The sequence below is a fragment of the Streptomyces sp. NPDC037126 genome (assembly GCF_055605965.1).
Genome location: NZ_JBVJTD010000001.1, coordinates 343,731 through 453,586 on the forward strand (window position 1 = coordinate 343,731; position 109,856 = coordinate 453,586).

Genomic DNA, 109,856 nt, shown 5'->3' on the forward strand with positions numbered 1-109,856 from the left:
CCGGCCGAAGACGGCGCGGCGCACGTCCCGGCCGAGCGCGGCGGCGGTGCGCGCGCCGAAGTACACGGCACCGATGTTGCACACGACCTGTACCAGCGAGATGCCGATCATCAGGGCGCCGAAGGACAGGATGTAACCCGTGTCACCCTTCACGACACCGTTGTCGATGATGTGGGCGTTCAGGGTGGGCAGGTACAGGGTGGCGCAGGTCTGCAGGAGCTGCAGCAGCACCAGCAGGAGTATGGGTTTCTTGTAGGGCCTGAGATAGGTCCGCAGAAGTCGTATGAGCACGCTACGTCTCTCGGGGTCGGCGACAGGGGCTGGTCGGTGTGCCCTTGGCCCCTATCGTCGGACACTCCACCCGCGTTACCTCAACCGATTAACCCAACAGCTGATACTCGTACGGCCTTACGGGTGCCAGGGGTCTCGATATGGTTTGGGTAGCTCTGTCGCCCTACGAGTGAAACGCCCCCGGGTGGGTCTGCTCCCGCACCGCCACGAACTGCTGCCGCACCGCCTGACCGACGGCCAGTTCGTCGCCCGGCTCCAGCACCTGCGCCGCCGCGCCCTGCCAGGCCGGCGGGGTGCGCGGGTCGAGCGTGCCCTGCGACACGCCCAGCGCCCAGGCCGCCTGCCGCGCCGCGCCGATCGCCGCGTAGTCCGCCGGCTGCGGTACGACGACCTGCGCGCCGAACAGCGCGGGCGCCGAGGCCTGCACGGCGGGCAGCTCGGCGGCCTGGCCTAGCAGGAAGATCCGCCGCACCTCCACGCCCCGCCCGCGCAGCACGTCCAGCGCGTCCGCGAGGCCGCACAGCATGCCCTCGAACGAGGCGCGTGCCAGGTGCTCGGCCTTCATCGACTCGCGCCGCAGCCCCGCGAGCGTGCCCGCGGTGTGCGGCAGGTTCGGCGTCCGCTCGCCCTCCAGGTAGGGCAGCAGGACCAGGCCGTGGGAGCCCGGCGTGGACTTCATCGCCAGCTCCGAGAGGCTCTCCAGGTCCGGCAGCCCGAGGAGTTCGGCGGTGCCGCGCAGGGTGCGCACGGCGTTGAGGGTGGTGACGACCGGCAGGTGCATGCCGGTGGCGTCGGCGAGCGAGGTGATCATCCCGGACTGGTCGGCGAGCGCCTCCGGGTGCACGGCCATCACGGAACCCGAGGCGCCGAGGGACACGACCGCGTCGCCCAGCCCGATCCCGAGCCCGAACGCGGCGGCCATGGTCTCCCCGGTGCCGGCGGAGATCAGCAGCCCCTCCGGGGTCGTGCCGGCCGCGTCCGACGGGCCGATCACCTCCGGCAGCATCGCCTGGTGCCCGAGTGCCAGCTCGACCAGTTCGGGCCGGTAGCCGCCGGTGGCCGCGGACCAGTAGCCGGTCCCGGACGCCCCGCCGCGGTCGGTGGTGCGGCGCACCGGCCGCCCGAGCAGCTGCCACACCAGCCAGTCGTGGGCCTGCAGCAGCACGGCGGTGCGCTGGGCGTTCTCGGGTTCGTTCTTGGCGAGCCAGCGCAGCTTGGTCACCGGCCGGGCGGCCTGCGGAACACAGCCGACCGCCTGCGCCCAGGCCTCCCGGCCGCCGAGCGCGTCGATGAGGTCCGCCGCCGCGACCTGGGCCCGCTTGTCCCCGCCGACCATCGCCGGGCGCACCGTGTTGCCCTGGGCGTCGAGCGGGATCAGCGCGTTCTGCTGGGAGGAGACACCGATGGCCTGCACGCCCTCCAGCAGACCGCCCCCCGCGGCCTCGCCCAGGGAAAGCAGCCAGGCCTGCGGGTCGACGTCGCTGGGCCGGGCGCCGTCCGGCGCCTCGAGCGGATGCGGCGCGTATCCCTGCCTGAGCACGGCACCGCTGTCCGTGTCACAGACGACGATGCGAGTGAAATCGGGCGAGCTGTCCAACCCGGCGACTATCCCCATACCGAGAATTTTGCAGCATGTCCGCGGCTGCTTCGGCCCTACGTGTTGCTCGTGCCCCAGTCGTCCTCGGGCGTGCCGTTGACGTTCCGCTCCCGCAGGGACCGCACCCGCTGCGCGACCGACTCGGGAACACGGTCGCCGACCTTGTCGCTGACGGTGTGGAACGCCTTGCCGGCGTAGACGCGGCCCTGCTGGGCGGCCGTCTCGGCGGTGTTGCGCACGGCGGGGTTCTGGGCGATCTGGCGAGCGGACTTCTTCAGCTGCTCGTAGCGCTCGCGTCCGGCCCGCGTCCCGAGTACGTAACCGAGGGCCAGTCCGGCGATGAACGTGAGCCGGTAGCGCATGGCTGCCACCCTTCCGTGCCTAGGTCTCTGGTGCTGCGCCGGTGCCGAGGGGAACCGATTGGCGGAGCACCCCCCTGCTTGCGCTAATGTATGTGTCGCAGCGAGCGCCCGCCCCCTGGCGAATACCCAGGTAGGTACGTTCGATGCAACGAGGCGATCCTCCGTAGCTCAATTGGCAGAGCAGCCGGCTGTTAACCGGCAGGTTACTGGTTCGAGTCCAGTCGGGGGAGCTTCGGTCCTCCGTAGCTCAATTGGCAGAGCAGCCGGCTGTTAACCGGCAGGTTACTGGTTCGAGTCCAGTCGGGGGAGCACGCTGAACGAGGACCCCGCAGGGGTCCTTTTTCATGTCCGGGGGAACCGCCGCGCCTGCGCCGATGTCCTCAGGATCATGAGCAGCGGCGTGGCCGACCATCCGAAGCAGGAGATCGTATGAGCGGCTATGCTGCGGCAGACGGCGCGCACACATGTACGCGACACGCCGCTATGGGGCGGTAGCTCAGCCGGTTAGAGCAGCGGACTCATAATCCGTCGGCCGTGGGTTCGAGTCCCACCCGCCCCACCAGCCCTCGCAGGTGCAGAAGCGTTTCTACCTGCGGGCCCGCGACAAGGAAGGCCGCCACGCCAGCGTGGCGGCCTTCGGTACTCCTCCCGGAGCAAGATCCGGGCATCGGCCGGGCGTACGAGGCCCCGTACGGTGCAGCGGGCGGCGCGCCCGTCCGGAGCGGACATGATCGGCGGGCCGCCATACTGGCCCCATGGAACGCATTGGGGGATACCTCGTCGAGCGCAGGCTCGGGGAGGGCGGGATGGGCACCGTCTTCCTGGGGCGGACGCGGGGCGGCCGGGCGGTCGCGCTGAAGGTCGCCAGGGCGGAGCTGGCGGGCGATCCGGTGTTCCGGGAGCGGTTCCGCAGCGAGGTCGAGGCGGCCCGGGCGGTCGGCGGATTCCACACGGCGCCGGTGGTGGACGCCGACGTCGACGGCGATCCGCCGTGGCTGGCGACCGCCTACATCCCCGGCCCCACCCTCGCGGAGCGGCTCGCCGCCGAGGGCGCCATGGACGAGCCGGGGCTGCGGGCGCTGGCCGCCGCGCTCGCCGAGGCCCTGGAGTCCATCCACTCCTGCGGACTGGTGCACCGCGACCTCAAGCCCGGCAACATCATCATGGCCGCCGACGGGCCGCGGGTCCTCGACTTCGGGATCGCCCGGGCGGTGGAGTCCACCCGGCTCACCGCCACCGGCACCGCCTTCGGCACCCCGGGCTTCCTCGCCCCCGAACAGGCCCTGGGCGACGACGTGACCGGAGCCACCGACGTGTTCGCCCTCGGTGCCGTCCTGGTCGCCGCGGCGGGCGGCAGCGCGTGGGGCGAGGGCACGCCCATGGGGCTGATGTACCGCTCCGTCCACGAACCGCCCGACCTGGCCGCCGTGCCCGCCGGACTCGCCGGACTGGTGTCGGCCTGCCTGGCGAAGGACCCCGCCGACCGGCCGACGCCCGGCGAGCTGCTGGACCGGCTCACCGGGGCGATACCCCAGCGGACACCGCCGCAGACACCGCGGCCGGCATCCCCCGCGGTGCCCCAACAGGCCCCGCCGCAGCCGTCGTACACCCCGACGGTCACCGCGCCCCCGCCGCCCGCGCTGCCCCCGGCGGCACCCCCGCGCCACACTCCGGCCCACCTGGCGCCGCCCCCGCAGCAGGTGCCCCAGGGGTTCGGGCCGCCGCTCCCGTACGGCAGCCCCGAGGCCGTGCTCGCCGACGGCGAGGCCCGGGTCGTGGTGAACGCCGCCGGGGTCGTGCTCGAAGTCGCGGGCGCCGCCGCCGACTTCGAGTGGGCCGAGATCGCCCGGGTCGAGCGCGTCCGGCGCGGCAGCCGCCTCACCGTGACGGTGCGGCTGTGGGACGGCGGCGTGTACCCGTGCGAGCTGAACGCCCGCCGGGCGGCCCGGCTCGACGCCTGGCTGGCGCGGCTCGACCCGGTCCTCCACCGGTATCAGGCCCGGTAGCGGGGCGGCTCCCGGAGTTCGCCGGGCCGCCGCGCCAACCGCCGAGAAAGCACGACGACTTGAGGCCGCCGGTGCTTGAACGTGCCGTTCGCTGGGCACGCACCACCTACCGGTGTGCACCGCCGGGCGGCATCGGCAGAAGGAGGCGTCATGGACCGTCGGATCCGGGTACGTGTCAACCGGCGGCCCGCCGCGCCGCGTGGGCAGGAGATCGACCGCAGGACGCCCTCGGGGCGCATCCTGCCGTACTGACCTCCACCGGCCCGGCGGTCAGCCGGCGTGCCGGGCCACCGCCTCGCGCAGCGCCGTCCGCAGCGGCTCGGGCGGGGGCGGGCCCTCCGGCTCCGCGCTGGCCGTGACCGCCGCGGCGACCTGGCGCAGCTTGGTGTTGGACCGCTGCGACGCCTCCCGCAGCACCTCCCACGCCCGGTCCGCGGTGCAGCCGTGGGCGGCCATCAGGACACCCCGGGCCTGGTCGATCACGGGGCGCGAGTCGAGCGCGTGCCGCAGCTGCTCTATCTCCAGGTGCAGCACCTCCAGCTGCTCGGCGCGCTCCCGGGCCACCGCGGAGGCGGTGCGGACGGGGGAGTCGGCGGGCAGCGCGCTGCGCAGCGGGTCGGTGGTGTCGAGACCCGCCAGCTCCAGGACCCGGCGCGGCTGGCCCCGCCATCCCGTGGTCGTGACATCTACGCCGTAGCGGCGGCCGTACTCGGACAGCAGGTCCAGGAACGTCAGACCGGTCGTGTCCATGAAGGACACCTCGGACAGGTCCAGCTCCACCGCGGTGACCTGGTCCGGAAGGGCCGCCAGGGTCCCCGCGAGGGTGTCCGTACAGCCGTGGACCAGCTCGCCGTGCGCCGTGAGGAGGGCGCGCTCGCCCTCCGTGCGGCCGTCGACGACCAGGGCGTCCAGCCTGAGCCCCCCGCGCGCTCCGCATCCCGCTGAGGTCATGTCTCCCCCCTGCCAGATCCATGGGGTGTCACGCGCATCGCCTGCCCTGGGCACAGGGGACCTACACCCCGTAGGGCCGAGAACGGCACGAACCGGCCACGCGTTCTCCCGTGCGACGGGGGGACTCGGTGGGAGGAGCCGGAAACCGCCGGGCGGGCGGACAGGATCGCTGCCGGGACCGGTGTCCAGGGAATCGAGGTGCGACGTCATGACCACGACGGCCGGGCCCGTCGAGCCCCCCGCCGAGCCCTTCGTGCATCCCGCGCTGTTCTACGGCGACACGCGGCAGTACCTGGCCGGCACCGTCCCCTTCGTCCGTGCCGCCCTGGCGGCGGGTGAGCCGGTCGCGGTCGCCGTGCCCGGCGAGAACCTGCGGCTGATCAGGGGTGAGCTGGGCGCCGACGGCGACGGCGTGCGCTTCGTGGACATGCGGGAGGCCGGGCGCAACCCCGGCCGGATCATCCCCGGCGTCCTGCGCCCCTTCGCCGACGCGCAGCCGCCCGGCCGCCGCGTGCGGATCATCGGCGAGTCGGTCTGGGCCGGCCGGGGCCCCGCCGAGTACGCGGCCTGCGCGCAGCACGAGGCGCTGATCAACACGGCGTTCCGGGGCCGCGGGATCACCGTGCTGTGCCCCTACGACACCGCCCGGCTGGACGACCGGGCGCTCGCCGACGCCCACGCCACCCACCCCGTCGTCATCCCGGAGGGCACCGGCGCCGCACGTCCCAGCCCGGCCTACGACCCCGAGGGCGTCGTCGCCCGCTACAACGAGCCGCCGGCGCCCGGCACCGGTCCGGACGCGCTCGTCCTCGCCTTCGACGAGGACTCCCTGACCGCCGTCCGGCACCGGGTCACCGAGCACGGCGCCGGGCTGGGCCTGGGGGGCGACGCACTGGACAACCTGGCGCTGGTCACCGCCGAGCTGACCACCAACAGCGTGGTCCACGGCGGCGGCACGGGCACGTGCGCGGTGTGGGAGCAGGACGGCCAGGTGCTGTGCGAGGTCCGCGACCGGGGCAGGCTCACCGACCCGCTGGCCGGCCGCCGGCCCGCCGCTCGCGGCCGGCGCGGCGGCCGCGGCCTGCTGCTGGTCAACCTGGTGGCCGACCTGGTGCGCACGCACACCGGGCCGGACGGTACCACCATCCGGTGCCACCTCGCCGGGTGAGTCCCGGCGGCCGGGCGCGGTTCAGGCGGCCAGCGGGTTCAGGACCAGCGGCTCGATCCGGCCCTCCAGCATCGCGCCCAAGCCCTGGGCCGCGCAGATGTCGGGCCGCTCGGCGATGTACACCGGCATCCCGGTCGCCTGCCGCACCATCTGGTCGAAGCCGGGCAGCAGCGCGGAGCCGCCGACCATGATGATGCCCCGGTCCGCGAGGTCGGCCACCAGATCCGGCGGGCACACGCGCAGCACCTTGCCGATGCCGTCCAGGACCGCCGTCAGCGGGGTCTGGATCGCGTCCCGCACGGCGGCGGTGTCGACCCGCACGCTGCGGGCGAGCCCGGTGGCGACGTCCCGGCCGTGGATCTCCGTCTGGGCCGGGCCGTGCGGGGTGAGGCCGTTGCCCGACAGGGCCAGCTGCAGCGGGCGTACGGACTGGCTGGGCAGCATCAGCTCGTGCTCGTGCCGCAGGTGCTGCACGATCGCGTTGTCCACGGCCTCCCCGCCCACCGGGATCCGCTCGGCGGTCACGATCGAGCCCAGCGACAGCACCGCGACCTGCGTGGCCGCCGCCCCGCACACCATGATCATGGTGGCCTCGGGACGCTCCACCGGCAGCCCGCACCCCACCGCCGCCGCGATCAGCGTGTCCACCAGCTCCACCCGGCGCGCACCCAGTCCGACCAGCGTCTCGATCGTCGCCCGCTGGGCCAGCGGATCGGCGTCGTGCGGGGTGCAGGCGGCGGCGCGCAGCCGGGGCTTGCGGCGCAGCGTACGGCGCATCTTGTCGCCCAGCAGATGCCGCAGCATGCGCTGCGCCATCTCGATGTCGACCACCGTGCCGCCGGAGATGGGCCGTACGACCCTGATGTAGTCCGGCGTCCGGCCCGTCATCTTCTCCGCGAACTCACCGACCGCGATGAGCGCGCCGGTGCGGGTGTTCACGGCCGCCACCGAGGGCTGGTCGACGACGAGACCGGTGCCCTTCACGTACACCCGGGTACGGGCCGCGCCCAGGTCGACGGCGAAATGGCAGCGGCGCAAGTGCTCCAGACTGACGGTCACGGCAGATCCTCCCGAGTGGCGCAGGCCTTGGGCGGCCGACCGGTTGGCTGGCCTTCTGTCTGCATCCTGCGCGGGGCGCGGCGGCGGTCGCCTTTTGAGGGGGGCCGGGCGGGGCGCCGCTGAACGGGGGTATTTCCGGGCCGTCCCGGAGTGTCGCCGGGTCAGAGCGCGCGGGCGGCCTCCAGCAGCGGTTCGAGCGAGGGGACGGTGAGGTCACAGCCTCCCTCGCGCAGCCGCCTGCGCGCCGCGTCGGTGGGCGCGTAGCCGACGAAGCGGAGTCCGAGCGCCTGCGCGGCGGTGAGTTCGGCGACCGAGGAGCTGATCAGCACGCCGGTCCCCGCCGGTGCGCCGAGCACGCCCAGGGAGCGCAGGGCGCGCAGCAGGCAGTCCGGATGGGGGGTGAGCAGCGCGAGGTCGTCCCGGCGGCCGTGGACGCCCGCGAGGGGCAGGTGATAGGGCTCCAGGTAGCGCTGGACGGCCCGGCTGGAGACGTCCGTCACCACGCTGACGCGGCGTCCGGAGCGGTGCAGGGCGCGGACGAGCGCCGGGGAGCGGTGCGTGGTGGGCGCGTCGGGCACGGCCTCCAGCTCCAGTTCGTCGAGGCGCGCCCGCAGCAGCGGGCCGAGCCGGTCGTGGGCGAAGGCGCGCAGCAGGTCCAGTGGATGCGCGAACGCCTCCCGGCCTGCGGCGCTCACGGCGCCCGGCGGCCGTCCGGCGAGCGCGTCGGCGGGATCGCGCTGCTCGACCACGACGGACAGCAGGTCCAGGGCGGCCGCGCGTGCCGTGTGCGACGAGAACAGACGGGCGAGGGGGCCGTCGAAGCCGATCAGCACGTGCTCGGCCCCGGCCAGCAGGTCCGCCGGCCCGGGGTGCCCCGGGTCAGGCCGCTCCGGCTCCGGCGCGGGCGCCCCCTCCGGCACCAGCCGCACGGTGTACGACACCGTGAGGCCCGGCACCGGCCAGCCGTCCACGCCCGCGTTCACCGCGCGCTGGGCCGCGCCCGCCCGGCGCAGCGGATGGCCGCGGGTGATGCGGGCCGCCGCGCCGCGCAGGTGCTCCAGCAGGAGCCCGGGAACGTCGGTGCGCTCCCCGCGGACGAAGGCGACCGGATCGTGGACGTGCCAGGACAGTTCCACGGCGGCGGCGAACGCGCCCTTGCCGGAACTCGGCAGGGACACGGTGCGGCGGGCCTGCTGCGGGGTGAGGTCGACCGAGTAGTACGTCGCGGTACGCGGCGGTCGCGTGCCGTACGGCTGGATCGGGTCGAGCAGCGTGAGGGGGCCCTCGGGGCGGGTGTGCACGACGGCCGTGCGGCCGGGGGTGGGGATGCCCAGCTCGCGCAGGTCGTGGGTGATGAAGGGGCCCTGGACCAGGTCGCGTTCGGGTTCCGGCGAGGCCGGCGCGAGCGGGCAGTACCAGGCGGCCGGGGGGCTGTCCGGGGCGTCGTCGCCGTAGAGCGGCCTGAAGCGCGGGGAGCCCGGCGCGGCGGAGCTGGCGGCGAAGGCCTCGTACAACGCGGGCGGGACGACGACCGTGGCCGCCGCGGCCGCCACGGGCGGCGGGACGGGCGGCTGCCCGAACGTCACCCGCAGCCGCGGCCGGCCGGCCGGGCGGGCCGGGGCGTGCGAGAGTTCGCGCAGGACGGCGACCAGCAGGGGCAGCAGGTAGGCGCCGGGCTCGGTGCGCACGAGGTACCCGTCCGGGCGGACGTCCACCCGGTACTGGCGGGGGCCGAGCGAGCTGCGCGCGAGGATCTCGTGCACCGTCGCCTCGAGCGTGATGCGGGCCTCGGGCCTCCCGGTCAGCTCGCCGGCCGCGAAGTGGATCTCGGGGCGGTCGGTGGCGGCCGTCGACAGCAGGCGCGCGCTGTCCGGGGTGATCGTGGCGAACGGCTCGCCCTCCACGCCGTCGCCCGCGCCCTGCGCGCAGGGGACCGACGCCCGGAACTCGCCCGGCGCCCGGCCCGCGCTGCGGTCGATGAACTCGCCCATGCGGGACAGGAGTTCGGTGGTGCGGTTGCGGGCGGTGCGGGGCAGGCCGAGCAGCAGCAGGTCGCGCACGCCGTCCCGGAAGGCGTAGGAGCCCGAAGGACCGTCCGGGACGGTGGTGAGCAGGCCGCTGAGGATGACCTCGGCCAGGTGCCGGGGGCGGGGATCCGGCTCGACGGCGGCCTGCACCAGGCGCATCACCGGCAGGTCCGGCCGCCCCAGCGCGAGATGGCCGGCCAGCCGGAACGCCTCGGGCGAGGCGGACGCCCGGAACCGCAGCACCAGCTCCTGCGCGGACAGCAGGCCGACGTCCGTGCGGTCCTCGGCGTCCGCGGGCAGGGGGCGGCCCAACTCGGCCACGGCGGCCGGGAACCCGGTGCCGCCCGGGGCGGCGAGCAGCGCGGCCCAGTGCGCCAGCCAGCGCGGCCCGGGCTCCAGCACGGGCAGGTGGACCGCGCGGCCGGTCACGGCGGGATCCTCCCGGCCGAGCCGCTCGTGCCCCTCGTGCTCGTCCTGTTCCCCGTGCCGCTCGTACGGGGTGAAGGCGAGCGTCGCCGTGGGGGCCGCGGGGTGCGGGGCCGACAGCCTGCCGGGGGTGACGGGCAGGGCGGTGTCCCGCCACAGGTGCTCGGGAAGGGGCTGTACGACGGCCAGGGGCATCCGGCGCGCCCAGCGGTGCAGGGTGGCGTACCAGCGGGTGCCCGCGGGGCCCTGCCGCCACTGCGGGCCCATGCAGTCGCTGATCAGCAGGGTGACGGTACGGCCGTCGGCGGGGTCGTGCGCGTCGGCGCCGCGCACACCGCCGTCGGCGCCGGCGCGGTACAGGGCGACCGTGCGGAAGGCGCCCGACTGGGCGAGTGCCGTGTGCAGTTCGCGGACCAGGGGGCGCCAGACCGGCATCGTGGGCCCGGTGTCGTACACCAGGTTCAGGCGCAGCCAGCGCTCGCGCGCGGGGCGCATCACCGGCAGCCACCACTCGGGGGACGCGCCGAGGCGGGCGATGCGGTCGGCGGTCGCCCGCTCGTCCAGCTCGTGGCCGACGGGCGCGTCGATGCGGCGCTTGAGCGGGCGCAGCGAGCGCTGGAGGGCGAGCGGATGGCGCAGCATCGGGGGCGCCGGGACCAGCAGCGTGGTGTGGGGCCCGGCCGCCGCCGGGGCGGGATCGCGGGAGGGCAGGTGCAGGGGGACGCGGGAGGGCGGCTCGGGAGCCGGGTCGGGCTCCGGTCCGCGCTCCCCGGCCCGGGGCGGCGCGGGCGGCGGCTGTTCCGGGTGCGGTGGGGGTGCGGGCGGTGGGGGTGCGGGCCGGGTCTCCCGGTCCGGGAGTTCGGGACCGGGCTCGTCGGAGCTCATCTGCCGGGCGAGCCACAGCAGTTCCGCCAGCTCCAGCGGGGTCGGACGGGCTCCCCGGGCCGCCCCGGCCAGGACGTCGGCCAGGCGGACCAGGGGGTCCCGCGCGGCCGGGCGTTCAGAAGGCATCGGACTGCGCGGCCTGCCCCAGGTACGGCATCAGCTGCTCGGCCAGCCGGTCGAGGGACTCGCTGTCCAGGTCGACGGAGCGGGCCAGGTAGATCGCGTTGAGGAGCTGGTCGGTGGCCAGGTCGCCGACGCCCGTCCGGGACAGGAAACGCTCGATCAGGGTCCGCGCGTACGCGTCGGGTTCGCCCAGGTGGGCGCGGACGATCTCGGCGAGGTGCCGGTCGTCCGGCTGGCGCAGGTGCAGCGTGACGCAGCGGCGCAGGAAAGCGGGCGGGAACTCGCGCTCGCCGTTGCTGGTGAGGACGACGAAGGGGAAGGCGCGGCAGCGGATCCGGCCGCGTGCCACCGGGACCCGCTCGTCGGTGCCGTCGGCCAGCACCTCGGCGACGCCGTCCGGTGCGCGCCGGGACGAGCGCACCAGCTCGGGGATCTCGTACTGGCCCTCCTCCAGCACGTTCAGCAGGTCGTTGGGCAGGTCCAGGTCGCTCTTGTCGATCTCGTCGATGAGCAGGGCGCGCGGGCGGGGGTAGGGCAGCAGGGCCGTACCGAGGGGGCCGAGGCGCAGGTGGTGCTCGATGCCCGACTCGTCGGCCGCCTCCCCCGCGCCGTCCGGGCGGGCGGCCTGCTGCCGGGCCGCGTACAGCCGGGACAGCGGATCGTACTGGTAGAGGCCGTCGTGCAGGGTGCTGCGGCTGGTGATGTTCCAGCGCAGGACCGGGCCGAGCCGCAGCTCGCGGGCGACGGCGTACACCAGTGAGGACTTGCCCGTGCCCGGCGGCCCGGTGACCAGCAGCGGACGGCGCAGGTACAGGGCCGCGTTGACCAGCTGGACCGTCTGCTCGGTGGCCTGGTAGGTCTCGGCGCGGTGCATGCGGTCCGGGGAGACGGCGCGGACGCCGGCGGCCGCGTCCGGCGCGTCGAGCAGCGGGCCGCCGTCGAAGGCCCGCCAGGGCGGCGGCGGGGGCAGCCGGGTGATGCCGTCGTGCGGCTCGTTCGTACCGGTGTAGACGGGCCACAGGGGCATGGGCTCTTCTTCTCCGTGGGGGGCGCGGTCGGTCGTGCGGTCGGTCAGTCGACGGGTGAGCGCAGGCTCGCGGCGGGCTCGGGGAAGCAGCGTGGATCGTCCCAGAGCAGCTGCAGGTCCCTCGCCCAGTGCAGGTCCGGCTCGTCGTCGGCGTCCGCGGTCAGCCGTAACGACAGGATGTGGCGCGGGAGTTCGGCGAGCGGCACGTCGGCCACCGAGGCGGTGAGCCGGTCGAGGAACGTGCTGCCGGGGCACGGCGGGTCCTCGTGCCCGGGGCCGGGGCAGCCGGTCCGGGACCACAGCAGGACCGGGACGGGGACGGTGAGGCCGACCTCGAAATACTGCCGTGCCGCCGCGGGCGGGGCGGCGTATCCCGCCAGCCCGGCCTCGCCGTCCCACAGCCGCTTGCGCAGGCTCGGCGGCCGCTCCCGGGTGCCGCACTCGACCCGGTGCACCTCGGCACCCCGTCCGGACTCCAGCCGCTGCCACTTCTTGCCCAGCTGGTGGCGCAGCCGGCCGCTGTGGTGGCGCGCCCGGTCGGTCACCACCAGGGGATAGGCGCACCCCAGGGGCGTGCTGTCGTCCGCGCTGCACTCCCAGTGCGCCACCGCCTCGTTGAGCCACTCGCGCGGCAGGACGAACGTCACCAGCTCGTCGGCGTCCGGGGCGAGATGGGCGACGGCCTCGTCAATGCGGCCCTGGACGTAGGCCCGCACACCGGTGCGCGGCAGCCGGCGCGCGCCCACCGGGCGGCGCCGTCCGTCGCGGTAGGCGGACACCTCCACGGTCACCTGGTCGGGTCCGGCGCCGCTGTGGTCGATCTCGACGACGACCGGGGACCAGGCGGGCGCGGCCGCGGGCGCCTGCGGCCGGGCCGGGCCCCCGTCCAGCAGGTCGCGCAGCCGGCCGGCGAACCGGCCCACCGCCCCCGGGTCGGGGACCTCCCACTGCACGTACGCGGCGGCCGCCCACAGGGAGGGGAAGCCGCCCGGCGGCAGGGGCGGCCCGAAGTCGCCCACCGCGTCCACGTACAGCCGGTTCGGATCGCACTCCCGGCCGTCCGCCGCGGCCCGCCGCAGCAGTGCGTACATCCGCCGCAGGGCGTCGCCCGGGTGGCCGGGGGTCGGCACCAGCTCGCCCAGCTCGGGCCAGTACCGGGCCATCACGTCCAGCGGCAGCATCCGGCCCTTGCGCACCTCCGGCGTGCCCGAGGTCGCGGTGACCATGCCGACCACCCTGCCGTCCGGCAGGGTCGCCGCGGCCCCGCTGAATCCGGCCACGAGCGGTTGCCCGTGCCCGTTCCACGCGACCAGTTCCAGCCATTCGTCGGCGATCAACTGCCCCGACACCGCCTGGTACTCGGCGAGCGTGCCCTCGTCGTAGCCCTCGGGGAAGCCGTAGGCGACCAGTTTGGGGTACGGCTCGGTGCACGCGGTGTCGGGCGCCGCGAAGTCGGCCGGGGCCAGCGGGACGTCGTGGTCCAGCTGGAGGACGGCGACGTCCCCGGGGTCGGTCGCGTCACCCGCCCAGCCGCCGTGGGCGACGACCGACGCCGGCAACTCGCCCAGGTCCCTGGCGTGCGGGAAGACCACGGTCACCGACGCCCGGTCGCTCCCGCTGACGACATGGGCGCAGGTGAGCACCCGTCGGCCGGCGACCAGGAAACCGGCCCCCACCTCGTCGCCGCAGTGGATCCGGGCATGCCAGGCGGTGCTGTTCATCAGTGGCCGGCGGACCCCGCGTCCGGCACGGTCTGCCCCGGCACGGCCCGGTCGGCCGCGTCCCCGGGCGGCGGCTTGGGGGCCCAGCTGAGCTTGACGACCAGATGGCCCTCGCCCGCGGCCTTCGCGATGACGGCGCCGGCCTCCGCGGACATCCGCACGCCGAACTCGATCTCCACCGCGTCGGGTTGCAGGCTCCCGCCCCTGAAGACCCGCAGCGCGGCGGAGGCCGCCGCCTGCACGCTCTCCAGCGCTCCCTCGAAGGTGCGCGCCGCGAGCGCGGGTCCGTCGCCGCGCGAGACGAGCCGGGTGCCGGATCTGGTGGCCACGCCCTCGACCACCACCAGCGCGCCGTCCTCCGTCGTGAACTCCACCAGAGCGTCCATGGTGAGGCCCGTTCCCCCTTTGTTCACCCGACTCGTGTCCAACTCCCATGTTACGGACGGTGCTTCGGGTGTCACACCGCTGCCGGCGGGTGGCGGGACATCCGCCGAGGTTGGCGAGAACCCGCCACTGCGCCAACCCGCCACGTCCGGTCAACTGCCCTGTCGTACATACCACCTGACACTCGACGCAGCACGCGACACGCTCGACACGACACGAGAAGAGGCGTGGATGACCAGAGGACCAGTCAGAAGCGGGACGGCACTGCTGGCGGCGGCACTGGTGGGGGCCCTGGTGCCCGCCGGGTCGGTGGCGGCCCGCCCGGCCGAGGCCCCGCACCCTTCCGGTTCGGCCACCACCGTCACCCTCGTCACCGGGGACGAGGTGACCGTCACCGGCCTCGGGCACGGCAGGCGGACGGTCACCGTGCGGCGACCCCCGGGCGCCACCGGCGCGGTGCGCACGCGGTCGAGCAACGGCGACCTGACCGTCGTGCCCGACGAGGCGCTGCCGTATCTGCGGGCCGGCACGCTGGACCGGCGGCTGTTCGACGTGAGCGGCCTGATCAGGCAGGGGCTCACGGACGCGAGCACGGACACGCTGCCGCTCATCGTGACCTACGGCAGGGGCGCCCGGGCCGCCACCCCGGCCGGGACCGAGCGGACCCGGAGCCTGCCCAGCCTGCGCGGGGCCGCCCTGGAGGCCGGCAAGGGGCGCACCTTCTGGCGGTCGTTCACCCACGGCGACGGGATCGGCAAGGTGTGGCTCGACGGCCGGGTGAAGGCCGACATGGCCGAGAGCAACGCCCAGATCGGCACGCAGGCCGCCTGGGACGCCGGGCTGACCGGCAAGGGCGTCACCGTCGCCGTCCTCGACACCGGCGTCGACCTGGGCCACCCGGACCTGACGGGCCGGGTGAGCGAGACCAGGAGCTTCGTCGACGGCGAGGACGTCGCCGACCGCAACGGGCACGGCACCCATGTCACCTCCACCGTCGGCGGCAGCGGCGCCGCCTCCGACGGCAGGGAGAAGGGGGTCGCGCCGGACGCGACGCTCGCCGTGGGCAAGGTGCTCGGCGACGAGGGCTCGGGCAGCGAGTCCCAGATCATCGCCGGCATGGAGTGGGCGGCACGCGACGTGCACGCCCGTGTCGTCTCCATGAGCCTCGGCTCCACCGACCCGAGCGACGGCACCGACCCGATGGCGCAGGCCGTCGACACCCTCTCCCGGGAGACCGGCGCGCTCTTCGTCGTCGCCGCCGGCAACACCGGCTCCCCGTCCTCCATCGGCTCGCCCGGCGCCGCCGACGCGGCCCTCACCGTCGGCGCGGTCGACTCCGCCGACCAGGCGGCCTACTTCACCAGCGCGGGCCCCCGCTACGGCGACAACGCCCTGAAGCCCGACCTCGCCGCCCCCGGCGTCGACATCCTCGCCGCCCGCTCCCAGCTGGTGTCCGGCAGCGGCTACTACACCTCCATGAGCGGCACCTCCATGGCGACCCCGCACGTCGCCGGGGTGGCCGCGCTGCTCGCCGAGGAACACCCCGACTGGACCGGCGCGCGGCTGAAGGACGCGCTGATGTCCACCTCCCGGCAGCTCGACGCCTCCGCCTACACCCTGGGCGCCGGACGCGTCAGCGTCCCGGACGCCGTCAAGGCCGCCGTCACCGCCACCGGCAGCGCCGACCTCGGCTTCTCCAGCTGGCCCTACGACGCCGACAAGCCGGTCACCAGGACCCTCACCTACGGCAACTCGTCCGACCACGACGTGCGGCTGAGGCTGTCCGTCCAGGGCGCCCCGGACGGCGTCGCCTCCCTCGCCGACCAGGAACTCACCGTCCCCGCCCACGGCACCGCCTCCACCACCGTCACCGGCGACGGCTCCAAGGCACCGGTCGGCGAGACCAGCGGCCAGATCCTCGCCGCGGACGAGTCCGGCACCACGCTCGCGCACACCGTGTTCGGGATGGTCAAGGAGGACGAGCGGTACACGCTCACCGTGCACGTCAAGGACCGCTCGGGCGCGCCCGCGGCCGCCGACCTCACCGTGCAGCGGCTCGCCGCGGGCGAGGACGCCCAGCCCGCCCACGTCGGCGGCTCCGGCACTCTCAGGCTCCGCCTGAAACCGGGCACCTACGCCCTGGCCTCCTTCCTCGACGTGCACGGCAGCCACGGCGCCGACTCCCTCGGCCTCGGCTTCCTCTCCGCACCCGAGGTCACCCTCGACCGGGACCGCGAAGTGACCCTGGACGGACGCCGGTTGCGCGAGGTGCGGGCACGCGTCGCAAGGCGCACCGAGACCCACCAGCTCCTCATGGAGTACGACCGCGACGCGGGCGGCGCCGACCTGTTCGGCGCGGTCCAGGTGCCCCTCACCTACGACAGCGTCTTCGCCGCACCCACCCCGGAGGTCACCCGAGGCACCTTCGAGTACCGCACCGTGTGGCGGCTGGCCGAGCCCCAGTTGGAGGTCGGGGGCGTCGGCGAGGCGACCGTCCAGGCGGGCGGCACCCTGATCCAGGGCCGCACGAGACTGCCTCTCGTCGACGTCGGGGACGGCCCCATGGCCTCGGTGTCCGGCAAGGCCGTGCTGGCCCGCCTCGACGCCGGCGCCGACCCCGCCGCGCTCGCCCAGGCCGCCCAGGACGCGGGGGCCAGGGCGCTGTTCGTCACCGACGACGCCCCCGGCCGGCTGATGGCCTGGTGGGGCACGGACGACGACGCCGACCGCCCCCTGCAGATCGCCACGGTGAACCAGGCGGACGCGGCCCGGCTGCGCGCGGCGAGGAGCGTCGACATGACCGGCACCCGCAACTCGCCGTACGTGTACGACCTGTCCGAGGGCCACCGGGGCGCGATCCCGGACCGGGACCTCACCTACGCGCCCACGCCCCGTGAACTCGCCGCCGTGCACGTCACGTTCCACGCCGCGCAGCCGATGAGCGGCGACGAGTTCCGCTACTCGCTCACCGGCGCCTTCCCCGTGGGCCTCGGCTTCCAGGAACGCGTCGACCTGCCCGCCGAGCGCACCGACTACGTCTCCACCGGCCCCGGCCAGCTGTGGCACGAGTCCGTCACGGCCCGCGACGGCGCCCTGGAGGAGCGCAGCGGCCTGGTGCGCTACACCGGCGGCACGCACCCCGCGCTGCACTGGTTCCGGCCGGTCTGGCACCCGTGGCTCGGCACCGGGCTCGGCTGGGGCCAGCAACGCGCCGGGAACGAGATCCAGCTGAACACCCCCGGCTGGGGCGACTCCGGGCCCGACCACACCGGCTTCGGCGACGTGTGGAGCGGGGAGAGCGGCATGACCCAGACCACCGCCGCCTACCTGGACGGCACCCTCGTCGACCGGCGCACCGGCTCCGCCGCCTACGTGTGGGACGCGCCCGCCGACGAGCACACCTACAAGGTGGTCACCGACACCGCCCTCGACCCGGCCCGGTGGCGGCCCGGCACCCAGGGGCACACCGAGTGGACCTTCCGCTCGGCGGCCACCCCGGAGGACCACTGGACCACCCTGCCGCTGATCAACCTCGCCTTCGGCATCGACACCGGCCTCACCGGCACCGCGCGCGGCGGCCGGCGCACACCGGTCACGCTCGGCGCCCAGTACGTGGCGGGCGCCGCGGGCACCGGCACCCTCGGCGGGGGCCGGCTGGACGTGTCGTACGACGGGGGCGCGACCTGGCGGCAGGTCCGGCTCACCGCCGGTGCCGGAGCGTCCTGGCACGGCACGCTCACCGTGCCGCGCACCGCCGCGTCCGTCTCGCTGCGGGCCTCGGCCCACGACGACCGCGGCGGCTCGGTGACCCAGCGGATCATCAGGGCGGCCGGCGTGGAGTGACCTGGCTAGGGCCCGGGGTGGTGCGTGGAACCGGCCGGGCCCGCGGGGGCCACGACACCCCGGACCACCCCCAGCTCCACCAGGTCCCGCGGCCGGATGCGCAGCTGGCCCGCGGTCGCCTCGACCTCCTGGGGCGGCCGCTTCAGGATCGCGGCCGCGAGCTCCGGCGCGATCACCGAGAAGTAACTGTCCGGCGTGGCCCAGGTGTTGCCGGGCGCGGCCAGTGCAAGGGCCCCGCCGGAGCCGCCCTCGCCGATGACGAGGGTGGTGACCGGCACCCGGGCGGCGGCTATCGCCCCGAAGACCTCCGCGATCGCCGCCCCGGCGCCCTCCCGCTCGGCCTCCGCGTCGTTCGCGGCCCCCGGGGTGTCCACCAGGGTCAGCACCGGGATGCCGAGCCGGTCCGCCAGCCGGATCAGCCGCGCCGCGGTCCGGTACCCGGCGGGCCGGGTCGCCGTCCCGGTCTGTGCGGCGTACGCGACGGTACGGCCGGCGTGCTCCCCGAAGCCGCACAGCATCCCCGCGGAGTCGGTGCCGCCGCACCGGTCACCGTCGATGCGCACCCGGCGCGTGAAGTAGGCGTCCAGGTATTCCCCCGCCCGGGGACGTCCGGCGGCACGGGCGCGCCGGACGGCGTCCCACCCGGTGCCGGACGCCCCGCCGTCGCCCAGCGCGTCCGGCACGGGGGCGCACCCCGGGGAGTGCGGGCCGGCCAGCAGCCGCAGGAACTCGCCCAGCACGCCCTTGAGTTCCACTGCGGGCACCACCGCGTCCGCCGCTCCCGACGCCACCTGGGACTCCGCGGTGTAGGCGGCGGGGTCGGCGCCGGGCGGGCGGACGCGGGAGCCGGCGAAGCCCACCTGGGCGCCCGGCAGGGCCAGGACCACGTCGGCGCCCGCGCCGAGCGTGGCCCAGCCGCCGCCGGTGGTCGGGTCCCGCAGGACCGCGATCTGTGCCAGCCCCGCCTCCCGGGTGAGCGCCGACTGCCGTGCCACGCGCTGCAGCTGGGTCAGCGCGATCATGCCCTCCTGCATCCGGCTGCCCCCGGTCGCGATCAACGGCACCACCGGCAGCCGGTGTTCGCGGGCGTGTGCGTACGCCGCCTCCAGCCGGTCCCCGGTGCGCTCGCCCAGCGAGCCGCCGAGGAAGCCGAACTCGAAGACGATCAGCACGGCCCGGGTGCCGTCCACGGTCGCGGTGCCGGCGACCACCGACTCCGTCTCGCCGGTGCGCCCGGCGGCACGGGCGCGCGAGGCGTCGTAGCCATGCCAGCCCAGTGGCCCGTCCGGCGCCGACTCCCGCCCGGGGGAGGGGAGTTCGGCGAAGCTGCCGGCGTCCGCGACGAGTGCCAGGACCTGCCGCGCCGAGTGCCGCTCAGGCATCGGCCAGCGCCCGCTTCATGATCTTCCCCATGTCGTTGCGGGGCAGCGCCTCCAGGTAGCGGACGACCCGCGGACGCTTGTGCGGGGCGAGCCGCCGGGCCACGTGGTCGGCCAGCTCCCCGGCGGCGGGCGGCGCCTGCGGGTCCGCCGGGACGATCCACGCCACGATCCGCTCGCCCAGGTCCGCGTCCGGCTCCCCGGTGACCGCGGCCTCGCTCACCCCGGGGTGCTCCAGCAGCGCGTTCTCGATCTCACCCGCCCCGATCTTGTAACCGCCGCTCTTGATCAGGTCGGTGGCCTTGCGGCCCACGATCCGCACGTACCCGTCGGCCTCCCGCACGGCCATGTCCCCGGTGCGGAACCAGCCGTCCTCGGTGAACGCGGCGGCCGTCGCGTCCGGCCGGTTCAGGTACTCGGTGAACAGGTTCGGGCCGCGCACCTGGATCTCGCCGACCGTCTCCCCGTCGTACGCGGTGATCCGCGTGCCGTCCTCCTCCACCAGCCGCAGCTCCACACCCGGCAGCGGCACCCCGACCGTCCCGGCGCGGGCCTCGCCGTCGGCGCGCACGCTGGTGTTCATGAGCGTCTCGGTCATGCCGTACCGCTCGATCACCCGGCGTCCGGTGGCCGCCGCGATCCGCTCGTGGTCGTGGACGGGCAGCGCGGCCGAGCCCGAGACCAGCAGCCGGGCCCCGCCGAGCGCCTTCGCCAGCTCCGGGTCGCCCGGCAGCGCCTCGGCGATGCGGTGGTACATCGTCGGCACCCCGAACAGCATGGTCGCGCCGGCGGACAGCTCCCGGGCCACGCCCTCGGTGGAGAACCGCCCCAGGTGCCGCACCGAGCCGCCGCGCCGCAGCGGGCCGAGCGTCCCGAGCACCAGCCCGTGCACATGGAACAGCGGCAGCCCGTGCACCAGCACGTCCGCCTCCGTCCACCGCCAGGCGTCGGCGAGCGCGTCCAGGGTCGTGGCCAGGGCCCGGCGCGGGATGACCGCGCCCTTGGGCGGGCCGGTGGTGCCGGACGTGTAGACGATCAGCGCCGGATCGCCGTCCGCGGCCCGCTCCTCGGGCGCGCTCCCGGCGGCGGACGCGTCGACGTCGGCCCGCGGCAGGTCGCCGAGCACGGCGGGCAGTTGGGCGCCGGGCGCGGCGAGCACCAGCGACGGTGCGCTGTCGGCGAGGATGTGCGCCAGCTCCTTCTCGCCCGACTTCGGGTTCAGCGGCACCGCGGCGACCCCGGCGAGCAGCGTGGCCGTGACGGCGACGGCGGTCTCCAGCTCGGGCGTGGCCCACACGGCGACCCGGCGGTGGTCCCGCAGCCGGTCGGCGAGCGCGCCCGCCGCCCCCGCCAGCGCGCCGTACGTCAACGACCGTTCGCCGAACCGCAGGGCGACCCGCTCGCGCGGACCGTTCACCAGGGCGGGAAAGAGACAGGACACGCGGCGTACTCCTCGGGTCTCGGGGACGTCAGCACCCTTCCTACACCAGGAGCCTCGTGCCGACGACCGTGCTCAGGTCGGGCGCCAGCCGCAGTTCGGCCGCCCGGAGCGCCGGATGCTCCAGCCAGTGCAGCCGGGCCCGGTCGACCTCGCCCTCGTGCAGCGGCGGCCAGCCGGTCGCCGGAGTGAAGTCGTCCACGACGACCGTCCCGCCGGGCACGAGCAGCCGCTCCACCTCGGCCGGCCGGTCCCCGGCCGCCTTGCCCTGCCCGCCCCCGTCCAGGACGAGCAGGTCGAACGGGCCGTGCTCCTCGATCCGCCGCCAGTCGCCGGTGAGCACGGTGACGTCGGCGTGCCCGGCGAACACGTCCCGGGCCAGCCGCGCCCGCGCGGGATCCCGCTCGACGCCGTACACCCGCACCCCGGGCCCCGCCCCCGACAGCAGCCAGGCCAGCCCGACCCCCAGCCCGCTGCCGGTCTCCCCGATCCGCACCCGCGCCCCGCCCGCCAGCGCGTGCAGCAGGCGGCCCTGTTCGGGGCGGCAGGAGTACGGGAAGCGGTGGGCGCGGGCGGCGGCGAGGGCACGCCGGACCAGGGGCGGGAGGCCGTCGACGCCGGTGTACGCGTCGGTACCGAAAGTCGCCATGCCCGTTTCTACCGGAGTGCCGGGCCCCGGCGGGCGACTTCCGTCCGGTCGCGGGGCCCCGCTACCCGATCGGGGCGGCCGCCCGGTCCGGGGCGACCACGTCGGCGACGGTTGTTAGCCTCGCCGGTGCCGAACCCACGATCGAACGCCGATCGAACCGCCGTACGACAGGGAGTCCGCCGTGCCCCGCATCGCCCTCGCCACCTACGATCCCGGGGCCGAGCCCGGCAAGGACGCCGACCTGCCGGTGCTGGTGCGGGCGCTCACGGAGGCCGGCGCGCACGCGGAGGCCCGGTACTGGGACGACCCGGACGCGGACTGGGGCGGTTACGACCTGGTGGTCATCCGCTCGACCTGGGACTACAGCTGGCGCGCCGAGGAGTTCGCGGCCTGGGTGGAGCGGGCCGCGCGGGCGACCCGGGTCGCCAACCCGGCCGGCGTCGTGCGCTGGAACACCGACAAGCGGTACCTGGGGGAGCTGGCCGCGGCCGGTGTGCCCACCGTGCCCACCCGCTACATCGCGCCGGGCGAGCCGGCCGCTCTCCCGGCGGACCACGAGTACGTGATCAAGCCGACCTCCGGCGCGGGCGCCCGGTTCGCCGCCCGGTACACGCCCGACGAGCACGACACGGCGGTACGGCAGCTCGCGCGGATGCACGCGGAGGGCTTCACCGCGATGGTGCAGCCCTACCTCGCGGGCATCGAGGTCACCGGGGAGCGGGCGCTGCAGTTCTTCGGCGGCCGGCTGCTGCACGCGAGCCGCAAGGGGCCCGTCCTCGCGCCCGGCACGCCGTACGACGCCGAGAAGGTCGCCCACCCCGACCTGACGCCCTGGCAGCCGACGGAGGCCGAACTCGCCGTCGCCCACAAGGCGCTGGCGGCCGTCCCCGGCACGGCCGAGCCGCTGTACGCCCGGGTGGACCTCGTCGACGGGGAGGACGGCGCGCCCCGCCTGATGGAACTGGAACTGGTGGAGCCCAACCTCTTCCTGTGGCTGCACCCGCAGTCCCTGCCCCACGTCACCCGGGCGATCCTGGCGGCCGCGGCGCACTAGGACCCCTGCGGCCTCCCGGTCCGCCCGTGCGGCGGCACGCGACCGCACCGGGGTCAGGTCACGAGGGCCGTGCGCTGCAGCAGGCCCCAGGTGAACTCCGCGACCACCTCGTGGCGTTCGCCGTCCCGGTCGGGCGCGGTGAACGCCAGTCCCCAGCGGGTGGGCGCCGTGCCCTCCAGCGGGCGCGCGGGCGCGAAGGCGCGGGCCGCCTCGTCCACCGTGCAGGACCAGGGGACGAGGTCCTCCAGGCTGCGCAGCTCCGGGGCGGGCGCGCCCGGAGCGCGTACCAGCCACTCGTTCCACACGCCCCCGTCCGGCCCGACCAGCACCTCGAAGCGCAGGTCGGGCCAGAGGGGCAGGGCCCAGCGCCGGGCCTCGCAGTCGACGTCGCCCAGCCTGCGCGGCAGCACGGACTCCGGTTCGCCGAGGACCGAGCGGTACCGGGACGCGGCGGACCGTGACCTGGGGGAGCGGACCATCGCCTGCCACCGCTTGTTGGTCTCCCGCATGTCGGCGAGCGACGCGCCGAGGCGCCGCCGGGCGTCGTCGACCAGGTCCGGGTTGTGGTCGGCCATGCGCCGCAGCAGCACCAGCTGGAAGTCGAGGTTCATGACCCCCATGGTGCCGAGCGCGCTCCCGGGCCATTGCCCGCGCATCCGTCGGTGGCTAGCCTGTGTTCGCCATGCCGATCGTCTGTTGATATCTCGAACAGGTATCACGAGAACAGGCACTTAGACCCAAGGGAGGGGGCCGGACGTGGGACGCCTCGTGCCTGCCGTGACCCGGGCTCTCGACATTCTTGAGCTGTTCCTCGACGGGGACGGAACGCTCTCCGCCCCCGACATCGTGCGCAGGCTGCAGCTGCCGCGCACCACCGTGCACGAACTGGTCACCACGCTCGCGGCCCGCTCGTACATCGTGTCCGTGCCGGGACAGCCCGGACGCTACCGGCTCGGCGTGCGGCCCTACCAGCTCGGCAGCCGCTACGCCGAGCAGCTCGACCTCGCCGCCGAGGGCCAGCAGGTGGCCCGCTCGGTCGCCGAGACCTGCGACGAGACCGTCCACGTGGCCATCCTCGAGGGCACCGACGTCATCTACATCGCCAAGGTCGACTCCACGCACGCGGTGCGCATGGTCTCGGCCGCGGGGCGCCGCCTCCCGGCGCACTGCACCTCCGTCGGCAAGATGCTGCTGGCCTCGCTGCCCGAGCAGGAGCTGACCGCGCGGATCCCGGACGGCGCCGAACTCACCGCGATGACGCCGAACAGCATCACCGACCCGGCCGCCCTGCGCGAGTCCCTGGCCGAGATCCGGCAGCGGGGCGTCGCGGTGGAGAGCCGCGAGTCCAACCCGGACGTGTCCTGCGTGGCCGCGCCGGTCCGCGACCGCACGGGCCAGGTCGTCGCGGCCCTGTCCATCTCCGTGCCCATGATCCGCTGGAGCGAGGAGCGCCGGGCCGAGCTGGAGCAGCTGTCGGCGAAGGGCGCGGCGGAGCTGTCGGAGCGGCTCGGGCACCGGGGCGTGGCGTGAGCGCGTACGAGGTCGCTGTACGGGCCGAGGCGGCCCTCGGCGAGGGCCCGACCTGGGATCCGGCCACCGGGCGCCTGGTCTGGCTCGACATCCTGGGGATGCGCGTGCACACGTACGACCCCGGTTCGGGACGCCGTACGATCCGGACGACGGAACAGCACGTGGGCGCGGCCAAGCCCCGGGCGGGCGGCGGTCTGGTGCTGAACCTGAGGGACGGGGTCGGCCTGCTGGACCCCGACGACACGTTCCGCTGGCTGCACCACGAGCCGGTGCCGGGCCGCCGGGGCAACGACGCCGCGGTGGCCCCCGACGGCTCGCTCTGGGCCGGCACCATGCGGTACGACGAGGCGACCGGCGGCGGCACGCTGACCCGTCTGACGGCCGACGGTGCGGCGCGCACGGTCCTCACCGGCGTCACCGTCAGCAACGGCACCGGCTGGAGCCCGGACGGCCGCCTCATGTACCACGCCGACACGCCGACCCGCCGCGTGGACGTCTTCGACCACGAGGACGGACGCGTCGCCGACCGCCGTCCGCTGGTGGAGATCGAGGAGGGCGCGGGATTCCCGGACGGGCTCACGGTCGACGCCGACGGCTGCGTCTGGGTGGCCCTGTGGGACGGCGGAGCGGTACGCCGGTACACGCCCGCCGGCGAGCTGGACCGCGTGATCACGCTGCCGACCCCGCGCACGACGGCCTGCGCGTTCGGCGGCGCCACGCTCACCGACCTGTACGTCACGACGGCCCGCACGGGCCTGACCTCACCCCACCCCGTCGCCGGCTCCCTCCTGGTCGTCCCCGGCGCAGGCCAGGGCCTCCCCCAACCACCGTTCACCGGCTGACCGGAACACCCCCGAAGGCGCACGGGGAACTGCGCGACCAGCCCGACACACCCGCACCGGACGACGGCCTCAGCCGCCCCCCACCACACTCTTCGCCGCATCCCCCGCGCGGGAGCGCACCTCGGACAGGGCCTCCGGCCGACGCAGCGCACGTGACACCGCGGCGATGTCGCGAAGCAGACTCATCGCGTCGGCCTCGGACACCGGATCCGGCGCCCGCCCCTCCGTCCCGACCGCGTCGAGGAGCCCCACCGCCGCGCCCAGCGCCCGCGCCCGCCCCGGCGCATGCCCCAGGCCGAGCGCGGCCTCGTACGCCCTCCTGCCGAGGTCGGCGTCGATGCGCCGGGCCAGCGGCAGCAGCGCGTCCCGGATGAACGTCTCGCGCCGGGTCAGCCGCAGCTCGGGCGTGGCCCGCAGCGCGAACGGCACCCCCTCGCCGCTCACCGCGCACAACAGCCGGTACAGGGGCCCGAGTTCGCGATGCGCGAGCCGCAGCCGCCACTGGTCGTGCAGCCACTGGCCCACGTGCGGCAGGATGAAGCCGGCGGCGACGAGGATGGCGGACAGCGAGGCGACCGGCGGTGCCAGATCCGTGCTCAGCCAGTCCACCCGGCGCCCGAACCACCGCGCGACGACGGCGGTCAGCTTGGCCGCGTCGTAGATCAGGTTCAGCGCGTAACCGCCGCCCAGCAGCCGCAGCCCCCAGCGCAGCAAGGCGTCGAGGCCGTCGGCGTGCGCCCAGTTCCAGATCAGCCGGGCGGTGATCAGACAGGCCACGGTGTGCGCCAGCAGGTAGAGCAGGATCTCCTCGCGCATGAACGGCGTACGGGCGTAGTACGTGTCCAGGTCCCGCACCCGCTCCACCGGCACGTCCGCGAGCAGGAACAGCGCCCACAGCGCCACGATCACCGCGGCGTACGCCGAGACCACCCGGCGTCGGGCGCGCCGGGTGACGCCCGAGCGGTCGCACCGGCCGTTGCGCCAGGTGACGATGAGCAGCAGACAGGAGCCGGACATCGCGGTGATGAGCGAATAGCACCAGGGCGCCGAGAAGTTGGGCACGCCGGTCACCCGGTTCACCCGGGCGATCATGGACGGCGTGCAGAACACGAACACCGCGCAGGCGAGCAGCAGCAGCCCGCCGACCGCGCGCAGCAGCGGGTCCCGCCACAGCCGGATGATCGAGGGCAGCTTGATCAGCAGCGCGGCGGTGAGCAGCGCGGTGGGGATCCAGAAGGAGATGTAGAACTCGCCCAGCAGGCCCGAGGGGTCGAGCGCCAGCGCGTTCACCGCGCGGCTCCGCCCCGTCCGCGGTAGCCGAGGGCGCGTTGCAGCGCGTCCGGCGGGGCGTCGGCGCCCCCGGACACCTGGGACCGGAACAGCGTGGCCAGCCGGTGGCCGAAGTCGTCGGCCTCGGCCTCGTCGGCCTCCCGGGAGCCGTTGCGGGCGGCGACCGTGAGGGCGTCGCGCCAGCCGGGCGTGCCGGCGAACGCGCGGGCCGCCGCGGCCCCGGCCAGGTGGTGGTGCCGGTGCCCGGCGTGCAGATGCCACAACTCATGGCCCAGGATGACCAGTTGCTGCACCGACTCGGCCCGCTCCTCCACGATGACCAGGTCGAAGTCGGCGAACTCCACCCACAGTCCGGTGACCTCGATCTCGTCCGGGAAGCGCTCGAACCGCAGCTCCACCGGCCGTCCGCCGCGCAGCGCGCTCATCTCCTCGCACAGCGCCCGGCACAACTCCCGTACCCCGTCCGGCGGCCGGGGCCGGGCGCGGACCGCGGCGGCGAGGTCGCCGGCCAGGGTGCGCATCGCCGAGCCCGGGCGGGAGCGCCGCAGCCGTGCGGTCAGGCGTGCCGCCCGCTGTCGCGCACCCGCGATGCCCATCGGTCCCCCTTCTCACCGCCGGTGTGCGGCCGGTCCGAGCGTACGCGCCCGGATGCGCCCGCGTCATGCGATCCCGGCGAGCATCGTTCACCCCGCAACCATCTGTGCGCCCCGATCCGGCCACCCGGCGCGGCGGCGCGGCCGAGGACGCCGAACGGGACGGTCAGCGGCCGGGGGAGGCCACCTGGGTCAGCGGCACTCCGCCGGTGGCCCGGCCCAGCAGGGTCAGGCGCACCGACCCCGGCCCGGACAGCGTCGTGAACTCCGAGAGGACCGCCAGCGCCAGGGTGTTGTCGCCGCGGGGGCGCAGGATGCCGTTCGGCAGCACGAAGGTGTGCTGCGGCCCCACGTTGTTGATGTACTGGCCCATGTTCCAGCCGTTGAGGAAGATCTGCGCGCGGTAGGCCCGGTAGGGGTCGTCCTCCAGGGTCAGGCCGACCGAGGCGTCGATGCCGGCCGGCACCGACAGCCGGAACGTGGTCCGGTACCAGGTCACGCCCTGCCGTCGTACGGTCCGGGGGAAGCTCACTTCTTCCCAGTCCCGGTCCGGGAAGCCGGGCAGGTGCCAGCCCTCCCGCTCGCCGTGCAGGCCGCCGTTGTTCATCGGCCCGCGCACCGGGTCGGGGGCCGCCTCCCCCTGGATGCGCCAGGTGACGTCCGGCGCGGCCCCCTTGAACGAGGCGGCCGTCAGGCCGCGCGCCGCCTTGTGGGTGTCGAGCGCCTTGCCGTCCTCGTCGTGCTGCATGCGCCGCACCAGCACGGACAGCACGTGCCGGCCGGGGGAGCGCAGCCGCTCGCGCACCGGGAGCGCCGCCGTCCCGGCCCAGCTGCCCTTGCGGGCCGTGCCGTCCTTGTCCGGCACCGGCATCCGGTGCGTGCCCAGCGGCTCGCCGTCCAGCCACGCCATCAGCAGCCCCTGGGTGCCGGTGCTGTAGGCGAGCGAGACCTCCTCCAGGCCGGTGGAGTCCGTGAACGTGCCCCGGTACCAGACGTCCCCGTAGTGGAAGCCGTAGTCGTCGGCGAACAGCACCGGCTGCCCCTCGGGAACGGGGGTGGTGCTGTACGACGAGGTCCTGCGGGCGACCTGCCACGACGAGTCGTCGAAGCCGGGTCCCGCCTCCGGGTTCTCCGTCCGCGCCCGCCAGCCGCCCAGTTCGGGCAGCGGCACCTCGGGCACGGCGGGCAGCAGCCCGGTGGTCATCAGGCTGCCGGACAGGGTCACCCGGGTGGGCAGGGTGCGCCCGTTCCACACCAGGGTCTCGATGCCGCGCGGTCCCCACACCTCCACGCTGGTCGTCTCGGTGACGTCACCGGTCAGATGGACCTCGGAGCCGCGCAGCTCGACGTGCCGCAGCAGCGCGGGGCCGTACACCAGCAGGGTCCCGGACGGGGTGTCGTACGGGAACATGCGCACGGCGGTGGCGTCGTCGCCGAAGAGCAGCAGCAGCGGGGTGTCGCTCTCGCCCTTCTGCACCAGCACCCGGGTCAGACCGCCCTGTCCCAGCGGGGCGTTGACGTTCAGCTCGTCGTCGGTCAGCACCCAGGCGGCCTCCGGGTCCAGCCGCAGGACGTCCGGCTCGGCCGGGCACTTCAGCACCAGCTCGGCCATCTCGCCGTGCCGCCCGGCGAACACCGCGATGTCCTGCCGGCCGGCCGTCAGGCACATCGTGGGCTGCACGGTGGCGTACTTCAGGGTCCGCCTGCCCAGCGAGAGCCCGGCGGTCAGCAGCTTGGCGTCCTTGGCCGGCACGGTGACGCGCAGCGTGCCCTCGGAGGTCGGCAGGTCGGTGGTGACCGGGGCCGAGCCGTCGTTGCGGGCGACGTACACGTGGGCGCCGGTGTCCGGGTTGGTCAGGTGGTAGACCTTCAGCCCGGCGGCCTTCACGTCGGCCGCCCGGTCCAGCTTGGCGAAGTCGGGGACGCGCTGCACCAGATGCCCGATCTCGTGCATCGGCGCGATCTTGTCGGTGACGTTGCGGGCCTCGTCGATCGCCGCGCCGTAGTCGTACGACGTGTAGACGACGGGCGCGGGCAGCCAGCCCCAGGAGGTCCCGCCGAACGTCATGTACACGTTGTGCAGGGTGAGCCCGTTGGCGAGGTTGGTCAGGTAGAAGCGGCGCTCGTACGCCGAGTCCCGGGTGCGCCGCGACTCGGCGTACCCCTTGCCGTCGAACCAGGCCCCGCCCCACGGGTCGAACCAGCCGCCCCCGAACTCGGGCACGAACCCGGGCGTGGAGGGCGAGGCGCTGGCCCCGCCCCGCGGCCCGCCCGGCCCGAACGTCCCCCAGTCCGGCGGGGTCTGGGACGGCGACGGGTACCCGTCGAACCCGTACAGCCAGCCGCCGCGCTCCCCGCCCGTGTCGAAGGAGCCGGGGACCCAGTAGCCGTTGCGGCCCTTGTCGTTGTGGAAGAGCGGGACGTCGATCCCGTCGGCCCGCACCTTCCGGTACAGGTGGGACAGGTAGGCGCGGCCGCCGGCCTCGCCCACCTGGGCGTCGTACTCGTTCTCGATCTGGTACAGCAGGACCGTGCCGGTGCCCCGGGTGAACAGGTGCCTGCGGACGATCGCGTTGACCTGGGTCAGCCACTCGTCCACGTGCGACAGATAGACCGGGTCGTTCGAGCGGGCCCTGCCCTTCGTCGCGGTCAGCCAGCCGGGGAAGCCGCCGGCGTCGACCTCGGCGTTGATGTACGGGCCTGGCCGCAGCACGACGTACAGGCCCGTCTCGGCGGCCGTGCGCAGGAACAGGTCGAGGTCCCGGACACCGGTGAAGTCGTACCGGCCGGGCGCGGGGGAGTGGTAGTTCCAGGCCACGTAGACGCTGACGGCGTTGTAGCCGTGCGCCCGCATCTTCTGCAGCACGTCCCGCCACAGGGAGGGGCTCGGCAGCCGGAAGGGGTGCATCTCACCGGACCACAGGACCAGCCGCCGGCCGTCGACCAGCAGGGAGTAGCGGTCGTACCCGATGGTGTGCCGCTCGCCGTCCACGCGCGGCGGGGCGGGCGCAGGGCCGGTCGGCGCACTGCGCGCCGCGTACGCCGAGGGCGCCCCGGTGCCGCCACTGCCGCCGAGGGCGAGGCCCAGCGCGGTCGAGCCGGCCAGGGCACTGAAGGTACGTCTGCTGAGCGCCAAGGTGGATCCTCCCGGGCGATCTTACGGGGCGCGGGTCCGGCCATTCTCCAGGCAGGCACGCCCCACAATGGACCCATGAGGATCTCGGCACGGGCGGATTACGCGGTACGGGCGGTACTGGAGCTGGCCGTACGGCAGGGTAACGGCCCGGTGAAGGCAGAGGAAATCGCCGCCGCGCAGGACATCCCGCACAAGTTCCTGGAGGGGATCCTGGGCGACCTCAGGCGGGCCGGGGTCGTCGACAGCCGGCGTGGCGGGGGCGGCGGCTACCGCCTGGCCCGGGACGCCGCGGAGATCACCGTGGCGGACGTCATCCGGGGCGTGGACGGCCCGATCGTCTCCGTCCGCGGCGAACGTCCCACCGGACTCGCCTACACCGGCAGCGCCCGCCCCCTGCTGCCCCTGTGGATCGCCCTGCGCGCCAACGTCCGCCGCGTCCTGGAGGGCGTCACCCTCGCGGACCTGGCCGCGGACGCCCTGCCCGAGCCGGTACGCGCCCTCGCGGCGGAACCGGCGTCCTGGGAGAACCCCTGACGCGGCCGACCGGAATGTGAAAGCCCGAATGTGAATGGCCGGAGTTCGCCCTGCCGGGGCCCGGCGGGGGTTCCTACGATTCCCACGCCTCCTTTCCGGTTTCACAGTTGTCGCACAGTTTCTTCATTTCCGCACCGACGGACCGGAGGCACACCCCCCACTCGACAACCTGGAGAAACCATGGCTGGTGGACTCCTCCTGAGCGGCGCGGTGGCCGCTCTTCTGACGACGGCGCTGCCCACCCAGGCGTCGTCACCCGTGTTCGACAACCCGCCCCCGGACAAGATCGTCATCGACGTCGCGACCGTGAACGGCTCGGGCTGTCCGCAGGGCACGGCCGCCGTGGCCGTGTCCCCGGACAACACGGCCTTCACGGTGACCTACAGCAGCTACCTCGCCCAGGTCGGCGGCAACTCCGACCCCACGGCGTTCCGCAAGAACTGCCAGCTCAACCTGGTGGTCCATGTGCCCCAGGGCTTCACCTACGCGATCGCCAGCGCCGACTACCGGGGCTTCCTGTCGCTCCAGCCCGGCGCGACGGCCACGCAGAAGGCGTCGTACTACTTCCAGGGCTCCTCCAGCACGGTGCCCAAGACCCACCCGTTCAGCGGCGCCTACAACGACGACTGGCAGGCGACCGACAGCACGGACGTGGCCCAGCTGGTGTGGGCGCCCTGCGGGGTGCTGCGCAACTTCAACATCAACACCGAGCTGCGGGTGAACGCGGGTACCTCCGCCCCCGACAAGGTCAGCTTCATGACGATGGACTCCACCGACGGGGACATCAGCACGGTGTACCACCTGGCATGGAAGGAGTGCCCGCACACGTAGCGCGGGTCCCGCCGGTGGGCACCCGTCCACCGGCCGGCCTGTTACGGGCCGCTTCCCCCGCGAGGGGGAGGCGGCCCCGCGCTATCCCGCCGCCTGGCCCATCCCCGCCGCGTTCGGCCAGCTCTGGGCGTTGGGCCAGCCCGTCGCCGGGGCCGGGGTCAGACCCTGGGCGGGGGCAGGCACCGGGGCCGTCATGCCGCGGACCTGCGCCGCGGTGAGGCCCCCGCGGGCCGGGACACCGGGCGGGGTCGGAGCGATCGCGGCCGGAGCCACGGGCACCGGCACCGGGGCGGGCACGGGCACCGGGGTGGGCATCGGCGGGGGCGCGGGCAGCGGCATCGGCTGCGGCACCGGTACCGGCTGGGGCACCGGGGGCATGGGCGCCGGAGCCATGGGCTGCTGGGCCGGGACCGGCGCCGGGGCCAGTGCCGGCTGGGGCAGCTGAGGCACGGGCGCCGGTATGGGCTGGGGCATCGGCGGTACGGGTGCCGGCTGGGGTACGGGGGCCGGCTGGGCTGCCGCCGGCATCGGCATCCCGGCGCCGGGCTGCACGGCGGCGGGGAGCGGCATGCCGGTGCCGGCGGCCGGGGCGGGAGCGGCCGGGGCGAGCCGCATGCCACTTCCGTTGGTCTCGCTCATCAGGCGGTCAACCGCCGCCGTACCCGAGCTGTAGCTGGTCCCGTTGCCCAGCTCGGGTACGGCGGCTCCCCTCCTGGACCCGTAGAGCACCTGCTCCAGGCCGGACACCAGGCGACGCACATCGACCTGGGGGCGCACCACGAGTCTCAGGAAGCGGCTCGACGACCCGATCTTGTTGCCGCACTCGCGGACCAGGATCCGGTGCTCGGTGAGCATCCGGTCCCGGACCACCGTGCCCTCGGCACCGACGGGAAGCCGTACGAAGAGGAAGTTGCCCTGGGAGGGGTAGACCGTGAGGCCGGGGAGCGCGGAGAGCCCGCTGGCCATCTCCAGGCGGTCCCGGCGGACCTGCGTCAGGCTCTGCTTGTACTCCGCGCCGTGCTCCCTGAGCATGAACACCACGTGCTCGGCGAAGGAGTTGAGGTTCCACTTGGGCAGCATCGAGCGGACGCGGCCGGCCAGCGCCGGGTTCGCCACCAGATAGCCGAAGCGGATGCCGTGCAGGCCGAAGTTCTTGCCGAGGCTGCGCAGCACGATGACGTTCGGGCGGAGCATGGCCTCCTGCACCACGCTCGGCTCGGTCTCCGCGTCGGCGAACTCCAGGAACGACTCGTCCACGACCACCAGGTCCAGGTCCGCCATCGCGTCCATGAACTGCACCACCGACTGCTTGCGCACATAGCCGCCGTCGGGGTTGTTCGGGTTGCAGATCACGGCCACCCGGGTCTTGCGGGCCCGGATGAACTCGGCGTACTGGGCGAGGTCGAGGGCGAACCCGTTCGCCTCCTGGAGCGGGAACATGTCGACCCGCTTGCCCGTCTCCATCGGCTGGTCCGTCCAGCGGCCGAAGGTCGGCACGGGGACCGCAAGGGACTCGCGGACCAGCAGGTGGTCGATCCAGGTGATCAGTTCCGTGGAGCCGTTGCCCATCGCCACGCAACTCTGCGGCAGCCGGAGCAGTTCGCAGAGCTCCGCGGTGATCGCCTCGGCGCCGCTCGGGTAGTACGTGACGATCTCGCGCAGCCGGGCCGCCATCTCGTCGAACATGGCCGGGGTCGGGAAGTAGGGGTTGCACGGAATGCAGAAGTCCACCGGCCCGGTCCCGTCGCCGCCCTCCCGCGTCAGCGCAGCCATGGAGGGGCTGTGCGCGGCGGTACCGCGGAACAACGAGGTGACGTTGCCGGTCAAGGGGACCTCCGTTCGGGTGGCCCGCGCGGGGGAGCACGGGCCGCCCTTGGATACGGAGGCGGGCGGGGTGGTGTTCAACTCACGGAGCACGTGAGCCACTTCACGCCGGAGCCGCCCGGGTCACGCGCCGAACGAGTGGACCGTCGTCGTGCGGTACGTCCGGCCGGGCCTGAGCACGGTGGACGGGAACGACGGCTCGTTCGGCGAGTCCGGGAAGTGCTGGGTCTCCAGCGCCAGCCCGTCGCCCTGCCGGTAGGTGTGCCCGGACGTGCCGACGAGGGTGCCGTCGAGGAAGTTGCCCGAGTAGAACTGCACCCCCGGCTGGTCGGTGAGGATCTTCAGGGTCCGGCCGGAGCCGGGGTCGCGCAGGGTCGCCACGTGCTCCGGCCGGGCGGTCACCCCCTTGTCGAGCACGAAGTTGTGGTCGTAGCCCTTGGCCGTGACCAGCTGTTCGTGGCCGGTGCGGATGTCGCGGCCGATCGGCTTGGGCCGGGTGAAGTCGAACGGGGTGCCCGCGACCCGCGCCAGTTCGCCGGTGGGGATCAGGCCCGCGTCGGTGGGGGTGTAGCGGCCCGCGGCCAGCCAGAGTTCGTGGTCGTAACTACTGCCACTGCCCTCGCCTGCGAGGTTGTAGTACGTGTGGTTGGTGAGGTTGACGACCGTAGGCCGGTCGGTGGTGGCCTCGTAGTCGATCCGCCAGTCGCCGTGCGGGGTCAGCGTGAAGGTGACCTTCGTCCGCAGCGTGCCGGGGTAGCCCATCTCGCCGTCGATGCTCGTGCAGTACAGGTGCAGGCCGACGTCCGGGCCCGCGGTGAACGGCTCGACGTCCCACACCTTGGTGCTGAAGCCCTTGGCGCCCCCGTGCAGGCTGTTGACGCCGTCGTTGACGGACAGCTGGTACCGCCTGCCGTCCAGGGTGAACCGCCCCCTGGCGATGCGGTTGCCGTAGCGGCCGATGGTGGCGCCGAAGTAGGTGGTCCCGGCGACGTACGCGGCGAGGTCGTCGTATCCGAGCGAGACGTTCGCGTACCGGCCGTGCCGGTCCGGGATCTCCAGGGACTGGACGATGCCGCCGTAGGAGAGGACCTTCAGCCGGGTACCGCCGTTCTCCAGCGACCAGCGGTGCACCTTCGTGCCGTCGGCGAGCGTGCCGAAGAGCTCCCTCACCGGCTTCCCGCTCCCCGGGGCGGCCGCCTGTGCCGTCCCGGTGCCGAGGGCCGTCGCGGCGAGCCCCACGGCCGCCGCGCCGGCGATGACCGTGCGTCTGTTCAGTTCCATGTGCGGCTCCCTTTCCCGGGCGCTTACGAACCGGACCTGCGCTTGTTCCACACGTCGAACCCGACCGCCACCAGCAGGGCGAGGCCCTTGATGACCTGCTGCCAGTCGGTGCCGACGCTGAGGAGGTTCATGCCGTTGTTCAGCACGCCGAGGACCAGGCCGCCGATGATGGCGCCGAGGACGGTGCCGACGCCGCCGCTCATGGACGCGCCGCCGATGAACGCGGAGGCGATCGCCTCCAGTTCGAAGCCGTCGCCCGCCTTCGGCGAGGCCGCGTTCAGGCGGGCGGCCACCACCAGACCCGCCAGGGCCGCGAGCACGCCCATGTTCAGGAACACCTGGAAGGTGATCCGCCGGTCCTTCACGCCGGACAGCTTGGCCGCCGGCAGATTGCCGCCGATGGCGTAGATGTGGCGGCCGAAGACCGAGTTGCGCATGACGTAGCCGTAGCCGCCCACCAGGACGCCGAGGATGATCAGCACGATCGGCGCGCCGTCGTAGCTGGCGAGCAGCATCGTGAGGGCGAGCACCGCGGCGACCAGCGCGACGAGCTTGAGCAGGAACAGCTTCACCGGCACGACGTCGAGGGAGAACTCCCGCTGGCGGCGCCGGTCGCGCACCTCCTGCCACACCACGGCGGCGATCAGGACGATGCCGAGGAGCAGGGTGAGGTTGTGGTAGTTGGTGTCCGGCCCGACCTCGGGCAGGAAGCCGTTGCCGATCTTCTGCAGGCCGTCCGGGAACGGCCCGAGGGTCTGGCCCTTGAGCAGGATCTCGGTGAGGCCGCGGAAGAGCAGCATGCCCGCGAGGGTGACGATGAACGACGGTATGCCGAAGTACGCGATGAGGAAGCCCTGTACCGAACCCGCCACCGCGCCCACCAGCAGGCACAGCACCAGCGCGACGGGCCACGCCACATGGTGCTGCACCGTCAGCACCGCCGCGAACGCGCCCACGAACGCCGTGATCGAGCCGACCGACAGGTCGATGTGCCCGGCGATGATGACCAGCATCATGCCGATCGCCAGGATCAGGATGTAGCTGTTCTGCAGCACCAGGTTGGAGACGTTGCGCGGCAGCAGCAGGTCGCCGCCGGTCCAGAACTGGAAGAGGGCGACGATCAGGCCGAGCGCGATCAGCATGCCGTACTGGCGCATGTTGCGGCGCAGGCCGCCCAGGACCAGTCGGAGCAGGCCGTCCGCGCCGGCCGGTCCGCTCCTGCCCGGCGGCGCGGGGGCCGGGCTCTTGGCGGTCACATCCGTGCTCATCGGGTTACCTCTTTGTCCTTCGTCATATGGCGCATCAGCACTTCCTGCGTGGCCTCGGCGCGCGGCACCTCACCGGTCAGCCGCCCGGCGGCCATCGTGTAGATGCGGTCGCACATGCCGAGCAGCTCCGGCAGCTCGGAGGAGATGAAGACGACCGCCTTGCCCTGGGCGGCCAGTTGGTCGATGACCGTGTAGATCTCGTACTTGGCGCCCACGTCGATGCCCCGGGTGGGTTCGTCCAGGACGAGCACGTCCGGGCCGGCGAAGATCCACTTGCTGAGGACGACCTTCTGCTGGTTGCCGCCGGACAGCTTGCCCACCGGCTCGAACACCGTCGGCGCCTTGATGTTCATCGACGTGCGGAAACCCTCGGAGACCTGCCGCTCCGCCTGTTCGTCCACCACGCCCCGCCTCGCGACCTTCCTCAGCGCGGCCAGCGAGATGTTCCGGTTGATGGTGTCGATGAGGTTGAGGCCGTAGTGCTTGCGGTCCTCGGTGACGTACGCGATGCCGTGCCGCACCGCCTCCGCCACGGACTTCGTGCGGATCTCCACACCGTCCTTGAGGATCGTGCCGCCCGCGTACCGGCCGTAGCTGCGGCCGAACACGCTCATCGCGAGTTCGGTGCGGCCGGCGCCCATCAGGCCCGCGATACCGACGATCTCGCCCCGCCGGACACTGATCGACACGTCGTCCACGACCTTGCGCTGCTGGTCGATGGGGTGGTGGACGGTCCAGTTGCGGATCTCCAGCGCGGGGGCCGCGCCCTTCGCCGGCTCGTGCGGGGTGCGCTCGGGGAAGCGGTGGTCGAGGTCGCGGCCCACCATGCCGCTGATGATCCGGTCCTCGGTCGTGTCCTTCGACTTCACGTCGAGCGTCTCGATGGACCGCCCGTCCCGGATGATCGTCACCGAGTCGGCGACCCGGCGGATCTCGCCCAGCTTGTGGGAGATGATGATCGAGGTGATGCCCTGGTCCTTCAGGTCCAGGATCAGGTCGAGCAGCTTGCCGCTGTCCTCGTCGTTCAGGGCCGCCGTCGGCTCGTCCAGGATCAGCAGTTTCACCCGCTTGGACAGCGCCTTGGCGATCTCCACGAGCTGCTGCTTGCCCACGCCGATGTCGGCGACGCGGGTCTCCGGGTGCTCGTCGAGCCCGACCCGGCGCAGCAGTTCGGTGGCGTGGCGCAGGGTCTCGCGCCAGTCGATGAGCCCGCGCCGCGCGTGCTCGTTGCCGAGGAAGATGTTCTCCGCGACGGAGAGGTACGGCACCAGCGCCAGCTCCTGGTGGATGATGACGATGCCGTGCTGCTCGCTCGCCCGGATGTCCTTGAACCGGCCGGGCTGTCCCTCGAAGAGGATCTCGCCCTCGTAGGTGCCGTGCGCATGGACGCCGGAGAGCACCTTCATCAGGGTCGACTTGCCGGCGCCGTTCTCCCCGCAGATGGCGTGGACCTCGCCCTGCCGGACGGTCAGGGTGACGTCCGACAGCGCCTTGACACCGGGAAAGGTCTTGACGATCGAGCGCATTTCCAGGACGGGACCCGCCATGGTCGTGCCTTCCAATCAGTGTGGGTCGGGCAGGGGGACGGGACTACTTGAGCTGGGAGTCCGTGTAGTAGCCGCCCTTGACCAGGACGTCCTCGTAGTTGGTCTTGTCCACGCTCACCGGCTGGAGGAGGTAGGAGGGCACGACCCTGGCGCCGTTGGTGTAGGTCTTGGTGTCGTTGACCTGGGGCTTCTTGCCGTGCAGGACGTCGTCGACCATGGTTACCGCGACGGCGGTCTCCTTGCGGCTGTCCTTGAAGACGGTCTGGGACTGCTGGCCGGCGATGATCGACTTCACCGAGGCCAGCTCGGCGTCCTGGCCGGTGATGACCGGCAGCGGGTTGGACGAGGAGCCGTAACCGTCCGACTTCAGCGCGGAGATGACGCCGATGGAGATGCCGTCGTAGGGCGAGAGCACCGCGTCGACCCTGCCGCTCTTGTAGGCGGAGGTGAGGATGTCCTCCATGCGCTTCTGCGCGGTGGTGCCGTCCCAGCGCAGGGTGGTGACCTGGTTGAGCTTGGTCTGCCCGGACCTGACCACCAGTTCCTTCTTGTCGATGTAGGGCTGGAGCACCTTCATCGCGCCGTCGAAGAAGTACTGGGTGTTGTTGTCGTCGTTGGACCCGGCGAACAGCTCGATGTCGAACGGGCCCTTCCTGCCGGCGTCCAGGCCGAGCTTGTGGACGATGTAGGTGCCCTGGAGGGTGCCGACCTTCTCGTTGTCGAACGAGGCGTAGTAGTCGACGTTCTTGGTGCCGAGGATGAGCCGGTCGTAGGCGATGACCGGGATGTGGGCCTGGGCGGCCTCCTGGAGCACGTTGTTCAGGGACTTGTTGTCGATGGCCGCGATGATCAAGCCCTTGACGCCCTGCGTGATCATGTTCTCGATCTGCGAGACCTGGGTGCTCGGGTCGTCCTCTCCGTAGACCAGCTTGGTCTTGTAGCCCTTGGCCTGGAGGTTCTTGACCATGTCGTTGCCGTCGTTGATCCACCGCTCGGAGGACTTCGTCGGCATCGCGATGCCGATCGTGGCGCCCTTCACGTCACCCGTCTTCTCCTTGCTGCCGCCCGAGCCGCTCTGGCCGCAGGCGGTCAGGGCGAGGGCGAGCGAGGCGGTCGCGGATATCGCGGCGAGTGCGGCTCTGCGGTTGCGCATGGTGATCAGTCCTTGGTCGTCTCGTCGGGCGGGGTCAGGCGGTGGGGAAGCGGTCGAGGGGCCCGGGCAGCCGGGAGCCGAGCGGCGCCATGTCGCCGTCCGCGCCGTGCCGGGCGAGCAGGTCCAGGGCGAGCCGGCCGCGCCGCACCCGCTCCCGGGCGGTGTCCAGGGTCACGTCCCGCAGATGGGTGCCCCACGGGTAGATGCCGGGGGCCTTGGACAGGCCGAACTTCAGGTAGAGCGGGGCGCCGCGCCGGATCAGCTCGGCGACCTCGTACATCCGCACATAGCCGCCGAGGTCGTCGGGGGCCTCGACGTACATGTCCATGGGGGCGCCGGAGACCCGGCGGATCTCGGTGAGGTGGTCCAGCGTCAGATCGCTGGGCACGTTGATCGAGTCGGCGCCGAGCCGCTCGTAGACGGCGTACGAGGCCGGGTTGACGGGGCCGATGAGCGCCGAGACCTTCAGCGTGGTGCCGGCCGGGATGATCCCCCTCGCGCGGGCCCGGTGCAGGGTCCACAGCACGCCCTCGTCGGCCACCAGCAGGCAGGTGACGCCCAGTTCGGTGGCCCGTACGGCGTCCTCGACGCAGCCGGCGACGGCGTCGTGGCCCCGGGCGCGCGGTCCGGCCCCCCGTGAGTCGGAGCGCACCGAGCCGCCGGTGTCCCAGGTGCCGCGCGGGCCGGTGAACAGGCAGAGTTCGATGTCGCGTGCGGCGGTGGCCTCGACCATCTCGGTGATCTCGGCGTCGGTGAGCATCCACACGCCGCTGCCCTGGCTGATCCGGTGGATCGGCACGTCGAGCCGCGAGGACTCCTTGAGGACCACGGCCAGCGCTTCGGGACCCTCGCACGAGGGGATCTCGGTGCGCCAGCGGCCGCCGCCCGGGAAGCTGTGGGCGGAGGCGTCGGCGGGGTCGAGGGCGGGCGCGCCCAGGCCGAGCGTGGCGAGCAGTCGCTCGCCGGGCCTGCGGGCCGCCGGTGCGGAAGCGTTGGTCACTGGCTGTCCTTCGTGTGCAGAGGTTCGATATATCGAACGTGGTTCGTGACTCGGGGCAGAAAAAGGCCGTGGCGGTACGCCGACCCGGGCGCGGTCAGGTCACGCCCCGGCCGGCACGCCGAGAGCACGCACCTGACGCCGCGCGGCCGCCCTTCGGGCGACGACGCGCATGGTCGGATAGGCCCTAGGGGCGCAGCAGCACCTTGCCCACCTTCGGGTCGCCGGCCCCGACCAGCTCGATGGCCTGGGTGAACCCGGCCAGCGGCAGCTCGTGCGTGACGAGGGGCAGCGGGTCGAGCAGCCCGGCGCCGAACACCCGCACGGCGTGCGCCCAGGCGTCCGGCGGCGCGCCGAAGACCGTGTGCACCTCCAGCTGGCGTACGACGAGACCGGTCGGGTCGAGCCCGTCCGCACCCGGCGCCGGGATCCCGGTCAGCACCAGGCGTCCGCCGCGCCGGAGCAGCCCGGCCGCGGTGCGGGCCGCGTCCGCGGAACCGGCGGTCTCGATCACCACGTCGACGTCGTCGGGCAGGTCCTGGTCCCGCAGCCGGAAGTCGGTGGCCCCGAACCGCCGGGACAGCGCCTCCCGTTCGTCCCGCGCGCCCACCACCAGCAGCTCGGCCGGCGAGACGGCGCTCAGGAACTGCACGGCGAACATCCCGAGCGTGCCGGTGCCGACCACCGCGACCCGCTCGCCCGGCAGGGCGCGCGCCTTCAGCACGGCGGCCGCGACACAGGCGGCGGGCTCCAGCAGGGCGGCGGCGGTCAGGTCGGCGTCGTCCGGCAGGACGTGCAGCAGCCGGGCCGGCAGGGTGAGGGTCGCGGCCATGGCGCCCGGGAGGGTGAACCCGGTCTCCTCGTACCCGGCCGTGCACAGCGTGGTCTCGCCCGCGTGGCAGCGGTCGCACACCTGGCAGTTGCGGAAGCCCTCGCCGACCACCTTGCGGCCGACGAGTCCCTCCGGCACCCCGGCGCCCACCCGCGAGACGGTGCCCGACCACTCGTGGCCGGGCGTGAGCGGGTAACGCACGTACCCCTCGGGCCGGTTGCCCTGGTACACCTCGCGGTCGCTGCCGCAGACGCCGGCCGCGTGCACGGCCACCAGGGCCTCGCCCGGGCCGGGTTCGCGGGGGGTGTGCTCCGCGATCCGGTGCCAGCCGGGCGCCTCGACGACGACGGCGCCGCTCACCTGTTCCCCTTGGGCCTGCGCTGCTCCCAGCCCTCGGCCCACAGGTCGAACCGGGCCTGCTGCTGCGGGAACTCGGCGGCGGCGTCCACGTCCAGCTCCACGCCGAGGCCGGGCGCGTCGGAGAGGTGGAAGTAGCCGTCCACGACCTGCGGGGCTCCCTTGACCACCTTCTTGATCTCCGCGTCCGCGAAGTCGTTGAAGTGCTCAAGGATCTTGAAGTTGGGCGAGGTGAAGCCGACCTGGAGGGAGGCGGCGGTGAGCACCGGCCCGCCCACGTTGTGCGGGGCGACCAGCATGTAGTGGGTCTCGGCGGTCGCGGCGAGCTTGCGCGTCTCCCAGATGCCGCCCATGTGGCCGACGTCGGGCTGGAGGATGTCCGCCGCCTGGTTCTCGAACAGCTCCCGGAACTCGATCCGGTCGTGGACGCGCTCACCGGTGGCGACGGGCAGGTCCACCTTCTCGGCGACCTTCTTCAGCGCCTTCAGGTTCTCCGGCGGCACCGGCTCCTCCAGCCAGGCCGGCTCGAAGGGGGCCATCTCCCGGGCCAGCCGGACGGCGGTGGCGGGCGAGAAGCGGCCGTGCATCTCCAGCATCAGCTCGGCGTCCGGGCCGATGGCGTCGCGTACGGCCTCGATGAGCGAGACGGCGTACACGGTCTGCTCGTGGTCGAGTTCGAAGTGCCCGGTGCCGAACGGGTCGATCTTCAGCGCACGGTATCCGCGCTCCATCACCCCTTGGGCCGCCTTGTGATAGGCCTCGGGCGTCCGCTCGGTCGTGTACCACCCGTTGGCGTACGCCTTGACCCGGTCCGTCACCCTGCCGCCGAGCAGCTGCCACACCGGGACGCCGAGCGCCTTGCCCTTGATGTCCCAGCAGGCCATCTCCACCACGGCGATGCCGGACATGACGATCTCACCGGCGCGGCCGTAGTCGCCGTATTTCATCCGGCGCACCAGGTCTTCGACGGCGAACGGGTCCGAGCCGAGGACGTGGTTGGCCTCGGCCTCCCGCAGATAGCCGAGCAGCGCGTCGGTGTGACCGAGCATCCGGGTCTCGCCGACTCCCGTGATCCCCTCGTCGGTGTGCACCTGGACGTAGGTCAGGTTGCGCCACGGCGTCCCGACCACGTGCGTGCTGATTCCGGTGATGCGCACGGCAGTTGCCCCTCAGCTGTTCGAGATTTCGTCACACGTTCGAAATGTTGGCGTGACAGTAAGGACGGGGTGGTGGGGGTGTCAATGGGTCGAACAGGTAACGGTTCAGGCAAGCCGGTTGAGAACGCTTTCGGTCCCGCACCAAACCTTCACAGTGCCGCCTAGGAACGTGACCGGCGCGGACTCTAGTCTTCCCGCGTCATGGACTACTGCCTCCCGTGCCAACGGCACCTCAACGGCGCCCTGGCCTGCCCGGGGTGCGGAACACCCGCCGACCGGGTCGCCGTCCCCACGGGCGCCCCGGCCGCGCCCGCGTACGCGGGCGCGGGGCAGGCACCGGGGCACGGCGGCCGCGTCCCCGAGGGGTACGACACCGGATACGGCTCCGGACACGACGACCGGTACGGCGTGGCTCAGGGGTACCCGCAGGAGTACACCCGGGAGGAGTACGAGCCCGAGCGGCGGGGCGAGCCGGTGGAGCAGGGTGAGCCGGACGCCCCGGAGCCGTGGGAGGAGCCCGGGGCCGGCGGCCGGGCGGCCCGGCGCAGGGCGCGGGGCGCCGCCACGGTGAGCCCCGCCGAGGCCGACTCCAGCAGGCGCGACCGCAAGGCCGCCGCCCACCGGCGCCGTCGTCGCCGTACCGTCCTGATCGCCGCCGGTCTCGTGCTGGCCGCGGGCGGCCTCAGCGTCGCCGAACTGGGCACGGACGCGCCCTTCTCGCCCTTCTCCGGCGGCCGCCCGGCCATGTCGGGGGACACCGCGGCCGACGGCGGCGCGCCCTCGGCGACGCCCGGCCGCACGGCCGATCCCCTCCGCGACACCTCCGGCGCGGGCGCGACCGCCTCCCCGGACGCCCCGGCCTCCGCGTCCGCCTCCGGGACCCCGAAGCACAAGGACTCCGCCTCCCCGTCCGCCACGGACACGGGCGAGGTCCGGCAGTCGGCGGCGACCGGTGGCGGCGCGCCCACCAGGGCCCCGACCGCCCCTGCCGCCACCCGGCCCACCGCCACCCCGAGCAGCGCCCCGACGACCTCCGGACCGGCCCCGTCGCCCTCGCCCAGCAGGACCTGCACCCGCTTCCTGTGGTGGTGCTCCTGAGCCGGGGGACCGGCCTTCGCCTCGGTTGAGTCGAACAGGTGCGTCTCGCCGTACCGATCCCGGGAACGCCCGCCGTGTGCACACGGGCGTTGTCCGAGGGGGAGCAGCGAGCAGCGGCTCAGTTGAGGAGAGCGGATGACGCAGGACATCACCGTCCACGGCACGGTCGCCGAGGGCTTCGAGGCGGTGCGCGAGGAGTTCGCCGCCTTCGTCGCCGGGGAACGGGCCGACTACGAGGGACAGTTGTGCGCCCATGTGCACGGCCGCCGGGTCGTGGACCTGTGGGCGGGTGAGGGCGCGGCGGGCGACTCGCTGTACGGCGTGTACGCGGCGACCAAGGGCGCGGCCCACCTGGTGGCGGCGCTGCTGGTGCAGGACGGCACGCTGGAGCTGGACCGCAGGGTGACCTACTACTGGCCGGAGTTCGCCGCCGAGGGCAAGGGCGGGCTGACCCTGCGGGACCTGCTGGCGCACCGCTCCGGGGTGGTCGGCACCGACACCGGGTTCAGCCCCGCGGAGCTGGCCGACGACCGGGCGGTCGCCGAGCGGCTCGCCGACCAGCGGCCGTTCTGGCGGCCGGGCACGGCCTTCGGCTGTCACGCCCTGGTCATGGGCGCGCTCACCGGCGAGGTCGTGCGCCGGGCCACGGGCCGCACGACCCAGGAGGTCTACGAGGAGCGGGTCCGCGCCCCCTACGGGCTGGACTTCCACCTGGGCCTGCCGGCCGCCGACGAGCCGCGCTTCCGCGGCGTACGGCCACTGCTGCCCACCACCAAGCAGCAGGCGCTCCTCGACGCGCTGCCGACCGGCCCGCACACCCTCGCCTCGATCGCCTTCAACCGGCACGCGGCGCAGCCCACCGACCTGGAGCGGCTGTACGAGGAGCGGTCGGTCCGCGCCAAGGGCCCGGCCTCGGTGGGCGGCATCGCCTCGGCGCGCGGCCTCGCGGGGATGTACGCGGCGGCGATCAGCGAGGTCGACGGCAAGGCCCCGCTGCTGAAGGAGGACACGGTCGCGGAGTTCGGCCTGATCCACTCCGTGGGCCACGATCTGGTGGCCGGCGCCCACAGGGCCTTCGGCCTGGGCTTCCAGGCCACCGCCGAGGTCTGGCACCCATTCCTGGGCGCCGGCGCGATCGGCCACAGCGGGGCCAACGGCACCCAGGCCTTCGCCGACCCCCGCAGCGGTCTGGCCTACGGCTACACCCGGCGGCGCTTCGCCTTCCCGCCCGGTGCGGCACCGGAGAACCACCGGCTGGCGGCGGCGGTGCACAGGGCGGCGGCGCGCTGACCCGGGGCCCCACGGCACAGCAGCCGCACCCCACGTCCAAGGGTGCGGCTGCCGCCATGAGCAACGACGCGGATCAGACCAGCGTCACGCTGATGTTGCCCCGGGTCGCCTTCGAGTACGGGCAGACCTGGTGGGCCTTCTCCACGAGGGAGCGCGCCGTCGCCGCGTCGACGCCGGGAATGCTCGCCGAGATCTCCACGATGATCCCGAACCCCTCGTCGTTCTTGCCGATGCCGACCTTCGCGGTGACGGTCGAGCCGGAGATGTCGGCACCCTCCTGCCGGGCCACGACGCCGAGGGCGCCCTGGAAGCAGGCGCTGTAGCCCGCGGCGAACAGTTGCTCCGGGTTGGTGCCGGCACCGTTGCCGCCCATCTCCTTGGGCGGGTTCACGATGACGTCGAGCTTGCCGTCGTCGGTGGCGACGCGGCCGTACCGGCCGTTCTCCGCGGTGGCGACGGCCGTGTACAGAACGTCGGACTGGGTGATGGGCATGGGTTGTCTTCCTCCTCGGTCCGCCACGACTCGCGCCCACGATCGACGGCGGATTCGGAAAGAAGTTACCGCACAGCGGAAGAACCCGAAATCCCGGCCGTGGTCCTAGAGCTTGACGATCATCTTGCCGGTGTTGTCGCCGCGCAGCACACCGAGGAACGCCTCCAGGGTGTTCTCGACGCCGTCGACGACCGTCTCGCGGTACTTCAGCTGTCCCGAGGCGACCCAGGGGCCGACCTCCTGGACGAACTGCGGCTGCAGGTCGTAGTGGTCGCCGACCAGGAAGCCCTCCATGCGGCCGCGGGTCTGGATGAGGCGGGCGAGGTTGCGCGGGCCGGGGGCGGGCTCGGTGTTGTTGTAGACCGAGATCATGCCGCAGACGGCGATGCGGCCGTTCAGGTTGAGGGAGCCGACGGCCGCCTCCAGGTGGTCGCCGCCGACGTTGTCGAAGTACACGTCGATGCCGTCGGGCGCGGCCGCGCGCAGCTGCTCGGCGACGGGGCCGTTCTTGTAGTTGAACGCGGCGTCGAAGCCGTACTCGTCGACCAGCAGCTTCACCTTCTCGTCGGACCCGGCCGAGCCGATGACCCGCGAGGCGCCCTTGAGCCGGGCGATCTGCCCGACCTGGCTGCCCACGGCGCCGGCCGCGCCGGAGACGAACACGATGTCGCCCTCCTTGAAGGAGGCGGTGCGCAGCAGACCGGCGTAGGCGGTCAGGCCGGTCATGCCGAGGACGCCGAGGTACGTCGACAGGGGCGCGGCCGCGGGGTCGACCTTGACGGCGTGCTTCGCGTCCAGGACGGCGTACTCGCGCCAGCCGAAGAAGTGCAGGACGTGGTCGCCGGCCTCGATGCCCTCGGCGTTGGACTCCACGACCTCGCCGACCGCGCCGCCCTGCATGGCCTTGCCCAGCTCGTAGGGGGCGGCGTACGACTTGGCGGCCGACATCCGGCCACGCATGTACGGGTCCACCGAGAGGTACTTGTTGCGTACCAGCACCTGGCCCTCGCCGGGCGTCGGGACCTCGGTCTCGACGAGGGCGAAGTCCTCGGGCTTGGGCCAGCCGACGGGACGGCTGAGCAGGTGCCACTCGCGGTTGATCATGAGGGTGCCTTTCGATTTACTTCAGCATCTGAAACAACCGTGCACCTGAATATTTCATGATGTCAAGTAAGCGCGGTAGGATGGCGCCATGGCCGCGCCGCAGAAGACCCGTCCGGACGAACTGACCGTCGAGGTCGTCCAGCTCATCGCCGAGGTGGTGGCCCGCTACCACGCGGACTACGAGGAGGCCGCCGCCGGGCACGCCCTGACCGGCGCCCAGGCGAAGCTGCTCAGCCTGCTCGCGCTCGACCCGCTGCCGATGCGCAAGCTCGCCCAGAAGCTGAAGTGCGAGCCGTCCAACGTGACCGGGATCGTGGACCGCCTGGAGGCCCGGGGGCTGGTCGAGCGCCGTCCCGACCCGGCGGACCGCCGGGTGAAGCTGGCCGCCGCCACCGACGACGGCAGCCGGGTGGTGCGCGAGCTCAGGGACGGGCTGCGCTTCGCCCGGGAACCCCTTGCGGGCCTGTCCGACGAGGAGCGGCTGGTGCTGCGCGACCTGCTCCAGCGGATGCTGGATTCCTGACCACCCCGGGTAAAGTCCTGGCCATGCATGATCTGGGGGCGGGGTTCGGACATCTTCTCAGGGGCCAGCGCTGGGTGGCCCGGCACGGCCGCCAGTACGGCTTCGGCCTGCTGCCCGGCCTGATCACGCTGGTCCTCTACGCGGCCGCGCTGGTCGTGCTCGCCGTGTGGGGCGAGGACGCGGTCGGCTGGGCGACCCCGTTCGCGGACCACTGGTCCAGCCCCTGGCAGGGCCTGTTCCGCGGCTTCCTGACCGCCGTGCTGTTCGCCCTCGGCCTGCTGCTGGCCGTGCTCACCTTCACCGCCGTCACCCTGCTGGTCGGCCAGCCCTTCTACGAGAACCTGTCGGAGAGGGTCGACGCCGACCTGTCGCCCGACGGCACCGCCCCGCGGTCGGACCTCCCCCTCTGGCGGGAGCTGTGGACATCGGCCCGCGACAGCCTGCGGATCCTCGTCCGGGCCGGTGCGTGGGGCGTCCTGCTCTTCGCCCTCGGCCTCCTGCCCCTCGTCGGCCAGACCGTCGTACCCGTGATCGGCTTCTTCGTCACCGGCTTCTTCCTCACCGAGGAACTGGCCGCCGTGGCCCTCCAGCGCCGCGGGGTCGACCTCCGCGCCCGCCTCACCCTGCTGCGCTCCCGCAAGGCCCTGGTATGGGGCTTCGGCGCCCCCCTGGGCCTGGCCTTCCTCGTGCCCTTCGTCGCGGTGTTCCTGATGCCGGGCGCGGTCGCGGGCGCCACGCTCCTGGCCCGCGACCTGCTCGGCGAGGAGAGCGCCGCGGAGGAGACCGAGCAGGACCGGCAGGTCACCTCGTGACGAACGAGGCCTCCGCGGCCACCGTCAGGATCGACCGCACCTGGGCGACGATGTCCAGCCGGTTGCGCACGAACTCCGGATCGGTGACCGCCCCGGTCGCCGGGTCGGTGTCGCCGGCGCCGAACTGGAGCACCGGGGTGTGCACATGGCCGCCGGGCAGCGTGTCGTGCAGCCCGAGCCGGTCCCGCAGCAGCGTGGCCCGGTAGGCGATCTCGTTGGACAGGTAGTCGCCGCCGCCCCCGGCACGGGCCGTGGAGCCCGGGGTCGGGCCGTCGGGGCGTACGACGGGGGTGGTGCCCCCCGCCGGGATCTCGGTGACCTCCGTGTGGTCGTACACAGGGAACCGGCCCGTGTGCGCGGCCGCGATGGCGGCGTGGGGCAGTGTCGTGGCCGTCCACTGCGGCTGGGTGGCCGGGTCGGCGACCGGGACGGTCCCCGTCCGCGAGACGCGGTCGTTGTCCGGGAAGCCGCCCCGCCAGGCCCCGTTGGTGCGCTCGACGTCGAACCGGCCGACGCGGCCCTGGCTGACGGTCGTGAACAGGTCCACCTCGGGCAGGTACGGCCGCAGCGTCCGCTCCACCGTCCCCTCCGCGAAGTCCTGCCAGCGCACCGGGAAGACGGCCGTCTCCACGCGCGCCGGGCCCTTGGCCGTCTCGATCACCGTGCCGTCCAGCGCGAGCGCGGCCGCCCCCGAGGGGTTGGAGATGCGGATGTCCTGGTCGAGGGTGAACGGGTCGAAGCCGGTGAGGAGGATCCGCCCGAGGCGGGGGCCCGCCGGATACCGGATGTCCGTCTGCCCCCGCGAGGTCCGCTCCAGCCGGTCCAGCAGACTCCGCCGCCCGGCGTCCGTGAGCCCGAACCCGGGCTCCCAGGTCCGCACGTCACGCGTCATCGCCAGCCGCGCCCAGTACAGCGGCCGGTCGTCGTCCCGGCTCAGGTCGCCGCCCGCGGGACCGCGTCCCTGCGCCCGGTCCACGGCCCGCCGCCACAGTGCGGACCCCTCGCGCACGACGACGCCGCGGGCCTGCGCGTAGGAGCGGGCGCGGGCCAGGTCACGGCCGAACTCCGTTGTCACCCCGTCGAATCCGGAGCGCCGGAGGATCTCCTGCGGCACGGCCCGGTCGAGCCGCTGCTCCTCGACGGTGGGGGAGGGGGCCGCCGGTGCGGCGGCGGCCGTGGCGGCGGCACCGGGCGTGGACAGGCCGGCCAGCAGGGCCAGCGCGAGGACGCCGAGGCGGGCGCGTAGGGCGGTCAAGGCGGTCGGGTCCTTCCGTCGCGGTGGGGCGCGTGGTGCGGTGGACGGTGGAAGTATCCCGTGACGCGGGCGAGCCGCGCCATGGTGCCTCCGCGCGGCCGGGGGCGTGCCGTGGTGCCTCCACGCGGCCGGGGGCGTGCCGTGGTGCCTTCGCGTGGCAGCCGGGTGGTCGTGCCGTGGTGCTTCCACGCGTCCGGGGGGCCGTGCCGTGGTGTCTCCGCGAGGCCGGCGGGGCCGCGCCCGTGGTGACCCCTCGCGGTCAAGGGGCCGCGGCGGGGAGGGAATTCGTGGCGCGGGCGCCCGCCCGCGGGTGATACTGCCGCGCATGAGGACAGCGAAGGCCGCGAATCTGGGCGTGCTCTTTCTGGTCGAGCTCGGCGCGCTCGCGGCGGCCGCCTACTGGGGGCTCACCCTGGACACGTCCCTCGCCTGGCTGGTCAGTGTTCTCGCGCTGACCGTGATGGTCGCGCTGTGGTCGCTGTTCGGCTCGCCGCGGGCCAGGTTCAAGGTGCGGGGCGCGGTCCGCGTCGCCTTCGAGGTGCTCTGGTTCGGGGCCGGTGTCGTGGCGCTGTGCGCCGCCGGCGCCTACGGCTGGGCGCTCGCCCTGGCCCTGCTCTGCGCCGTCAGCAAGTCCCTGGCCGTCGCCTGGGACCAGTGACCGTCACTGAGCCGGCTCGCCCAGCAGCCGCAGGAAGTCCCGGAACGCGCCCGGCGTGTCGACCGACTCCGGGTCCAGCAGCCACTGGTACTGCAGGCCGTCCATCACGGCGACCAGCAGCGGGGCGGTGCGCTCGGGGGTGAGGCCGTTCGGCAGCCCCTCGCCGTACTCGGCGCGCAGCACCGCCGCCATGGACTCCCGGACGCGGGCGTAGCGCTCCGTGAAGTAGCCGCGGGCCGGATGGTCCTCCGTCACGCTCTCGCCGAGCAGCGCGGAGAACGTCTGGACGATCGCATGGGCGTTTGTGAAGGGTTCGTACGAGATCACCGCGAGCCGCTCGTTCGCCGACCACAGGCTGACCGCGCGGATTAACGTCTGATCCGGGACAAGTCCCCCTCGGCCGGGGACGCGTTCCCCACCAGCAGCCCCGGTCCGGGACCTGACCCCCGGACCGGGGCTCGTGCCGTCCGGGGCCGTATGGCAGACTCCCGGGCCGCGAACACCGGACACAACCGGGCACGGGGGAGACATCGTGTATCCAGGTCAGCAGCAGCAACAGCCGGGTCCCTACGGGCCGCAGTACGGCCAACAGCCGTACCCACAGCAGCCGTACCCACAGCAGCCCTACCCACCACAGCAGCAGTACCAGCCGTACCCGCCGCAGCCGTACCAGGGCCACCCGCCGCAGCAGCCGTACCCGCCCCACCAGGCGCACCAGCACCAGGCTCCGGCGCAGCAGGCCGGTGAGGGGCGCATGCGCCTCGACCCCAACCTCACCCCGGCCCAGCGCGAGCTGGCACTGAAGATCCAGGCCAAGGCCAAGCCGATGGCCTACGGCATGGTGCTCGGCCTCCCGCTCACCTTCGGCGGCCTCCACTACGGCGTCACACAGGGCCCCCTCGGCTTCGCCGGGGCGGCCGCGGGACTCGCGCTGCTCACCTTCGGCGTCTACTCGCTCCTGCAGATGCAGGGCCTCAAGCGGCAGCTGCGGCTGATCACCGCGGACGCCTGGCGCTCCCCGGCCGCGCATCTGCCCGGCGCCCGCAAGGCCGCCACCCAGGCCGCCTACCTCAACGGCCTGCTGGTCCTGCTGTCCCTGGCCGCGACCGGCTATCTGCTCTACAAGGGCGCCGGCTGGGGCGCCTACGGCAACTCCTTCGGCTTCGGCGCCCTGATGACCGCGGCCGCCCTGCCCCTCGGCATGGCGCTGGCCGCCGCGACCACCATCCCCCAGCTCCTCCGGGTGATCCCGGCGGGCGCGAAGGTCGGCCGGAGCCTGTACTCGATCATCTTCGCGCTCGCGACGACGGTGACCGGAGAGGGCGTCAAGGGCGGCGAGCCCGGCCCGATCCTGGCCGGCGGTGCCACCCTGCTCGTCTGCGGCGGCGCGATGGCCCTGCTGGGCAAGGCGGCCGGGCGCATGCGGGGCGAGCGGGCCTGACGCCCCGGCGCGGCGTCAGCGCACCGAGAAGCCGTACACCGTCTCGGAGCGGAAGACCCCGCCCGGCCGCAGCACGGTGCCCGGGAACTCCGGATGGTTCGGGGAGTCCGGGAAGTGCTGGGTCTCCAGGGCGATGCCGTCACCGGGCGCGAACGGGCCGGCCAGGTGGTCGGCGGTGTAGAGCTGGAGGCCCGGCTCGGTCGTCGCCACGGTCAGCGTCCGCCCCGAGGACGGGTCGTGCAGCTCGGCGACCTCCTCCGCCGTCCCGGTGACGCCCTTGTCCAGGACGTAGTTGTGGTCGTAGCCCGAACCGACCTTCCGGGCGGTACGGAAGTCGAACCGTGAGCCGGTCACGTCCTCCAGCGCACCCGTCGGGATCGAGTCCGCGTCGACCGGGGTGAACCGGGAAGCGGCGATCCGCAGTTCGTGGCCGCCCGCATGACCCGAGCCGGCCAGGTTGAAGTAGCTGTGGTTGGTGAGGTTGATCACCGTCGGCTCGTCCGTCACCGCCTCGTACGCGATCCGCAGCGCACCGGTGGCGTCCAGCGTGTAGGTCGCCGACAGCTCCAGCCGGCCCGGGAAGCCCTCCTCGCCGTGCGGGCTCACCCGGCTCAGCCGCACCCCGTGGTCGACGGGCTCCGCGTCCCACACCCGCTTGTCGAAGCCGCGCACGCCGCCGTGCAGCGAGTTCGTGCCCTCGTTGGGCTCCAAGGCGTAGACCAGGCCGTCCAGCGGGAAGCGGGCGCGCGCGATCCGGTTGGCGTAGCGGCCGACCAGAGCGCCGAGGTACGGCTCCGGGTGCGCGAGATAGCCGTCCACACCGGCGAACCCCAGCACCACGTCAGCCGTCCGGCCCGCCCGGTCCGGGACCTCCACCGACCGCACGATCCCGCCGTACGTCAGGACCTCCACCCGTGTCCCGGCACGCTCCAGGATCCAGCGGTGGACCCCGGAGCCGTCGGGAAGGGTGCCGAAGAGTTCGCTCATGCGCAAGACCCTAGGCGAGCAGTGCCCTAGGCCCCCGGATCCCGGGCCGTGATCGTCCGGTACGCGATCGCCGCGAGCCGCGCCTGGCCGTCCTTGCTGGGGTGGAACCAGTCCCAGCGGCTGAGCTGGTCGGTGCCGAACCGGAAGTCGTAGACCGCGTTGCCGTCGAAGCGGCAGCGGCTGTCCCTGGCGCAGACCTCCTTCAGCACCGCGTTGTAGTCCTCCACCCGCCGCTGCACCCGCTCCCGGCGGGTGGTCGCGGCCCTGCCCAGGTCGTCGGCGTCCCCCAGCATCGAGGGGCAGATGCCGAGCTTCCAGACCTCCTTGCCCAGCGGATTGGTGCGGCCCTGCGACCACAGCCGCTTCAGGTTCGGCACGCTCGCCACGTACACCTGCGTCCTCGGCAGCGCCTCGCGCAGGGTGCGCAGCGCCTCCTCGAAGTCCGCGCGGAAGCCGGCCACCGAGGTCATCGCGCGCGCCGAGGACCGGCAGGCGTCGTTCGCGCCCACCATCACCGTCACCAGCTCCGGGTGCCGGGTGGCGGCCTGCGCCATCTGCTCCGGCAGGTCGGCGACCCGGGCCCCGGTCTCCGCGTAGTTCCAGCTGCGCCGGGCCGCACCGGTCACCCCGAGCAGCCGCACCGCCAGGCTGTCCACCTGGGCGTCGCTGCCCGTCGCCCAGGACACCTCGGGGCAGTCCGACAGCACCGTGCACGCGTCGAAGCCGCGGGTGATGGAGTCGCCGACCGCGGCGATCGAGGCCGGGCTGCGGTTCCACACGGGAGCCCCGGCGGCCCGCGCCTTCGTGGCCTTCGGCGCGGGCGAACTCCCGGCGTCGCACCCGGCGGCGCCCAGCACGGCCGCCGCCACGACGGCAAGGGCGGCCCGCGCACGGTGGCTTCGCTTCCGCATTCCTGCTGTTCTCCTCGCTCGACGGTCCGGTGCTCCCTCCCATGACAACGTGCGAGGGTTCCCGGTCCGGGCCGGTGGGAACGGACCGACCCCGTACAAGCGTCCCCCTGGGTGAATGGCGGCGGTTTCCTGGCACCGGGACCGACGGTACGTCACACTCCTTGCCGCGTCGCAGGGTAGCCTCGCCATCAACGCGGCCGTCGCGCCACTGCCGCCCAGCCAGTCCGCAAGATGTCCCGCTCTGCCCGGAGGTTCCGGTGACGACACGTGGAGTTCTGTACGTGCACTCCGCGCCGCGCGCGCTGTGCCCGCACGTCGAGTGGGCCGTCGCCGGGGTGCTCGGCACGCGCGTCAACCTCGACTGGATCCGGCAGCCCGCGGCCCCCGGCACCTGGCGCTCGGAGTTCTCCTGGAAGGGCGAGGCGGGCACCGCCTCCAAGCTCGCGTCGGCGCTGCGCGGCTGGCACCTGCTCCGCTTCGAGGTCACCGCCGAGCCCTGCCCGACCGCCGAGGGCGAGCGCTACAGCTGCACCCCCGACCTCGGCATCTTCCACGCCGTCACCGGTATCCACGGCGACATCCTCATCCCGGAGGACCGCCTGCGCGCGGCCCTGACGCGGTCCCAGCGCGGCGAGACCGACCTGGAGGCGGAGATCGCCAGACTCCTCGGCAAGCCGTGGGACGACGAACTGGAGCCGTTCCGCTACGCGGGCGAGGGAGCACCGGTGCGCTGGCTGCACCAGGTGGTCTGAGACAGGGTCTGCGGCGGGCGTCCGGAGCAGGCGCAGCCGCTACGCGAAAGGGCCCCCACCAGCCGGTGGGGGCCCTTCTCACACGTTCTCAGACGCTCCGGAACGCCAGCACCACGTTGTGGCCGCCGAAGCCGAACGAGTCGTTCAGCGCGGCGATGCGCCCCTCGGGCAGCTGACGCGCCTCGCCGGTCACCACGTCCGCGTTGACCTCGGGGTCGAGGCTCTCGATGTTGATGGTCGGCGGGGCCGTGCGGTTCACCAGCGCCAGGATCGACGCGACCGTCTCGATGCCGCCGGCACCGCCGAGCAGGTGACCGGTCATCGACTTGGTCGCGGAGATGGCCATGTGGTCGACGTCGTCGCCGAACACCTTCCGCAGCGCCTTGATCTCGGCCACGTCACCCTGGGGCGTCGAGGTCGCGTGCGCGTTCACGTGCACGATCTCGGCCGGCTTCAGGTCCGTGTTGTCCATCAGGTTCTGCAGCGCGTGCGCGATGCCGTTGCCCGACGGCTCCGGCTGCGTGATGTGGTGGCTGTCGGCGGAGATGCCCTGGCCGACCGCCTCGGCGTAGATCCGGGCGCCGCGGGCCTTCGCGTGCTCCTCGGACTCCAGGATGATCACGCCGGCACCCTCGCCGAGCACGAAGCCGTCACGGCCGGAGTCGTAGGGACGCGACGCGCCCTGCGGGTCGTCGTTGTTCTTGGACATCGCCATCATGTTGCCGAACGCGGCGATCGGCAGCGGGTGGATGGCGGCCTCGGTACCACCGGCCACGACCACGTCCGCACGCCCGGTGCGGATCATCTCGATCGCGTACCCGATGGCCTCCGCGCCCGAGGCGCAGGCCGAGACCGGGGTGTGCACACCGGCGCGGGCACCCAGCTCGATCCCGACGTTGGCCGCCGGGGAGTTGGGCATCAGCATCGGCACGGTGTGCGGGGAGACGCGGCGTACGCCCTTCTCCCTGAGCACGTCGTACTGGTCCAGGAGCGTGGTCACGCCACCGATGCCGGAGGCGATGACGGCACCGAGCCGGTCGGGGTTCACGGACGCGTCCTCACCGGCCTTGGCGGTGAAACCGGCGTCCTTCCAGGCCTCCTGAGCCGCGATCAGCGCGAACTGCGCCGAGCGGTCCAGCTTGCGGGCCTGCGGCCGGGGGATGATCTCGCCCGGCTCGACGGCGATCTGCGCGGCGATGCGAACCGGCAGTTCGGCCGCCCAGTCCTGGGTCAGGAGGCCGACACCGGACTTGCCGGCGACGAGGGCCTCCCAGAACGAAGCTGCGTCGCCACCCAGCGGTGTGGTTGCGCCGATACCGGTGACGACCACGGTGCGATTGGTCGGGCTCACGGGAATTCTTTCTCCAACGGATGCGGGATTCTACGGCGCCACCGCCGGGTGGCGGGGCCTTGCAGCCTGACGGCCCGTAAGGGCCTAGAGGATGGCTCAGGCCTGGTGCTTGAGGATGTAGTCGGTCGCGTCGCCGACGGTCTTGAGGTTCTTGACGTCCTCGTCCGGGATCTTCACGTCGAAGCGCTCCTCGGCGGCGACGACGACCTCGACCATGGACAGCGAGTCGACGTCCAGGTCGTCGGTGAAGGACTTGTCCAGCTGGACGTCCTCAACCGGGATGCCGGCGATCTCGTTAACAATTTCGGCGAGACCCTCGACGATCTCTTCCTGAGTGGCGGCCATGTCAGGCGCTCCTTCTTCGATGTTCCAGACGGTTTGTGGCAGTTGTCCCCCTGCCGGACCGCATGATCCGGCACGGAGTGCCTAGGGGAGGGTAACGACCGTGGCGGCGTAGACGAGACCCGCCCCGAATCCGATGACGAGCGCGGTGTCACCGCTCTTCGCCTCCCCGGTCGCCAGGAGCCGCTCCATCGCGAGCGGGATCGAGGCGGCCGAGGTGTTGCCGGTGGTGCGGATGTCACGGGCGACCGTGACATGCTCCGGCAGTTTGAGGGTCTTCACCATCGAGTCGATGATCCGCACGTTGGCCTGATGCGGGATGAAGACGTCCAGGTCGTCCGGGCTGATCCCGGCCGCGTCCAGCGCCTGCTGGGCGACCTTCGCCATCTCGAACACGGCCCAGCGGAACACCGCCTGGCCCTCCTGCGTGATCGCGGGGAACTTGACGTTGCCCTCGCTGTCGACCGGAAGCTCGGTGAGGTCGCCGATCCTGAAGCGGTCCCACGGCACGGTCTGCTTGATGGTCCCGGCCTTGTCGCCCTCGGAGCCCCACACGGTCGGGCCGATGGCCGGCTCCTGCGAGGGGCCCACGACGACCGCGCCGGCGCCGTCACCGAACAGGAAGGCCGTGGCCCGGTCCTCCAGGTCGGTCAGGTCGCTCAGTCGCTCCACGCCGATGACCAGCACGTACTCGGCGGAGCCTTCCACGACCATGCCCTTGGCGAGCGTCAGCCCGTAGCCGAAGCCCGCGCAGCCGGCCGAGATGTCGAAGGCGGCGGCCTTGTCGGTGCCGAGCTTGTCGGCGATCTCGGTGGCGACGGCCGGGGTCTGGCTGAAGTGCGAGACGGTGGAGACGACGACGGCGCCGATCTGCTCGGCGTCGATGCCGGCGTCGGCGATCGCCTTGCCGGCCGCCTCGACCGACATCGCGGCCACGGTCTCCTCGGGGCCGGCCCAGTGCCGGGTCTCGATGCCGGAGCGCGAGCGGATCCACTCGTCGGACGAGTCGATCTTCTCGAGGATCACCTCGTTGGGCACCACCCGCGTCGGCCGGTAGCCGCCGACACCGAGGATGCGCGCGTACGGGGCGCCCTTGCTGGGCTTGATCTTCGGCATGTACGGCTCCTTAGGCCCCGGCGTGCTCGGTGATGAGCGCGCGGGCCGCGTCGAGGTCGTCGGGGGTCTTCAGGGCCAGCGTCGCGACGCCGGGCAGCGCCCGCTTGGCCAGGCCGGTCAGGGTGCCGCCCGGGCACACCTCGACGAGCGCGGTGACGCCCAGCTCCTTGAACGTCTCCATGCACAGGTCCCAGCGCACCGGGTTGGCCACCTGGCCCACCAGCCGCTCCAGCACCTCGGTGCCGGACGGGACGGGCCGGCCGTCCTTGTTCGACACGTAGGTGACCTTGGGATCGGCGGGCGCCAGGTCCGCGGCGGCCTTGGCCAGCGTCTCGACCGCCGGGGCCATGTGACGGGTGTGGAAGGCGCCGGCGACCTTCAGCGGGACGACCTTGCGGACACCCTCGGGCTTGTCCTCGTTCAGCGCGGCCAGCTGCTCCAGCGTGCCCGCCGCGACGATCTGGCCCGCGCCGTTGATGTTGGCCGGGGTCAGGCCCAGCTTCTCCAGGTGTGCGACGGAGGTCTCGGGGTCGCCGCCGAGCAGTGCCGACATGCCGGTCTCGGTGATCGCGGCGGCGTGGGCCATGGCCAGACCCCGCTTGCGGACCAGGCCCAGCGCGGCGGTGTCGCCCAGGACACGCGCGAAGGCGGCGGCGGTGATCTCGCCCACACTGTGACCGGCCACGGCGTCCGGGGCGATGTCACCCAGTGCCGCGGCGGACAGGATCCCGGCGGCGACCAGCAGCGGCTGGGCCACCGCGGTGTCGCGGATGACGTCGGCGTCGGCCTGGGTGCCGAAGTGCACCAGGTCGAGGCCGATGGCGTCCGACCACGCGGCCACACGGTCCGCGGCACCGGGGAGTTCGAGCCAGGGAGTCAGGAAGCCGGGCGTCTGGGCGCCCTGGCCGGGAGCGACGAGTACGAGCACTCTCACACTCTCTCTTGGGGACGGCCACGGCCGCCCGTGGGGACAGGGACGAAGAACACGAAGGGCTTTTGTGGAGCCCCGACAAAACCCTATGCCGGGGCTTCGCCGTCGGCCAGACGCCCCAGGATGAGCGCGATCCGTAGCGTGAACGCGGATCGTACATCCGAAGGCGACCATCCGGTGACGTCTGTCACACGTCGGAGCCGGTAGCGCACGGTGTTCGGGTGAACGAAGAGCATCCGCGCCGCGCCCTCCAGGCTGCTCGCCTGTTCCAGGTAGACACTCAGGGTTTCCAGGAGTGCCGACCCGGCCTCCTCCAGCGGTCTGTAGATCTCCTCCACCAACTGCTCTCGCGCGCTCGGATCACCGGCCATCGCGCGCTCCGGCAGCAGATCGTCCGCCAGAACCGGCCGCGGCGCGTCCTGCCAGGCGGAACACGCCTTCAGCCCCGCGGCGGCGGCCTGCGCGGACCGGGTGGCCGCCAGCAGGTCGGGCACGACGGGCCCGGCGACCACCGGCCCGGCCGCGAACGGCCCGATCAGCGACCGGGCGACGGCCAGCGGATTGGGGCTGCCCCCGGCGATCACGACGAGGCGGTCGCCGAGCACCCCGGTGAGCACCTGCAGCTTCGCGTGGCGCGAGGCCCGCCGGATGGCCTCGACGGTCAGTTCGCTGTCCCCGTCGGGCGCGGTCCCGAGCACGACGCACACATGCTCCGGCGAGTTCCAGCCGAGCGCGGCGGCCCGGCTGACGGCGCCCTCGTCGGCCTCGCCGCTGAGCACGGCGTTGACCACCAGCGACTCCAGCCGCGCGTCCCAGGCACCGCGTGCCTCGGCGGCCTGGGCGTACACCTGGGCGGTGGCGAACGCGATCTCGCGCGCGTACACGAGCAGGGCCTCCCGCAGCACCCCCTCGTCCCCGGGCGCGGCCACCTCGTCGATGGCGCTCTCCATGACCTCGATGGTGGTCCGCACCATCTCCACGGTCTGGCGCAGCGTGATGGCCCGGGTCAGCTCGCGCGGGGCGGTCCCGAACACGTCCGTGGAGATCGCCTGCGGGGCGTCCGGGTGCCGGAACCACTCGGTGAAGGCCGCGATGCCCGCCTGGGCCACGAGCCCGATCCAGGAACGGTTCTCCGGGGGCATGGCCCGGTACCACGGCAGGGTCTCGTCCATCCGCGCGATGGCCTGCTGGGCGAGACTCCCGGAGGACTTCTCCAGCCGCTTCAGGGTCGCGGAGTGCGGGTGGACGTCGCGTGCTGCGAGTTCGCTGCGGTGGGATTCGGGTTCGGGCACGGGGACAAGACTGCCTTATCCGGACGGGACCGTGCGTAGCCGGGTCACGGCCGAGGTGCGCCGGAGCACCCCGGGCGGCCTGCGGAGGGCTCGGCGCGCGGTCTACGGTGGTGCCCGTGATGGACGTTCGGCGCGCCGGTGAGCGCTATCGCGGAGGGGACCCGCAGGCCGGGATCGAATCCCGCCACGCCTTCTCCTTCGGCCCGCACTACGACCCCGGCAACCTGCGGTTCGGCGCGGTGATCGCCTGCAACGAGGAGCGGCTCGCGCCCGGCGCCGGCTTCGGCGAGCACCCGCACAGCCACACCGAGATCGTCACCTGGGTGATCGAGGGCGAGCTGACCCACCGCGACTCCGCGGGCCACGAGACCCGGGTGGGCCCCGGCGACGTCCAGCACCTCAGCGCGGCGGCGGGCGTCCGCCATGTGGAACGCAACGACGGCTCCGCCCCGCTGGCCTTCCTGCAGATGTGGCTGGCCCCCCGCCGGCCCGGCGGCGAGCCCTCCTACGAGATCGTCCGCGGCATCGCCGACGCCACCCCGTACGCCCTGCCGGAGGCAGGCGCCATGCTCCACGTCCGCCGCCTGGCCCCGGGCGAGCGCACGGCCGTCCCGGACGCGGCGCACGTGTACGTCCATGTCGTGCGGGGACGGGTGTCGCTGGCGGGGGAGACCCTCGGACCGGGCGACGCGGCCCGGCTCACCGACGCGGAGGGCGTGGCGGCGGTCGCCGCCGTCGCGACGGAGCTGCTGATGTGGGAGATGGCGCCGTAGCGCTCGGGCGTCAGCCCCGCAGTTCCGCGAGGACCGCGTCCGTGAAGGCCGGCCACGCCTCGGCCGCCCAGGGCCCGAAAGCCCGGTCGGTGAGGGCGGTCCCGGCGACCCCCGCGTCCGGGTCGATCCACACGAACGTGCCGGACTGCCCGAAGTGCCCGAAGGTCCGCGGCGACGACGAGCAACCCGTCCAGTGCGGGGACTTGCCGTCGCGGATCTCGAACCCCAGCCCCCAGTCGTTCGGGTTCTGGTGGCCGTAGCCCGGCAGCACCCCCTTCGTCCCCGGGTACTGGACCGTCATCGCCTCCGCCACCGTCCGCGGGTCCAGCAGCCGGGGCGCCTGCACCTCCGCCGCGAACCGCAGCAGGTCCTCGACCGTGGACACGCCGTCCTTGGCGGGCGAGCCCTCCAGCGACGTGGCCGTCATGCCCAGCGGCTCCAGCACCGCCTGCCGCAGGTACTCGGCGAACGGGATGTCGGTGGCCTTGGCGACGTGGTCGCCGAGCTGCTCGAACCCGGCGTTGGAGTACAGCCGCCGCTCCCCGGCGGGCGCCATCACCCGGTGCTCGTCGAAGGCCAGCCCGGAGGTGTGCGCGAGCAGATGGCGGACCGTCGCGCCGGGCGGACCGGCCGGTTCGTCCAGCTCGATCGCGCCCTCCTCGTACGCGACCAGCACCGCGTAGGCGGCCAGCGGCTTGGTGACCGAGGCGAGCGGGAAGCGGTGCCCGACGGGGCCGTGCGTCCCGAGGACGCTCCCGTCGGCTCGTACGACACCCGCCGCCGCCAGGGGCACGGGCCAGTTCTCGATCGAGGCCAGGCTGTTCAACGACATGCCGCCGAGCCTATGCGGCTCACAGCAGCAGCCGCATCGACGGGTCGGGATCCCGGGTGAACCCGAGGGCCGCGTACAGCGGCTCGGCCTGCGGCGCGGCGTTCAGCAGCACATGACCCGCGCCCCGCTCCCGGAACCAGGCCAGCAGCGCCTCCATGCACGCCCGCGCGTACCCGCGCCGCCGGGCGTCCGGGTCGGTCGCGACGCTGAAGACGTGCCCGACCCGTCCGTGCGGATTGCCGGCCTTGCCGATGCGGTACTCCATCGTCCCGGCCACCAGCGCGGCCAGCGACCCCGGGCGGTCCGGGTGGTCCACGACGAAGGCGGCGAAGCCGCCGTCCGGCGCGGTAAGCCGCTCCCGCAGCGTCGGCAGGGACTCGGCGTGCCAGTCCGTGGGGCCGCCGGCCCCCGCGCTCCACAGGGAGTCGATCATGACCTGGCGCAGCCGCAGCACTTCTTCGGCATCCTCGGGCACGGCCCGGCGTGCAAGACTCATGCGCCGCACGCTAACCATCCGGCCCGGGTCCCGTCCCGCGGATTTCTTACGGATCTTTCTTACCGGATCCGCTTGCTTGGAGTGCACTCGAAGGTCATAGCGTGGAGGCCATGACGGTGATGCAGTCCACGCCAACGGCCACGGGGCGGACCAGCCCCGCCGACATCTGCTCCGCCCCACCGCCGCGCCACCCCCGCCCCGACGGCGAGGACCGCTACACGATCAGCGAGGTCGTCGCCTGTACCGGCCTGACCGCGCACACGCTGCGCTGGTACGAGCGGATCGGGCTGATGCCGCACGTCGACCGCTCGCACACCGGCCAGCGCCGCTACAGCAACCGCGACCTGGACTGGCTGTCCTTCGTGACCAAGCTGCGGCTGACCGGCATGCCGGTGGCGGACATGGTCCGGTACGCGGAGCTGGTGCGCGAGGGGGAGAGCACCTACGGGGAACGCCGGGCGCTGCTGGAGGCGACGCGCCGGGACGTGCTCGGCCGGATCGCGGAACTGCAGGACACGCTCGCCGTCCTCGACCGCAAGATCAGCTTTTACGCCACGGAGGGGACCACTCGATGACCGACGCCAGGATTCCGACGGCACGCCTCGGTACGCGGGGGCCGCAGGTCGGTTCGCAGGGGCTCGGCTGCATGGGGATGAGCTTCGGATACGGCCCCACGGACACCGACGAGGCGCGCGCGGCGCTGGAGCGGGCGCTGGAACTCGGCGTCACGCTCTACGACACCGCCGACGCGTACGGCGCCGGTGAGAACGAGCGCTTCCTCGCCCCGTTCTTCCGGGCCCACCGGGACGAGGTGGTCATCGCCACCAAGTTCGCCCTGGCCATCCCGCCGGACGAGCCGACGAAGCGGATCATCCGCAACGACGCGCCCTACATCCGCGAGGCCGTCGAGGCCAGCCTGAAGCGGCTCGACGTCGATGTGATCGACCTCTACTACATGCACCGCCGCGATGTGAACGTCCCCGTCGAGGAGACGGTCGGGACGATGGCGGAACTGGTCGCCGAGGGCAAGGTCAAGCACCTGGGCCTGAGCGAGGTCACCGCCGACGAGCTGCGCGCCGCGCACGCCGTCCACCCGATCGCCGCCGTGCAGTCGGAGTGGTCGCTGTTCAGCCGGGACATCGAGGCCCGGGTGGTGCCCGCCGCGCGGGACCTGGGCGTCGCCCTGGTGCCGTACTCGCCGCTGGGCCGGGGCTTCCTCACCGGCGCGTTCGCCAACGCCGACCAGGACCTCACGGCCGGTGACTTCCGCCGCCAGCAGCCGCGCTACACCGGCGACAACGCGGCCGCCAACCAGGCCCTGCTCCAGCCGCTCCGCGCGATCGCCGAGGCGCACGGCGCCACCCCCGGCCAGATCGCCCTGGCCTGGGTCCAGCAACGGGCGGCGATCGACGGCCTGACCGTGGTCTCCATCCCGGGCACCCGCAGGGCGGCCCGGGTGGAGGAGAACGTGGCGGCCACCCGGATCATCCTGACGGACCGGGAGCTGGACCTGCTGGAGCCGCTCGCGGGCAAGGTGGCGGGTGACCGCTACGCCGACATGACCTTCGCCTCGGGCGGCAGGGAGTGACGGGCGGGCGGTGAGGCACCGCCGGTGACTACAGCTCCGCCAGCAACTCGGCCTTCTTGCTGGAGAACTCCTCGTCGGTGACCAGCCCGGCCTGGTGGAGTTCCCCGAGATGCCGGATCCGCTCGGCGATGTCGGCGGGGTCGCGGCGCGACGGGGCCGGTACCACGGGTACCGGCCCACGTGCCCGTACGGCGGCCAGCACGGCCGCGGCGAACGGCAGCGACTCGTGCACCGGCCCGTACCCGAGCCCGAAGACCACGGCCGCCGGGTCCTGGTCCGGCTGCGCGGAGCCCGCCGGGTCGGCCGAGCGCCGCAGCAGCCGCAGGTGTCCCTCGTACACCTCCGGCGAGCGCCACTCCACCCCGCTCAGCTCGGTGACCGGGTAACTCTGGTCGCCTGCCTTCCACTTGGTGGAGGACGCGCCGGTCCACGACCAGCGGAACCGCACGGACGTCCCGTCGAAGGACGCCTTCCCGTCGTAGGCCTTGAAGTGCAGCGGCGCCTCGGGCGCGGCCACCAGGTACTCGTCCGCGGGACCGGTCCCGGTCCGCAGCTTCCTCAACTCGTCGGCGTAGTAGCCGGCGAGGGTCTCCCGCTCGGCCGGCACGACCAGCCGGTAGGGGTCGGAGCCCTCCTTCAGCTGCCCGTCCGCCGCCTCCATCAGCGGGTCGGCGCCGGGGCGGAGCACCAGCCGCAGCGCCACGCTGCCGCGCCTGCCCGTGGTGAGCGTCACATCCTGCAGCGCGGACAGCGGGATCCGCCGCTCCGAGAGCGCCTGGAACAACTTCGGTGTTCGAATCCCCCGTTCGTAGCGGATGAGCACGGAGTCGGACTCGAACTCCCAGACGGCATGAAATCCCGCCAGTACGTCACCCATGCGGCTCATCGTATGCGGCACGTGCTCCTCCGTCGCCACCCGCGCAGACCGCACTTCCTGCTGTTTCTACGCGCGTCCGGCCGTCGTCGTGCCGGGTAGACCGGCCCGGCACACATCGTTCTCACGGGCGCACGTCACCGCGCCGTACGCGCCCGTGCCGATGTCCGCGAGGTTGCGCAGGCTGTCCGTGCCCGGCTGGAAGTAGCCGGCGTGGCCCTGCGCGTCGTGCGCCGACAGCACCCGCGCGCCGAAGTCCGGGGCGACCGGGTCGGCGCCGTGCCCGAGCCCGCCCAGCTCCAGGTACGGCACGTCCTGGATCCAGTCGGTGGCGTCCCGCATGGCCCACACCCGGGCCGTCGTGTCCAGGTGGGAGGCGTCGGAGACCCGCATGCCGGGGCTCGCGGCCACCGCTATGTCGGCCACCCGGCGGGGCATGCCGGGCGCGGCCACCCCGCAGACCACGGAGCCGTAGCTGTGGCAGAACATCGAGACCGGGGCGCGGCCGGGCAGGGCCCGCAACAGCGCGTTCAGGCGCAGGGAGCCCTCCGCGGCGCGTGCTCCGGTGGCCGCGTCCACGCCGAGGCCGTCGGGGGCGGTGTAGTCGGCCCAGGCGATCACGGCCGTGCGGACCGAGGGGCTCGCCGCGCGCTCGGCCGCGTACAGCGCCCTGGCCATGCCGACCGGGGCGGTGTACTGGCGGTTCGTCTTCTGGAAGGTGAGCAGGTCGGTGTCGACACCGGGGACGATCACCGAGATCCGCTGTGCGGCGGAGAGGTTTCCGAACACCTCGGCGATCCGGCCCGTGCCCTCGGGATCGAAGGCCAGGATGTGCCGGCCGGGGGTCAGCAGCGCCTCGTAGCGGTGCATGCGGCGGCCCGCGTCCTGCTGTCCGGCCGCGCTCAGCCGGTTGTCGTGCATGCGCTTCAGCTCGACCTTGCGCTCCTGCTCCAGGGCGATGCGGTTCGCCTTGTAGCGCAGGGTGACCGGGGCGCCGTTCATGTTGCCGACCGCGAGGGGGTAGCGGTGGGCGAGGTCGTCGCGGTCCCGCGGGGTGAGCGACGCGAAGAACCCGGTGAGCCGCGCCGAGCCGCCCTCGGGGTCCGGGAGGCGGGCGCCGTGGAGGCTGTCGTGCTCCCACTCGGCGAGCGAGGCCTGCAGCGCGGACGGCTCCCGGTGGGTGTGCAGAGCGGTCCAGCCGGTTGTCGCGAGCATCACGAACACGACGGACAGCGCCAGCAGTGCGCGCCACACGTTGAGTTGCGGGGAGGTGTCGAAGGAAGTCACTGGGAGGACACACTAGGAGAACGAGAGGGTCTCGTGGTAACCGAGTGGCAGGGATCACGTTTCGGCAAATCTCGAACGCTCTGTGAACGATCTTTCGAACACCCGGGCGTTCATCTGCCCGACGCCGCGCGGACGATCAGCCGCCGCCCGCCCCGGACATCCGCCGGCCGCTGGGCCAACGCGCTCAGGCGGTCCGCCAGTTGCCCGTGAGGGCCGAACCCACCTGGTCGAGGTGCGACGCGGTGAGCGTCCGGACCGCCTCCACGCTGAAGTCCTCACCCGTGCACCACTGCCGCTCGGTGACCCTTATCACTCCGCCGAACACGGCCACGGCCAGCCGCGGACGCGGGTCCGTGTCCACGTCGACACCCTCCCGCTCGGCCAGCAGCCGCGCGATGGTCTCCTCGGTCGCCGCCGAGCGGCGCAGGTGGGCGGCGAGCAGCGCGGGCGTCGACTCGATCGTCCGGTACATGCGTACGTACAGCTCGACCGGCACCGCCGACTCGACGGTCTCGCGGATCGCGTCCCACCCCTCCAGCACCGCCTGGCGCAGCGCCTCCATCGGGGCCTCGTGCGGCGGACGCGCGCGCACGGCCTCGACGAAGTGGGCCTCCGTCATCTCCTGCACCGCGAAGGCCGCGTCCTCCTTGCCCGCGAAGTAGCGGAAGAAGGTCCGCTGCGAGACCTCGCAGGCCCCGGCGATCTCGTCGACGGTGGTGTGCTCGTAACCCTGGGTGGTGAACAGTTCGAGGGCGGCCCGCAGCAGGGCCTCCCGGGTGCGCTGTTTCTTGCGTTCGCGCAGTGTTTCCATACCTGTCAGTTACTGACTTGTGAAATGGTTTGTCAATTGTCAGCAGCTGTCACTAGCCTCGCACGCATGACTAGTCAGACCACCATCGACACGACGGGATCGGGGGACGGAGCCGCCGCGGCCGACGCGGAGCGGGTCCCGGCCGCGGGGCTGCGCGGCCATCCGTGGCTCACCCTGATCACCGTGGCCGTGGGGGTCATGATGGTGGCCCTGGACGGCACCATCGTGGCCATCGCCAACCCGGCCATCCGGGACCACCTGCACGCGACGTTCGCCGACGTGCAGTGGATCACCAACGCCTACTTCCTCGCCCTCGCGGTCACGCTGATCACCGCGGGCAAGCTCGGTGACCGCTTCGGCCACCGCCAGACCTTCCTCATCGGCGTGACCGGCTTCGCCGCCGCCTCCGGTGCCATCGGCCTGTCGAACAGCATCGTCGCCGTGGTCACCTTCCGGGTCTTCCAGGGCCTGTTCGGCGCCCTGCTGATGCCGGCCGCGCTCGGCCTGCTGCGGGCCACGTTCCCGGCCGAGAAGCTCAACATGGCCATCGGCATCTGGGGCATGGTGATCGGCGCCTCCACCGCGGGCGGCCCGATCCTCGGCGGTGTCCTGGTCCAGCACGTCAACTGGCAGTCGGTGTTCTTCATCAACGTGCCCGTCGGCGCGCTCGCCCTGCTCCTGGGCCTGCTGATCCTGCTCGACCACCGTGCCGAGAACGCCCCGCGCTCCTTCGACATCCTGGGCATCGCCCTGCTGTCCGGCGCGATGTTCTGCCTGGTCTGGGCCCTCATCAAGGCTCCGGCGTGGGGCTGGGGCGACGGCAGGACCTGGCTGTTCATCGTCCTGTCGGTGGTGCTGTTCGCGCTGTTCGCGTTCTGGGAGACCAGGGTCGCGGAACCGCTGATCCCGCTGAGCCTGTTCCGCTCGGTCCCGCTGTCCGCCGGTGTGGTCCTGATGGTCCTGATGGCCATCGCCTTCATGGGCGGCCTGTTCTTCGTGACCTTCTACCTGCAGAACGTCCACGGCATGACCCCGGTGAACGCGGGCCTGCACCTGCTGCCGCTCACCGGCATGATGATCGTCGGCTCCCCGCTGGCCGGCGCCGCGATCACCAAGCTCGGCCCGCGCATCCCGCTGGCCGGCGGCATGGCCGCGACCGCGATCGCCATGTACGGCATGTCGACGCTGCAGGCCGGCACCGGCAGCGGTGTGATGTCGGTCTGGTTCGCCCTGCTCGGCCTCGGTCTCGCGCCGGTCATGGTCGGCGCCACCGAGGTCATCGTCGGCAACGCCCCGATGGAGCTGTCCGGTGTGGCCGGCGGTCTCCAGCAGGCGGCCATGCAGATCGGCGGCAGCCTCGGCACCGCGGTGCTGGGCGCCGTGATGGCCTCCAAGGTCGACGGCGACCTGCCGGGCAACTGGACGCGGGCCGGCCTGCCTCCGCTGACCCAGGGTCAGCTGGACAAGGCCTCCGAGGCGGTCCAGGTCGGTGTGGCGCCGGTGACGAAGGGGATGCCGGAGCAGATCGTCGCGAAGATCACGGACGTCGCGCACCACACCTTCATCTCCGGGATGAGCCTCGCCTCCCTCGTCGCGGCGGGCGTGGCGGCGGTCGCGGTCCTCGTCGCGCTGCTCACCAAGCGGGGCGAGAACGCGGAGGCGGGCGCGGGCGTGGGCCACATCTGACCCGCGCCCCCGGGCGGGATTCGCCCATCAGGGTGACCGGCCCGGGGACCGCTCGCGCCCGGCGGGCGCCCCAGGTCACAGTGGGTCAAGCCCTCCGCAGGACATGGGAGGACGCCGGGCCGCGGCGCGCGCTGCTGGAGGGGGGCAGCGTGCGCAGGTCTGCCGGCGCGGAACCGGGGTACCCGCACACCGAAGCCGAACTGTCCACAGACCTCAGGGAGTTGATGATGGCTGGCTTCGGACACGGTACGCGCGGGTACCCCCGGTCACGTGGCCGGACGTGGCAACGGACCGGGCCGGACCGCGCGACGCTGGGGATCATCGGCACCATCTGCGCCGTCGCGGGCTTCTTCGCCCTCGGTATCGTCCTCGGACCGGTGGCGATGTTCTGCGGCTGGCAGTCCATGGGCCGCACATGGTCCAACGACCGCAACATCCCGGCGCTGGTGGCGCTGATCCTGGGTGCCATCGACACGTTGCTCGCCATCATCGCCCTGGCGGGCGCGGCCACCTGGGGCCACGGGCTGCTCTGAGCCCCTTCCGGGCCGGCCTACGGGACGATGCGGGCGACCGCACCGTCCTCGGGGTCCCCGTACTCGGCGATCAGCTGCGCGTCGCTCATGCGGTCGGTCTCCGCGCTGCGCTGGACGGGGAAGATCACGCGGACGTCCTTGTCGGTCCAGTACTCGACGACGCGGAGCGTTTCGGTGGCTCGGCTCATGGTGGTGCTCCCTTGTGGCGGGTGGGGTTCAGGGTGCGAGCCGGGCACCACGAGGGTCAAGAGGAATTGGGGCTTCCATTTCGCCGGGTGGCGGCGTAGTTTCCGGTTACCCCGCGTCGGCGCCCTCCGGGACGTCGGTCCGCAGTTCCCGGGTTGGCGGGCCACGCGGGGGCCAACTTCCCTGTCCGTACCAGACGCCGGGCGGCCGGCTCAGCGCGGCTGCTCCTCCCGTGCCGCGAGCCGCGCCACCTCGGCGCGCAGCAGCCGGACCTCCTCGGTCAGCGAGGCGATCGCCTCCGTCTGCCGCCGCTCCTCCACGTCGTCCTTCTCGAACCGGGCGATGAACCAGGCGGCGATGTTCGCGGTGACCACACCCAGCAGCGCGATGCCGGACAGCATCAGCCCGACCGCGATCATCCGGCCGAGCCCGGTGGTCGGCGCGTGGTCGCCGTACCCCACCGTGGTCATCGTCGTGAACGACCACCACACCGCGTCACCCAGCGTCCGGATGTTCCCGTTCGGCGAGTCCCGTTCCACGGAGAGCACCGCCAGCGAGCCGAACATCAGCAGCCCGATCACCGCGCCGCCGACGTACGTCGTCAGCCGGATCTGTGAGGCCATCCGGGCCCGGCGCCCCACCAGCAGCAGCGTCGACACCATCCGCAGCAGCCGCAGCGGCTGCAGGAGCGGCAGCACCACCGCGCACAGGTCCATCCAGTGCGTGCGCACGAACTCCCGGCGCCGCCCGGTGAGCGCCAGCCGCATCAGGTAGTCCACGGCGAACGCGCCCCACACCACCCACTCGGTGACCGTGCAGACGAGCGTCAGGGCCGGGGGCGCGGGGTTCGCCACGATCGGCACGGCATAGGCGACGGCGAACGCCACCGCCAGCGCCAGCAAAGGCCGTTGGGTACGTCCTTCCCAACGCGCCTGTGCCGACTGGTTCTTCATGCCCGCATCGTAAGCACGCGTTCCCGAAGGGGCGCGGGGGAACCGCGCGCCCAGCCCCCACGCACCCGCACCCGGCAACCGACCCGCAGCCCCCGCCCGGTCACCGTCGGCGAAGGCCGAGCGCAGCGGCTACGCGTCGCCGCCCGCCGCGCCCGGGTCCGCCGCCGAGACGTCCAGCAGCCGGTACCGGTCGATGGCCTGCTTCAGCGCGGACCGGTCGACCTTGCCCTCCCTGGCCAGCTCGGTCAGCACCGCGACCACGATCGACTGGGCGTCGATGTGGAAGAAGCGGCGCGCCGCGCCCCGGGTGTCCGCGAAGCCGAAGCCGTCCGCACCGAGCGACTGGTACGTGCCCGGCACCCACCGCGCGATCTGGTCCGGGACCGAGCGCATCCAGTCCGACACCGCCACGAACGGGCCCTCGGCGGTGCCGAGCTTGCGCGTCACGTACGGCACCCGCTGCTCCTCCTCGGGGTGCAGCAGGTTGTGCTCCTCGCACTCCACGGCCTCGCGCCGCAGCTCGTTCCAGGAGGTCGCGGACCAGACGCCCGCCTTCACGTTCCACTCCTCGGCGAGGATCCGCTGGGCCTCCAGGGCCCACGGGACCGCGACACCGGACGCCATGATCTGCGCGGGGACCGAGCCTCCGGCGCCCTCGCTGATCCGGTGGACGCCCCTGACGATGCCCTCCACGTCCACGTCCGCGGGCTCGGCCGGGTGCTGGATGGGCTCGTTGTAGACGGTCAGGTAGTAGAAGACGTCCTCGCCGTGCGGGTGCTCTGCCGAGCCGCCGTACATCCGGCGCAGGCCGTCCTGCACGATGTGCGCGATCTCGTACGCGTAGGCCGGGTCGTAGGCCACGCACGCGGGGTTGGTGGAGGCGAGCAGCTGCGAGTGGCCGTCCGCGTGCTGGAGACCCTCACCGGTCAGGGTCGTACGACCGGCGGTCGCGCCCAGCACGAAACCGCGCGCCAGCTGGTCGGCCATCTGCCAGAACTGGTCACCCGTGCGCTGGAATCCGAACATCGAGTAGAAGACGTACACCGGGATCAGCGGCTCGCCGTGCGTGGCGTACGCCGAGCCGGCCGCGATCAGGGAGGCCGTGCAGCCCGCCTCGGAGATGCCGTCGTGCAGCATCTGGCCGGTCGGCGACTCCTTGTAGGCCAGGAGCAGCTCCCGGTCCACCGACTCGTACTGCTGACCGAGCGGGTTGTAGATCTTCGCGCTCGGGAAGAAGGAGTCCATGCCGAACGTGCGGTACTCGTCCGGCGCGATCAGCACGAACCGCCTGCCGATCTCCTTGTCCCGCATGAGGTCCTTCAGGAGGCGCACAAAGGCCATCGTCGTCGCGATGGACTGCTGGCCCGTCCCCTTCTTCACGGTCGCGTACGCCTTGTCGTCCGGCAGCCGGAGCGGCTCGGACCGCACGACGCGCGTCGGGACGTACCCGCCGCACTGCTTGCGCATGTCGTGCATGTACTGGATCTCCTCCGTGTTCCGCCCCGGGTGGTAGTACGGAGGCAGGCCGGACTCCAGCTCGTGGTCGGTGATCGGCAGGTGCAGCCGGTCGCGGAAGCGCTTGAGGTCGTCGACCGTCAGCTTCTTCATCTGGTGCGTGGCGTTGCGGCCCTCGAAGTTCGGGCCCAGCGTCCAGCCCTTGACCGTCTTGGCCAGGATGACCGTCGGCTGGCCCTTGTGCTCCTTGGCCGCCTTGAACGCCGCGTAGATCTTGCGGTGGTCGTGGCCGCCGCGGCCCAGGTGCAGGATCTGGTCGTCGGTCATGTTCTCGACCATCGCGCGCAGCCTGCGGTCGTCGCCGAAGAAGTGCTCGCGGATGTAGGAGCCCGACTCGGTGGCGTACGTCTGGAACTGCCCGTCGGGGGTCATGTTCATCTTGTTGACGAGGATGCCGTCCCGGTCCTGCGCGAGCAGCGGGTCCCAGGAGCGGTCCCAGATCAGCTTGATCACGTTCCAGCCGGCGCCCCGGAAGATCGACTCCAGCTCCTGGATGATCTTGCCGTTGCCGCGCACCGGACCGTCCAGGCGCTGCAGGTTGCAGTTGACCACGAAGGTCAGGTTGTCCAGGCCCTCGCGTGCGGCGATGGACAGCTGGCCGAGCGACTCCGGCTCGTCCATCTCGCCGTCGCCGAGGAACGCCCACACGTGCGAGGCGGAGGTGTCGGCGATCCCGCGCGCCTCCATGTAGCGGTTCATCCGCGCCTGGTAGATCGCGCCCAGCGGGCCGAGGCCCATGGAGACCGTCGGGAACTCCCAGAAGTCCGGCATCGAGCGCGGGTGCGGGTAGCTGGAGAGTGCGTTCGGGTACTTCGACTTCTCCTGGCGGAAGCCGTCGAGCTGGTCGGCGCTGAGCCGGTCGAGCAGGTACGCGCGCGCGTAGATGCCGGGGGAGGCGTGGCCCTGGAAGAAGACCTGGTCGCCGCCCCTGCCGTCGTCCTTGCCGCGGAAGAAGTGGTTGAAGCCGACGTCGTAGAGCGAGGCGGAGGAGGCGAAGGTGGCGATGTGGCCGCCCACCCCGATGCCGGGGCGCTGCGCCCGCGAGACCATCACGGCCGCGTTCCAGCGGGTGGCGTTCAGGATCCGGCGCTCGATGTCCTCGTTGCCCGGGAAGAACGGCTCGCTCTTGGTGGGGATCGTGTTGACGTAGTCCGTGCTGCGCATCTCGGGCACGGCCACGCGCTTCTCGCGGGCCCGCTCGATCAGGCGGAGCATGAGGTAGCGGGCCCGCTCCCGGCCGCGCTCGTCCACGGCGGCGTCGAGGGAGTCGAGCCACTCCTGGGTCTCTTCGGGATCGAAGTCAGGAACCTGACTCGGCAGGCCGCCAATGATGATCGGGGTGCGATCGGATCCGGAAGCCACGATGTTCCTTACCTGTCGGAGGGCCACTTTTTCGCTTGTGCCTGGTGCTCGTGCCTACTGCTCGTGCCTGCGCCGTTCCCCATCGTGTACCTCGTGAAGACGTACCTCATCTCCACCGGCGGTAACCGGGGCACACGGCCGGTCAAAACGCAACGATACGCCCGGGGTGTGACGCGTCTGGCAAAGTTGTTCGATGGTCGTAGCGCCGGATGATTCCTAACGGCGCAATCCGGGCACATCGGTGTGATGTGGGTGGCGCGGAATCGAGATACGGTGCCAGGAGTTGCGTCGACACGGCCGGGATCGTCACCGTTGCGACGGTCCGGACGGCCGGGTACTTGCGCGATCCGTCCCGCCCGTGTGGACTACGGCCAATGCTTCGCGCACGCGCGTGGCTGAGATATTCATCAAGACATGATCAGGAGGCAACCCGTGAGCGCGACCGCGGACCACGCGGAGGAGCGGACGAACCCTGCCGCCAGGCTGGGGTTCCAGCCCGGGCAGGTGGTCCAGGAGATCGGCTACGACGACGACGTCGACCAGGAGCTCCGCCAGGCCATCGAGGAAGCCGTCGAGGGCGACCTGATGGACGAGGACTTTGACGACGTGGCCGACGCCGTTGTGCTGTGGTTCCGTGACGACGACGGTGACCTGACGGATTCGCTGGTGGACGCCACCACGTACATCGAAGAGGGCGGCGCGATCCTGCTCCTCACGCCGAAGACCGGCCGTTCGGGGTACGTGGAGCCCAGCGACATCCAGGACGCCGCGACGACGGCCGGCCTGACGGCCTCGAAGAGCGTCAGCGTGGGCAAGGACTGGAGCGGCAGCCGGCTGGCGACGCCCAAGGCGGCCAAGTCCAAGAAGTGACCGCCGCCCGGACGGGCCGGATCTCGCCCCGGCCCGTCCCGGTGCCCCGGTGATCGCTGCGTAGGGTGGACCCGAGCGTTTGCTGTGCTCTCACCCCGACAGCCCACCGAAGGGAAGCACGACGATGGCGATCCAGGTCGGCGACAAGGCGCCCGACTTCGAGCTCAAGGACAACCACGGCCGGACCGTGAGGCTCTCGGACTTCCGTGGCGAGAAGAACGTGGTCCTGCTCTTCTACCCCTTCGCCTTCACCGGCGTGTGCACCGGCGAGCTCTGCGAGCTCCGCGACAACCTGCCGAGGTTCGCGGACCGCGACACCCAGCTGCTCGCCGTCTCCAACGACTCCATCCACAGCCTGCGCGTCTTCGCCGAGCAGGAGGGGCTCGAGTACCCGCTGCTGAGCGACTTCTGGCCGCACGGCAACGCCTCGCGCGCCTACGGCGTCTTCGACGAGGACAAGGGCTGCGCCGTCCGCGGCACCTTCATCATCGACAAGGACGGCGTCGTGCGGTGGACCGTGATCAACGGCCTGCCGGACGCCCGCGACCTCGACGAGTACGTGAAGGCCCTCGACACCCTGTGAGCCGGCCGCACGGCCGACACCTGTGATCCTTCGGGTCCAGGGTCTGCGGGGGGCGGGAACCCGTCACTAGGATCGGTTCGTTGATCCCATATCCGTAGCACGACGGGGCTTCCCGCCCCTGGACACCACATGGAGGACTCGTGGGAGTCAGCCTCAGCAAGGGCGGCAACGTATCGCTGACGAAGGAGGCCCCGGGCCTGACCGCGGTCCTCGTCGGTCTGGGCTGGGACGCCCGCACCACGACCGGCACCGACTTCGATCTCGACGCCAGCGCGCTGCTGCTGAACAACTCGGGCAAGGTCGTCAGCGACCAGCATTTCGTCTTCTTCAACAACCTCAAGAGCCCCGACGGCTCGGTCGAGCACACGGGTGACAACCTCACCGGTGAGGGCGAGGGCGACGACGAGGTCATCAAGGTCAACCTCGCCGGTGTCCCGGCCGACGTCGAGAAGATCGTCTTCCCGGTCTCCATCTACGACGCCGACAACCGCCAGCAGTCCTTCGGCCAGGTCCGCAACGCCTACATCCGCGTGGTGAACCAGGCCGGCGGCTCGGAGATCGCCCGCTACGACCTCAGCGAGGACGCCTCCACGGAGACCGCGATGGTCTTCGGCGAGCTGTACCGCAACGGCGCGGAGTGGAAGTTCCGCGCCATCGGCCAGGGCTACGCCTCCGGGCTGCGCGGCATCGCCCAGGACTTCGGCGTCAACGTCTGACGTCCGTCGGGGCACGACCCGTCCGGCGCCGAACCGTTTACGGTCGGCGCCGGACGTGCAGGACAACAGGGAAGCACCGCTAGGGGAGGACCATCACCATGGGCGTCACGCTCGCCAAGGGAGGCAACGTCTCCCTCTCCAAGGCCGCACCGAACCTCACGAACGTCATGATCGGGCTCGGCTGGGACGCGCGCTCCACCACCGGCGCCCCCTTCGACCTGGACGCCAGCGCGCTGCTGTGCGGCGCCACCAACCGGGTGCTGGGCGACGAGTGGTTCGTGTTCTACAACCAGCTCAAGAGCCCGGACGGCTCCGTGGAGCACACGGGTGACAACCTCACCGGTGAGGGCGAGGGCGACGACGAGACCATCCTGGTGGACCTGGCCAAGGTCCCCGCGCACTGCGAGAAGGTCGCCTTCCCGGTCTCCATCCACATGGCGGACGAGCGCGGCCAGACCTTCGGCCAGGTCTCCAACGCCTACATCCGCGTGGTCAACCAGGCCGACGGCCAGGAGCTCGCGCGCTACGACCTCAGCGAGGACGCCTCCAGCGAAACGGCCATGATCTTCGGCGAGCTCTACCGGTACCAGGGCGAATGGAAGTTCCGTGCGGTCGGGCAGGGGTACGCGTCCGGACTCCGCGGCATCGCTCTAGACTTCGGAGTCAACGTTTCGTAAAGCCGGTCACGGCGCCGGGGAGACCCTCCCCCAGACACCGTCTGGGAGGTGCCCCCACAACACGATGGGGTAGCCAGTGCTTCTGAAAACCTTCGGCTGGTCGTTCGCGATCACCGCGATCGGCCTGGTCGCCGCGGTCTTCTACGGGGGCTGGGAGGCCTTCGGAGTCGTGGCGATCCTGGCCGTCCTCGAGATCTCGCTGTCGTTCGACAACGCGGTGGTCAACGCCGGGATCCTGAAGAAGATGAACGCCTTCTGGCAGAAGATCTTCCTCACGGTCGGCGTTCTCATCGCCGTCTTCGGCATGCGGCTGGTCTTCCCCGTCGTCATCGTGGCCATCACCGCGAAGCTCAACCCGTACGACGCGGTCCACCTCGCCCTCACCGACAAGGACCGCTACCAGCAGCTCGTCACCGACGCCCACCCGGCGATCGCGGCGTTCGGCGGCATGTTCCTGCTGATGATCTTCCTGGACTTCATCTTCGAGGACCGGGACATACAGTGGCTGCAGTGGATCGAGCGGCCCCTGGCCAAGCTCGGCAAGGTCGACATGCTGTCGGTCTGCATCTCCCTGATCGTCCTGCTGGTCACGTCCTTCACCTTCGCCGCCCACGCCCACCAGCACGGCGGCGTGCACGCCGACAAGGCGCAGACGGTCCTGATCGCCGGAATCGCCGGCCTGATCACGTACATGATCGTCGGCGGTCTCTCCGGCTACTTCGAGGACCGGCTGGAGGAAGAGGAGGAGCGCGAGCACGAGGAGGAGGAAGAGGCCGCCCGCGCCGGCCGGAAGAAGCCGGTGGTGCTGCTGGCCGGCCAGGCCGCGTTCTTCATGTTCCTCTACCTGGAGGTCCTGGACGCGTCCTTCTCCTTCGACGGTGTGATCGGCGCCTTCGCCATCACCAACGACATCGTGATGATGGCCCTCGGCCTCGGCATCGGCGCGATGTACGTCCGGTCGCTCACCGTGTACCTGGTCCGCCAGGGCACCCTCGACGACTACGTCTACCTGGAGCACGGCGCCCACTACGCGATCGGCGCCCTGGCCGTGATCCTCATGGTCACCATCCAGTACGAGATCAACGAGGTCATCACCGGTCTCGTGGGCGTCGTGCTGATCGCCCTGTCCTTCTGGTCCTCCGTGCGCCGCAACCGCGCGCTCGCGGCCGCGGGCGACGGCTCCGGCGAGAAGACCGAGGTCCCCTCGGGGGTGTGACACCCCGGGCGGTGAGGAACGCTTCGAACGGGGCGGCCGACGTGGTCGGCCGCCCCGTTCGCGTCAAGACGAGTACCTGGGGACCTGGGGGCGGGAATGGGCTTCTTCGACGGACTGCTGGGCGGGCGTGCCGCCGACTTCGACTCCGGCAGCGCCTCCTCCAACGCGATCGAACTCACCAGGCGACACCACACGGTGTCGCTCACCAAACAGGACGCGGCCACCGGCCACCTGCGCATCAACCTGACCTGGCGGATGCGCACCTCCGACTTCGACGGTGCCCAGCGCACCAGCCTGCTGCGGCACCCCTTCAAGGCCCTCAAGCCCCCGGAGGTCCTCGGACACGGGCAGAGCATGGTCAACGTCGACCTCGACCTGGGCTGCCTGTACGAGCTGACCGACGGCACCAAGGGGGTCGTACAGCCGCTCGGCGGCTACCTGGGCGAGACCAACTCACCGCCGTACATCAAGCTCAGCGGGGACGACCGGTTCGGGTCGGCGTCCGGCGAGACCATGTACGTCAACCTCGACCACCGCGACGCCATCAAGCGGCTGCTGGTCTTCGTCTACATCTACGACCAGACACCGGCCTTCGACCGTACGCACGCCATCGTCACCCTCTACCCCAGCAACGGCCCCCGCATCGAGATAGGCCTCGACGAACGCCACCCCCAGGCCCGCTCCTGCGCGGTCGTGCTGATCGAGAACGTCAAGGGCGAACTGACCGTGCGCCGCGAGGTGAAGTTCGTCTACGGCTTCCAGGGCGAGCTGGACCGGCTGTACGGGTGGGGTCTGCAGTGGGGCCGCGGCTACAAGACCAAGGCCGACCGCTAGCCCGGCTACCGCCCGACGAACTGCGGCCCCTGCGGGGGCATGCGGAAGTTCGGGTCCGGGGCCGTGAAGACCGGCTGGGGTCCCGGATAGCCGTAGGAGGGCTGGCCCGAGGCGGGCTGCGGGTAGCCGTACGCCGGCTGCGGATAGCCGTACGCGGGCTGCTGCGGCACCGCCGACGTCGGCTGCTCCGGAGGCAGCGGCTGCGCCGCGGGCGGCTCCTCCTCCGCCTCCGACTCGTCGACCGAGATGCCGTAGTCCGTGGCGAGGCCCTTCAGGCCGTTCGAGTAGCCCTCGCCCAGCGCCCGGAACTTCCAGCCCTCCCCGCGCCGGTACAGCTCACCGCAGATCAGCGCCGTCTCCGCGCCGGTCTGCGGCGTGATCTCGAAGGTGGCCAGCGGCTCGCCGCCGGCCACCGCGCCGTCGTACAGCGTGATGCTGAGGGCCGGCACCTGGTCGAAGGAGACACCGTCCGCCGAGGCCACCAGCAGGATCCGGCCGATGTCCGGCTCGACGCCGGAGAGATCTGACTGGATCGTGTCGGTCAGGCCCTCGGTGACGCGCTTCTTGCCCAGCCGCCACACCTTCCCCGAGGGGTGCCGGGGCTGGTTGTAGAAAACGAAGTCCTCGTCGGAGCGCACACGGCCCTCGGGGCCCAGCAGCAGCGCGGAGGCGTCCACGTCCGGGACCGACTGCCCGGGCGTCCAGCGCAGCACGGCGCGGACCGTGGTGGCCTCCAGCGGGACGTTCGACCCCTTCAGCATCGCGTGCGTCATGCGGTCATCCTGCCTTCTCGGTCCTGGCCACGACAATGCGGGGGGTGCCGACCGCCGACATGGGCGAGTTACCGGAAATTCATGCCCGAAGGGAACCCCCGACATGGATCCCTACGTACTATTACCGGCCACCCTTTACCGAATCCACAGGCTCGGCGCGCACCCCGAGGGAGTCCTATGCGTCATTTCGGGCACATCGCCCCCGAGGTGCGGCAGCGCCTCTTCCACCGGGAGCCGTGCGCGTTCACCGCCGACTCCCCGGCCCGGCTGCTCGCCGCGGCCCTGGGCGCCACGCTGTACAGTCCGGCCACCCGGCCGCGCCTCGCCGGCGACGTCCTCAAGCAGGCGGCCAACGGCGTGGTCTCCATGGTGCTGTGCCTGGAGGACTCCATCGACGACGCCGACGTGGCGGCGGGCGAGGAGAACCTCGTCACCCAGTTCGCCGACCTCCACTCCCGGGCGGGAGCGGAGCCGCCGCTGCTGTTCATCCGGGTGCGCGCCCCCGAGCAGATCCCCGACCTCGTACGCCGTCTCGGCGCGTCCGTGCGGCTGCTGTCCGGTTTCGTGCTGCCCAAGTTCACCGAGGAACGCGGCATCCCGTTCCTGGAGGCCCTCACCGCCGCCGAGACCGACAGCGGCCGCCGGCTCTTCGCCATGCCGGTGCTCGAGTCCCCGGAGCTGCTGTACCGCGAGTCGCGCGTGGACACCCTGGAGGGCATCTTCCGCGCCGTCGACAAGTACCGCGACCGCGTCCTCGCCCTCCGCCTCGGCGTGACCGACTTCTGCTCCTCCTACGGGCTGCGCCGGGCCCCCGACATGACCGCCTACGACGTCCAGGTCGTCGCCTCCGTGATCGCCGACGTGGTCAACATGCTCGGCCGCGCCGACGGCACCGGATTCACCGTCACCGGGCCCGTCTGGGAGTACTTCCGGGTATCCGAACGCATGTTCAAGCCGCAGCTGAGGCAGAGCCCCTTCCTGGAGGTGCAGGCCGTCGAGCTGCGCGAGAAGCTCATCGAACACGCCATGGACGGACTGCTGCGGGAGATCTCCCTCGACCAGGCCAACGGCCTGCTCGGCAAGACCTGCATCCACCCCTCCCACGTCCTGCCCGTGCACGCGCTCTCCGTGGTCAGCCACGAGGAGTTCAGCGACGCCCAGGACATCCTGCGGCCGGAACGGGGCGGCGGGGGTGTACTCCGGTCGGCCTACACGAACAAGATGAACGAGGTGAAGCCGCACCGCGCCTGGGCCGAGCGGACCCTGCTGCGCGCCGAGGCCTTCGGCGTCGCGCACGAGGACGTCGGCTTCGTGGAGCTGCTCGCCGCCGGAATACCCGGCTGATCCTTCCCACATCGTCCAAGGAACGCATGAACTACGCAGTGAACGACGGGGTCTGGTCCGGCAGCTGGGTCGCCGAGCGACTCGGCGTCGAACTCGAGGGCGACGACGGCCTGACGGCCCTGCTCGGGCTGGCGCTGCGCCGCAACCCGAAGCGGGCCCACCTGCTGGTCTCGCACGTACTCGGCAAGCACGTCCCGCAGTCACCGTCCGTGGTCTACGACCACGGCCACCGGCTCGGCCGCCGGGTCGCCGAGCTGCTCGGCGAGACCGGGACGGCAGGGGCGGTCGTCCTCGGCTACGCGGAGACCGCCACCGGACTCGGCCACGCCGTCGCCGACGGCCTCGGCACGGCGCCGTACCTGCACTCCACCCGCCGTCCCGTGGCCGGCGTCGCCCCCGCGGGCGGCTTCGAGGAGTCGCACTCCCACGCCACGTCGCACCTCCTGCTGCCGGAGGACCCCGCCCTGCTGGCCGGCGACGGTCCGCTGGTCCTCGTCGACGACGAGTTCTCCACCGGCAACACCGTCCTCAACACCATTCGTGACCTGCACGAACGGTACCCACGGCAGCACTACGCGGTGGTCGCCCTCGTCGACATGCGCGCACCCGAGGACGTCGAGCGCATGGAACGGTTCGCCGACGAGATCGGGGCCCGCGTGGACCTGATCGCCGCCGCCTCCGGCACCGTACGGCTGCCCCCGGACGTCCTGGAGAAGGGGCAGCGACTGGTGGCCCGGCACGAGCCCCGCCACGCGCACCCGGCCGAGACGCACGACGCCCCCGAAGAGGCCCCGCGGCCCGCGCGCATCGCACTCGACTGGCCCCACCGCCTCCCCGACGGCGGCCGGCACGGCTTCACCCCCGCCCACCGCGCCCGCCTGGAGACCGCGCTGCCCGCCATGGGCGCCCGAATACGCGACGCCCTGCCCCCCGGCACCCGCCGCGTCCTGGTCCTCGGCAACGAGGAACTCATGTACGCCCCACTGCGCCTCGCCCGCGAACTGGAACGGGCCACCCGGGCCGAGGTCCGCTTCTCCACCACCACCCGCTCGCCCGTCCTCGCCGTCGACGACCCCGGCTACGCCATCCGCACCCGCCTGGTCTTCCCCGCCCACGACGACCCCGCCGACGGCCCCGGCGAGCGCTACGCCTACAACGTCGCGGGCGGCCGCTTCGACACCGTCGTCGCCGTCGTCGACTCCACCGCCGACACCCCCGCCCTGCACGCCCCCGACGGCCTCCTGGCTCGCCTCGCCGAACACGTCCCGCACGTCCTGCTCGCGGTCGTCCCCTCCTACCTCCCCGCGCCCCCGCGCGCTCCCGAAAGGCCGGCCATGCTGCCCGAGCCCCTCCGCGGCCCCGCGTTCTCCTCGTACCCGCCCGAGGACGTCGGCTGGCTGCTCCAGGACCTCTCCGACGTCAGCCTGGAGGCACCCACCGAGGAACGCGAGGAGGCCATCCAGAGCGGCGGCGCCCACTACGCCGAGTCGCTGCCCGTCGAGTACCAGCCCAGCGACCAGTACCAGGAACTGTTCCACACGGCCCTCGACGCCTCCGCCGCACGGCTCGCCCATGCGGTCGGCGTGGTCACGGAGACGGTGATCACCGAACGCTCACCGCGCCCCGTCCTGGTCTCCCTGGCCCGCGCCGGCACCCCCGTCGGCGTCCTCATGCGCCGCTGGGCCCACTTCCGGCACGGCCTCGACCTCCCGCACTACGCCGTCTCCATCGTGCGCGGCCGGGGCATCGACGCCAACGCCCTGCGCTGGCTCGCCGCCCACCACGACCCCCGCGACGTCGTCTTCGTCGACGGCTGGACCGGCAAGGGCGCAATCACCCGCGAACTCGCCCAGGCCATCGAGGAGTTCGAGGCCAAGGAGGGCATCACCGGATTCGACCCGGAGATCGCCGTACTCGCCGACCCCGGCTCCTGCGTGCGCACCTACGGCACCCGCGAGGACTTCCTCATCCCCTCCGCCTGCCTCAACTCCACCGTCTCCGGCCTGATCTCCCGCACGGTCCTGCGCGCCGACCTCGTCGGCCCGGACGACTTCCACGGCGCCAAGTACTACCGCGAACTGGCCGGCGCCGACGTCTCCGTGGCCTTCCTCGACGCCGTCTTTGCCCGCTTCCCCGACGTCGCCGACACCGTCGACGAAGCGGTCAAGGAACTGCTGGCCGAGGACCGCACCCCCACCTGGGCCGGCTGGCGGGCCGTCGAGCGCATCAGCGAGCAGTACGGCATCCAGGACGTGAACCTCGTCAAGCCCGGCGTCGGCGAGACCACCCGCGTACTGCTGCGCCGGGTGCCCTGGAAGATCCTCGCCCGCACCGGAGCGGGCGCCGACCTCGACCACGTCCGGCTGCTCGCCGAACAGCGCGGGGTCCCCGTCGAGGAGGTCGGCGAACTGCCCTACACCTGCGTCGGCCTCATCCACCCCCAGTACACCCGCGGCGCCACCGGCGCCGACGGCAAGGCGGTGAACGGCTGATGCCCGTGCTCGTCGCCAGCGACCTCGACCGAACGCTGATCTACTCCTCGGCGGCCCTCGCACTGACCATGCCCGACGCCCGCGCACCCCGGCTGCTCTGCGTCGAGGTGCACGAGGCCAAGCCGCTCTCCTACCTCACCGAGACCGCGGCCCAGCTGCTGACCGACCTCGGCGACACCGCCGTCTTCGTGCCCACCACGACCCGCACCCGCAAGCAGTACCAGCGCATCAACCTGCCCGGACCGCCCCCCAAGTACGCGATCTGCGCCAACGGCGGCCACCTGCTCGTCGACGGCGCCACCGACCACGACTGGCACACGAAGGTCCTCACCCGGCTCGCCGACGAGTGCGCACCGCTCGCCGAGGTCCACGACCACCTGCTCCGCACCGCCGACCCCGTCTGGGTACGCAAGCACCGGATCGCCGAGGACCTCTTCAGCTACCTCGTCGTCGAACGGGAACTGCTGCCCGAGGACTGGGTCAAGGAACTCACCGTGTGGGCCGAGAACCGCGGCTGGACGGTCTCCCTCCAGGGCCGCAAGATCTACGCCGTACCGCAGCCGCTCACCAAGAGCGCCGCCGTCCGCGAGGTCGCCCGCCGCACCGGCGCGCAGCTCACCCTCGCCGCCGGGGACTCGCTCCTCGACGCCGACCTGCTGCTCGCCGCCGACCGGGGCTGGCGCCCCGGCCACGGAGAACTCGCCGACAGCGGCTGGACCGCCCCACACATCAGCGCGCTCCCCGAGCGAGGAGTCCTCGCCGGGGAGCGCATCGTGAGGGAGTTCCTGAAAGCCACCCGCCAGGCGGGCTAGCCGCAGCAGCCACCGCCGCAGCAGCCGCCGCCCCCGCCCGCCGCGGGGGCCGGCGCGCCGGCCGTCCCGCCCACGGCCACCGCCGACAGCAGCTTCACCGTGTCGTCATGGCCCGCGGGACAGCTCGCGGGATCACCGGACGCCGCCATCGGACGGCTCAGTTCGAACGTGTCGCCGCAGGTCCGGCAGCGGTACTCATAGCGAGGCATGGGCACAGACTAACCGGCCGGCGGCAGCGCGGACCCCTGCTCGGGCCGCTGCCGCTCCGCATCCGGATGGCGGGCCCGCCAGTACGGATTGTCGTGCGGCAACGTGGAACCGACCCGGCCGTACATGCCGAAGGTCATCAGCAGCAGGCCCACGACAAAGCTGAACAGCACGTTCGGCATCCGGAACGCCAGGAAGTTGCTCGCGGAGTCCAGCAGCCCCAGGAACAGGAAACCGTTCAGCAGGAACAGGATGCCGAGCACCATGTTCAGCGTCGACGCGACGTTCCCGCCGATCGCCATGCCGACCATCAGCAGCGCGCCGATGCAGATCGACAGCACACTCAGCGTGCCGTTGGTGTTCAGCCCGATGACCGTGGCGCCACCGATGCCGAAGAACCCGATGTGGTTGATCAGACCCAGGATGCCGAACGCGATCAGGAACGCGCCGATCAGTCCCGCGCCGATCCGGTAGACCGTGTTCAGCTTGTGGTCCACGGGCAGGTGCTTGTCGAACTCGATGCGCTGCCGCGGCCGCGTGTGCTGTGCGTGTGTGGCCATGTCCGCCTCCCTCGGGCGCTAGCGGAGGCCATCCGTCCCGTTCAATATCCGCCTGCCCGCCCCCACCCGGCAACACGCACGACCCGGCACACGACCCGGCACCCGCCGCCGGACAGGGGCCCCGCCCCAGGCCAGACCCCACGGATCAGTGCCCGCCGCCGCGCTCCTCGCGGATCCGTGCCACCACCCGAGCGGCCGACTGCCGCACCGCGTCCGTCTCGGTCAGGAAGTGCCAGTAGTCCGGATGCCGGCCCTCCAGCGAGCCCACCGCCCGCTCCAGCCGCGCCACCGCCTCGTCCAGCGGCCCCGCATGCCGCGGATCCGGCGCCGCACGGCCCGTCATCGCCAGCCGCTGGGCGTCCCGGATCGCGAACCGCGTCCGCTCGATCTCCGCCTGCGGGTCCTTCTGCACCGCGTTCAGCCGGGACAACCGGTCACCGGCCGCCGAGACCGCATCGTCGGTCGCGTTCAGCAGCGCACGCACCGTCGACAGCGACGAGGTGGCGTCCGCCCACCGCTGCGCGTCCCGCGCCGCCTGCGCCTCGCGCAGCTTCACCTCCGCCTGCCGCACGTTCTCCGCGGCCTGCACCGGCACCTGCTGGAGATCCTGCCAGCACGCCGCCGCGAACCGCCGACGCAGCTCGCTGAGCACCGGATCCACCTGCCCCGCGCGCGTGGTCAGCGCCTGCGCCCGGGTCCGCAACGACACCAGCCGGTGATCGATCTCGGCCGCCTTCTCCGGCAGCCGCTCGGCCTCGGCACGGATCGCCCCGGCCTCCCGCTGCACCCGCTCGGCCCGCTCCACCGTCTGCTGCGCCCCGTGCTGCGCCGCTCCCTGGTTCAGCTTCGTCAGCTCCGGCGACAGGGCGGCCAGCCGCGCGGCCAGGTCGTCGGCCCGCAGACCGTGCTCCCGTACCGCGTCCAGCGCGTTGCTCGCGGCCAGCAGCGCCTGCCGGGCGCGCTCCACGGCGGGCGCCAGCTGGGCCAGCCGCGTCTCCGCCGAGCCCAGCAGCGGCCCGAGCGAGCTGGCGAAACGGTCCAGCTCCTGCTTGACCCGGACCAGTTCGTCCCGCGCCGCCGTCAGCTCACCGCGTGCCCGCGCGGCCGCCCCGGCCTCCAGGTCGACCCGGTCCAGGTCATGGGCGTCCACCGCCTGGATGTACCGCTGGCTGACCTCGTCGATCCGCAGCCCGAGCGCCTGGAAGTCGGACACGGCACGCCGGCCCGCCGGGGTGTCGTCCACCGCCGTGATGGTCTCGATCGAGATCCGCAGGTCCCGCTGCGCGGTGTCCAGCTCGTAGAACGCGGACGCGGCGGCGTCCTTCGCCGCCTGCGCCTCGGCCCGCTGACTCTCCGCCCGGCCGCCGAACCAGCGCCGCGTACCCCCGCCGGCGAACGCGGCGGGCAGCGCGAGCGCGGCCAGCAACGGCAGGCCCACCAGGGTGAGCGTGTCCCGCAGGGCCGTCGGCCCGCGCCGAGCCCTCGCGGTGGACGACGGCGGGTACGGCTGTGTCGATGGCGTGCCCGGTCTCGCCGTCACATCCCTCTCCCGTGCTGTGGTTCGCCCTGGGTGGTGTCATTCTCCCACCCGTTGAAGACGAACACACGAGCCGGTCAGTTCGCGGTGCGAACCGTGACTTTCCCGTTCGCGGAGCCCGCCGTCACCGAGTGCCCGCTCCTGTCGTCGCGGGGCACGGACACCGACACCGGACCGGAGTCCGCGTGCGCGTCCACGCGGTGACCGGCGCGGGGCAGCACCACCGTCACGTCGCCGTCGTCGCTGCTCGCCCGCACGAGATCGGGCACGCCGTGCAGTGCGACGTCCACTGAGCCGTTGACTCGGCCTCCCAGGACCGTAAATGATCAACAGCCCACCCCGTCATCGGGCTCACCGCCGGACGGGGGTGGGGGTAACCCCCGGTCGGGCCCGGATTCCGGCCGATTCGCGGTTGCCGTCCAGTGCCCCCGGCAAGGTAGGCTGTCGACTCGTCCTGGCGCGGTCCAGGTCCGGGGTGCGTAGCTCAGGGGTAGAGCGCCTGCCTTACAAGCAGGATGTCGGCGGTTCGAAACCGTCCGCGCCCACCGAACGGGGAGCCCCCGGCCTTTGTGGCCGGGGGCTTTGTCGTTCAGGTGGGGTCGTGGGCGTGTTTGAGGCCGCTGCGGGCCTCCATGCGCTGTTCGGCCGCGACCTCGGCCCAGAAGCGGTGGGTGCTGACGAAGACCGCCAGTTCGTGTTCGCGGCGCCGGAGCTTCTCCACCTCTGCCTGCTCGTCGGCCGTCCAGCCGGGGGACGCGGGCCGCTCCATCTTGCGCCAGCCGGTGTCGTCGCTGAGGGCGTCCATCGGCTCGACCGACCACGGCAGCCGCTTGAGCAGGGCCGACAGCTCGGCCCGGACCTGATGCAGCTCCTCCTGACCGGCGAGGAGGTCACTGGGGAATTGGTAGGTCGTAGCCACGCGGCAATGGTACGCCTGTTCGATTTTGGGAGGCGAGTTCTGCAGAGGGGTTCACGCGAACGGGTGTTCAGGGTCCGGACCGCCGGCCAGCCGCCAGCCGGGCGCGCTCGCCGCGGTGCATCTGGTCTCCGCCCAGTGGTTGTCGTCCCGCTGGGGCTTACTGCCCGCCAGGGCTGTCGACCCGTTGGGGTCGTCGACCCGCCGGGCTCCCGGGTCACCGTGGCTCCCGGGTCACCGGGACTCCCGAGTCACTGGGGCCCCCGGGTCGCCGGGACTCCCGGGTCGCCGGGACTCCCGGGTCGTCGGGACTCTCAGGTCACCGGGGCCCCGGGGTCGCCGGGGCCCTCGGGTCGCGGGGCCGGGCGTGCCTCAGTGGCCCGCGTCCCGCAGTTCCCGTACGAGCCGTGCCGTCACCGGGACCGGTACGCCGTGCAGCTCGGCCGCGCGCAGCAACGCCCCGCCGATGGCGTCGAGTTCGAGCGGCCGGCCCGCCTCGGCGTCGCGCTGCATGGAGGACTTGGCCGTGGGCGGGAAGGCGTCGTACCGGGCGAGGGCCCGGGCCGGGTCGGCGGGGGCGCCGCAGGCGTGGCTGACCTCGGTGGTCTCCGTGACCAGTGCCTCCAGTTCCGCGCGGTGGCGGGTGCGGGCCTCGCCGAGCGGTACGCCGTACCGGGTGGTGAGCAGGGCGAAGGGGGCCAGGAACGCCATCTTCGCCCAGAGTGCCGCCGTCTCGTCCTCGACCACTCGGGCGGTCGTGCCGGCGTCGGTGAGGACGGCGGCGAGCGCGTCGAGGCGGGCGCGGGGTACGCCGTCCCCGGCGAGGTCGATCTCCGTGAACGGGCTGCCGTGCTCGATCACGCCCGGCCGCAGCCGGGTGGACTCCACGCGGATCACCGCCGGGGCGACCCGGTCGGGGCGGTGGCCGGCGCGCAGCGCGGCGGGGTGTTCGACGCCGTTCAGGAGCGGTACGACGAGGGCGTCGCCGAGCGCGGCGGGCGGGACCCGGGTCAGGGCGGCGTCGAGCGCGGTGTGCTTGACGGTGATCAGGCAGGCGTCCACCGGTTCGCGCAGCTCGGTGTCCGCCTCGACGGGCGCGGTGAACTCGCCGAACTGCGCGCTGCGTACGGTGAGTCCGGTGCGGCGCAGGGTGTCGGCCGTGCCCTCCCGGGCCAGGCACACGACGCGGTGGCCGGCGCGGGACAGGAGGGCGGCGAGGAGGCCGCCCGTGCCGCCGGGGCCGAGGACGGCCACGGTGTACTGGTTCGCCATGAAGTTGTCCTTTCGACGGTCGGCCCCGGTGTCGGTGGCCGCCTTCGGATGGATCATCGCAGGAGTGCGCGGGGTGCGTGAGACTGGGGGCATGTGCCGGAGTATCAAGACGCTGCGTCCGCCCGTGCTCCCCGAAGAGGCCACGGACGACGACATCCACGCCGCCGCGCTGCAGTACGTCCGCAAGGTCTCGGGCTTCCGCGCTCCCGCCGCCCACAACCGCGAGGTCTTCGACGCGGCCGTGGAGGCCGTCGCCCGCGCCACCGCCGAACTGCTCGGCGGGCTGGAGGTGCGGGGCCAGGCCGTACGGACACGGCCGGTGGAAGAGGCCGGGTAGGTAGCGGCAGAGGGTGCCGGGGGGCGGCCGGAGGGGGAGGCGCCGCCCGAGTTGGGCATGCCCGGGGGTGGAGGGCGCCGCTCGGAATCTCATGCCGGGGGCGGAGAACGTCGCCCCCGGGTTCGTCGTGCCCGGTGGCCCCGGTTGGTCCTGCCCCGGGCTGCCAACTGGGCGGCGTGCGGCGGTCTCGGCGGCTGATCGGTCGTCAACGTGGCCCACGGACAGCTGTGTTCGGCTCGCGCCGCTCCCGAAGTGCGAGCGCCGCCCGGCGTGTTCGGCCAAGTGCGGATCAGGTCATCTTCCGTGGTGCCGGTGCGGTCGCGGGGGCCTTCCCACGTGCGGCCCGCCCCGGGGCGAAGCGGTGAGCGGAAGCGGAAGCATGGCCAGATGTTGAACTTGCAAGCACAGATTAGGTTCACCTAACCTGGGGTTCCCTTCGGTACCGCCGCCCCCACCGGCCCGCCTGTCCCCGCGGGCTCGACCGACACCGAGATGGAGAACCCCCATGCCGTCCCCGCGTCTCAACTCCGCTCAGCCCTATGCCCTCGGGCTCTTCCGCATCGTCGTCGGCCTGCTCTTCACGGCCCACGGCGCGGCCTCCCTCTTCGGCGTCCTCGGCGGCGCCATGGGCACCCACGGCGGCACGATCGAGACCGGCACCTGGCCGGGCTGGTACGCGGCCGTGATCCAGCTGGCCGCCGGTGCCCTGGTGCTCCTGGGCCTCGGCACCCGCGGGGCCGCGCTGCTGGCCTCCGGCTCGATGGCGTTCGCGTACTTCGACATCCACCAGAAGGCCGCGCTGTGGCCCATCCAGAACGGCGGTGAGCTCGCGGTGCTGTTCTGCTGGGCGTTCCTCCTGCTGGTCTTCACGGGCTCCGGCGCGTTCGGTCTCGACCGGCTGCTCGCCCGGCGTACGACGGTGGCGGCGGAGCCCGCCGCCGAGCAGGCCCCGATGGTGGCCTGACCCGACAGGCCCGCGCGTCACGGCACCCTTCCCCGGCCGTCCGGGGAAGGGTGCCGACGCGGTGCCGCCCGCTTCACGCTGTCCGGCGTCCGCGCTGTGCAGTCGGCTCGCGCGGTCGCCGCGTCGCCCTGCTCCGTGCGGCCCGGCGCCCGCGCTTGCGCCCGAGTCGTGCGGGCGTCGTGCCGAGCGCTTCGTGCCATGCGTGCGGGCCTTGCGCCGTCCGCGTCGTGCAGTCCCTACGGTCGTCGTGCCGTCCACTTCGTGCGGTCGTCGTGCCCCTGTCCTCCTCCTGTCACCCCCCTGTCGTCCCCCTGTGGTCCCCTGGGTCCCCGGAGCCCCCAGGGCACCCGCTGTCACAGGCCCGGCGTACGCTGTACGGCTGTCAACGGGGGACTGACGGGAGTTGTCGTGTTGGAGAGCGTGGGGTCGCTGGCGGCCGGGCCCTGGATCTATGCCGTGGTGGCCCTGTCCGTGCTGCTCGACGTGTTCGTGCCGGTGCTGCCGAGCGGTGTGCTCGTCATCGCCGCCGGTACGGCCGCCGCGGCGGGATCGGGCGCGGCGACCGGCCGGGTGCCGCACAACGTGCCGGACATCCTGGTCCTGATCCTCTCCGCGGCGACCGCCTCGGTCCTCGGCGATCTGGTGGCCTACCGTCTGGCCTGGCGGGGCGGGGAGCGGCTGGACCGGGCGATAGCCCGTTCCCGGCGGCTGACCACCGCGCAGGAACGTCTCGGCGAGGCCCTGGCCCGGGGTGGCGGCGCCCTTGTCGTGCTGGCTCGCTTCGCCCCCGCCGGCCGCTCCGTGGTCTCCTTCTGCGCGGGCGCGGCCCACCGCAGGGCCCGTGACTTCCTTCCCTGGTCCGCGCTGGCCGGTCTGTCCTGGGCCGCCTACAGCGTGGCCCTCGGCTATTACGGCGCCCGGTGGCTGGGCGCGACCTGGCTGGCGACGGCGGTGTCGGTGGGCGCGCTGTTCGCGGCGGGTGCGGTGGCCGGTTTCCTCATGCGGCGGCGGCCGGCCTGAGTCGGCCGGCCGCGTGCGGGTGCCCCGGTGTCAGCCGATGCCGGTGACCTTCAGCGCGGTGGTCCAGTTGGTCTTGATGGCGGAGCGGGCGGCGGACAGGGTGACCCGGCCGTCGCACACGGCGTTCTTGAGCTTGGTCTCGACGCCGTCCTTCGAGGTGGCCGTCGAGCTGCCGTAGCGCGGCTCGGGCCAGAGGTTCGTCGTGGCCTTCGGGGCGCCACCGAGTTCCAGGGGCACGAGGTGGTCCTCCTCGTAGTCGGACATGTTGGTGTCCGAGTAGCCGTAGTCGGTGATGCCCTGGGCCTTGAGGGCGTTGGTGTAGCTGGTGGAGGGCCGGACCGTGCTGGTCCACCCGGAGACGCAGATGGTGGAGCCGATGGTGGACTGCGTGACGTCCGGGTTGTACGCGCCGGGGGTGCAGGACGAGTCGGGCAGCGGCAGGCGGGCCTGGGAGCAGGTGCTGGCCTGCGCGGTGCCGGCGCTGACGCCGAGGATGAGACCGCTGATCGTCAGGGAGAGGGCGGACGCGGTGGCGGCGGACGTGCGGGTGATGGAGCGCATGAGGGGTCTCCTGGGGAGTCATGGCCATGACAGATGAGTGTCGGCTTCCGGCCTTCTGCGGCGGCGGGTAGGCTCCCTGCTCGACGCGCGTAGAGCCTTGGCACTCGAACTCGGTTGCGGGGGTCGGGGTGTTCGGTGGGAACGAGGGAATGCTCGCGGGGCCGCGTTGCCGGGAAGCGAGCGCCCGGTAAGAAGCTAGTGACGTGTTCATGTCACGGCAAGGTTCGGGGCGCGACTTTTGCGTCCCGTACTATGGGGGGCGCAGAAGGGGAGTAGCTCTTCGCCGGACCGTCGACATACTGCTCAGCCAGCCTGAGCCGGCGCCCGGAGGCGGACCCGTCAGGGCCGCCCAGCGAGACCTTCGGCAAGCAGTGCACGCCCGTGCCCCTCAGGCGCGGGGGCGAAGTGTGCTGCCGTGCCGAGGTGTCATCGCGCGATGTATCGCACTCTCGGTGGGGCGGCCCCGACCGATTGAGGGATCTTGATCAGCATCACCGTGACGGCGCTCGTCTTCGGCGTCATCTTCCTCGCCGAACTGCCGGACAAGACCGCGCTCGCCGGTCTCGTCCTCGGCACCCGCTACCGCGCCGGTTACGTCTTCGCGGGCGTCGCCGCCGCCTTCCTGGTGCATGTCGTGCTCGCCGTGGCCGCGGGCAGCGTGCTGACCCTGCTGCCCCAGCGGCTCGTGCACGCCGTCACCGGTGTCCTCTTCCTCGCCGGCGCGGCGATGCTGCTGTTCCACAAGGGCGAGGAGGAGGAAGAGATCAAGAAGCCCGCCGACCAGTCCTTCTGGAGGGTCGCGGGGACCGGCTTCATGCTCATCCTGGTCGCCGAGTTCGGTGACCTGACCCAGATCATGACCGCCAACCTCGCCGCCCGTTACGACGACCCGCTCTCCGTCGGCCTCGGCGCGCTGCTCGGTCTGTGGGCGGTCGCAGGGCTCGGCATCGTGGGCGGAAAGGCCCTGATGAAGCGGGTGCCGCTGCGGCTGATCACGCAGATCGCGGCGCTGCTGATGGTGGCGCTCGGCGTGTGGAGCCTGTGGGAGTCGGTCGCGGGCTGAGCTGAACGCCGGATGAACGCTCGCCGGGGGCGGTGGCGGGAACGCCGTACGGTTTTGTACCGTGGAGGAACAAAGTGGCTCCCGCCCGTTCTCCCTGACCGGCGGGCGGGGCCGCCTTGTCCCTCCCTGAGACCTCGGGGGGCCTCCAGGGACCGCCCGTACGACCCCTCTCCCGCGCCTTGGAGCTGCCGATGACGGCCACCGTCACACCCACCGTCCTGACCGCCCGCGCCCTCCTGCTCGACATGGACGGCACCCTCGTCAACTCCGATGCCGTGGTCGAGCGCATCTGGCGGCGCTGGGCCGAGCGGCAGGGGCTGGACGGCGACGAGGTGATGCAGGTCGTCCACGGCCGTCAGGGGCACGCCTCCATGGCCGTGCTGCTGCCCGGCCGGCCCATGGAGCAGAACCTCGCCGACAACGCGCGCATGCTCGCGGAGGAGACCGCCGACACCGACGGTGTGGTCGAGGTCCCCGGCGCGGCCGGCTTCCTCGCGTCCCTGCGCGGGCTGCCGCACGCCCTGGTGACCTCCGCGGACGTCGCCCTGTCCACCGTGCGCATGGCCGCGGCGGGGCTGCCGCTGCCCGAGGTCCGGGTCACCGCCGAGTCGGTCGGGGCGAGCAAGCCCGACCCCGAGGGGTTCCTCAAGGGCGCCGCCGAACTCGGCGCCGACCCGGCCGACTGCGTCGTCTTCGAGGACTCCGGCGCGGGCATCGCCGCGGGGCGCGCCGCGGGCATGACCGTGGTCGGGGTCGGGCCCCGTGCCGCCGTCCACGGTCCCGACGTGACCGTTCCGGACCTCACCCGGGTCCGTGTCGGGGCCCTGCCGGACGGCACCCTGCGCCTGCGCATCGCCTGACGGCGGGCAGCGCGGGGGTGCGGGCGGGGCCCCTTGACACCCGGCCGGGGCTCACGGGCCCGTGGTCTCCGACTCCAGGGCTGCCCGGGTGGCCGGGCCGTAGACGCCGAGGGGGTCGCCCTGGATGCCGCGGGCCAGTTGGTAGGTGCTCACGGCGTTCTCCACGGAGCGGGTGAAGACGCCGTCCGTCTGGCCGACGTAGAGGTTCAACTGCCACAGGCGGTACTGGAGTTCGGCGACCTCCGGGCCGGAGTCGCCGCGTCGGAGCACCGGCGCCGCGGCGGGGGTGGCGCGCGGGGCGGCGGTGAGCGTGACGGACGGAGAGGGGGCCGGGCGCGAGGCGTCGGGGGACGGCGAGGGGCTCGGCGACGGCGAGGCCGACGGGGTCGGGGTGGGCGACGGAGCGGGCGGGGGTACGGCCGGACGCGACGCGGTGGGGCCGCCGGGTGTCTTCGGGGACGCCGCAGCCGGTGAGCTGACGTTCGGGACACCCACCCGGACCTCCTGGGCCGCGCCGTCCCGGGCGGGCGCGTGGTACGACACCAGCGCGAACCCGGCCGCGGCCACGACCGCCACGCCCGCGCCCCCGGCCGCCAGCAGGGCCGCGCGCCCGGAGCGGCGCCGGAACCGCGTTCCCCCGGCCCCCCGCGGCGCGCCCTCGGCCTCCACCCCCTCGTCCAGGGCCGCCGCGACCTTTGCCGGCTGACTCCCAGCGGCACGGCCCCCGGGCGCCACGGTCGATACTGGGCGCGTCTCTCCTGCGCCGGTGTCTCCGGTCGGTATCGGGCGGGTCGCGTCGGTGCGGGCGTCCTCACTCGGCCCCGAGCGAGCCCCCGCTGCATCACCCTCGGCCCCGGCGCCCCCATCGGGCCCCCGGGGAGCAGCCTCCGCACCGCCCTCGGCCCCGGCGTCCCCACTCGGCACCCGGCTGGTAGCCTCCGCGTCGCCCTCGACCTGAGCCTTTGCACCCGCCCCTCGGGGAACAGCCGCCGCACCGCCCTCGGCGTCAGCGCCCGCCCCCGCCCCCGTCGGACCCCGCTCTCCCCCCTCCCGCTCCCCCTCTCCGGCCCCCACGTCGACGTAAGGCCGGATTCGCAGGGGGTCGAAGTCCTCTGCCGCTGCTGCCTCGGCCGTGCGGGCTTCGCGCAGGGCCTCGGAGGCGCGCTCGGCGCAGTCGCACGACGGTGTGTGGTCCGTGGTCCTCGGCGTACCGCACTGCGGGCACGCGGTGGACTGCTCCCCGTTCACGTTCGCCACCCTCCCCTCGGAAGTTTCAGAGACTATGCGGAACTCCTTCACATCCGCAGGACTCAACAGGCCATAAGTGGTGACACCGACCAGGATGGAACTGGTCCAACCGAGTCGAGCCCCGGGAGGTCTCCATGGCCCTGGACACCCACGGCACGGAGAAGGAGATGAGGGCCGCCGAGCACGTCCCCGGCAACGTGTTCGTCTCGATCGGCGCCCTGCTCCTCGGGCTCCTGCTCGCCGCCCTCGACCAGACCATCGTGTCGACCGCGCTGCCCACCATCGTCAGCGACCTCGGCGGGCTGGAGCACCTGTCCTGGGTGGTCACCGCCTATCTGCTGGCCTCGACCGCCGCGACCCCGCTGTGGGGCAAGCTGGGCGACCAGTACGGGCGCAAGCGGCTGTTCCAGACCGCCATCGTGATCTTCCTGATCGGCTCGGCGCTGTGCGGCATGGCACAGAACATGCCCGAGCTGATCGGTTTCCGGGCGCTGCAGGGCCTCGGCGGCGGCGGGCTGATGGTGCTGTCGATGGCGATCGTCGGCGACATCGTGCCGCCCCGTGAACGCGGCCGCTACCAGGGCCTGTTCGGCGCGGTGTTCGGCGCGACCAGTGTGCTCGGGCCGCTGCTCGGCGGGGTGTTCACCGAGCACCTGAGCTGGCGCTGGGTGTTCTACGTCAACCTGCCCGTGGGCATCGTCGCGCTCGCCGTGATCGCCACCGCGCTGCACATCCCGCGCCGCACCTCCCGCCACGTCATCGACTACCTCGGCACGTTCCTGATCGCCGCGGTCGCCACCTGCCTCGTGCTGGTCGCCTCCCTCGGCGGCACGACCTGGGCGTGGGGCTCGGCCCAGATCATCGGGCTCGTCGTGCTGGGCGTCGTGCTCGCCGTGGCGTTCGTCGCCGTCGAGCGGCGGGCCGCCGAACCGGTCCTGCCGCTGAAGCTGTTCGGCATCCGCACCTTCAGCCTGGCCGCCGTCATCAGCTTCATCGTCGGCTTCGCCATGTTCGGCGCGATGACCTACCTGCCGACCTTCCTCCAGGTCGTGCACGGCATCTCGCCGACGCTGTCGGGGGTGCACATGCTGCCGATGGTGGTCGGCCTGCTGCTGTCCTCCACGATCTCCGGGCAGATCGTCAGCCGCACCGGCCGCTGGAAGATCTTCCCCGTCACGGGCACCGCCGTCACCACCATCGGCCTGCTGCTCCTGCACCGGCTCGACGAGCACAGCTCGACCGCCGAGATGAGCGTCTACTTCTTCGTCTTCGGCCTGGGCCTCGGCCTGGTCATGCAGGTCCTGGTGCTCATCGTGCAGAACGCCGTCTCCTACGAGGACCTGGGCGTCGCCACCTCGGGCGCCACCTTCTTCCGCTCCATCGGCGCCTCCTTCGGCGTCGCCATCTTCGGCACGGTCTTCGCGAGCCGGCTCGGCGACAACCTGGTCGCCGCCTTCCGGGGCGTGCACCTGCCGCCCGGCGCCAGCGCGAACGCGCTGAAGTCCGACCCGCGGGGCATAGCCGCCCTGCCCCCGGCCCTGCGCCCGGCCGCCCTGCACGCCTACGCCTCGTCCATCACGGACGTCTTCCTCTACGCCGCCCCGGTCGCCCTGCTCGGCTTCGTGCTGGCCTGGTTCCTGAAGGAGGACCCGCTGCGCGGCTCGGTCACCGCGCCGGACGTCTCCGAGACCATCGCGCCCAACCCGGTGGAGCGCTCCTCCTACGACGAGGTCTGCCGCGCCCTGTCCCTGCTCGGCACCCGCGAGGGGCGCCGGGAGATCTACGTGGAGATCACCCGGCGGGCCGGGTACGACCTGCTGCCCGCCGCCAGCTGGGTACTGCTACGCATCCGCAGGTACGGCTCCGTCGAGCCGGGCGTGCTCGCCGAGCGCAGCCCCGTCCCGCTGGAGGCCGTCCTCGCCGCCGCCCGCCAGGTCGAGGAGCGGCGCCTGGCCGAACGCCGGGGCCTGGACCTGTATCTGACCGAGTCGGGCCGCGAGGTCGCCGAGCGGCTCGCCCGGGCCCGCGAGGAGTCGCTCGCCGAGCTGCTCGGCGACTGGTGGCAGCCCGGCCGGTCCACCGATCTGATGCAACTGGTCAAGGAGTTGACCGGTGAGATGTGCGGATCGGAGCGGGAGCGGCCGCACAACGGGACGGCGGCCCGGCTGGGCTGACCGCGGCCAGCTCCTTGCGGAACCAGTGCTCGGCGTACCGGTCGGTGTTGTGCGGGGCGGTCTCGGTGTAGCCGAGGCGGGCGTACAGGGCGCGGGCCTCGACCAGGTCGCCGCGGGTGTCCAGGACCAGCCGCCGGGCACCGAGGGCCACGGCGGCCTCCTCGGCGGCGCGGACGAGCAGCGCGGCGCCGCCCCGGCCGCGCATCCCCTCCGCCACGAACACCCGTGTCAGCTCGGCCGTGTCCGCGTCCAGCAGCCGCACACCCGCGCAGCCGGCCGGCTCCCCGGCGTACCGGCCGACCAGCAACTCACCGGCAGGAGGAGCAAGTTCGGCGCCCGTGGTGGCGGCGACCTCCCGCTCCAGCTCGTCCGGATCGGTGCGGTGCCCCTCGTGCAGCAGGTACCAGCGGTCGCTGACCTCGGTGTAGTAGGCCCGCCACAGCGCGGCGGCGGCCGGCGAGTCGTACGGCTCCGGGCTGATCGTCCACGTCATGCCGGTCATTGTCGGCCGCGGCCGCGGACCCGCCGCAACCGAATACTTCCGGGCGCGGATCACCGGACACTGGTCGTCGTGAACCGCACCGACCGTCTCTACGCCCTCGTCGAGGAGCTGCGCGCCGCGGCTCCCCGCCCCCGCAGCGCCCGTACCCTCGCCCGCCGCTTCGAGGTCAGTGTCCGCACCATCGAGCGGGACCTGGCCGCGCTCCAGCAGTCCGGGGTGCCGATCCACGCGGAGCCCGGCCGCACCGGCGGCTACGTCCTCGACCGGGACCGCACCCTGCCGCCGCTGTCCGTCACCCCGGCCGAGGCAACCGCCCTCGCCGTTGCACTGCACACCCTTGACGGGACGCCGTTCGCGGCGGACGCGCGCAGCGCACTGCACAAGGTGCTGGCCGTGATGCCCGCGAGGGAGCGGCGGGCGGCGGGCGAACTGGCCGGGCGGGTGCGGCTGCTCGTCCCGGCGGCCCGCCCGGCGCGGCCCGCCGGACCGCCGGTGCCCGCCGCCCTGCGCGAGGCGCTGACGGCCGGCCGGGTGCTGCGCCTGGAGTACGCCGACGCGGCGGGCCGGGCCACCGCGCGGGACGTGGAACCGCTCGGCTTCCTCGGCGGCGACGAGCACTGGTACCTGATCGCCTGGTGCCGGCTGCGGGACGCGGCGCGCGGCTTCCGCCTCGACCGCGTCCGCGCGGTCACGGCCCTCGCCGAGCGGGCCCCGCGGCGCACCGTCGACCTGGCCGCGCTGGACACCTTCGGCTCGGACCTGGTGCCGCTGGACGAGCTGTGAATGTGACGGCGAACACCGACACAGGGTTGTCGCCGAAGGGGCGCAGGCTGGTGCCCGTTCCCACCGGACCTCTCCGAAAGGCACGGCCATGACCTCGGCATCCCTGACGAACGGCACCCTCACCACGGCGACCGGCGTCGCCCTCTTCGACCGCTGGACCGCCCTGTGGAACGGCGACCTCACCGACCCGGAGACGTTCCTCGCGCCCGGCTTCCGCATCCGCTTCGGCAACGACCCGCTGAACGCGGCCACGGACGGGATCCACGGCCCCGACGGGATCACCGACTACGTCCGGGCCTTCCGCGAGAGGTACCAGGGGCTGCGGTACACCGCCGACGCCACGCCGCTGGTGGACGTCCCGGCGGCCCGGGTCGCGTGCGGCTGGTACGTCACCGCACCGGGCGGTGTGTGCAGGAGCGGCATCGACCTGTTCGAGGTGGTGGACGGGCGCATCGCCACGGTGTGGTCGGTGACCGGGCTGCGCCGCTTCGCGGACTGACGGCCGTTTGTGGACGGGTTTCCGGGTCACCCGAACGGAGAACCGGAGAACCGGCCGGTGCGGCCGGTCCGATCGGAAGGCAACCATGTCCACAGGCTTGATCATTCTGTTGATCGTGATCGTGGCGGTCGTGGTCCTCGGCGCGGCCGCCGCCATCCTGCTCGGCCACCGCGGTGGCTCGAGCCTGAAGCGGCGCTTCGGGCCGGAGTACGAACGGACCGTGGCCGTGCACGACGGGGACACCAAGGCCGCCGAGCGGGAGCTGGGCGAACGCCTGGAGCGCCACGGCGACCTGCGGGAACGGCCCCTGGACCGGGCGGACCGCGACCGCTACGCCGAGCGCTGGACCACCGTCCAGGAACACTTCGTGGAGTCCCCGCGGCAGGCGGTGACCGAGGCCGACCAGCTGCTCGCGGAACTCGCCGCGGTCCGCGGCTACCCCGACGGCGGGCGCTACGAGGAGCAGCTCGCCGCCCTGTCCGTGCACCACGCCGACCACGTCGACGGCTACCGGCAGGTGCACCGGGTCGCCCGGGCCGGGGCGAGCGGCACCCTGAGCGAGTCCGGCGCCGGCACCGAGGAGATGCGCACCGCCCTCGTCGGGGCGCACGCCCTCTTCGACGAGCTGACCGACACCAGCTCCCCGACGGGCCGCCACCGGGCGTCCTCCGGCGCCGGCTCCCACGAGCGCTCCCACCCCCAGTGGTCCCTGAACAAGGGCCGACCGAAGGAGAGTTGAGCGTCATGTCGGACAGGACGACCGGCTCCGGCGGCGAGCGGCGCCCCACCGGGCGCTTCGCACCCCCGCCGGACGACGAGTGGGCCCCGGACACCGTCTCCGAGGAGCGGAGGGGCAGGCGGCCCACACCGGGCGAGCGGCTGCCGGGCGAGCCGGGGGCGGCCACGTCACCGGACGCGCCCGGCGAGGAAGCCCCGCAGGCGCGGGTGCGCCGGCTGCCCGGCACCGTGGGCCCCGGCGCGGAAGGGCTGACGGCGGACGACCGCGCGCCCCGGGACACGGACCGGCAGCACGGCACGGAGGGCCTGCGCCCCGGGACCGAGGACCTCGGCGCCCAGGACACCTACCCCGAGCAGGGGCGCGCCGGCACCGGCCCGGACGGGCGCGCCGGCGTGCGGGAGACGTCGACGGGGGCGGGCGGCGAGCGGGACCTCGGCACGTCCGCCCCGGGCGGGAACGCCCTGGCGGCGGAGGACCCGATGCCGGAGGACGGACTGGGCGCACCCTCGCCCGAAAACGTGACCGGTCGCGAGGCGGGCAGCACCGAGGCGAGGGGCGCGGACGCCTGGCCGGCGGCCCCGTCCAGCCGGTCCGGTGCCGTCGGTGAGATGGGCGAAGCGCCCTCCGGAACCGGCGCCCCGCTGCTGGCGCACGACGAGACCGACCGCTGGGAGCAGCGCATACGTCAGGTGACCGCCGGGTTCGTGGACGAGCCCAGGGGCGCCGTCGAGGAGGCCGACCGGGCGCTGGAGGAGATCGCCGCGCGCTTCACCGAGGCCGTGACCCGGCGCCGCCGCACCCTGCGCATGTCCTGGGAGGGCACCGAGTCCCGGGGAACGGGTGCCGCGACCGACACCGAGCAGCTGCGGCTCGCCCTGCGCGACTACCGGGAACTGGCCGGACGCCTGCTACACATCTGACGCCCCCGTCCTGAGCCGCCGCCACTCCCGTACGACCTCCTCGACGTCGTACGGCTTCTTCCCCAGCGGAGGACCCGGCGGCGGCTTGAACATCATGTCGCGGATCCTGACGTTGACGTCCTCGATGATCTTCCGGGCCATCCGCTCGGAGGGTGCCGCGTACGCCGCCGTCAGGGCGTCCTCGGCCTCCTTGCGCAGGGCCAGCGCGGGGGGCAGCACCGCCAGCCCCTCGCGCGCCATCTTCCGCTTGACCCACCACAGTTCGTCATAGGTGTGGTCGAGGTCGGCGGGCAGCGGCTCGCCCGCCCCCGGCAGCCGCTCGAACTCCCCGCGTGCCTGCGCCTCCCGGATCTGCTTGTCGACCCAGGACTCGAACGACACGCCCGGTGGCTTTCGCTCGGTCATGAGCCCCATTGTGCCGGACGCGGCCCCGCCGGGCGTTTTATCATTCGGCGGCGGGACGTACGGCAGACCGCCGGCCGCGCAGCATGTTCTCAGGGGGAACGCACGTGCTCGAACTCACCATGGCCACCGTCTCCGGTGCCGACGCGGGCGCCACCGCCGGCATGACGATGGCGGACGCGCCGAGCGAGCCGGGCGCCACGCTGATGGTCGGCCGGGACGCGTCCCTGTGCCGGCTGGTCACCCCCGAGGACTGGCTGTTCATCTCCCGCGTCCACCTGGAGTTCCGCTGCGCGCCCGACGGCGGCTGGCACCTGACCTGGCTGCGCGGCTCGCAGGCCGACCCCGCCTCCGAGGTGCGGCTGACGGTCGGGGAGTACGCGCAGCCCCTCGCCTACGGCGCGACCGTGGCGCTGCCGTACGGCGGGGCCGGGGAGATCGTCGTCCAGGACCGCACCGCGCCGCGCAGCGTCAACGTCGGCTTCTACCACGAGGCCTGAGGCGGCCCCTGGGACCGTTCAGCCCAGCACCCGGGCCAGCGCGAAACCGTCGTGGCCCTTCTGGCCGACCGTCTGGATCGCCGTGCCGGTCAGCCTGGGGTGCGACGCGATCAGCTCGATCGCGGCACGGGTGCCGACCACGTCCGGCTCGGTGCTGTCCGCCTCGGTGACCCGCCCGCCGCGCACCACGTTGTCCACGACGATCAGGCTGCCCGCCCGGGTGAGCCGCAGCGCCCACTCCACGTAGTGCCCGTTGTTGGCCTTGTCGGCGTCGATGAAGACCAGGTCGAAGGGGGCCGGGTTCTCGTCGGCCAGCTTGGGCAGCGACTCCAGGGCCGGGCCCACCCGCACCTCCGCGATCCGGTCCAGGCCCGCGCGGGCCAGGTTGCGGGTGGCCACCTCGGCGTGCTTGGCGCTGTACTCCAGCGAGATCAGCCTGCCGTCCTCCGGCAGGGCACGGGCCAGCCAGATGGTGCTGTACCCGCCCAGCGTGCCGATCTCCAGGATGTGCTGCGCGCCCTGTACCTGCGCGAGCAGCTGGAGGAGCTTGCCCTGCGCGGCGGTGACCCCGATGGGCGGCAGCCCGGCGGCCTCGTTGTCCGTCAGGGCCGCCCGCAACGACTCGTCGTCGGGCGAGAGTTGGCTGATGAAGTAGTCGTCGACGTCGTCCCAGAGCTGCGACCCGCTCATGCGCCTGCTGCCTTTCCCGAGTGTCTGCCTCAATGCCCCATGGCCTGCGCTCCTCGATCATCCCTCAGCCGGGCGGCGCGGAGGGGGAGATCGGCGGCGTTTGCACCGGCGGCGGGGGAGTCACCGGCCGCCGTGAGCGGCGCCCGGCGAGCACGGCGACGGCTCCGGCGGCGACCAGTGCGCCCCCGGCGGTCAGCAGCCAGGCCGGGATCCCGGCGACCTCGCGCAGCTCGTCGTCGTAGATCACCTGCCGCACCGGCGTGTCCGCGGCGGCCCGGCGCAGCTCGTGGTCGCCAAAGATCCGGCCCGGCTCCGGGAACTGCTGGGTGAGGGCCGTCAGGTACGGGGTGCCGTGGGCCAGCGCGCCCAGGGCGTCGTGCCGGGTGCCGAGGCGGCCCGCGAAGACCGTCTGCGGCGGCATGCCGCCGATCGCCGTGCGCGTCTCCATGCGGTGCGCGGCGAGCACGTACAGACCGAGCGACTGCGGGGTGCGGGCCAGCCGGGACAGGCGCATGGGGTAGACGGCGCGGTCGGCGGCGAAGGTGAGGTGGAGCGGGTCGAGGGCGCCGTGCAGCGCGGTGCCCCTGGTGTCCGGGGCGAGGCGTACGGCCACGTACTCCCAGTGCTGCTCGACGTACGGCGCGAGGGCGGTGCGCAGCCGGGACGGAAGGGAGAAGCCGTGGGCGTGCAGCCAGTTCTCCAGGGCGGCCGGGTCGGTGGCGGTCAGCCGGGCCACGTCGAACGGGCCGAGCCGCTGCCGGCCGACCACGCCGACGGCGCCCGCGGGGGGCGGGGCGCCGACGGTGTCGCCGGATCCGGCGAAGGGCCAGTCGCCGCTCCTCGGCCAGAAGTGGTACCGGGTGCGGTGCACCGGGGCGACGGCGGACCGCAGCTGGTCGAAGAGGGCCGGGTCGCCGAGGCGGACGGTCGCGCGGTGCGGCACCGGCATGATCCAGGCCGCCTGGTCGGCGTCGCCGTCGACGGTCAGGCGCATCACGATCTGCTCCTGGCGGCCGTCCCAGCGCAGGATCGACTGCTCGGCGGCGACGGCCAGCCGGGAGGCGGGGTCGGTCACCATGGCGCCGCAGCCGCAGGCGTACGCGGGGGCGACGAGCCAGGCCAGCTGGATGCCGAGCAGGGTGAGCACGACCCCGAGTACGCGTGTGGCGTGCAGCTTGCGCATGAACCGTCCCCCGTGTCGCCGGTGTCAGGGCAACAGACGGCGCCGATGCGGGAACGGTTCCGGTGCGGTGCGGCCCGAAGGGGCGCGGGGAACTGCGCGAAAGGGCACGACGGGCCCGCGGCCGGGGGACGGCCGCGAGCCCGGAGGCCCTAGCCCTGCTCGACCGCCGGGGCCGAGCCGGGGAGCGGGCGGCCGGCGGACTCGGCCATGCGCCAGACCGCGAAGCCGCCGATGACGGCCGCGGCCATCATGTAGTAGGCGGGCATCATCATGTTTCCGGTCAGCCCGATCAGCGCGGTGACCACCAGCGGGGTCGTGCCGCCGAAGAGGGACACCGACACGTTGAAGCCGATCGACAGGGACCCGTAGCGGACCCGGGTCGGGAAGAGCGCGGGCAGCGCGGCCGGCATGGCGGCCGTGAAGCAGACCAGCAGCAGGCCGAGGGCACCCATGCCGAGCGCGACGGCGAGCAGGCTCGACTCGCGGATCAGCAGCAGGGCCGGCACCGACAGCAGCAGGAAGCCCGCGCAGCCGGCCGCGATCATCGGGCGCAGGCCGATGCGGTCGCTCAGCAGGCCGGCGAAGGGCTGCACGATCATCATCAGGGCCATCACGCCGAGCACCACCAGCAGGCCGTGCGTCTCGTCGTACTTGAGCTCACTGGTCAGGTAGCTCGGCATGTACGACAGCAGCATGTAGTCGGTGACGTTGTAGACCAGCACCAGGCCCATGCAGACCAGCAGCGCCTTCCACTGGGCCCCCACCATGTCGCGCAGCGGGACCTTCGGGCGGGCGGCCTCCGCCTTCTCGACCTCGGCCGCGAACGCCGGGGTCTCCTCCAGGCGCATCCGCAGGTAGAGGCCGATCACGCCCATCGGGCCCGCGATCAGGAACGGGATCCGCCAGCCCCAGGACAGGAGGTCGCCGGAGGACAGCAGCGCCGTCATCAGGGTCACCAGGCCCGCGCCGCCGACGTAGCCGGCGAGCGTGCCGAACTCCAGCCAGCTGCCGAGGAAGCCGCGCTTCTTGTCGGGGGCGTACTCGGCGATGAACGTGGTCGCGCCGGCGTACTCGCCGCCGGTGGAGAAGCCCTGCACCAGCCGGGCGGCCAGCAGGAGCAGCGGGGCGCCGACGCCGATCGAGGCGTACGACGGGATCAGGCCGATCGCGAAGGTGCCGACGGCCATCATGATCATGGTGACGGCCAGGACCTTCTGGCGGCCGATGCGGTCACCGAGCGGTCCGAAGACCATGCCGCCGATCGGGCGGACCACGAACGCCGCCGCGAAGGCGCCGAATGTCGACAGCAACTGCGCGGTCGGGTTGCCCGACGGGAAGAAGACCTTGCCCAGGGTGACCGCGATGTAGCTGTAGACACCGAAGTCGAACCACTCCATGGCGTTGCCGAGCGCGGCCGCCGTGACGGCCCGCCGGACGAGGGCGGGATCGGTGACGGTGACGTCGCGGGCCTTCGCGGCCCGTCGGCTCTTCGGATACGGGGTGACGGCAGTGGCGCTGGCCAAAACGGGGCTCACCTACCTTTCGACGGGGACAGGACACGGCCCGGACGGCGGCGATGACGTGCGACGGGCCGAAAACCGACCATAGGCAGTTCCGTGCCGGTCACGTCCCGCACACACATCGATGCATAGTGCAGCTAAAGGGCGCGTATGCAGGTACGTCTGCCCGTTCGGGCAGCGGCAATCCTGTCCCGTGCTGTGATGCTTCTCGCGCCCGCCGGGGGCAACCGGACCCCCCTCGCACTATCGTCTTCCGGACAAAAGGAGAGCGGACGTCAGGTAAATCCACGGTTGCCTGCGTCCCTCTCCGGGGGTCTGCGAGCCTCTTAGGGTTTGTGGGGAGGGAGCCCGGTGCGGATCACGCCCGGGCGGACGGGGCGGGAGGCCGACCAGGCGTGGCGAACGTTGAGCACAGCGGGCGACCGGCGGATGCCTTCGGGGCCAGGGGAGCGGGAGGACGCCTGCGCGCGGCCCGGCTCGGGCTCTGGGCGGTGGCGGCGGTCCTCGCGATCCGGCAGGTGGCCGTCGTCCTCAGCACCCCTAGCGGGGAACGGCTCACCGACCTGGAGACCTGGGTCGGCCCGCACGGCGTGCTGCATGTGAAGGGCTCGCTCTACGACTCGACCCGGTTCACCGGCACCCCCTTCGCCGGCCTGGTCCTCAAACCCCTCACCAGCTCCGCCCAGCAGGCGCTCGGCTGGGGCTGGACCTTCGGCACCCTCCTGCTCGTCGTCGCCCTCGGGCTGGTCGCCGCCCGGGCGCTGCCCCAGCCGGTCAGCCGCCGCACCTCCCTGCTGGCCGCGCCGGTCGCGATCAGCCTGCTCATGCTGTCGCTGCCCGTGCGCAACACCCTGTGGCTCGGCCAGACCAGCATCATCCCGGTCCTGCTGGTGCTGGTCGGCTGCTTCACCGTGCGCGGGGAGCGGGCCAGCGGCCTGTGCATAGGCCTGGCCGCGACCCTCCAGCCCACCGTGCTGCTCTTCGCCCCGCTGCTGTGGTTCACCGGCCGCCGCCGCGCCGCCCTCACCACGACGGGCACCTTCGCCGCCTGCACCGCGCTCGCCTGGGCGGCGCTGCCGCACGACTCCTACACCTACTGGGTGCACCACATGGCCGGTGTGGGCCTCGGCGGCAACGCCGACGCCCTCGGCAACCAGTCGCTGCACGGCGCGCTGCTCCGCACGGACCTGACCGGCCCCCTGGAGATAGCCGTCTTCTTCCTGCTGGGCGCCGCCGTCACCGTCCTCGCCCTGCGCCGCGCCGTCCGCTACGCGCACGACGGACAGCTCCTGCTCGCCGTCGCGATCACCGGCTGCGCCGCCGTGGCCGTGTCGCCCACCACCTGGCAGCACCAGCTGCTGTGGCTGCTGCTCGCGGTGGTCGGCCGGGTCGGCAGGCGGGCCTCGGACCGCTACGTCTGGCCGGTCGCGGTGGTCCTGGTGACCTCCCTGCCCGCGAAGATGATGCTGCCGAACATGCCGGTGGTGTACCCGCTGCGGGACAACCTGGTGCTGCTCGCGGCCCTGGCCGCCGCCACGGCCGTCCCCTTCCTGTCCCGCACCTCGCCGCACTACCAGGTCCCGGTCCCGGCCGAGTACGCCCCCGCGGTCCCCGCCCGCTTCCGCCGCGTCCCCCTGCTGCCCTTCCTCCGCCGGGTCCTCAGCCGCCCGAACCTGCTGCTCGAACTGCTGCTCATACGGGTCGTGTACGCGGCCTACTCCCAGGTCCGGCTGGCCGCGACCGGCGGCAGCAACTCCAAGGGCCGGCTCACCGCCGAGCACCACGGCCGGATCGTCCTCGACACCGAACGCTTCCTGCACATCGACATCGAGCACGCGGTCAACCACGCGGTGGCGAAGATCGACTGGCTGCGGGACTTCTTCGGTTTCTACTACGAGTCCTTCCACTTCGTCGTCCCGCTGACGGTCCTCGGCGTCCTCTACTGGCGCCGCCCGGTCGACTACCGCTGGGCCCGCGCCTCCCTCGGCTTCGCCACCTTCCTCGCCCTGATCGGCTTCTGGCTCTTCCCGCTGGCGCCGCCGCGCCTGATGCCCACCCTCGGCATCATCGACACCGTCCACGGCGTCCAGGACTTCTCCAAGCCGGACTACGGCACCCTGACCGCGCTCACCAACCAGTACGCGGCCATGCCCTCCCTGCACTTCGGCTGGGCCCTGTGGTGCGGCGTGGTCATCGCGGTCATCGCCCCGAAGTGGTGGATGAAGACCCTCGGCCTCCTGCACCCCCTCTTCACCGTCTCGGCGATCATCGCCACCGGCAACCACTGGGTCCTCGACGCCGTCGGCGGCGCGGCCGTGGTGAGCGCGGGCTTCGGGCTGTCGTACCTGTTCCAGGGGCCGCGGGCCCGGCTCGTGACGGCGCAGGCGGCCCGCGAGGAGGCCGCCCTCCCGCTCGCCGTGCAGGAGGGGAAGCCATGACGAAGCTCGTGTCGCTGCCCTCGGGCGGCTCGGGGGAGAACCTCACCTGGTTCGCCACGTCCGCGCTCTTCGACGACGTGGCCGCGTTCATCCTGCGCCAGGTGACGGACGAGCGGGTCAGGCGTGACCTCGTCGCGGGTGCCGCGTCCGGCCACGTGTTCGTCGGGGACCTCCCGGAACCCGACCGCTCGGCCGTCCTGACCGCGTTGCGCGACGCTCTCCCCGCCCACGTGGACGCCGAGATCTACCCACCCGGGGTGACGGCGAGGATGGACGACCCGGAGACCTTCGTCGCGCGCGCCAAGTCACTCGCGACGATGGCCGGCAGAAGCATCGCGCTGAGCACGGCACCCGACTAGCCGGCCCCGCACTCGAACCAGACCGTCTTGCCGCCCCCGGCGCCCGGTGACACGCCCCACTTGTCGACCACGGCGTCGAGCAGCGCGAGCCCCCGCCCGCTCTCCGAGTCGTCCCCGACCTCGCCTCGGGGGCAGGGGAGTTGGGCCGCGCCGTCGGTCACCTCGGCCCGGACCCCGGCCGCCCGCCGGGCCAGCACCACCGTGCAGCGGCGGTCCGGGACGTGCCGTACGACATTGGTGACCAGCTCGCTCACGCCCAGCTCCACGGCGAAGGCCAGCTCGGTCAGTTCCCACTCGCGCAGCAGCGAGCCGACGACGCGGCGGATGTGGCCCACCGAGTGCTCGGCGACGACGAGGTGCATGCGGTACTGGGGGGTGTGGGGAATGTTGAGGTTCACGGTACGAGGCTGACCTGGTGTCACTACGCTGGGCTACGGGACGAATACAACGGGTCCCGCTGTGGACCGAGTTGCCTGAGAGGGGACCGACCGTGGCCCACATCAACACCCTCGACCCGGGCGCCTCACCGCTCGACTACTACGGCTTCGAACTCCGCCGCCACCGGGAGGCGGCCGGCCTGACACAGCGGCAGCTCGGGGACATCATCAACTACACGGGGTCGCTGGTCGGCCAGATCGAGACGGCCAGGAAGGTACCGACGCCGGAGTTCAGCGAGCGGGTGGACGCGGCGCTGGGCACGGGCGGGTTGCTGTCACGGCTGGTCGACCTGGTGCTTCGCAGCCAACTTCCGTCCTGGTTCAGGGAGGTGGCGGAACTGGAGGCGGGGGCGGTGGAAATCTGTACGTTCCAGACGCATGTGGTCCACGGACTACTCCAGTCCCCGTCCTACGTAGGAGCCGCACTCGGAGTTCTGGGCCAGGACAGACTCGGGGATCGCGCCGCCGCTCGGCTGGCTCGTCAGCGCATCTTCGAGAAGAGGGAGCCGCCGGTCTTCTGGATGGTGCTCAGCGAGGCCGCACTGCATCAGGAGATCGGCGGTCGGGAGACGATGCGCGAGCAACTGGTTCACCTGTTGTCCTTCGAGGAGGACGCACGGATCAACGTGCAGATTCTGCCGTACGAGGCAGGTGAACACCCGGGACTACAGGGCTCATTCAACATCTATCGCTTCGCCGGCGACCCGAGCATCGTCTACACGGAGGGATACAGCAGCGGACATCCGACCGCGAACCCGGACACAGTCAAAGACTGCTCGCTCCGTTACGATCATCTTCGAGCCGCCGCGCTCTCGATCAAGGACTCGGCGGGGCTGATCCGACGGGTGATGGAGGACCGCTATGGAGAGCAACTGGCGTAAGTCCAGCTACAGCGGCGACCAGGGCGGTGATTGTGTCGAGTGCGCGCCCCTCGGCCCACTCGCCTGGCGAAAGTCGTCCTACAGCAGTGACTACACCGGCAACTGCGTAGAGATCGCCGACATCCCTTGCGCCAACGTCGCCGTGCGGGACTCCAAGAACCCGGCGGGACCGGTCCTCACGCTCGGCCCCGCCGCGTTCTCCGGCTTCGTGGACTGGGCGGCTACAGCCGCTGGATGATCGTGCCGGTGGCCAGTCCGCCGCCCGCGCACATCGTGATCAGGGCGAACTCCTTGTCCGCGCGCTCCAGTTCGTGCAGCGCGGAGGTGATCAGGCGGGCGCCGGTCGCGCCGACGGGGTGCCCCAGCGCGATCGCGCCGCCGTTGACGTTGACCTTGTCCAGGTCCTGCTCGAAGACCTGGGCCCAGCTCAGCACGACCGACGCGAAGGCCTCGTTGATCTCCACGAGGTCGATGTCCTTCAGGGACATGCCGGCCTTGCCGAGCACGGCCTTGGTCGCGTCGATCGGGCCGTCCAGATGGAAGTGCGGGTCGGCGCCCACCAGCGCCTGGGCGACGATCCGCGCCCGCGGCCTCAGCTTCAGCGCGCGGGCCATCCGCTTGGACGCCCACATGATCGCCGCCGCGCCGTCGGAGATCTGGGAGGAGTTGCCCGCGGTGTGCACCGCCTTCGGCATCACCGGCTTCAGGCCGGCCAGCGCCTCCGCGGTCGTGTCGCGCAGGCCCTCGTCCTTGTCGACCAGCCGCCACATGCCCTGCCCGGCGTGCTGCTCCTCCTCGGTGGTGGGGACCTGCACGGCGAACGTCTCCCGCTTGAAGCGCTCCTCGGCCCACGCGAGGGCCGCCCGCTCCTGGGAGCGCAGGCCGAGCGCGTCCACGTCCTGACGGGTCAGTCCCCGGTGCCGGGCGATCCGCTCGGCGGCCTCGAACTGGTTGGGCAGGTCGACGTTCCACTCGTCCGGGAACGGCTTGCCGGGGCCGTGCTTGGAGCCGGAGCCCAGCGGCACCCGGGACATGGCCTCGACGCCGCAGCTGATCCCGACGTCGATCACGCCCCCGGCGACCATGTTGGCCACCATGTGCGAGGCCTGCTGGGAGGAACCGCACTGGCAGTCGACCGTCGTCGCGGCCGTCTCGTACGGCAGGCCCATGGTCAGCCAGGCGGTGCGCGCGGGGTTCATGGACTGCTCGCCGGCGTGGGTCACCGTGCCGCCGACGATCTGCTCGACCGCGTCGGCGGGGATGCCGGTGCGGCCGAGGAGTTCACGGTAGGTCTCGCCCAAGAGGTAGGCGGGGTGCAGGTTGGCGAGCGCGCCGCCGCGCTTGCCGATGGGGGTCCGTACGGCTTCGACGATCACGGGTTCGGCGGCCATGGGTGCGGATCCTCTCCGAGGCTCTCCTCCAGAACTAGTACGCGTTCTAGTTCTGTGGTGCAGTCTGCTGACGTGACGTCCATCACCGCAAGGGTCTTGCAGGCGCCGAAGTCGCGATCTGCACGAATTCCGCACCGATTGGGGGTGCTGTGCCTCTTGCCAGTTGTAGAACCGGTTATTACGTTCACGGCACTCGCTGATGCTCCGTCAGATGGCTGGAGTCGCCGATGCACTACCCAGCGCTGCCCGACGGGTTCGACCTCACCGACCCCGACCTGCTGCACCACCGCGTGCCCCTCCCGGAGTTCGCCGAGCTGCGCCGCACCGAGCCGGTCCGCTGGATCCCGCAGCCGCACGGGATCGCCGGGTTCGCCGACGACGGGTACTGGGCCGTCACCCGGCACGCGGACGTCAGGTACGTCTCCACGCATCCGGAACTCTTCTCCTCCTCCCTCAACACCGCGATCATCCGCTTCAACGAGCACATCGAACGCGACGCGATCGACGCCCAACGTCTGATCCTGCTCAACATGGACCCTCCGGAACACACCCGTGTGCGCCAAATCGTGCAGCGCGGTTTCACACCGCGGTCCATCCGCGCCCTGGAGGAGCGGCTCCGGGCCCGCGCGCAGGGGATCGTCGCCGCGGCCCGCGCCCGCTCGGGGCCCTTCGACTTCGTCACCGAGGTCGCCTGCGAACTGCCCCTGCAGGCCATCGCCGAGCTGATCGGCGTGCCCCAGGAGGACCGGTCCAAGATCTTCGACTGGTCGAACCGGATGATCGCCTACGACGACCCCGAGTACGCGATCACGGAGGAGGTCGGCGCGCAGTCGGCCGCCGAGATCATCGCCTACGCGATGAACATGGCCGCCGAGCGCAAGCGGTGCCCGGCCCGGGACATCGTCACGACCCTGGTGGCGGCGGAGGACGAGGGCAACCTGAACTCCGACGAGTTCGGCTTCTTCGTGCTGATGCTGGCGGTCGCGGGCAACGAGACCACCCGCAACGCCATCACGCACGGCATGCACGCCTTCCTCACCCACCCCGGCCAGTGGGACCTCTTCAAGCGCGAGCGCCCGGCGACCACCGCCGAGGAGATCGTGCGCTGGGCGACCCCGGTCAACTCCTTCCAGCGCACCGTCACCCAGGACACGGAACTGGGCGGTGTGCAGCTGCGCAAGGGCGACCGGGTGGGCCTCTTCTACGCCTCCGCCAACCACGACCCGGAGGTCTTCAGCGACCCCGACGCCTTCGACATCACCCGCGACCCCAACCCCCATCTGGGCTTCGGCGGTGGCGGCCCCCACTACTGCCTCGGCAAGTCCCTCGCCGTCCTGGAGATCGACCTGATCTTCCACGCGATCGCCGACGCCATGCCGGGCCTGACCCTCGCCGAGGCCCCGCGCCGGCTGCGCTCGGCCTGGATCAACGGCGTCAAGGAACTCCGGGTCACGACCGGCTGACCCGCGCCACCGGCGCACCCCGAGGGAGGCAGGAGCACCCCTACGCCCCGGTTCCTGCCTCCCCCGGGGTTCGCCCGCTCACTCCCGTCCGGACGCCGTCACCGCCAGCACCCCGGAGACCACCGCCGCGAGCAGCAGCGGGATGCCCAGGCCGTGGTGCAGGACCAGCCATGCGCCGAGGCCCGCGCCGACGAGCATCGCGACCACGGAGGCGGTGCGGCGCGGGGAGCGGTGCCCGGTGCCGTCCCCGAGACGGGACTCGGCCGCCAGGCCGGTCAGCGTCATCGTCAGGACGGTGGTCGTCAGGTCGGGGACGCCCAGTTTGCGGACCGTCGCGTTGCGCAGGCCCATCGCGAAGGCCGTGAGGGCGATGAGGGCGTAGACCGTGCCGGTGTCGCCCGGCCACACGAAGGCCGCCGCCGCCGAGGCGCCCACCAGGGCGGCCTCGGCCGCCAGCGTCAGCCGCGCCCACCTGCGGCGGGAGCCCCTGCCGAGGCGGGCCGCCACCCGGCCGCCCACCGTCGCGCCCAGCAGGAAGCAGACCAGTGAGGTGGCGGTGTGGGGGACGGAGAACCCGGGGGCGCCGGCCGCCGCGAAGCCCAGCACGACCACGTTGCCCGTCATGTTGGCCGTGAAGACCCGGCCGAGGCCCAGGTAGCTCACGGCGTCGATCAGGCCGCTCACCACGGTCAGCGCGAGCAGCACGACCACCAGCCGCAGCCCGTGCGCCTCCGGGTCCGGCGGGTCCGGTGCGGTCGTCGGCTGCGGCGTCGTCATGGGGACAACTCCACCACGCGCGCGGGGAAATCCAGGATCTCCGGGTGGAGCGTGTCTCCGTGCACGCTCCCGGATGCGGCGCGGGGAAGGCGCAAGTCCGGTCGTCGGCAGCCGTGTTGAGGGGGAGGCCGGGGGCGGCAGCCGGGTCGGGGTGGGCCGGGGTCTGCCGGGCGGCAGTGCCCGGGCATGCGCGCGCACCCTCGCCGGACGCGGGGCGAGGGTGCGGGTGCTCGTGTGGGGCCGTCGACCGTCAGGGGTCGTACCGGGCGGCCCTGCCCGGAGCGCGCGCTGGTTCAGCGGCGGTGGGGCACAGCGTCGGCCGGCTCAGTACCAGCCGTTGGCCTGCCAGAAGCTCCAGGCCTTCACGGGGCTGCCGTAGCGGGAGTTCATGTAGTCCAGGCCCCACTTGATCTGGGTGGCCGGGTTGGTCTTCCAGTCGGCACCGGCCGAGGCCATCTTCGAACCCGGCAGGGCCTGGACCAGGCCGTAGGCGCCGGAGGACTTGTTGGTGGCGGAGGGGTT

At 72.8% G+C, this 109,856-nt stretch carries 105 protein-coding genes, 4 tRNA genes and 1 pseudogene (2 of these 110 cut by a window edge); 49 read left to right on the forward strand and 61 right to left on the reverse strand.

From position 1 onward, the window contains the following. From ACZ7FF_RS01500 to ACZ7FF_RS01510, 3 genes are all read right to left on the reverse strand, one after another. Positions 1 to 291, reverse strand: the beginning of a protein-coding gene (locus tag ACZ7FF_RS01500; protein WP_470808535.1) for an ABC transporter ATP-binding protein. Its footprint begins 1,443 nt before the window's first position; 291 of the gene's 1,734 nt are visible here — the first part of the coding sequence; the start codon lies at positions 289 to 291; the stop codon falls past the left edge of the window. A gap of 163 nt (positions 292 to 454) precedes the next feature. After that, positions 455 to 1,906: a xylulokinase gene (locus ACZ7FF_RS01505; protein ID WP_470808537.1), complete on the reverse strand. Its 1,452-nt coding sequence runs from the start codon at positions 1,904 to 1,906 to the stop codon at positions 455 to 457. 38 nt (positions 1,907 to 1,944) lie between these two features. Further along, a complete protein-coding gene (locus ACZ7FF_RS01510; RefSeq protein WP_470809560.1) occupies positions 1,945 to 2,250 on the reverse strand; it encodes a YtxH domain-containing protein in 306 nt (101 codons plus the stop codon). Between the two features lie 157 nt (positions 2,251 to 2,407). On the opposite strand from ACZ7FF_RS01510, the gene ACZ7FF_RS01515 reads away from it, so the two are divergent. The 4 genes from ACZ7FF_RS01515 (at position 2,408) to ACZ7FF_RS01530 (ending at position 4,256) form a co-directional block, all read left to right on the forward strand. Beyond that, positions 2,408 to 2,480: transfer RNA gene (locus ACZ7FF_RS01515), tRNA-Asn, on the forward strand. 6 nt (positions 2,481 to 2,486) lie between these two features. Beyond that, a tRNA-Asn gene (locus tag ACZ7FF_RS01520) sits at positions 2,487 to 2,559 on the forward strand. Between the two features lie 176 nt (positions 2,560 to 2,735). Further along, positions 2,736 to 2,812, forward strand: a tRNA-Ile gene (locus tag ACZ7FF_RS01525). A gap of 193 nt (positions 2,813 to 3,005) precedes the next feature. Beyond that, entirely contained in the window at positions 3,006 to 4,256 is a 1,251-nt protein-coding gene (locus ACZ7FF_RS01530) for a serine/threonine-protein kinase (protein WP_470808538.1), read from the forward strand. Between the two features lie 270 nt (positions 4,257 to 4,526). Here ACZ7FF_RS01530 and ACZ7FF_RS01535 read toward each other — a convergent pair whose 3' ends face one another. Beyond that, complete coding sequence (locus tag ACZ7FF_RS01535; protein WP_470808539.1) at positions 4,527 to 5,207, reverse strand: ANTAR domain-containing response regulator; 681 nt, start codon at positions 5,205 to 5,207, stop codon at positions 4,527 to 4,529. A 208-nt stretch (positions 5,208 to 5,415) separates the two neighbouring features. Between ACZ7FF_RS01535 and ACZ7FF_RS01540 the strand changes: the two genes are divergently transcribed. After that, positions 5,416 to 6,375, forward strand: a complete 960-nt coding sequence (locus tag ACZ7FF_RS01540) for an anti-sigma factor RsbA family regulatory protein (RefSeq protein ID WP_470808541.1) — start codon at positions 5,416 to 5,418, stop codon at positions 6,373 to 6,375. A gap of 21 nt (positions 6,376 to 6,396) precedes the next feature. Here ACZ7FF_RS01540 and ACZ7FF_RS01545 read toward each other — a convergent pair whose 3' ends face one another. The 5 genes from ACZ7FF_RS01545 to ACZ7FF_RS01565 all read right to left on the reverse strand — a co-directional run bounded on the left by ACZ7FF_RS01545 (position 6,397) and on the right by ACZ7FF_RS01565 (position 14,029). Next, positions 6,397 to 7,434, reverse strand: a complete 1,038-nt coding sequence (locus ACZ7FF_RS01545) for a rod shape-determining protein (RefSeq protein WP_470808543.1) — start codon at positions 7,432 to 7,434, stop codon at positions 6,397 to 6,399. A 161-nt stretch (positions 7,435 to 7,595) separates the two neighbouring features. Continuing rightward, on the reverse strand, positions 7,596 to 10,898 hold the full coding sequence (locus ACZ7FF_RS01550) for an SAV_2336 N-terminal domain-related protein (RefSeq protein WP_470808545.1): 3,303 nt from the start codon (positions 10,896 to 10,898) through the stop codon (positions 7,596 to 7,598). Next, positions 10,888 to 11,922 carry an AAA family ATPase gene (locus ACZ7FF_RS01555; RefSeq protein WP_470808547.1) on the reverse strand — a complete coding sequence of 345 codons (1,035 nt, stop codon included), beginning with the start codon at positions 11,920 to 11,922 and terminating at the stop codon, positions 10,888 to 10,890. The genes ACZ7FF_RS01550 and ACZ7FF_RS01555 overlap by 11 nt, the downstream gene beginning before the upstream one ends. A 44-nt stretch (positions 11,923 to 11,966) precedes the next feature. Then, on the reverse strand, positions 11,967 to 13,643 hold the full coding sequence (locus ACZ7FF_RS01560; protein ID WP_470808548.1) for a VMAP-C domain-containing protein: 1,677 nt from the start codon (positions 13,641 to 13,643) through the stop codon (positions 11,967 to 11,969). Then, entirely contained in the window at positions 13,643 to 14,029 is a 387-nt protein-coding gene (locus ACZ7FF_RS01565) for a CU044_2847 family protein (protein ID WP_470808550.1), read from the reverse strand. The genes ACZ7FF_RS01560 and ACZ7FF_RS01565 overlap by 1 nt, the downstream gene beginning before the upstream one ends. Before the next feature lie 229 nt (positions 14,030 to 14,258). On the opposite strand from ACZ7FF_RS01565, the gene ACZ7FF_RS01570 reads away from it, so the two are divergent. After that, a complete protein-coding gene (locus tag ACZ7FF_RS01570) occupies positions 14,259 to 17,870 on the forward strand; it encodes a S8 family serine peptidase (protein ID WP_470808552.1) in 3,612 nt (1,203 codons plus the stop codon). Positions 17,871 to 17,875: 5 nt separating this feature from the next. Here ACZ7FF_RS01570 and ACZ7FF_RS01575 read toward each other — a convergent pair whose 3' ends face one another. From ACZ7FF_RS01575 to ACZ7FF_RS01585, 3 genes are read right to left on the reverse strand one after another with little or no spacing between them, the layout of a single operon-like run. After that, positions 17,876 to 19,252 (reverse strand): carboxyl transferase domain-containing protein, encoded by a 1,377-nt coding sequence (locus ACZ7FF_RS01575; protein ID WP_470808554.1) that lies wholly within the window; start codon positions 19,250 to 19,252, stop codon positions 17,876 to 17,878. After that, complete coding sequence (locus ACZ7FF_RS01580) at positions 19,245 to 20,690, reverse strand: acyl-CoA synthetase (RefSeq protein ID WP_470808556.1); 1,446 nt, start codon at positions 20,688 to 20,690, stop codon at positions 19,245 to 19,247. The genes ACZ7FF_RS01575 and ACZ7FF_RS01580 overlap by 8 nt, the downstream gene beginning before the upstream one ends. 40 nt (positions 20,691 to 20,730) lie before the next feature. Beyond that, positions 20,731 to 21,336, reverse strand: a complete 606-nt coding sequence (locus ACZ7FF_RS01585; RefSeq protein ID WP_470808558.1) for an O-methyltransferase — start codon at positions 21,334 to 21,336, stop codon at positions 20,731 to 20,733. 181 nt (positions 21,337 to 21,517) lie between these two features. Between ACZ7FF_RS01585 and ACZ7FF_RS01590 the strand changes: the two genes are divergently transcribed. Next, positions 21,518 to 22,390, forward strand: a complete 873-nt coding sequence (locus tag ACZ7FF_RS01590; protein ID WP_470808559.1) for an ATP-grasp domain-containing protein — start codon at positions 21,518 to 21,520, stop codon at positions 22,388 to 22,390. A gap of 53 nt (positions 22,391 to 22,443) precedes the next feature. Here the strand turns inward: ACZ7FF_RS01590 and ACZ7FF_RS01595 are convergent, their stop codons facing one another. Continuing rightward, positions 22,444 to 23,001 carry a hypothetical protein gene (locus tag ACZ7FF_RS01595; RefSeq protein WP_470808560.1) on the reverse strand — a complete coding sequence of 186 codons (558 nt, stop codon included), beginning with the start codon at positions 22,999 to 23,001 and terminating at the stop codon, positions 22,444 to 22,446. A 145-nt stretch (positions 23,002 to 23,146) separates the two neighbouring features. On the opposite strand from ACZ7FF_RS01595, the gene ACZ7FF_RS01600 reads away from it, so the two are divergent. Further along, the gene (locus ACZ7FF_RS01600) at positions 23,147 to 23,920 is read left to right on the forward strand and encodes an IclR family transcriptional regulator (RefSeq protein WP_470808562.1); all 774 of its coding nucleotides are present in this window, start codon (positions 23,147 to 23,149) and stop codon (positions 23,918 to 23,920) included. Further along, complete coding sequence (locus tag ACZ7FF_RS01605; RefSeq protein WP_470808564.1) at positions 23,917 to 24,762, forward strand: SMP-30/gluconolactonase/LRE family protein; 846 nt, start codon at positions 23,917 to 23,919, stop codon at positions 24,760 to 24,762. Before ACZ7FF_RS01600 ends, ACZ7FF_RS01605 begins: the two co-directional genes overlap by 4 nt. Before the next feature lie 69 nt (positions 24,763 to 24,831). Here ACZ7FF_RS01605 and ACZ7FF_RS01610 read toward each other — a convergent pair whose 3' ends face one another. From ACZ7FF_RS01610 to ACZ7FF_RS01620, 3 genes are all read right to left on the reverse strand, one after another. Beyond that, positions 24,832 to 26,052: an MAB_1171c family putative transporter gene (locus ACZ7FF_RS01610; RefSeq protein ID WP_470808566.1), complete on the reverse strand. Its 1,221-nt coding sequence runs from the start codon at positions 26,050 to 26,052 to the stop codon at positions 24,832 to 24,834. After that, the gene (locus ACZ7FF_RS01615; protein WP_470808568.1) at positions 26,049 to 26,648 is read right to left on the reverse strand and encodes a toxin-antitoxin system, toxin component family protein; all 600 of its coding nucleotides are present in this window, start codon (positions 26,646 to 26,648) and stop codon (positions 26,049 to 26,051) included. Before ACZ7FF_RS01615 ends, ACZ7FF_RS01610 begins: the two co-directional genes overlap by 4 nt. A 163-nt stretch (positions 26,649 to 26,811) precedes the next feature. Beyond that, on the reverse strand, positions 26,812 to 29,781 hold the full coding sequence (locus ACZ7FF_RS01620; RefSeq protein ID WP_470808569.1) for a beta-galactosidase: 2,970 nt from the start codon (positions 29,779 to 29,781) through the stop codon (positions 26,812 to 26,814). Between the two features lie 75 nt (positions 29,782 to 29,856). On the opposite strand from ACZ7FF_RS01620, the gene ACZ7FF_RS01625 reads away from it, so the two are divergent. After that, positions 29,857 to 30,315: an RrF2 family transcriptional regulator gene (locus ACZ7FF_RS01625; protein WP_470808570.1), complete on the forward strand. Its 459-nt coding sequence runs from the start codon at positions 29,857 to 29,859 to the stop codon at positions 30,313 to 30,315. A 180-nt stretch (positions 30,316 to 30,495) separates the two neighbouring features. After that, the gene (locus ACZ7FF_RS01630; protein WP_470808571.1) at positions 30,496 to 31,146 is read left to right on the forward strand and encodes a DUF4360 domain-containing protein; all 651 of its coding nucleotides are present in this window, start codon (positions 30,496 to 30,498) and stop codon (positions 31,144 to 31,146) included. Positions 31,147 to 31,227: 81 nt separating this feature from the next. Here ACZ7FF_RS01630 and ACZ7FF_RS01635 read toward each other — a convergent pair whose 3' ends face one another. The 8 genes from ACZ7FF_RS01635 to ACZ7FF_RS01670 form a co-directional block, all read right to left on the reverse strand. Then, on the reverse strand, positions 31,228 to 32,973 hold the full coding sequence (locus ACZ7FF_RS01635; RefSeq protein ID WP_470808572.1) for a pyridoxal phosphate-dependent aminotransferase: 1,746 nt from the start codon (positions 32,971 to 32,973) through the stop codon (positions 31,228 to 31,230). 120 nt (positions 32,974 to 33,093) lie between these two features. After that, the gene (locus ACZ7FF_RS01640; protein WP_470808573.1) at positions 33,094 to 34,251 is read right to left on the reverse strand and encodes an aldose epimerase family protein; all 1,158 of its coding nucleotides are present in this window, start codon (positions 34,249 to 34,251) and stop codon (positions 33,094 to 33,096) included. 23 nt (positions 34,252 to 34,274) lie between these two features. Beyond that, on the reverse strand, positions 34,275 to 35,519 hold the full coding sequence (gene mmsB, locus ACZ7FF_RS01645; RefSeq protein WP_470808574.1) for a multiple monosaccharide ABC transporter permease: 1,245 nt from the start codon (positions 35,517 to 35,519) through the stop codon (positions 34,275 to 34,277). Further along, positions 35,516 to 37,066 (reverse strand): multiple monosaccharide ABC transporter ATP-binding protein, encoded by a 1,551-nt coding sequence (gene mmsA / locus ACZ7FF_RS01650; protein ID WP_470808576.1) that lies wholly within the window; start codon positions 37,064 to 37,066, stop codon positions 35,516 to 35,518. Before mmsA ends, mmsB begins: the two co-directional genes overlap by 4 nt. Positions 37,067 to 37,109: 43 nt before the next feature. Beyond that, on the reverse strand, positions 37,110 to 38,219 hold the full coding sequence (gene chvE, locus ACZ7FF_RS01655) for a multiple monosaccharide ABC transporter substrate-binding protein (protein WP_470808578.1): 1,110 nt from the start codon (positions 38,217 to 38,219) through the stop codon (positions 37,110 to 37,112). A gap of 34 nt (positions 38,220 to 38,253) precedes the next feature. Beyond that, positions 38,254 to 39,219: a hypothetical protein gene (locus ACZ7FF_RS01660; RefSeq protein WP_470808579.1), complete on the reverse strand. Its 966-nt coding sequence runs from the start codon at positions 39,217 to 39,219 to the stop codon at positions 38,254 to 38,256. A gap of 184 nt (positions 39,220 to 39,403) precedes the next feature. After that, positions 39,404 to 40,408 (reverse strand): zinc-dependent alcohol dehydrogenase, encoded by a 1,005-nt coding sequence (locus tag ACZ7FF_RS01665; protein ID WP_470808580.1) that lies wholly within the window; start codon positions 40,406 to 40,408, stop codon positions 39,404 to 39,406. Continuing rightward, entirely contained in the window at positions 40,405 to 41,562 is a 1,158-nt protein-coding gene (locus ACZ7FF_RS01670; RefSeq protein WP_470808582.1) for a mandelate racemase/muconate lactonizing enzyme family protein, read from the reverse strand. The genes ACZ7FF_RS01665 and ACZ7FF_RS01670 overlap by 4 nt, the downstream gene beginning before the upstream one ends. Positions 41,563 to 41,763: 201 nt before the next feature. On the opposite strand from ACZ7FF_RS01670, the gene ACZ7FF_RS01675 reads away from it, so the two are divergent. Together ACZ7FF_RS01675 and ACZ7FF_RS01680 are read left to right on the forward strand one after the other, a co-directional pair. After that, positions 41,764 to 42,660 carry an SCO2400 family protein gene (locus tag ACZ7FF_RS01675; protein ID WP_470808584.1) on the forward strand — a complete coding sequence of 299 codons (897 nt, stop codon included), beginning with the start codon at positions 41,764 to 41,766 and terminating at the stop codon, positions 42,658 to 42,660. Between the two features lie 135 nt (positions 42,661 to 42,795). Beyond that, entirely contained in the window at positions 42,796 to 43,950 is a 1,155-nt protein-coding gene (locus tag ACZ7FF_RS01680) for a serine hydrolase domain-containing protein (protein ID WP_470808586.1), read from the forward strand. 73 nt (positions 43,951 to 44,023) lie between these two features. Here ACZ7FF_RS01680 and ACZ7FF_RS01685 read toward each other — a convergent pair whose 3' ends face one another. Together ACZ7FF_RS01685 and ACZ7FF_RS01690 are read right to left on the reverse strand one after the other, a co-directional pair. Then, on the reverse strand, positions 44,024 to 44,443 hold the full coding sequence (locus ACZ7FF_RS01685) for an organic hydroperoxide resistance protein (RefSeq protein WP_470808587.1): 420 nt from the start codon (positions 44,441 to 44,443) through the stop codon (positions 44,024 to 44,026). A gap of 105 nt (positions 44,444 to 44,548) precedes the next feature. Further along, positions 44,549 to 45,547: an NADP-dependent oxidoreductase gene (locus tag ACZ7FF_RS01690; protein WP_470808589.1), complete on the reverse strand. Its 999-nt coding sequence runs from the start codon at positions 45,545 to 45,547 to the stop codon at positions 44,549 to 44,551. An 88-nt stretch (positions 45,548 to 45,635) separates the two neighbouring features. Here ACZ7FF_RS01690 and ACZ7FF_RS01695 point away from each other — a divergent pair, with 88 nt between their 5' ends. Together ACZ7FF_RS01695 and ACZ7FF_RS01700 are read left to right on the forward strand one after the other, a co-directional pair. After that, on the forward strand, positions 45,636 to 46,070 hold the full coding sequence (locus tag ACZ7FF_RS01695) for a MarR family winged helix-turn-helix transcriptional regulator (RefSeq protein ID WP_470808590.1): 435 nt from the start codon (positions 45,636 to 45,638) through the stop codon (positions 46,068 to 46,070). 23 nt (positions 46,071 to 46,093) lie between these two features. After that, positions 46,094 to 46,882, forward strand: a complete 789-nt coding sequence (locus tag ACZ7FF_RS01700) for an EI24 domain-containing protein (RefSeq protein ID WP_470808592.1) — start codon at positions 46,094 to 46,096, stop codon at positions 46,880 to 46,882. On the opposite strand, the gene ACZ7FF_RS01705 is transcribed toward ACZ7FF_RS01700, so the two are convergent. Further along, positions 46,872 to 48,137 (reverse strand): pyroglutamyl-peptidase I, encoded by a 1,266-nt coding sequence (locus ACZ7FF_RS01705; RefSeq protein WP_470808593.1) that lies wholly within the window; start codon positions 48,135 to 48,137, stop codon positions 46,872 to 46,874. The genes ACZ7FF_RS01700 and ACZ7FF_RS01705 overlap by 11 nt on opposite strands. Before the next feature lie 325 nt (positions 48,138 to 48,462). Between ACZ7FF_RS01705 and ACZ7FF_RS01710 the strand changes: the two genes are divergently transcribed. Next, positions 48,463 to 48,795, forward strand: a complete 333-nt coding sequence (locus ACZ7FF_RS01710) for a YrdB family protein (protein ID WP_470808595.1) — start codon at positions 48,463 to 48,465, stop codon at positions 48,793 to 48,795. A gap of 3 nt (positions 48,796 to 48,798) precedes the next feature. Here the strand turns inward: ACZ7FF_RS01710 and ACZ7FF_RS01715 are convergent. After that, positions 48,799 to 49,089 (reverse strand): annotated as a pseudogene (locus ACZ7FF_RS01715) (TetR family transcriptional regulator C-terminal domain-containing protein); the annotation flags it as partial. A gap of 238 nt (positions 49,090 to 49,327) precedes the next feature. Between ACZ7FF_RS01715 and ACZ7FF_RS01720 the strand changes: the two are divergent. After that, on the forward strand, positions 49,328 to 50,236 hold the full coding sequence (locus ACZ7FF_RS01720) for a hypothetical protein (RefSeq protein ID WP_470808597.1): 909 nt from the start codon (positions 49,328 to 49,330) through the stop codon (positions 50,234 to 50,236). A gap of 15 nt (positions 50,237 to 50,251) precedes the next feature. On the opposite strand, the gene ACZ7FF_RS01725 is transcribed toward ACZ7FF_RS01720, so the two are convergent. Beyond that, positions 50,252 to 51,223, reverse strand: coding sequence for an aldose epimerase family protein (locus ACZ7FF_RS01725; RefSeq protein WP_470808599.1), 972 nt, complete (start codon positions 51,221 to 51,223; stop codon positions 50,252 to 50,254). A 26-nt stretch (positions 51,224 to 51,249) separates the two neighbouring features. Continuing rightward, positions 51,250 to 52,134, reverse strand: coding sequence for an SGNH/GDSL hydrolase family protein (locus ACZ7FF_RS01730; RefSeq protein ID WP_470808600.1), 885 nt, complete (start codon positions 52,132 to 52,134; stop codon positions 51,250 to 51,252). Positions 52,135 to 52,391: 257 nt separating this feature from the next. Here ACZ7FF_RS01730 and ACZ7FF_RS01735 point away from each other — a divergent pair, with 257 nt between their 5' ends. Next, a complete protein-coding gene (locus ACZ7FF_RS01735; RefSeq protein ID WP_470808602.1) occupies positions 52,392 to 52,886 on the forward strand; it encodes a DUF3145 domain-containing protein in 495 nt (164 codons plus the stop codon). A gap of 88 nt (positions 52,887 to 52,974) precedes the next feature. Here the strand turns inward: ACZ7FF_RS01735 and fabF are convergent, their stop codons facing one another. From fabF to ACZ7FF_RS01760, 5 genes are all read right to left on the reverse strand, one after another. After that, positions 52,975 to 54,237, reverse strand: a complete 1,263-nt coding sequence (fabF, locus tag ACZ7FF_RS01740) for a beta-ketoacyl-ACP synthase II (protein ID WP_470808603.1) — start codon at positions 54,235 to 54,237, stop codon at positions 52,975 to 52,977. 96 nt (positions 54,238 to 54,333) lie between these two features. Next, entirely contained in the window at positions 54,334 to 54,582 is a 249-nt protein-coding gene (locus ACZ7FF_RS01745) for an acyl carrier protein (RefSeq protein WP_046425089.1), read from the reverse strand. Positions 54,583 to 54,663: 81 nt separating this feature from the next. Next, positions 54,664 to 55,695, reverse strand: a complete 1,032-nt coding sequence (locus ACZ7FF_RS01750; RefSeq protein WP_470808605.1) for a beta-ketoacyl-ACP synthase 3 — start codon at positions 55,693 to 55,695, stop codon at positions 54,664 to 54,666. A 10-nt stretch (positions 55,696 to 55,705) separates the two neighbouring features. Continuing rightward, positions 55,706 to 56,623: an ACP S-malonyltransferase gene (locus ACZ7FF_RS01755; RefSeq protein ID WP_470808606.1), complete on the reverse strand. Its 918-nt coding sequence runs from the start codon at positions 56,621 to 56,623 to the stop codon at positions 55,706 to 55,708. An 89-nt stretch (positions 56,624 to 56,712) separates the two neighbouring features. Then, the gene (locus ACZ7FF_RS01760; protein ID WP_470808607.1) at positions 56,713 to 57,918 is read right to left on the reverse strand and encodes a PucR family transcriptional regulator; all 1,206 of its coding nucleotides are present in this window, start codon (positions 57,916 to 57,918) and stop codon (positions 56,713 to 56,715) included. 119 nt (positions 57,919 to 58,037) lie between these two features. Here ACZ7FF_RS01760 and ACZ7FF_RS01765 point away from each other — a divergent pair, with 119 nt between their 5' ends. Beyond that, the gene (locus ACZ7FF_RS01765; protein WP_470809562.1) at positions 58,038 to 58,691 is read left to right on the forward strand and encodes a pirin family protein; all 654 of its coding nucleotides are present in this window, start codon (positions 58,038 to 58,040) and stop codon (positions 58,689 to 58,691) included. A 10-nt stretch (positions 58,692 to 58,701) separates the two neighbouring features. On the opposite strand, the gene ACZ7FF_RS01770 is transcribed toward ACZ7FF_RS01765, so the two are convergent. Beyond that, positions 58,702 to 59,523 (reverse strand): serine hydrolase domain-containing protein, encoded by an 822-nt coding sequence (locus tag ACZ7FF_RS01770; RefSeq protein WP_470808608.1) that lies wholly within the window; start codon positions 59,521 to 59,523, stop codon positions 58,702 to 58,704. Between the two features lie 19 nt (positions 59,524 to 59,542). Beyond that, complete coding sequence (locus ACZ7FF_RS01775) at positions 59,543 to 60,019, reverse strand: GNAT family N-acetyltransferase (protein ID WP_470808609.1); 477 nt, start codon at positions 60,017 to 60,019, stop codon at positions 59,543 to 59,545. 110 nt (positions 60,020 to 60,129) lie between these two features. Between ACZ7FF_RS01775 and ACZ7FF_RS01780 the strand changes: the two genes are divergently transcribed. Both ACZ7FF_RS01780 and ACZ7FF_RS01785 read left to right on the forward strand, forming a co-directional pair. After that, entirely contained in the window at positions 60,130 to 60,594 is a 465-nt protein-coding gene (locus ACZ7FF_RS01780) for a MerR family transcriptional regulator (RefSeq protein ID WP_470808610.1), read from the forward strand. Next, entirely contained in the window at positions 60,591 to 61,607 is a 1,017-nt protein-coding gene (locus ACZ7FF_RS01785; RefSeq protein WP_470808611.1) for an aldo/keto reductase, read from the forward strand. The genes ACZ7FF_RS01780 and ACZ7FF_RS01785 overlap by 4 nt, the downstream gene beginning before the upstream one ends. 28 nt (positions 61,608 to 61,635) lie before the next feature. Here ACZ7FF_RS01785 and ACZ7FF_RS01790 read toward each other — a convergent pair whose 3' ends face one another. From ACZ7FF_RS01790 to ACZ7FF_RS01800, 3 genes are all read right to left on the reverse strand, one after another. After that, positions 61,636 to 62,484 carry a DUF4429 domain-containing protein gene (locus ACZ7FF_RS01790; protein ID WP_470808612.1) on the reverse strand — a complete coding sequence of 283 codons (849 nt, stop codon included), beginning with the start codon at positions 62,482 to 62,484 and terminating at the stop codon, positions 61,636 to 61,638. A 66-nt stretch (positions 62,485 to 62,550) separates the two neighbouring features. Then, complete coding sequence (locus ACZ7FF_RS01795) at positions 62,551 to 63,768, reverse strand: alpha/beta hydrolase (RefSeq protein ID WP_470808613.1); 1,218 nt, start codon at positions 63,766 to 63,768, stop codon at positions 62,551 to 62,553. 184 nt (positions 63,769 to 63,952) lie between these two features. Then, entirely contained in the window at positions 63,953 to 64,579 is a 627-nt protein-coding gene (locus ACZ7FF_RS01800) for a TetR family transcriptional regulator (RefSeq protein WP_470808614.1), read from the reverse strand. A gap of 66 nt (positions 64,580 to 64,645) precedes the next feature. Here ACZ7FF_RS01800 and ACZ7FF_RS01805 point away from each other — a divergent pair, with 66 nt between their 5' ends. Together ACZ7FF_RS01805 and ACZ7FF_RS01810 are read left to right on the forward strand one after the other, a co-directional pair. After that, positions 64,646 to 66,265: an MFS transporter gene (locus tag ACZ7FF_RS01805; RefSeq protein ID WP_470808615.1), complete on the forward strand. Its 1,620-nt coding sequence runs from the start codon at positions 64,646 to 64,648 to the stop codon at positions 66,263 to 66,265. A gap of 227 nt (positions 66,266 to 66,492) precedes the next feature. Next, positions 66,493 to 66,798 carry a small hydrophobic protein gene (locus ACZ7FF_RS01810; RefSeq protein WP_470809563.1) on the forward strand — a complete coding sequence of 102 codons (306 nt, stop codon included), beginning with the start codon at positions 66,493 to 66,495 and terminating at the stop codon, positions 66,796 to 66,798. Between the two features lie 17 nt (positions 66,799 to 66,815). Here the strand turns inward: ACZ7FF_RS01810 and ACZ7FF_RS01815 are convergent, their stop codons facing one another. From ACZ7FF_RS01815 to aceE, 3 genes are all read right to left on the reverse strand, one after another. Next, complete coding sequence (locus tag ACZ7FF_RS01815) at positions 66,816 to 66,986, reverse strand: hypothetical protein (protein ID WP_470808616.1); 171 nt, start codon at positions 66,984 to 66,986, stop codon at positions 66,816 to 66,818. A 210-nt stretch (positions 66,987 to 67,196) separates the two neighbouring features. Further along, the gene (locus ACZ7FF_RS01820) at positions 67,197 to 67,937 is read right to left on the reverse strand and encodes a potassium channel family protein (RefSeq protein WP_470808618.1); all 741 of its coding nucleotides are present in this window, start codon (positions 67,935 to 67,937) and stop codon (positions 67,197 to 67,199) included. 129 nt (positions 67,938 to 68,066) lie between these two features. Further along, positions 68,067 to 70,814: a pyruvate dehydrogenase (acetyl-transferring), homodimeric type gene (aceE, locus tag ACZ7FF_RS01825; RefSeq protein ID WP_470808620.1), complete on the reverse strand. Its 2,748-nt coding sequence runs from the start codon at positions 70,812 to 70,814 to the stop codon at positions 68,067 to 68,069. A 432-nt stretch (positions 70,815 to 71,246) separates the two neighbouring features. Here aceE and ACZ7FF_RS01830 point away from each other — a divergent pair, with 432 nt between their 5' ends. From ACZ7FF_RS01830 to ACZ7FF_RS01855, 6 genes are all read left to right on the forward strand, one after another. Next, the gene (locus tag ACZ7FF_RS01830) at positions 71,247 to 71,684 is read left to right on the forward strand and encodes a DUF3052 domain-containing protein (protein WP_470808622.1); all 438 of its coding nucleotides are present in this window, start codon (positions 71,247 to 71,249) and stop codon (positions 71,682 to 71,684) included. 124 nt (positions 71,685 to 71,808) lie between these two features. Then, positions 71,809 to 72,267, forward strand: a complete 459-nt coding sequence (locus tag ACZ7FF_RS01835; RefSeq protein ID WP_470808623.1) for a peroxiredoxin — start codon at positions 71,809 to 71,811, stop codon at positions 72,265 to 72,267. 140 nt (positions 72,268 to 72,407) lie between these two features. After that, positions 72,408 to 72,983 carry a TerD family protein gene (locus tag ACZ7FF_RS01840; protein WP_470808625.1) on the forward strand — a complete coding sequence of 192 codons (576 nt, stop codon included), beginning with the start codon at positions 72,408 to 72,410 and terminating at the stop codon, positions 72,981 to 72,983. Between the two features lie 98 nt (positions 72,984 to 73,081). Continuing rightward, positions 73,082 to 73,660 (forward strand): TerD family protein, encoded by a 579-nt coding sequence (locus tag ACZ7FF_RS01845; RefSeq protein ID WP_470808626.1) that lies wholly within the window; start codon positions 73,082 to 73,084, stop codon positions 73,658 to 73,660. A 76-nt stretch (positions 73,661 to 73,736) separates the two neighbouring features. Beyond that, entirely contained in the window at positions 73,737 to 74,876 is a 1,140-nt protein-coding gene (locus ACZ7FF_RS01850; protein WP_470808628.1) for a DUF475 domain-containing protein, read from the forward strand. Positions 74,877 to 74,972: 96 nt separating this feature from the next. Next, on the forward strand, positions 74,973 to 75,710 hold the full coding sequence (locus tag ACZ7FF_RS01855) for a TerD family protein (RefSeq protein ID WP_470808630.1): 738 nt from the start codon (positions 74,973 to 74,975) through the stop codon (positions 75,708 to 75,710). A 5-nt stretch (positions 75,711 to 75,715) separates the two neighbouring features. On the opposite strand, the gene ACZ7FF_RS01860 is transcribed toward ACZ7FF_RS01855, so the two are convergent. Next, positions 75,716 to 76,483, reverse strand: a complete 768-nt coding sequence (locus ACZ7FF_RS01860) for a TerD family protein (protein ID WP_470808631.1) — start codon at positions 76,481 to 76,483, stop codon at positions 75,716 to 75,718. A 177-nt stretch (positions 76,484 to 76,660) separates the two neighbouring features. Here ACZ7FF_RS01860 and ACZ7FF_RS01865 point away from each other — a divergent pair, with 177 nt between their 5' ends. The 3 genes from ACZ7FF_RS01865 to ACZ7FF_RS01875 are packed head-to-tail and all read left to right on the forward strand — an operon-like array spanning position 76,661 to position 81,131. After that, complete coding sequence (locus ACZ7FF_RS01865; RefSeq protein WP_470808632.1) at positions 76,661 to 77,827, forward strand: HpcH/HpaI aldolase/citrate lyase family protein; 1,167 nt, start codon at positions 76,661 to 76,663, stop codon at positions 77,825 to 77,827. Positions 77,828 to 77,853: 26 nt separating this feature from the next. Next, positions 77,854 to 80,319, forward strand: a complete 2,466-nt coding sequence (locus ACZ7FF_RS01870) for a phosphoribosyltransferase (protein WP_470808633.1) — start codon at positions 77,854 to 77,856, stop codon at positions 80,317 to 80,319. Then, positions 80,319 to 81,131, forward strand: a complete 813-nt coding sequence (locus ACZ7FF_RS01875) for an HAD family hydrolase (protein ID WP_470808634.1) — start codon at positions 80,319 to 80,321, stop codon at positions 81,129 to 81,131. The genes ACZ7FF_RS01870 and ACZ7FF_RS01875 overlap by 1 nt, the downstream gene beginning before the upstream one ends. On the opposite strand, the gene ACZ7FF_RS01880 is transcribed toward ACZ7FF_RS01875, so the two are convergent. The 4 genes from ACZ7FF_RS01880 to ACZ7FF_RS01895 form a co-directional block, all read right to left on the reverse strand. Then, positions 81,128 to 81,340 carry an FmdB family zinc ribbon protein gene (locus ACZ7FF_RS01880; protein WP_470808636.1) on the reverse strand — a complete coding sequence of 71 codons (213 nt, stop codon included), beginning with the start codon at positions 81,338 to 81,340 and terminating at the stop codon, positions 81,128 to 81,130. The genes ACZ7FF_RS01875 and ACZ7FF_RS01880 overlap by 4 nt on opposite strands. Positions 81,341 to 81,349: 9 nt before the next feature. Continuing rightward, a complete protein-coding gene (locus tag ACZ7FF_RS01885) occupies positions 81,350 to 81,898 on the reverse strand; it encodes a DUF4383 domain-containing protein (protein WP_470808638.1) in 549 nt (182 codons plus the stop codon). A 145-nt stretch (positions 81,899 to 82,043) separates the two neighbouring features. Further along, positions 82,044 to 83,438 (reverse strand): hypothetical protein, encoded by a 1,395-nt coding sequence (locus tag ACZ7FF_RS01890; RefSeq protein ID WP_470808640.1) that lies wholly within the window; start codon positions 83,436 to 83,438, stop codon positions 82,044 to 82,046. Between the two features lie 74 nt (positions 83,439 to 83,512). Then, the gene (locus tag ACZ7FF_RS01895; protein ID WP_470808641.1) at positions 83,513 to 83,704 is read right to left on the reverse strand and encodes a hypothetical protein; all 192 of its coding nucleotides are present in this window, start codon (positions 83,702 to 83,704) and stop codon (positions 83,513 to 83,515) included. 204 nt (positions 83,705 to 83,908) lie between these two features. On the opposite strand from ACZ7FF_RS01895, the gene ACZ7FF_RS01900 reads away from it, so the two are divergent. Next, positions 83,909 to 83,980: transfer RNA gene (locus ACZ7FF_RS01900), tRNA-Val, on the forward strand. 44 nt (positions 83,981 to 84,024) lie between these two features. Here ACZ7FF_RS01900 and ACZ7FF_RS01905 read toward each other — a convergent pair. Further along, entirely contained in the window at positions 84,025 to 84,354 is a 330-nt protein-coding gene (locus ACZ7FF_RS01905; RefSeq protein ID WP_470808642.1) for a hypothetical protein, read from the reverse strand. A gap of 369 nt (positions 84,355 to 84,723) precedes the next feature. Continuing rightward, a complete protein-coding gene (locus ACZ7FF_RS01910; RefSeq protein WP_470809564.1) occupies positions 84,724 to 85,623 on the reverse strand; it encodes a ketopantoate reductase family protein in 900 nt (299 codons plus the stop codon). A 91-nt stretch (positions 85,624 to 85,714) separates the two neighbouring features. Here ACZ7FF_RS01910 and ACZ7FF_RS01915 point away from each other — a divergent pair, with 91 nt between their 5' ends. From ACZ7FF_RS01915 to ACZ7FF_RS01925, 3 genes are all read left to right on the forward strand, one after another. Beyond that, complete coding sequence (locus ACZ7FF_RS01915) at positions 85,715 to 85,960, forward strand: DUF2277 domain-containing protein (protein WP_470808644.1); 246 nt, start codon at positions 85,715 to 85,717, stop codon at positions 85,958 to 85,960. 505 nt (positions 85,961 to 86,465) lie between these two features. Then, on the forward strand, positions 86,466 to 86,924 hold the full coding sequence (locus ACZ7FF_RS01920; RefSeq protein WP_470808645.1) for a DoxX family protein: 459 nt from the start codon (positions 86,466 to 86,468) through the stop codon (positions 86,922 to 86,924). A 408-nt stretch (positions 86,925 to 87,332) separates the two neighbouring features. Further along, complete coding sequence (locus ACZ7FF_RS01925) at positions 87,333 to 87,944, forward strand: DedA family protein (RefSeq protein ID WP_470808647.1); 612 nt, start codon at positions 87,333 to 87,335, stop codon at positions 87,942 to 87,944. A 30-nt stretch (positions 87,945 to 87,974) separates the two neighbouring features. Here ACZ7FF_RS01925 and ACZ7FF_RS01930 read toward each other — a convergent pair whose 3' ends face one another. Beyond that, positions 87,975 to 88,505, reverse strand: coding sequence for a hypothetical protein (locus ACZ7FF_RS01930; protein WP_470808648.1), 531 nt, complete (start codon positions 88,503 to 88,505; stop codon positions 87,975 to 87,977). A 481-nt stretch (positions 88,506 to 88,986) separates the two neighbouring features. Here ACZ7FF_RS01930 and ACZ7FF_RS01935 point away from each other — a divergent pair, with 481 nt between their 5' ends. Beyond that, positions 88,987 to 89,568 (forward strand): TMEM165/GDT1 family protein, encoded by a 582-nt coding sequence (locus ACZ7FF_RS01935; RefSeq protein ID WP_470808649.1) that lies wholly within the window; start codon positions 88,987 to 88,989, stop codon positions 89,566 to 89,568. A 191-nt stretch (positions 89,569 to 89,759) separates the two neighbouring features. After that, entirely contained in the window at positions 89,760 to 90,428 is a 669-nt protein-coding gene (locus ACZ7FF_RS01940) for an HAD-IA family hydrolase (RefSeq protein WP_470808651.1), read from the forward strand. Positions 90,429 to 90,479: 51 nt separating this feature from the next. On the opposite strand, the gene ACZ7FF_RS01945 is transcribed toward ACZ7FF_RS01940, so the two are convergent. Next, a complete protein-coding gene (locus ACZ7FF_RS01945) occupies positions 90,480 to 91,163 on the reverse strand; it encodes a peptidoglycan-binding domain-containing protein (RefSeq protein WP_470808653.1) in 684 nt (227 codons plus the stop codon). Between the two features lie 647 nt (positions 91,164 to 91,810). Between ACZ7FF_RS01945 and ACZ7FF_RS01950 the strand changes: the two genes are divergently transcribed. Further along, entirely contained in the window at positions 91,811 to 93,850 is a 2,040-nt protein-coding gene (locus tag ACZ7FF_RS01950; protein ID WP_470808654.1) for a DHA2 family efflux MFS transporter permease subunit, read from the forward strand. On the opposite strand, the gene ACZ7FF_RS01955 is transcribed toward ACZ7FF_RS01950, so the two are convergent. After that, positions 93,774 to 94,352, reverse strand: a complete 579-nt coding sequence (locus tag ACZ7FF_RS01955) for a GNAT family N-acetyltransferase (protein ID WP_470808655.1) — start codon at positions 94,350 to 94,352, stop codon at positions 93,774 to 93,776. The genes ACZ7FF_RS01950 and ACZ7FF_RS01955 overlap by 77 nt on opposite strands. A 69-nt stretch (positions 94,353 to 94,421) precedes the next feature. Here ACZ7FF_RS01955 and ACZ7FF_RS01960 point away from each other — a divergent pair, with 69 nt between their 5' ends. From ACZ7FF_RS01960 to ACZ7FF_RS01975, 4 genes are all read left to right on the forward strand, one after another. After that, positions 94,422 to 95,135: a helix-turn-helix transcriptional regulator gene (locus tag ACZ7FF_RS01960; protein WP_470808657.1), complete on the forward strand. Its 714-nt coding sequence runs from the start codon at positions 94,422 to 94,424 to the stop codon at positions 95,133 to 95,135. 88 nt (positions 95,136 to 95,223) lie between these two features. After that, complete coding sequence (locus ACZ7FF_RS01965; RefSeq protein WP_470808658.1) at positions 95,224 to 95,634, forward strand: nuclear transport factor 2 family protein; 411 nt, start codon at positions 95,224 to 95,226, stop codon at positions 95,632 to 95,634. 85 nt (positions 95,635 to 95,719) lie between these two features. Next, positions 95,720 to 96,373 (forward strand): hypothetical protein, encoded by a 654-nt coding sequence (locus ACZ7FF_RS01970; RefSeq protein ID WP_470808660.1) that lies wholly within the window; start codon positions 95,720 to 95,722, stop codon positions 96,371 to 96,373. A gap of 5 nt (positions 96,374 to 96,378) precedes the next feature. Beyond that, the gene (locus ACZ7FF_RS01975) at positions 96,379 to 97,293 is read left to right on the forward strand and encodes a hypothetical protein (protein WP_470808661.1); all 915 of its coding nucleotides are present in this window, start codon (positions 96,379 to 96,381) and stop codon (positions 97,291 to 97,293) included. Here the strand turns inward: ACZ7FF_RS01975 and ACZ7FF_RS01980 are convergent. Next, positions 97,282 to 97,698, reverse strand: a complete 417-nt coding sequence (locus tag ACZ7FF_RS01980) for a DnaJ family domain-containing protein (RefSeq protein WP_470808663.1) — start codon at positions 97,696 to 97,698, stop codon at positions 97,282 to 97,284. The two genes, ACZ7FF_RS01975 and ACZ7FF_RS01980, sit on opposite strands and share 12 nt — an antisense overlap. 104 nt (positions 97,699 to 97,802) lie before the next feature. On the opposite strand from ACZ7FF_RS01980, the gene ACZ7FF_RS01985 reads away from it, so the two are divergent. Then, the gene (locus tag ACZ7FF_RS01985; RefSeq protein ID WP_470808665.1) at positions 97,803 to 98,195 is read left to right on the forward strand and encodes an FHA domain-containing protein; all 393 of its coding nucleotides are present in this window, start codon (positions 97,803 to 97,805) and stop codon (positions 98,193 to 98,195) included. A gap of 18 nt (positions 98,196 to 98,213) precedes the next feature. On the opposite strand, the gene ACZ7FF_RS01990 is transcribed toward ACZ7FF_RS01985, so the two are convergent. The 3 genes from ACZ7FF_RS01990 to proP form a co-directional block, all read right to left on the reverse strand. Beyond that, positions 98,214 to 98,885 (reverse strand): O-methyltransferase, encoded by a 672-nt coding sequence (locus ACZ7FF_RS01990; protein WP_470808666.1) that lies wholly within the window; start codon positions 98,883 to 98,885, stop codon positions 98,214 to 98,216. A gap of 64 nt (positions 98,886 to 98,949) precedes the next feature. Further along, positions 98,950 to 100,068, reverse strand: a complete 1,119-nt coding sequence (locus ACZ7FF_RS01995) for a DUF2330 domain-containing protein (RefSeq protein ID WP_470808667.1) — start codon at positions 100,066 to 100,068, stop codon at positions 98,950 to 98,952. Positions 100,069 to 100,217: 149 nt separating this feature from the next. Then, positions 100,218 to 101,591 carry a glycine betaine/L-proline transporter ProP gene (gene proP, locus ACZ7FF_RS02000; protein ID WP_470808669.1) on the reverse strand — a complete coding sequence of 458 codons (1,374 nt, stop codon included), beginning with the start codon at positions 101,589 to 101,591 and terminating at the stop codon, positions 100,218 to 100,220. 392 nt (positions 101,592 to 101,983) lie between these two features. Here proP and ACZ7FF_RS02005 point away from each other — a divergent pair, with 392 nt between their 5' ends. Next, on the forward strand, positions 101,984 to 104,026 hold the full coding sequence (locus ACZ7FF_RS02005; protein ID WP_470808670.1) for a bifunctional glycosyltransferase 87/phosphatase PAP2 family protein: 2,043 nt from the start codon (positions 101,984 to 101,986) through the stop codon (positions 104,024 to 104,026). After that, positions 104,023 to 104,385, forward strand: coding sequence for a hypothetical protein (locus tag ACZ7FF_RS02010; protein ID WP_470808672.1), 363 nt, complete (start codon positions 104,023 to 104,025; stop codon positions 104,383 to 104,385). The genes ACZ7FF_RS02005 and ACZ7FF_RS02010 overlap by 4 nt, the downstream gene beginning before the upstream one ends. Here the strand turns inward: ACZ7FF_RS02010 and ACZ7FF_RS02015 are convergent. Beyond that, positions 104,382 to 104,747 carry an ATP-binding protein gene (locus ACZ7FF_RS02015; protein ID WP_470809566.1) on the reverse strand — a complete coding sequence of 122 codons (366 nt, stop codon included), beginning with the start codon at positions 104,745 to 104,747 and terminating at the stop codon, positions 104,382 to 104,384. The genes ACZ7FF_RS02010 and ACZ7FF_RS02015 overlap by 4 nt on opposite strands. Before the next feature lie 128 nt (positions 104,748 to 104,875). Between ACZ7FF_RS02015 and ACZ7FF_RS02020 the strand changes: the two genes are divergently transcribed. After that, the gene (locus tag ACZ7FF_RS02020; protein WP_470808674.1) at positions 104,876 to 105,703 is read left to right on the forward strand and encodes a helix-turn-helix domain-containing protein; all 828 of its coding nucleotides are present in this window, start codon (positions 104,876 to 104,878) and stop codon (positions 105,701 to 105,703) included. Continuing rightward, a complete protein-coding gene (locus ACZ7FF_RS02025) occupies positions 105,684 to 105,941 on the forward strand; it encodes a DUF397 domain-containing protein (protein ID WP_470808676.1) in 258 nt (85 codons plus the stop codon). Before ACZ7FF_RS02020 ends, ACZ7FF_RS02025 begins: the two co-directional genes overlap by 20 nt. Here ACZ7FF_RS02025 and ACZ7FF_RS02030 read toward each other — a convergent pair. After that, positions 105,925 to 107,094: a steroid 3-ketoacyl-CoA thiolase gene (locus tag ACZ7FF_RS02030; protein ID WP_470808677.1), complete on the reverse strand. Its 1,170-nt coding sequence runs from the start codon at positions 107,092 to 107,094 to the stop codon at positions 105,925 to 105,927. The two genes, ACZ7FF_RS02025 and ACZ7FF_RS02030, sit on opposite strands and share 17 nt — an antisense overlap. Before the next feature lie 227 nt (positions 107,095 to 107,321). Here ACZ7FF_RS02030 and ACZ7FF_RS02035 point away from each other — a divergent pair, with 227 nt between their 5' ends. Beyond that, positions 107,322 to 108,557, forward strand: a complete 1,236-nt coding sequence (locus ACZ7FF_RS02035; protein ID WP_470808679.1) for a cytochrome P450 — start codon at positions 107,322 to 107,324, stop codon at positions 108,555 to 108,557. 78 nt (positions 108,558 to 108,635) lie between these two features. Here ACZ7FF_RS02035 and ACZ7FF_RS02040 read toward each other — a convergent pair whose 3' ends face one another. Together ACZ7FF_RS02040 and ACZ7FF_RS02045 are read right to left on the reverse strand one after the other, a co-directional pair. Beyond that, positions 108,636 to 109,334 (reverse strand): YoaK family protein, encoded by a 699-nt coding sequence (locus ACZ7FF_RS02040; protein ID WP_470808681.1) that lies wholly within the window; start codon positions 109,332 to 109,334, stop codon positions 108,636 to 108,638. A gap of 324 nt (positions 109,335 to 109,658) precedes the next feature. Beyond that, on the reverse strand, positions 109,659 to 109,856 hold the 3' end of the coding sequence (locus ACZ7FF_RS02045) for an aggregation-promoting factor C-terminal-like domain-containing protein (RefSeq protein WP_470808683.1). Its footprint extends 219 nt past the window's final position; only the last 198 of its 417 coding nucleotides appear in the window; its start codon lies beyond the right edge, outside the window; the stop codon is at positions 109,659 to 109,661.

Bases quoted from the DNA above. Each gene is read 5' to 3' on its own strand.
- ACZ7FF_RS01505 (WP_470808537.1), bottom strand. From the start codon at position 1,906: ATGGGGATAGTCGCCGGGTTGGACAGCTCGCCCGATTTCACTCGCATC.
- ACZ7FF_RS01510 (WP_470809560.1), bottom strand. From the start codon at position 2,250: ATGCGCTACCGGCTCACGTTCATCGCCGGACTGGCCCTCGGTTACGTA.
- ACZ7FF_RS01530 (WP_470808538.1), top strand. From the start codon at position 3,006: ATGGAACGCATTGGGGGATACCTCGTCGAGCGCAGGCTCGGGGAGGGC.
- ACZ7FF_RS01535 (WP_470808539.1), bottom strand. From the start codon at position 5,207: ATGACCTCAGCGGGATGCGGAGCGCGCGGGGGGCTCAGGCTGGACGCC.
- ACZ7FF_RS01540 (WP_470808541.1), top strand. From the start codon at position 5,416: ATGACCACGACGGCCGGGCCCGTCGAGCCCCCCGCCGAGCCCTTCGTG.
- ACZ7FF_RS01550 (WP_470808545.1), bottom strand. From the start codon at position 10,898: ATGCCTTCTGAACGCCCGGCCGCGCGGGACCCCCTGGTCCGCCTGGCC.
- ACZ7FF_RS01555 (WP_470808547.1), bottom strand. From the start codon at position 11,922: ATGCCCCTGTGGCCCGTCTACACCGGTACGAACGAGCCGCACGACGGC.
- ACZ7FF_RS01560 (WP_470808548.1), bottom strand. From the start codon at position 13,643: ATGAACAGCACCGCCTGGCATGCCCGGATCCACTGCGGCGACGAGGTG.
- ACZ7FF_RS01565 (WP_470808550.1), bottom strand. From the start codon at position 14,029: ATGGACGCTCTGGTGGAGTTCACGACGGAGGACGGCGCGCTGGTGGTG.
- ACZ7FF_RS01570 (WP_470808552.1), top strand. From the start codon at position 14,259: ATGACCAGAGGACCAGTCAGAAGCGGGACGGCACTGCTGGCGGCGGCA.
- ACZ7FF_RS01575 (WP_470808554.1), bottom strand. From the start codon at position 19,252: ATGCCTGAGCGGCACTCGGCGCGGCAGGTCCTGGCACTCGTCGCGGAC.
- ACZ7FF_RS01585 (WP_470808558.1), bottom strand. From the start codon at position 21,336: ATGGCGACTTTCGGTACCGACGCGTACACCGGCGTCGACGGCCTCCCG.
- ACZ7FF_RS01595 (WP_470808560.1), bottom strand. From the start codon at position 23,001: ATGAACCTCGACTTCCAGCTGGTGCTGCTGCGGCGCATGGCCGACCAC.
- ACZ7FF_RS01615 (WP_470808568.1), bottom strand. From the start codon at position 26,648: ATGGGCATCGCGGGTGCGCGACAGCGGGCGGCACGCCTGACCGCACGG.
- ACZ7FF_RS01625 (WP_470808570.1), top strand. From the start codon at position 29,857: ATGAGGATCTCGGCACGGGCGGATTACGCGGTACGGGCGGTACTGGAG.
- ACZ7FF_RS01630 (WP_470808571.1), top strand. From the start codon at position 30,496: ATGGCTGGTGGACTCCTCCTGAGCGGCGCGGTGGCCGCTCTTCTGACG.
- ACZ7FF_RS01640 (WP_470808573.1), bottom strand. From the start codon at position 34,251: ATGGAACTGAACAGACGCACGGTCATCGCCGGCGCGGCGGCCGTGGGG.
- mmsB (WP_470808574.1), bottom strand. From the start codon at position 35,519: ATGAGCACGGATGTGACCGCCAAGAGCCCGGCCCCCGCGCCGCCGGGC.
- mmsA (WP_470808576.1), bottom strand. From the start codon at position 37,066: ATGGCGGGTCCCGTCCTGGAAATGCGCTCGATCGTCAAGACCTTTCCC.
- chvE (WP_470808578.1), bottom strand. From the start codon at position 38,219: ATGCGCAACCGCAGAGCCGCACTCGCCGCGATATCCGCGACCGCCTCG.
- ACZ7FF_RS01675 (WP_470808584.1), top strand. From the start codon at position 41,764: ATGGACTACTGCCTCCCGTGCCAACGGCACCTCAACGGCGCCCTGGCC.
- ACZ7FF_RS01680 (WP_470808586.1), top strand. From the start codon at position 42,796: ATGACGCAGGACATCACCGTCCACGGCACGGTCGCCGAGGGCTTCGAG.
- ACZ7FF_RS01685 (WP_470808587.1), bottom strand. From the start codon at position 44,443: ATGCCCATCACCCAGTCCGACGTTCTGTACACGGCCGTCGCCACCGCG.
- ACZ7FF_RS01690 (WP_470808589.1), bottom strand. From the start codon at position 45,547: ATGATCAACCGCGAGTGGCACCTGCTCAGCCGTCCCGTCGGCTGGCCC.
- ACZ7FF_RS01695 (WP_470808590.1), top strand. From the start codon at position 45,636: ATGGCCGCGCCGCAGAAGACCCGTCCGGACGAACTGACCGTCGAGGTC.
- ACZ7FF_RS01700 (WP_470808592.1), top strand. From the start codon at position 46,094: ATGCATGATCTGGGGGCGGGGTTCGGACATCTTCTCAGGGGCCAGCGC.
- ACZ7FF_RS01710 (WP_470808595.1), top strand. From the start codon at position 48,463: ATGAGGACAGCGAAGGCCGCGAATCTGGGCGTGCTCTTTCTGGTCGAG.
- ACZ7FF_RS01725 (WP_470808599.1), bottom strand. From the start codon at position 51,223: ATGAGCGAACTCTTCGGCACCCTTCCCGACGGCTCCGGGGTCCACCGC.
- ACZ7FF_RS01730 (WP_470808600.1), bottom strand. From the start codon at position 52,134: ATGCGGAAGCGAAGCCACCGTGCGCGGGCCGCCCTTGCCGTCGTGGCG.
- ACZ7FF_RS01745 (WP_046425089.1), bottom strand. From the start codon at position 54,582: ATGGCCGCCACTCAGGAAGAGATCGTCGAGGGTCTCGCCGAAATTGTT.
- ACZ7FF_RS01750 (WP_470808605.1), bottom strand. From the start codon at position 55,695: ATGCCGAAGATCAAGCCCAGCAAGGGCGCCCCGTACGCGCGCATCCTC.
- ACZ7FF_RS01765 (WP_470809562.1), top strand. From the start codon at position 58,038: ATGGACGTTCGGCGCGCCGGTGAGCGCTATCGCGGAGGGGACCCGCAG.
- ACZ7FF_RS01770 (WP_470808608.1), bottom strand. From the start codon at position 59,523: ATGTCGTTGAACAGCCTGGCCTCGATCGAGAACTGGCCCGTGCCCCTG.
- ACZ7FF_RS01775 (WP_470808609.1), bottom strand. From the start codon at position 60,019: ATGAGTCTTGCACGCCGGGCCGTGCCCGAGGATGCCGAAGAAGTGCTG.
- ACZ7FF_RS01780 (WP_470808610.1), top strand. From the start codon at position 60,130: ATGACGGTGATGCAGTCCACGCCAACGGCCACGGGGCGGACCAGCCCC.
- ACZ7FF_RS01785 (WP_470808611.1), top strand. From the start codon at position 60,591: ATGACCGACGCCAGGATTCCGACGGCACGCCTCGGTACGCGGGGGCCG.
- ACZ7FF_RS01790 (WP_470808612.1), bottom strand. From the start codon at position 62,484: ATGGGTGACGTACTGGCGGGATTTCATGCCGTCTGGGAGTTCGAGTCC.
- ACZ7FF_RS01800 (WP_470808614.1), bottom strand. From the start codon at position 64,579: ATGGAAACACTGCGCGAACGCAAGAAACAGCGCACCCGGGAGGCCCTG.
- ACZ7FF_RS01805 (WP_470808615.1), top strand. From the start codon at position 64,646: ATGACTAGTCAGACCACCATCGACACGACGGGATCGGGGGACGGAGCC.
- ACZ7FF_RS01810 (WP_470809563.1), top strand. From the start codon at position 66,493: ATGGCTGGCTTCGGACACGGTACGCGCGGGTACCCCCGGTCACGTGGC.
- ACZ7FF_RS01815 (WP_470808616.1), bottom strand. From the start codon at position 66,986: ATGAGCCGAGCCACCGAAACGCTCCGCGTCGTCGAGTACTGGACCGAC.
- ACZ7FF_RS01820 (WP_470808618.1), bottom strand. From the start codon at position 67,937: ATGAAGAACCAGTCGGCACAGGCGCGTTGGGAAGGACGTACCCAACGG.
- ACZ7FF_RS01835 (WP_470808623.1), top strand. From the start codon at position 71,809: ATGGCGATCCAGGTCGGCGACAAGGCGCCCGACTTCGAGCTCAAGGAC.
- ACZ7FF_RS01845 (WP_470808626.1), top strand. From the start codon at position 73,082: ATGGGCGTCACGCTCGCCAAGGGAGGCAACGTCTCCCTCTCCAAGGCC.
- ACZ7FF_RS01855 (WP_470808630.1), top strand. From the start codon at position 74,973: ATGGGCTTCTTCGACGGACTGCTGGGCGGGCGTGCCGCCGACTTCGAC.
- ACZ7FF_RS01860 (WP_470808631.1), bottom strand. From the start codon at position 76,483: ATGACGCACGCGATGCTGAAGGGGTCGAACGTCCCGCTGGAGGCCACC.
- ACZ7FF_RS01865 (WP_470808632.1), top strand. From the start codon at position 76,661: ATGCGTCATTTCGGGCACATCGCCCCCGAGGTGCGGCAGCGCCTCTTC.
- ACZ7FF_RS01870 (WP_470808633.1), top strand. From the start codon at position 77,854: ATGAACTACGCAGTGAACGACGGGGTCTGGTCCGGCAGCTGGGTCGCC.
- ACZ7FF_RS01875 (WP_470808634.1), top strand. From the start codon at position 80,319: ATGCCCGTGCTCGTCGCCAGCGACCTCGACCGAACGCTGATCTACTCC.
- ACZ7FF_RS01880 (WP_470808636.1), bottom strand. From the start codon at position 81,340: ATGCCTCGCTATGAGTACCGCTGCCGGACCTGCGGCGACACGTTCGAA.
- ACZ7FF_RS01885 (WP_470808638.1), bottom strand. From the start codon at position 81,898: ATGGCCACACACGCACAGCACACGCGGCCGCGGCAGCGCATCGAGTTC.
- ACZ7FF_RS01910 (WP_470809564.1), bottom strand. From the start codon at position 85,623: ATGGCGAACCAGTACACCGTGGCCGTCCTCGGCCCCGGCGGCACGGGC.
- ACZ7FF_RS01915 (WP_470808644.1), top strand. From the start codon at position 85,715: ATGTGCCGGAGTATCAAGACGCTGCGTCCGCCCGTGCTCCCCGAAGAG.
- ACZ7FF_RS01920 (WP_470808645.1), top strand. From the start codon at position 86,466: ATGCCGTCCCCGCGTCTCAACTCCGCTCAGCCCTATGCCCTCGGGCTC.
- ACZ7FF_RS01930 (WP_470808648.1), bottom strand. From the start codon at position 88,505: ATGCGCTCCATCACCCGCACGTCCGCCGCCACCGCGTCCGCCCTCTCC.
- ACZ7FF_RS01940 (WP_470808651.1), top strand. From the start codon at position 89,760: ATGACGGCCACCGTCACACCCACCGTCCTGACCGCCCGCGCCCTCCTG.
- ACZ7FF_RS01950 (WP_470808654.1), top strand. From the start codon at position 91,811: ATGGCCCTGGACACCCACGGCACGGAGAAGGAGATGAGGGCCGCCGAG.
- ACZ7FF_RS01955 (WP_470808655.1), bottom strand. From the start codon at position 94,352: ATGACCGGCATGACGTGGACGATCAGCCCGGAGCCGTACGACTCGCCG.
- ACZ7FF_RS01965 (WP_470808658.1), top strand. From the start codon at position 95,224: ATGACCTCGGCATCCCTGACGAACGGCACCCTCACCACGGCGACCGGC.
- ACZ7FF_RS01970 (WP_470808660.1), top strand. From the start codon at position 95,720: ATGTCCACAGGCTTGATCATTCTGTTGATCGTGATCGTGGCGGTCGTG.
- ACZ7FF_RS01975 (WP_470808661.1), top strand. From the start codon at position 96,379: ATGTCGGACAGGACGACCGGCTCCGGCGGCGAGCGGCGCCCCACCGGG.
- ACZ7FF_RS01980 (WP_470808663.1), bottom strand. From the start codon at position 97,698: ATGACCGAGCGAAAGCCACCGGGCGTGTCGTTCGAGTCCTGGGTCGAC.
- ACZ7FF_RS01990 (WP_470808666.1), bottom strand. From the start codon at position 98,885: ATGAGCGGGTCGCAGCTCTGGGACGACGTCGACGACTACTTCATCAGC.
- ACZ7FF_RS01995 (WP_470808667.1), bottom strand. From the start codon at position 100,068: ATGCGCAAGCTGCACGCCACACGCGTACTCGGGGTCGTGCTCACCCTG.
- ACZ7FF_RS02010 (WP_470808672.1), top strand. From the start codon at position 104,023: ATGACGAAGCTCGTGTCGCTGCCCTCGGGCGGCTCGGGGGAGAACCTC.
- ACZ7FF_RS02015 (WP_470809566.1), bottom strand. From the start codon at position 104,747: ATGCACCTCGTCGTCGCCGAGCACTCGGTGGGCCACATCCGCCGCGTC.
- ACZ7FF_RS02025 (WP_470808676.1), top strand. From the start codon at position 105,684: ATGGAGAGCAACTGGCGTAAGTCCAGCTACAGCGGCGACCAGGGCGGT.
- ACZ7FF_RS02030 (WP_470808677.1), bottom strand. From the start codon at position 107,094: ATGGCCGCCGAACCCGTGATCGTCGAAGCCGTACGGACCCCCATCGGC.
- ACZ7FF_RS02035 (WP_470808679.1), top strand. From the start codon at position 107,322: ATGCACTACCCAGCGCTGCCCGACGGGTTCGACCTCACCGACCCCGAC.
- ACZ7FF_RS02040 (WP_470808681.1), bottom strand. From the start codon at position 109,334: ATGACGACGCCGCAGCCGACGACCGCACCGGACCCGCCGGACCCGGAG.